The 115,077-nt window shown below is 49.3% G+C and carries 114 protein-coding genes and 1 riboswitch (2 of these 115 only partly in view); of the genes, 55 read left to right on the top strand and 59 right to left on the bottom strand.

What is annotated here, in order from left to right:
* Positions 1–528 carry the 5' portion of a dTDP-glucose 4,6-dehydratase gene (rfbB, locus tag ACFSUS_RS12460; protein ID WP_381523007.1) on the bottom strand. 543 nt of this gene lie to the left of the window's left edge, so 528 of the gene's 1,071 nt are visible here — the first part of the coding sequence; it begins with the start codon at positions 526–528; its stop codon lies off the left edge, out of view.
* Positions 529–576: 48 nt separating this feature from the next.
* Positions 577–1,620, bottom strand: coding sequence for a UDP-glucose 4-epimerase GalE (gene galE / locus ACFSUS_RS12455; RefSeq protein ID WP_381523006.1), 1,044 nt, complete (start codon positions 1,618–1,620; stop codon positions 577–579).
* 130 nt (positions 1,621–1,750) lie between these two features.
* On the opposite strand from galE, the gene ACFSUS_RS12450 reads away from it, so the two are divergent.
* Positions 1,751–2,626, top strand: a complete 876-nt coding sequence (locus ACFSUS_RS12450; protein ID WP_381523005.1) for a transglutaminase-like domain-containing protein — start codon at positions 1,751–1,753, stop codon at positions 2,624–2,626.
* 85 nt (positions 2,627–2,711) lie between these two features.
* Here ACFSUS_RS12450 and ACFSUS_RS12445 read toward each other — a convergent pair whose 3' ends face one another.
* Complete coding sequence (locus ACFSUS_RS12445; protein WP_381523004.1) at positions 2,712–3,332, bottom strand: 4'-phosphopantetheinyl transferase family protein; 621 nt, start codon at positions 3,330–3,332, stop codon at positions 2,712–2,714.
* A gap of 157 nt (positions 3,333–3,489) precedes the next feature.
* Between ACFSUS_RS12445 and ACFSUS_RS12440 the strand changes: the two genes are divergently transcribed.
* The 3 genes from ACFSUS_RS12440 (at position 3,490) to folB (ending at position 5,811) form a co-directional block, all read left to right on the top strand.
* Positions 3,490–4,389, top strand: coding sequence for a WD40 repeat domain-containing protein (locus ACFSUS_RS12440; protein ID WP_381523003.1), 900 nt, complete (start codon positions 3,490–3,492; stop codon positions 4,387–4,389).
* 120 nt (positions 4,390–4,509) lie between these two features.
* Positions 4,510–5,406, top strand: a complete 897-nt coding sequence (locus tag ACFSUS_RS12435; protein ID WP_381523001.1) for a DivIVA domain-containing protein — start codon at positions 4,510–4,512, stop codon at positions 5,404–5,406.
* Positions 5,407–5,460: 54 nt separating this feature from the next.
* Positions 5,461–5,811 carry a dihydroneopterin aldolase gene (gene folB / locus ACFSUS_RS12430; RefSeq protein WP_381523000.1) on the top strand — a complete coding sequence of 117 codons (351 nt, stop codon included), beginning with the start codon at positions 5,461–5,463 and terminating at the stop codon, positions 5,809–5,811.
* Between the two features lie 60 nt (positions 5,812–5,871).
* Here the strand turns inward: folB and ytxJ are convergent, their stop codons facing one another.
* Positions 5,872–6,201, bottom strand: coding sequence for a bacillithiol system redox-active protein YtxJ (gene ytxJ / locus ACFSUS_RS12425; protein WP_381523120.1), 330 nt, complete (start codon positions 6,199–6,201; stop codon positions 5,872–5,874).
* Positions 6,202–6,255: 54 nt separating this feature from the next.
* Complete coding sequence (locus ACFSUS_RS12420) at positions 6,256–6,564, bottom strand: phosphoribosylpyrophosphate synthetase (RefSeq protein ID WP_381522998.1); 309 nt, start codon at positions 6,562–6,564, stop codon at positions 6,256–6,258.
* Positions 6,565–6,624: 60 nt separating this feature from the next.
* Between ACFSUS_RS12420 and ACFSUS_RS12415 the strand changes: the two genes are divergently transcribed.
* Positions 6,625–7,872: a 3-deoxy-D-manno-octulosonic acid transferase gene (locus tag ACFSUS_RS12415; RefSeq protein ID WP_381522996.1), complete on the top strand. Its 1,248-nt coding sequence runs from the start codon at positions 6,625–6,627 to the stop codon at positions 7,870–7,872.
* Positions 7,873–7,914: 42 nt separating this feature from the next.
* Entirely contained in the window at positions 7,915–8,841 is a 927-nt protein-coding gene (gene rsgA, locus ACFSUS_RS12410) for a ribosome small subunit-dependent GTPase A (protein WP_381522994.1), read from the top strand.
* Here rsgA and ACFSUS_RS12405 read toward each other — a convergent pair whose 3' ends face one another.
* From ACFSUS_RS12405 to mce, 6 genes are all read right to left on the bottom strand, one after another.
* Positions 8,842–9,429: a Uma2 family endonuclease gene (locus tag ACFSUS_RS12405; RefSeq protein ID WP_381522991.1), complete on the bottom strand. Its 588-nt coding sequence runs from the start codon at positions 9,427–9,429 to the stop codon at positions 8,842–8,844. It lies immediately after the preceding gene.
* An 86-nt stretch (positions 9,430–9,515) separates the two neighbouring features.
* Positions 9,516–10,907 (bottom strand): cystathionine beta-synthase, encoded by a 1,392-nt coding sequence (locus ACFSUS_RS12400; protein ID WP_381522988.1) that lies wholly within the window; start codon positions 10,905–10,907, stop codon positions 9,516–9,518.
* The gene (locus tag ACFSUS_RS12395) at positions 10,904–11,533 is read right to left on the bottom strand and encodes a hypothetical protein (RefSeq protein ID WP_381522986.1); all 630 of its coding nucleotides are present in this window, start codon (positions 11,531–11,533) and stop codon (positions 10,904–10,906) included. The genes ACFSUS_RS12400 and ACFSUS_RS12395 overlap by 4 nt, the downstream gene beginning before the upstream one ends.
* Positions 11,530–12,654, bottom strand: a complete 1,125-nt coding sequence (locus tag ACFSUS_RS12390) for an AAA family ATPase (protein ID WP_381522983.1) — start codon at positions 12,652–12,654, stop codon at positions 11,530–11,532. Before ACFSUS_RS12390 ends, ACFSUS_RS12395 begins: the two co-directional genes overlap by 4 nt.
* Positions 12,655–12,690: 36 nt before the next feature.
* Complete coding sequence (locus ACFSUS_RS12385; RefSeq protein WP_381522981.1) at positions 12,691–14,337, bottom strand: M1 family metallopeptidase; 1,647 nt, start codon at positions 14,335–14,337, stop codon at positions 12,691–12,693.
* 68 nt (positions 14,338–14,405) lie between these two features.
* Complete coding sequence (gene mce, locus ACFSUS_RS12380; RefSeq protein WP_381522978.1) at positions 14,406–14,813, bottom strand: methylmalonyl-CoA epimerase; 408 nt, start codon at positions 14,811–14,813, stop codon at positions 14,406–14,408.
* Between the two features lie 81 nt (positions 14,814–14,894).
* Between mce and ACFSUS_RS12375 the strand changes: the two genes are divergently transcribed.
* Both ACFSUS_RS12375 and ACFSUS_RS12370 read left to right on the top strand, forming a co-directional pair.
* Positions 14,895–15,221 carry a HesB/IscA family protein gene (locus ACFSUS_RS12375; protein ID WP_381522975.1) on the top strand — a complete coding sequence of 109 codons (327 nt, stop codon included), beginning with the start codon at positions 14,895–14,897 and terminating at the stop codon, positions 15,219–15,221.
* A gap of 237 nt (positions 15,222–15,458) precedes the next feature.
* On the top strand, positions 15,459–16,025 hold the full coding sequence (locus ACFSUS_RS12370) for an acyl-CoA thioesterase (protein ID WP_381522973.1): 567 nt from the start codon (positions 15,459–15,461) through the stop codon (positions 16,023–16,025).
* Between the two features lies 1 nt (position 16,026).
* Here the strand turns inward: ACFSUS_RS12370 and ACFSUS_RS12365 are convergent, their stop codons facing one another.
* The 4 genes from ACFSUS_RS12365 to ACFSUS_RS12350 all read right to left on the bottom strand — a co-directional run bounded on the left by ACFSUS_RS12365 (position 16,027) and on the right by ACFSUS_RS12350 (position 19,599).
* Positions 16,027–17,061 carry a methionine synthase gene (locus tag ACFSUS_RS12365; RefSeq protein WP_381522971.1) on the bottom strand — a complete coding sequence of 345 codons (1,035 nt, stop codon included), beginning with the start codon at positions 17,059–17,061 and terminating at the stop codon, positions 16,027–16,029.
* Positions 17,062–17,144: 83 nt separating this feature from the next.
* Positions 17,145–18,110 carry a phytanoyl-CoA dioxygenase family protein gene (locus tag ACFSUS_RS12360; RefSeq protein WP_381522968.1) on the bottom strand — a complete coding sequence of 322 codons (966 nt, stop codon included), beginning with the start codon at positions 18,108–18,110 and terminating at the stop codon, positions 17,145–17,147.
* Positions 18,111–18,267: 157 nt separating this feature from the next.
* Positions 18,268–18,786 (bottom strand): GNAT family N-acetyltransferase, encoded by a 519-nt coding sequence (locus ACFSUS_RS12355; protein WP_381522964.1) that lies wholly within the window; start codon positions 18,784–18,786, stop codon positions 18,268–18,270.
* Positions 18,787–18,816: 30 nt separating this feature from the next.
* A complete protein-coding gene (locus tag ACFSUS_RS12350) occupies positions 18,817–19,599 on the bottom strand; it encodes an SDR family NAD(P)-dependent oxidoreductase (RefSeq protein WP_381522962.1) in 783 nt (260 codons plus the stop codon).
* Positions 19,600–19,730: 131 nt separating this feature from the next.
* Here ACFSUS_RS12350 and ACFSUS_RS12345 point away from each other — a divergent pair, with 131 nt between their 5' ends.
* Positions 19,731–20,198, top strand: a complete 468-nt coding sequence (locus ACFSUS_RS12345) for a Uma2 family endonuclease (RefSeq protein ID WP_381522960.1) — start codon at positions 19,731–19,733, stop codon at positions 20,196–20,198.
* 31 nt (positions 20,199–20,229) lie between these two features.
* Here ACFSUS_RS12345 and ACFSUS_RS12340 read toward each other — a convergent pair whose 3' ends face one another.
* The gene (locus tag ACFSUS_RS12340) at positions 20,230–21,423 is read right to left on the bottom strand and encodes a Gfo/Idh/MocA family protein (protein ID WP_381522958.1); all 1,194 of its coding nucleotides are present in this window, start codon (positions 21,421–21,423) and stop codon (positions 20,230–20,232) included.
* Positions 21,424–21,544: 121 nt separating this feature from the next.
* On the opposite strand from ACFSUS_RS12340, the gene pnuC reads away from it, so the two are divergent.
* The 3 genes from pnuC to ACFSUS_RS12325 all read left to right on the top strand — a co-directional run bounded on the left by pnuC (position 21,545) and on the right by ACFSUS_RS12325 (position 24,117).
* Positions 21,545–22,213: a nicotinamide riboside transporter PnuC gene (gene pnuC / locus ACFSUS_RS12335; RefSeq protein ID WP_381522956.1), complete on the top strand. Its 669-nt coding sequence runs from the start codon at positions 21,545–21,547 to the stop codon at positions 22,211–22,213.
* 290 nt (positions 22,214–22,503) lie between these two features.
* The gene (locus ACFSUS_RS12330) at positions 22,504–23,427 is read left to right on the top strand and encodes a 3-keto-disaccharide hydrolase (RefSeq protein WP_381522953.1); all 924 of its coding nucleotides are present in this window, start codon (positions 22,504–22,506) and stop codon (positions 23,425–23,427) included.
* Positions 23,428–23,808: 381 nt separating this feature from the next.
* Positions 23,809–24,117, top strand: a complete 309-nt coding sequence (locus tag ACFSUS_RS12325; RefSeq protein WP_381522951.1) for an isoamylase early set domain-containing protein — start codon at positions 23,809–23,811, stop codon at positions 24,115–24,117.
* Positions 24,118–24,186: 69 nt separating this feature from the next.
* On the opposite strand, the gene ACFSUS_RS12320 is transcribed toward ACFSUS_RS12325, so the two are convergent.
* Together ACFSUS_RS12320 and ACFSUS_RS12315 are read right to left on the bottom strand one after the other, a co-directional pair.
* Positions 24,187–25,122 (bottom strand): hydroxypyruvate isomerase family protein, encoded by a 936-nt coding sequence (locus ACFSUS_RS12320; protein ID WP_381522949.1) that lies wholly within the window; start codon positions 25,120–25,122, stop codon positions 24,187–24,189.
* 47 nt (positions 25,123–25,169) lie between these two features.
* Positions 25,170–28,280, bottom strand: a complete 3,111-nt coding sequence (locus tag ACFSUS_RS12315; protein ID WP_381522947.1) for a PVC-type heme-binding CxxCH protein — start codon at positions 28,278–28,280, stop codon at positions 25,170–25,172.
* 379 nt (positions 28,281–28,659) lie between these two features.
* On the opposite strand from ACFSUS_RS12315, the gene ACFSUS_RS12310 reads away from it, so the two are divergent.
* Entirely contained in the window at positions 28,660–29,256 is a 597-nt protein-coding gene (locus ACFSUS_RS12310; protein WP_381522944.1) for a hypothetical protein, read from the top strand.
* 125 nt (positions 29,257–29,381) lie between these two features.
* Here ACFSUS_RS12310 and ACFSUS_RS12305 read toward each other — a convergent pair whose 3' ends face one another.
* The 9 genes from ACFSUS_RS12305 to ACFSUS_RS12265 all read right to left on the bottom strand — a co-directional run bounded on the left by ACFSUS_RS12305 (position 29,382) and on the right by ACFSUS_RS12265 (position 39,446).
* The gene (locus ACFSUS_RS12305) at positions 29,382–30,167 is read right to left on the bottom strand and encodes a Dph6-related ATP pyrophosphatase (RefSeq protein ID WP_381522941.1); all 786 of its coding nucleotides are present in this window, start codon (positions 30,165–30,167) and stop codon (positions 29,382–29,384) included.
* A complete protein-coding gene (locus ACFSUS_RS12300; RefSeq protein WP_381522939.1) occupies positions 30,164–31,210 on the bottom strand; it encodes a YncE family protein in 1,047 nt (348 codons plus the stop codon). The genes ACFSUS_RS12305 and ACFSUS_RS12300 overlap by 4 nt, the downstream gene beginning before the upstream one ends.
* Before the next feature lie 78 nt (positions 31,211–31,288).
* Entirely contained in the window at positions 31,289–31,819 is a 531-nt protein-coding gene (cobU, locus tag ACFSUS_RS12295) for a bifunctional adenosylcobinamide kinase/adenosylcobinamide-phosphate guanylyltransferase (RefSeq protein ID WP_381522937.1), read from the bottom strand.
* Positions 31,770–32,732 carry an ABC transporter substrate-binding protein gene (locus ACFSUS_RS12290; protein WP_381522935.1) on the bottom strand — a complete coding sequence of 321 codons (963 nt, stop codon included), beginning with the start codon at positions 32,730–32,732 and terminating at the stop codon, positions 31,770–31,772. Before ACFSUS_RS12290 ends, cobU begins: the two co-directional genes overlap by 50 nt.
* 126 nt (positions 32,733–32,858) lie before the next feature.
* Positions 32,859–33,446, bottom strand: a complete 588-nt coding sequence (locus ACFSUS_RS12285; RefSeq protein ID WP_381522933.1) for a DUF6580 family putative transport protein — start codon at positions 33,444–33,446, stop codon at positions 32,859–32,861.
* Between the two features lie 15 nt (positions 33,447–33,461).
* Positions 33,462–35,438 carry a TonB-dependent receptor plug domain-containing protein gene (locus ACFSUS_RS12280; RefSeq protein ID WP_381522931.1) on the bottom strand — a complete coding sequence of 659 codons (1,977 nt, stop codon included), beginning with the start codon at positions 35,436–35,438 and terminating at the stop codon, positions 33,462–33,464.
* Between the two features lie 144 nt (positions 35,439–35,582).
* Positions 35,583–35,771, bottom strand: a riboswitch (cobalamin riboswitch).
* A 127-nt stretch (positions 35,772–35,898) separates the two neighbouring features.
* Entirely contained in the window at positions 35,899–36,474 is a 576-nt protein-coding gene (locus ACFSUS_RS12275) for a Uma2 family endonuclease (RefSeq protein WP_381522928.1), read from the bottom strand.
* A 148-nt stretch (positions 36,475–36,622) separates the two neighbouring features.
* Positions 36,623–37,999 (bottom strand): M16 family metallopeptidase, encoded by a 1,377-nt coding sequence (locus tag ACFSUS_RS12270; protein ID WP_381522926.1) that lies wholly within the window; start codon positions 37,997–37,999, stop codon positions 36,623–36,625.
* 100 nt (positions 38,000–38,099) lie between these two features.
* Positions 38,100–39,446, bottom strand: a complete 1,347-nt coding sequence (locus tag ACFSUS_RS12265) for a M16 family metallopeptidase (RefSeq protein WP_381522923.1) — start codon at positions 39,444–39,446, stop codon at positions 38,100–38,102.
* A gap of 109 nt (positions 39,447–39,555) precedes the next feature.
* Between ACFSUS_RS12265 and ACFSUS_RS12260 the strand changes: the two genes are divergently transcribed.
* Positions 39,556–40,326 (top strand): SDR family oxidoreductase, encoded by a 771-nt coding sequence (locus ACFSUS_RS12260; RefSeq protein WP_381522920.1) that lies wholly within the window; start codon positions 39,556–39,558, stop codon positions 40,324–40,326.
* Positions 40,327–40,404: 78 nt separating this feature from the next.
* Here the strand turns inward: ACFSUS_RS12260 and ACFSUS_RS12255 are convergent, their stop codons facing one another.
* From ACFSUS_RS12255 to ACFSUS_RS12245, 3 genes are all read right to left on the bottom strand, one after another.
* Positions 40,405–41,367, bottom strand: a complete 963-nt coding sequence (locus tag ACFSUS_RS12255) for a sugar phosphate isomerase/epimerase family protein (RefSeq protein ID WP_381522919.1) — start codon at positions 41,365–41,367, stop codon at positions 40,405–40,407.
* 98 nt (positions 41,368–41,465) lie between these two features.
* On the bottom strand, positions 41,466–43,157 hold the full coding sequence (locus ACFSUS_RS12250) for a hypothetical protein (RefSeq protein WP_381522917.1): 1,692 nt from the start codon (positions 43,155–43,157) through the stop codon (positions 41,466–41,468).
* A 29-nt stretch (positions 43,158–43,186) separates the two neighbouring features.
* Entirely contained in the window at positions 43,187–44,383 is a 1,197-nt protein-coding gene (locus tag ACFSUS_RS12245; RefSeq protein WP_381522915.1) for a hypothetical protein, read from the bottom strand.
* 241 nt (positions 44,384–44,624) lie between these two features.
* Between ACFSUS_RS12245 and ACFSUS_RS12240 the strand changes: the two genes are divergently transcribed.
* Entirely contained in the window at positions 44,625–45,251 is a 627-nt protein-coding gene (locus ACFSUS_RS12240) for a hypothetical protein (protein ID WP_381522913.1), read from the top strand.
* 28 nt (positions 45,252–45,279) lie between these two features.
* Here ACFSUS_RS12240 and ACFSUS_RS12235 read toward each other — a convergent pair whose 3' ends face one another.
* The gene (locus ACFSUS_RS12235; RefSeq protein WP_381522911.1) at positions 45,280–46,686 is read right to left on the bottom strand and encodes an Nramp family divalent metal transporter; all 1,407 of its coding nucleotides are present in this window, start codon (positions 46,684–46,686) and stop codon (positions 45,280–45,282) included.
* Between the two features lie 82 nt (positions 46,687–46,768).
* On the opposite strand from ACFSUS_RS12235, the gene ACFSUS_RS12230 reads away from it, so the two are divergent.
* Together ACFSUS_RS12230 and ACFSUS_RS12225 are read left to right on the top strand one after the other, a co-directional pair.
* Complete coding sequence (locus ACFSUS_RS12230) at positions 46,769–47,932, top strand: helix-turn-helix domain-containing protein (protein WP_381522909.1); 1,164 nt, start codon at positions 46,769–46,771, stop codon at positions 47,930–47,932.
* A gap of 47 nt (positions 47,933–47,979) precedes the next feature.
* Complete coding sequence (locus ACFSUS_RS12225) at positions 47,980–49,356, top strand: serine hydrolase (RefSeq protein ID WP_381522907.1); 1,377 nt, start codon at positions 47,980–47,982, stop codon at positions 49,354–49,356.
* Positions 49,357–49,377: 21 nt separating this feature from the next.
* Here the strand turns inward: ACFSUS_RS12225 and ACFSUS_RS12220 are convergent, their stop codons facing one another.
* Complete coding sequence (locus tag ACFSUS_RS12220; protein ID WP_381522906.1) at positions 49,378–49,836, bottom strand: DoxX family protein; 459 nt, start codon at positions 49,834–49,836, stop codon at positions 49,378–49,380.
* Positions 49,837–50,161: 325 nt separating this feature from the next.
* Here ACFSUS_RS12220 and ACFSUS_RS12215 point away from each other — a divergent pair, with 325 nt between their 5' ends.
* Together ACFSUS_RS12215 and nfi are read left to right on the top strand one after the other, a co-directional pair.
* A complete protein-coding gene (locus tag ACFSUS_RS12215) occupies positions 50,162–51,028 on the top strand; it encodes a glycoside hydrolase family 16 protein (RefSeq protein ID WP_381522904.1) in 867 nt (288 codons plus the stop codon).
* Between the two features lie 85 nt (positions 51,029–51,113).
* The gene (gene nfi, locus ACFSUS_RS12210) at positions 51,114–51,821 is read left to right on the top strand and encodes a deoxyribonuclease V (RefSeq protein ID WP_381522902.1); all 708 of its coding nucleotides are present in this window, start codon (positions 51,114–51,116) and stop codon (positions 51,819–51,821) included.
* On the opposite strand, the gene cydB is transcribed toward nfi, so the two are convergent.
* Together cydB and ACFSUS_RS12200 are read right to left on the bottom strand one after the other, a co-directional pair.
* A complete protein-coding gene (gene cydB, locus ACFSUS_RS12205) occupies positions 51,818–52,852 on the bottom strand; it encodes a cytochrome d ubiquinol oxidase subunit II (RefSeq protein WP_381522901.1) in 1,035 nt (344 codons plus the stop codon). The two genes, nfi and cydB, sit on opposite strands and share 4 nt — an antisense overlap.
* Positions 52,853–52,960: 108 nt before the next feature.
* Complete coding sequence (locus ACFSUS_RS12200; RefSeq protein WP_381522899.1) at positions 52,961–54,331, bottom strand: cytochrome ubiquinol oxidase subunit I; 1,371 nt, start codon at positions 54,329–54,331, stop codon at positions 52,961–52,963.
* Here ACFSUS_RS12200 and ACFSUS_RS12195 point away from each other — a divergent pair.
* The 6 genes from ACFSUS_RS12195 (at position 54,330) to ACFSUS_RS12170 (ending at position 61,884) form a co-directional block, all read left to right on the top strand.
* On the top strand, positions 54,330–56,585 hold the full coding sequence (locus tag ACFSUS_RS12195; protein WP_381522898.1) for a hypothetical protein: 2,256 nt from the start codon (positions 54,330–54,332) through the stop codon (positions 56,583–56,585). The genes ACFSUS_RS12200 and ACFSUS_RS12195 overlap by 2 nt on opposite strands.
* A gap of 28 nt (positions 56,586–56,613) precedes the next feature.
* Positions 56,614–57,681, top strand: coding sequence for a saccharopine dehydrogenase family protein (locus tag ACFSUS_RS12190; protein ID WP_381522895.1), 1,068 nt, complete (start codon positions 56,614–56,616; stop codon positions 57,679–57,681).
* Between the two features lie 196 nt (positions 57,682–57,877).
* Positions 57,878–58,228: a winged helix-turn-helix domain-containing protein gene (locus tag ACFSUS_RS12185; protein ID WP_381522893.1), complete on the top strand. Its 351-nt coding sequence runs from the start codon at positions 57,878–57,880 to the stop codon at positions 58,226–58,228.
* Positions 58,229–58,390: 162 nt separating this feature from the next.
* Positions 58,391–58,729 carry a PadR family transcriptional regulator gene (locus tag ACFSUS_RS12180; RefSeq protein ID WP_381522891.1) on the top strand — a complete coding sequence of 113 codons (339 nt, stop codon included), beginning with the start codon at positions 58,391–58,393 and terminating at the stop codon, positions 58,727–58,729.
* Positions 58,726–61,416, top strand: coding sequence for an ABC transporter permease (locus ACFSUS_RS12175; protein ID WP_381522888.1), 2,691 nt, complete (start codon positions 58,726–58,728; stop codon positions 61,414–61,416). Before ACFSUS_RS12180 ends, ACFSUS_RS12175 begins: the two co-directional genes overlap by 4 nt.
* Before the next feature lie 108 nt (positions 61,417–61,524).
* On the top strand, positions 61,525–61,884 hold the full coding sequence (locus ACFSUS_RS12170) for a hypothetical protein (RefSeq protein ID WP_381522886.1): 360 nt from the start codon (positions 61,525–61,527) through the stop codon (positions 61,882–61,884).
* A 150-nt stretch (positions 61,885–62,034) separates the two neighbouring features.
* Here ACFSUS_RS12170 and ACFSUS_RS12165 read toward each other — a convergent pair whose 3' ends face one another.
* Complete coding sequence (locus ACFSUS_RS12165) at positions 62,035–63,405, bottom strand: PQQ-dependent sugar dehydrogenase (protein WP_381522885.1); 1,371 nt, start codon at positions 63,403–63,405, stop codon at positions 62,035–62,037.
* Between the two features lie 226 nt (positions 63,406–63,631).
* Between ACFSUS_RS12165 and ACFSUS_RS12160 the strand changes: the two genes are divergently transcribed.
* The 16 genes from ACFSUS_RS12160 (at position 63,632) to ACFSUS_RS12085 (ending at position 83,428) form a co-directional block, all read left to right on the top strand.
* Entirely contained in the window at positions 63,632–63,973 is a 342-nt protein-coding gene (locus tag ACFSUS_RS12160; RefSeq protein ID WP_381522883.1) for a tRNA-binding protein, read from the top strand.
* A 77-nt stretch (positions 63,974–64,050) separates the two neighbouring features.
* Positions 64,051–64,584 carry a hypothetical protein gene (locus tag ACFSUS_RS12155; protein ID WP_381522881.1) on the top strand — a complete coding sequence of 178 codons (534 nt, stop codon included), beginning with the start codon at positions 64,051–64,053 and terminating at the stop codon, positions 64,582–64,584.
* A gap of 76 nt (positions 64,585–64,660) precedes the next feature.
* On the top strand, positions 64,661–66,022 hold the full coding sequence (locus ACFSUS_RS12150) for a M20/M25/M40 family metallo-hydrolase (RefSeq protein ID WP_381522879.1): 1,362 nt from the start codon (positions 64,661–64,663) through the stop codon (positions 66,020–66,022).
* A gap of 84 nt (positions 66,023–66,106) precedes the next feature.
* On the top strand, positions 66,107–66,424 hold the full coding sequence (locus ACFSUS_RS12145) for a hypothetical protein (protein ID WP_381522876.1): 318 nt from the start codon (positions 66,107–66,109) through the stop codon (positions 66,422–66,424).
* A complete protein-coding gene (locus tag ACFSUS_RS12140; protein WP_381522874.1) occupies positions 66,421–66,771 on the top strand; it encodes a toxin-antitoxin system TumE family protein in 351 nt (116 codons plus the stop codon). The genes ACFSUS_RS12145 and ACFSUS_RS12140 overlap by 4 nt, the downstream gene beginning before the upstream one ends.
* 776 nt (positions 66,772–67,547) lie before the next feature.
* Positions 67,548–69,542, top strand: a complete 1,995-nt coding sequence (locus ACFSUS_RS12135; protein WP_381522872.1) for a S9 family peptidase — start codon at positions 67,548–67,550, stop codon at positions 69,540–69,542.
* Positions 69,543–69,979: 437 nt separating this feature from the next.
* On the top strand, positions 69,980–71,164 hold the full coding sequence (locus tag ACFSUS_RS12130; protein WP_381522870.1) for a pyridoxal phosphate-dependent aminotransferase: 1,185 nt from the start codon (positions 69,980–69,982) through the stop codon (positions 71,162–71,164).
* A gap of 80 nt (positions 71,165–71,244) precedes the next feature.
* Entirely contained in the window at positions 71,245–72,819 is a 1,575-nt protein-coding gene (locus ACFSUS_RS12125; protein WP_381522868.1) for a flavin monoamine oxidase family protein, read from the top strand.
* 49 nt (positions 72,820–72,868) lie between these two features.
* Positions 72,869–73,876: a Hint domain-containing protein gene (locus ACFSUS_RS12120; RefSeq protein WP_381522866.1), complete on the top strand. Its 1,008-nt coding sequence runs from the start codon at positions 72,869–72,871 to the stop codon at positions 73,874–73,876.
* 288 nt (positions 73,877–74,164) lie between these two features.
* Positions 74,165–74,320 carry a hypothetical protein gene (locus tag ACFSUS_RS12115; RefSeq protein ID WP_381522865.1) on the top strand — a complete coding sequence of 52 codons (156 nt, stop codon included), beginning with the start codon at positions 74,165–74,167 and terminating at the stop codon, positions 74,318–74,320.
* A 61-nt stretch (positions 74,321–74,381) separates the two neighbouring features.
* Entirely contained in the window at positions 74,382–75,698 is a 1,317-nt protein-coding gene (locus tag ACFSUS_RS12110; RefSeq protein ID WP_381522863.1) for a glycosyltransferase, read from the top strand.
* A 215-nt stretch (positions 75,699–75,913) separates the two neighbouring features.
* Complete coding sequence (locus ACFSUS_RS12105) at positions 75,914–78,490, top strand: T9SS type A sorting domain-containing protein (RefSeq protein ID WP_381522861.1); 2,577 nt, start codon at positions 75,914–75,916, stop codon at positions 78,488–78,490.
* Positions 78,491–78,766: 276 nt separating this feature from the next.
* Positions 78,767–79,975 (top strand): acetyl-CoA C-acetyltransferase, encoded by a 1,209-nt coding sequence (locus tag ACFSUS_RS12100; protein WP_381522859.1) that lies wholly within the window; start codon positions 78,767–78,769, stop codon positions 79,973–79,975.
* A gap of 85 nt (positions 79,976–80,060) precedes the next feature.
* The gene (locus ACFSUS_RS12095) at positions 80,061–82,244 is read left to right on the top strand and encodes a 3-hydroxyacyl-CoA dehydrogenase NAD-binding domain-containing protein (protein WP_381522858.1); all 2,184 of its coding nucleotides are present in this window, start codon (positions 80,061–80,063) and stop codon (positions 82,242–82,244) included.
* Between the two features lie 304 nt (positions 82,245–82,548).
* Positions 82,549–82,731, top strand: a complete 183-nt coding sequence (locus ACFSUS_RS12090) for a hypothetical protein (RefSeq protein ID WP_381522855.1) — start codon at positions 82,549–82,551, stop codon at positions 82,729–82,731.
* Positions 82,732–82,879: 148 nt separating this feature from the next.
* Positions 82,880–83,428 (top strand): DinB family protein, encoded by a 549-nt coding sequence (locus ACFSUS_RS12085; protein ID WP_381522853.1) that lies wholly within the window; start codon positions 82,880–82,882, stop codon positions 83,426–83,428.
* Positions 83,429–83,478: 50 nt separating this feature from the next.
* Here ACFSUS_RS12085 and ACFSUS_RS12080 read toward each other — a convergent pair whose 3' ends face one another.
* Genes ACFSUS_RS12080 through ACFSUS_RS12065 form a run of 4 tightly spaced genes read right to left on the bottom strand, consistent with a single transcriptional unit; the run spans position 83,479 to position 87,016 of the window.
* Positions 83,479–84,054 carry a ribonuclease HII gene (locus ACFSUS_RS12080; RefSeq protein ID WP_381522851.1) on the bottom strand — a complete coding sequence of 192 codons (576 nt, stop codon included), beginning with the start codon at positions 84,052–84,054 and terminating at the stop codon, positions 83,479–83,481.
* Positions 84,055–84,074: 20 nt separating this feature from the next.
* Positions 84,075–85,154, bottom strand: coding sequence for a VWA domain-containing protein (locus ACFSUS_RS12075; protein ID WP_381522848.1), 1,080 nt, complete (start codon positions 85,152–85,154; stop codon positions 84,075–84,077).
* A gap of 3 nt (positions 85,155–85,157) precedes the next feature.
* The gene (locus ACFSUS_RS12070; protein WP_381522846.1) at positions 85,158–86,153 is read right to left on the bottom strand and encodes a hypothetical protein; all 996 of its coding nucleotides are present in this window, start codon (positions 86,151–86,153) and stop codon (positions 85,158–85,160) included.
* Positions 86,150–87,016: a DUF58 domain-containing protein gene (locus ACFSUS_RS12065; RefSeq protein WP_381522844.1), complete on the bottom strand. Its 867-nt coding sequence runs from the start codon at positions 87,014–87,016 to the stop codon at positions 86,150–86,152. The genes ACFSUS_RS12070 and ACFSUS_RS12065 overlap by 4 nt, the downstream gene beginning before the upstream one ends.
* An 83-nt stretch (positions 87,017–87,099) precedes the next feature.
* Between ACFSUS_RS12065 and ACFSUS_RS12060 the strand changes: the two genes are divergently transcribed.
* The 3 genes from ACFSUS_RS12060 to ACFSUS_RS12050 all read left to right on the top strand — a co-directional run bounded on the left by ACFSUS_RS12060 (position 87,100) and on the right by ACFSUS_RS12050 (position 89,690).
* Positions 87,100–87,474 carry a DUF4296 domain-containing protein gene (locus tag ACFSUS_RS12060; RefSeq protein WP_381522842.1) on the top strand — a complete coding sequence of 125 codons (375 nt, stop codon included), beginning with the start codon at positions 87,100–87,102 and terminating at the stop codon, positions 87,472–87,474.
* Positions 87,471–88,817: a protoporphyrinogen oxidase gene (gene hemG, locus ACFSUS_RS12055; protein WP_381522841.1), complete on the top strand. Its 1,347-nt coding sequence runs from the start codon at positions 87,471–87,473 to the stop codon at positions 88,815–88,817. The genes ACFSUS_RS12060 and hemG overlap by 4 nt, the downstream gene beginning before the upstream one ends.
* Positions 88,818–88,889: 72 nt before the next feature.
* Entirely contained in the window at positions 88,890–89,690 is an 801-nt protein-coding gene (locus ACFSUS_RS12050) for a polyprenol monophosphomannose synthase (protein WP_381522839.1), read from the top strand.
* A 154-nt stretch (positions 89,691–89,844) separates the two neighbouring features.
* On the opposite strand, the gene ACFSUS_RS12045 is transcribed toward ACFSUS_RS12050, so the two are convergent.
* The 5 genes from ACFSUS_RS12045 to ACFSUS_RS12025 all read right to left on the bottom strand — a co-directional run bounded on the left by ACFSUS_RS12045 (position 89,845) and on the right by ACFSUS_RS12025 (position 93,495).
* A complete protein-coding gene (locus ACFSUS_RS12045) occupies positions 89,845–90,660 on the bottom strand; it encodes an FkbM family methyltransferase (protein WP_381522838.1) in 816 nt (271 codons plus the stop codon).
* A gap of 276 nt (positions 90,661–90,936) precedes the next feature.
* The gene (locus tag ACFSUS_RS12040; RefSeq protein WP_381522836.1) at positions 90,937–91,035 is read right to left on the bottom strand and encodes a DUF167 domain-containing protein; all 99 of its coding nucleotides are present in this window, start codon (positions 91,033–91,035) and stop codon (positions 90,937–90,939) included.
* 143 nt (positions 91,036–91,178) lie between these two features.
* A complete protein-coding gene (locus ACFSUS_RS12035; RefSeq protein WP_381522834.1) occupies positions 91,179–92,105 on the bottom strand; it encodes an SDR family oxidoreductase in 927 nt (308 codons plus the stop codon).
* A gap of 32 nt (positions 92,106–92,137) precedes the next feature.
* Entirely contained in the window at positions 92,138–92,845 is a 708-nt protein-coding gene (locus ACFSUS_RS12030; RefSeq protein WP_381522832.1) for a peptidylprolyl isomerase, read from the bottom strand.
* A 23-nt stretch (positions 92,846–92,868) separates the two neighbouring features.
* Complete coding sequence (locus tag ACFSUS_RS12025) at positions 92,869–93,495, bottom strand: ATP-binding cassette domain-containing protein (protein WP_381522829.1); 627 nt, start codon at positions 93,493–93,495, stop codon at positions 92,869–92,871.
* Between the two features lie 153 nt (positions 93,496–93,648).
* On the opposite strand from ACFSUS_RS12025, the gene purN reads away from it, so the two are divergent.
* Together purN and ACFSUS_RS12015 are read left to right on the top strand one after the other, a co-directional pair.
* The gene (purN, locus tag ACFSUS_RS12020; protein WP_381522826.1) at positions 93,649–94,239 is read left to right on the top strand and encodes a phosphoribosylglycinamide formyltransferase; all 591 of its coding nucleotides are present in this window, start codon (positions 93,649–93,651) and stop codon (positions 94,237–94,239) included.
* 13 nt (positions 94,240–94,252) lie between these two features.
* Complete coding sequence (locus ACFSUS_RS12015) at positions 94,253–94,645, top strand: hypothetical protein (RefSeq protein ID WP_381522823.1); 393 nt, start codon at positions 94,253–94,255, stop codon at positions 94,643–94,645.
* Between the two features lie 67 nt (positions 94,646–94,712).
* On the opposite strand, the gene ACFSUS_RS12010 is transcribed toward ACFSUS_RS12015, so the two are convergent.
* The 6 genes from ACFSUS_RS12010 to ACFSUS_RS11985 all read right to left on the bottom strand — a co-directional run bounded on the left by ACFSUS_RS12010 (position 94,713) and on the right by ACFSUS_RS11985 (position 99,944).
* A complete protein-coding gene (locus tag ACFSUS_RS12010) occupies positions 94,713–94,943 on the bottom strand; it encodes a DUF4834 domain-containing protein (protein WP_381522821.1) in 231 nt (76 codons plus the stop codon).
* 155 nt (positions 94,944–95,098) lie between these two features.
* Entirely contained in the window at positions 95,099–96,616 is a 1,518-nt protein-coding gene (locus ACFSUS_RS12005) for a M28 family peptidase (protein ID WP_381522819.1), read from the bottom strand.
* A gap of 99 nt (positions 96,617–96,715) precedes the next feature.
* Complete coding sequence (locus tag ACFSUS_RS12000; RefSeq protein WP_381522818.1) at positions 96,716–97,612, bottom strand: LysR family transcriptional regulator; 897 nt, start codon at positions 97,610–97,612, stop codon at positions 96,716–96,718.
* 4 nt (positions 97,613–97,616) lie between these two features.
* Complete coding sequence (locus ACFSUS_RS11995; RefSeq protein WP_381522816.1) at positions 97,617–98,270, bottom strand: DUF3226 domain-containing protein; 654 nt, start codon at positions 98,268–98,270, stop codon at positions 97,617–97,619.
* Positions 98,267–99,331 (bottom strand): AAA family ATPase, encoded by a 1,065-nt coding sequence (locus ACFSUS_RS11990; RefSeq protein WP_381522814.1) that lies wholly within the window; start codon positions 99,329–99,331, stop codon positions 98,267–98,269. The genes ACFSUS_RS11995 and ACFSUS_RS11990 overlap by 4 nt, the downstream gene beginning before the upstream one ends.
* A gap of 91 nt (positions 99,332–99,422) precedes the next feature.
* Entirely contained in the window at positions 99,423–99,944 is a 522-nt protein-coding gene (locus ACFSUS_RS11985) for a DUF2480 family protein (RefSeq protein ID WP_381522812.1), read from the bottom strand.
* Positions 99,945–100,089: 145 nt separating this feature from the next.
* On the opposite strand from ACFSUS_RS11985, the gene dnaN reads away from it, so the two are divergent.
* Positions 100,090–101,229: a DNA polymerase III subunit beta gene (gene dnaN / locus ACFSUS_RS11980; RefSeq protein WP_381522810.1), complete on the top strand. Its 1,140-nt coding sequence runs from the start codon at positions 100,090–100,092 to the stop codon at positions 101,227–101,229.
* Between the two features lie 110 nt (positions 101,230–101,339).
* Positions 101,340–102,611, top strand: coding sequence for a TCR/Tet family MFS transporter (locus ACFSUS_RS11975; protein ID WP_381522807.1), 1,272 nt, complete (start codon positions 101,340–101,342; stop codon positions 102,609–102,611).
* Here the strand turns inward: ACFSUS_RS11975 and ACFSUS_RS11970 are convergent.
* The 8 genes from ACFSUS_RS11970 to ACFSUS_RS11935 all read right to left on the bottom strand — a co-directional run bounded on the left by ACFSUS_RS11970 (position 102,589) and on the right by ACFSUS_RS11935 (position 109,517).
* Entirely contained in the window at positions 102,589–103,170 is a 582-nt protein-coding gene (locus tag ACFSUS_RS11970) for a YceI family protein (protein WP_381522805.1), read from the bottom strand. The genes ACFSUS_RS11975 and ACFSUS_RS11970 overlap by 23 nt on opposite strands.
* A gap of 87 nt (positions 103,171–103,257) precedes the next feature.
* Positions 103,258–103,935, bottom strand: a complete 678-nt coding sequence (locus tag ACFSUS_RS11965) for a hypothetical protein (protein ID WP_381522803.1) — start codon at positions 103,933–103,935, stop codon at positions 103,258–103,260.
* 19 nt (positions 103,936–103,954) lie between these two features.
* The gene (locus ACFSUS_RS11960; RefSeq protein ID WP_381522800.1) at positions 103,955–104,437 is read right to left on the bottom strand and encodes a QcrA and Rieske domain-containing protein; all 483 of its coding nucleotides are present in this window, start codon (positions 104,435–104,437) and stop codon (positions 103,955–103,957) included.
* Between the two features lie 109 nt (positions 104,438–104,546).
* A complete protein-coding gene (locus ACFSUS_RS11955; protein ID WP_381522798.1) occupies positions 104,547–106,115 on the bottom strand; it encodes a porin family protein in 1,569 nt (522 codons plus the stop codon).
* On the bottom strand, positions 106,096–106,674 hold the full coding sequence (locus ACFSUS_RS11950; protein ID WP_381522796.1) for an RNA polymerase sigma factor: 579 nt from the start codon (positions 106,672–106,674) through the stop codon (positions 106,096–106,098). Before ACFSUS_RS11950 ends, ACFSUS_RS11955 begins: the two co-directional genes overlap by 20 nt.
* 136 nt (positions 106,675–106,810) lie before the next feature.
* Positions 106,811–107,644, bottom strand: coding sequence for a hypothetical protein (locus tag ACFSUS_RS11945; RefSeq protein ID WP_381522794.1), 834 nt, complete (start codon positions 107,642–107,644; stop codon positions 106,811–106,813).
* A 98-nt stretch (positions 107,645–107,742) separates the two neighbouring features.
* Positions 107,743–108,873, bottom strand: a complete 1,131-nt coding sequence (locus tag ACFSUS_RS11940; protein WP_381522791.1) for an App1 family protein — start codon at positions 108,871–108,873, stop codon at positions 107,743–107,745.
* A complete protein-coding gene (locus ACFSUS_RS11935; protein WP_381522789.1) occupies positions 108,870–109,517 on the bottom strand; it encodes a TIGR04282 family arsenosugar biosynthesis glycosyltransferase in 648 nt (215 codons plus the stop codon). The genes ACFSUS_RS11940 and ACFSUS_RS11935 overlap by 4 nt, the downstream gene beginning before the upstream one ends.
* A gap of 25 nt (positions 109,518–109,542) precedes the next feature.
* Between ACFSUS_RS11935 and ACFSUS_RS11930 the strand changes: the two genes are divergently transcribed.
* From ACFSUS_RS11930 to ACFSUS_RS11900, 7 genes are all read left to right on the top strand, one after another.
* Positions 109,543–109,926 carry a Rid family detoxifying hydrolase gene (locus ACFSUS_RS11930; protein WP_381522787.1) on the top strand — a complete coding sequence of 128 codons (384 nt, stop codon included), beginning with the start codon at positions 109,543–109,545 and terminating at the stop codon, positions 109,924–109,926.
* A 107-nt stretch (positions 109,927–110,033) separates the two neighbouring features.
* Entirely contained in the window at positions 110,034–111,590 is a 1,557-nt protein-coding gene (gltX, locus tag ACFSUS_RS11925) for a glutamate--tRNA ligase (RefSeq protein WP_381522785.1), read from the top strand.
* An 86-nt stretch (positions 111,591–111,676) separates the two neighbouring features.
* The gene (locus ACFSUS_RS11920; protein ID WP_381522784.1) at positions 111,677–111,973 is read left to right on the top strand and encodes a hypothetical protein; all 297 of its coding nucleotides are present in this window, start codon (positions 111,677–111,679) and stop codon (positions 111,971–111,973) included.
* A gap of 120 nt (positions 111,974–112,093) precedes the next feature.
* Positions 112,094–112,873, top strand: a complete 780-nt coding sequence (locus ACFSUS_RS11915) for a TIGR00266 family protein (RefSeq protein WP_381522782.1) — start codon at positions 112,094–112,096, stop codon at positions 112,871–112,873.
* A gap of 59 nt (positions 112,874–112,932) precedes the next feature.
* On the top strand, positions 112,933–113,223 hold the full coding sequence (locus ACFSUS_RS11910) for a hypothetical protein (RefSeq protein WP_381522781.1): 291 nt from the start codon (positions 112,933–112,935) through the stop codon (positions 113,221–113,223).
* 133 nt (positions 113,224–113,356) lie between these two features.
* Positions 113,357–113,944: a gliding motility lipoprotein GldD gene (gene gldD, locus ACFSUS_RS11905; protein WP_381522779.1), complete on the top strand. Its 588-nt coding sequence runs from the start codon at positions 113,357–113,359 to the stop codon at positions 113,942–113,944.
* 9 nt (positions 113,945–113,953) lie between these two features.
* Positions 113,954–114,385, top strand: coding sequence for a c-type cytochrome (locus ACFSUS_RS11900; RefSeq protein ID WP_381522778.1), 432 nt, complete (start codon positions 113,954–113,956; stop codon positions 114,383–114,385).
* 105 nt (positions 114,386–114,490) lie between these two features.
* On the opposite strand, the gene ACFSUS_RS11895 is transcribed toward ACFSUS_RS11900, so the two are convergent.
* A protein-coding gene (locus ACFSUS_RS11895; protein WP_381522777.1) for an acyl-CoA carboxylase subunit beta crosses the window boundary here: on the bottom strand, positions 114,491–115,077 show its final stretch. 1,048 nt of this gene lie beyond the right edge of the window; the window shows 587 of its 1,635 coding nt (coding positions 1,049–1,635); its start codon lies off the right edge, out of view; it ends in the stop codon at positions 114,491–114,493.

Here is a 115,077-nt window from a genome sequence, read left to right as displayed (position 1 = left end):
GTAGGCACGCACGAAGTGGTCAGATGCAGCCTTAGACGCCGAATAAGGCGATTGTGGATCGTAGGACGTCTCTTCCGTGAAGAACTCGTCCGGGTTGTGCAACGAGCCATACACCTCATCTGTCGAGACGTGATAGAAGCGTTTACCCTCGAAGGCAGGCGTGCCCCCCGCCTGTAGCCAGCTGTTCTTTGCTGCGTTAAGCAGATTTACAGTGCCCACTACGTTAGTCATCACAAATGCCATCGGGTCGGTAATCGACCGGTCGACGTGTGATTCTGCCGCGAGGTGAATGACCCCGTCGAACGGAATTTCAGCAAACATATCCTCCAGAAATTTGGCGTCGGTTATGTCGCCTTTAACGAACGTATAGTTAGGCTCGTTCTCGATATCCGCCAAGTTGGCCAAATTGCCGGCGTATGTCAGCGCATCAAGATTATAAATTTGATACTCCGGATATTTCGTAACGAATAACCGAACCACGTGAGACCCGATAAATCCGGCCCCACCAGTAATGAGAATTTTTTTCATAAATAATTAATAAGTCGACAAGTTACAATCTGGTGAGTAGACACAGACTTATCGGGTTGATTGATCTAATTTTTGTTGCCACCGCCAGGCATCGCGTAGTGACTCGCCCAACGACCGGCTGGCTTTCCAGTTTAATTCACGATTTGCTTTCGTAACGTCGGCATACACTTGCTCAACGTCTCCTGCCCGACGTGGGCCAATAGTATAATTCAGTTTGACACCGGCCTCTTGCTCAAACGTTTTAATGATATTGAGAACCGTTTCCCCCTTACCTGTACCGATGTTAATTACATCATAGAAAGTATCGGTAGTCGTCTCATTCAGTTTACGAAGAGCCTGAACGTGCGCTTCGGCCAAATCCATGACATGTATATAATCACGGACGCAGGTACCATCGGGCGTGTTATAATCGTCGCCGTATACCGTCAGGCTAGATCGAATGCCAGCTGCGGTCTGCGTAATAAAGGGAATCAAGTTGGCCGGAACTCCGAGTGGTAGTTCGCCAATTTCCGCGGATGGATGAGCCCCCACAGGGTTAAAGTAGCGCAGGGCCATGGTTTTGATGGGCACCTTTGCCTGCACTACGTCGCGGATGATGTCTTCGCTAATCGCTTTGGTATTGCCATACGGCGACTGCGCTGGCAGCCGGGGAGTCTCTTCGGTAACCGGTAATTTTTCGGGCTGCCCATACACGGTGCAGGATGACGAAAACACCAGGTTAGGCACCTTGTATTTAGGCATCAGTTCCAGCAGTAGCATAAGCGAGTCGAGGTTGTTGCGATAATACTTCAAAGGTTGTGCCACCGACTCTCCAACGGCCTTATAAGCCGCAAAGTGGATAACACCCGTTAGTTCTTCTTTTTTGAAGATATCATCCATCGCATCTGCATCGTTGCAATTGACCGAGTAGCAGATTACGTCTCGGCCCAGAATCGCTCGCAGGCCATCTAGCGCTGAACGTTGTGAATTAGAAAAATCATCAACGATAACCGGCTCGAAACCAGCCTCAACCAGTGATACAACCGTGTGAGAGCCAATGAAGCCAGCTCCGCCGGTAACCAGAATTTTGGGAGAATTGCGTGAAGCTGCCAAACCGTTTTTTATAAATTTTTTGTTGTTACTTTACTTAGTCAGCCTGTTAAACCGGACAAAAGTAGTATATTCAATAGGTTTGCGAAAACAGTTTTTATTCTGGGGTCTCTCCACAAAGCGGCAGAAACGAATGAACGACAACGAATTAAAAGCCCTTATCTCACTCCTGGACGATGAAGACCAGGAAGTAGTCGAGCATGTCGAACAGCGAATTCGTCAGATGGGCGGACAAATGATTCCGCTGCTGGAAACAGAATGGGAAGGTAGTTTTAACCCGGCCCTGCAAAAACGTATTGAGGAAATCATCCATGACCTTCAATATGAATCGGTGCTGGATCGAATGCGCGACTGGAAGAATGGTGGAGCAATGGACCTCCTCGAAGGGCTGTGGATTGTGGCAACGTATCAGTATCCGGACCTTTCGCTCGATAAATTGAAGCAGGACGTAGAACAGCTTTTTTATGACGTCTGGGTTGATTTCAAAACTGATATGCACCCCGACGAGCAGATTAAAGCGATGAACAGCGCTTTTTTTTCGAAGCTGAAGTTTGCGCCAAACACGAAGCATTTCCATTCCCCGGCGAATTCAATGATCAACCAAGTACTCGAAACGCGTCGCGGTAATCCCATTACGCTTTGTGTCTTGTACATGCTCATTGCCAAGCGGCTGAATCTGCCGGTCTATGGGGTCAATCTGCCTAACCTGTTCGTGCTAACGTACAAGAACAGCAGTGGTGTTCAGTTTTACATTAATGTCTTTAATCGGGGCCTTGTCTTTACAAAGAAAGACATTGATCAGTACATCGATCAACTGAATTTAAAGCGGCTCGACACGTTTTACCAGCCCTGTACCAACGCTGACATTGTAAGGCGTGTATTACGTAATTTGACCTTAGCGTTCGAGAAAAACGGCGATACCGAACGTGTTCGGGAAGTGGAACAAATTCTGAATGCGGTCAGAGACGACGGCGACGGCTTACCTCTTTCTGACTATACACAGCGGTAACGTATAAGTTATCAAGTTGTAAGGTTACAGAGTCAAAGGCGTCAGCCAACTTCACAACTCTATAACCTTACAACTTGATAACTCATCAAAAGGCCACAGTCAGCAGGCCAGGTCCTACCCGAAAGCACCGCAATACCAGTTGCTCTTCGTGGTTTGGCAAACGTACGTGACCAACGAGTTGATCAGCTCCATCAACAAATGGCTCCACGTGCAGATGCTCACGAAAGGTGAGTTCTCGCTTGCCGTATAGTTTATACAACGCTTCTTTAGCGCACCAGTACACGGCCAGCCGATCCACATCTCCGGCGGCATGCGCAATCTCAGGCTCCGATAAGACCCGCGGCACTACGCGCTTAAGCTGTTCCCGAATAGGCTCAACGTCTATACCAACCGGCCTTAATCGGTGTAGTACCGCAGCCGCCCATCCCGTGGTATGCGATAATGAAATGTGCCAGGGTGTACCAATTAAATGCGGCTTTCCAAATTCATCTTTAAGCAGCCCTGTGTAAGGCATTCCCTGCGATTCGGTCAATTGTCGAATCAGAACCCGGCACGCCAACCATTCAACGCGTTGAGCAGGATGGCTAATGGTAGCCAACTCTTCCAGCTCCAGAGCGGTTAGGGGCAGATTGGTCCGCAATGTCGATTCATCTTCGGTAATCGGCCGTAGAATAACAGTGCAGTCGTCGTTGATACGTAGGTTCAAAACTGTAAATCGAAAGCAACAAACCAAAAGTCGGAAGTCGACCGGGAAAAAGAAAGTACAACGTGCATTTACCCTGACGAAACCCGATCGACCAGAAACAGTTCCTGGTTGCCAGGGTTTCGCTACCTTTGGTAGACGAATTACCAGGTACGAGATAGTGATTGTAGAGAAGATAGATACGTTTGGTGGGCACCGGGACTGTGTATACGCACTCGAACGGGGGGGAGCTCGAGAGCATTTTTTTTCGGCGGGTGGCGACGGCTTGATTGTACAATGGCATCTGGGCCAACCTGATCTGGGGGAGTTAGTTGCCAAAGTACCAGCCTCGGTATATGCGTTAGCTCTGCATCCCACCAGCGGTTTGCTATGGGTTGGCCAGAATTATGAAGGCCTGCATCTGATTAATCCGGTTGAGAAACGGGAAGTAAGCTCGCTTAAACTAACATCCGCAGCGATTTTTGACATAAAATTCCATAAGAACGATGCTTTTGTTGCGCTGGGCGATGGCGTGGTGGCGGTGGTTGATGCCAATCAATTGGTCGTCCGAAAACACTTAAAAGCCTCGGATCAGTCGGCACGCTGCATCGCCATTAACCCGGTGGAGCGCGAACTAGCTGTAGGCTACAGCGATACTACCGTGCGTCTATTTGATCTGGAAACCTATGAGCTCAAACGAGTAATTGCGGACCATACTAATTCTGTTTTTACAGTAGCATACTCGCCCGATTTCCGGTTTATGCTTACCGCCGGACGTGACGCCCATTTGAAAGTGTGGGACGTAGAGAAAAACTATGCTGCTCACAATGACATTGTCGCACATATGTTTGCTATCAATCACCTAACGTTTAGTCCCAACGGTAGCTTGTTAGCTACGGCCAGTATGGACAAGTCGATTAAGATATGGGATGCAGAAACGTATCGATTACTCAGAGTTGTTGACCGCGCCCGCCATGCCGGACATGGCACGTCTGTGAATAAACTATTGTGGACTGAATATGACCAGCAGCTTCTATCTGCCAGCGATGACCGCACGATTTCGGTATGGAAATTGCGCTAACATTCACCGTTTGGGCAGAAAACGCCTGTTTTTCTTGCTATTTTTTGTAAAATCCGTATAATGGGCGTTACTTCACCATTATCAGATGAGTTAATAACTACCAAACACCTTAGCGCACCGATGAAAATTACGCCCATCGAAATCCGGCAGCACACATTTGAAAAAGGGTTGCGGGGTTATAAACCCGAAGATGTGGACGCATTCCTGGCTTCATTATCTCAGGAATGGGAACGCGTCACCGGCGACCATAAAATGCTGAAGATGCAGCTTGAGCTAGCCGAAAAAGAGCTAGGTAAGCTGAAAGAAGTGGAGATGACATTGTTCCGGACACTTAAAACAGCCGAAGATACGAGCACGCAGATCACCGATCAGGCCAACAAAGCCGCTGAACAATACGTAGCCGAAGCCCGGCAAAAAGCAGACGAGATGTTAGCCGACGCCCGGAAGCGTTCAGCACTGATGGTTCAGGATGCCGAAAATCAGGCTCGCTATCTGAAAGATAATATCCTGAACGATTTGAAAGCGATGGAGTACGATTTCAAGGCGTTGGAAACCTATAAGGAGAACCTGGCTGTTCAGATCCGCAACCTGGCCAGTAGTGCCGTCGACACCGTTGATCGCTTTGAAAAGAAGTTTGCTAAGCAGAATCTGAAGGGTAAGATTGATGAAGTGTCAGTTCAGATTAAGGACGATCTTAAAGCGTCGGAAGCCCCCGTTGAATCTGTACCTACAGATGATTTGCCACCACTGACCGAGCGTGAAGCGGCTGTTCCAGAAGCTATTCCGGTGGACGAAGCGCTAGTTGAAAAATTGGATGAGGCCATCGAGCAGTCAACTGAATCAACGCCTGCAGTTACGGCCCAGACCGAGTCGGCAGACGATACGCAACCAACTGAATCAGCGGTAGCCCAAGCCGAAACACCTGCATTGACAGCCACGTCTGTTGACACCGCTCCGGTTGAAGTTACGGAAAACGGAACTCCTAGGAAAAGCGGGTCGTTCTTCGATCAAATTTGACGTAACGCGGGTGGTAACCCGTGAACGTAGCGCGGGTTGTCACTTGCCTTATAAATGGGAACAATCACCTTAGAAGGTCTCGAGTTTTTTTCTTACCACGGTTTTTACGACGAGGAGCAAAAAATCGGTAATAAGTATTCCGTAGACATCGTTGTCACGGCCGACTTTTCTGAAGCCGCCCGGCGTGACCGCCTGAGTGCAACGGTCAACTACGAAGATCTCTACAGAATTACGGCCAATGTTATGCAGCAGCCCGCCCGGTTGCTGGAACACATAGCGCACCGGATTATTGAGGAGATACGCGCTAAATATGCTGATCTGCTGTCGGTTGAGGTAAGCGTATCAAAATTTAACCCGCCTATTGGTGGCGTTTGCCATAGGGCTATGATTACCCTAAAAGAATAAAGGGAGGTCAGAAAAGGAATAATTCCTGTTCTACCTCCCTTCGTTTGTTGTTTCCTGCTCTTAGACCGCCTGCTGTAATCCAGCAAACGAAATAGCCATGTGCGAAGCATCATAAACGCACTCGCCATTACGAATCAGCAACACCTGGGGCGATTCATGTTCAACCCCAAACTCCTGTTCAATCTTGCTGGATATGGGCCGGTTGGCGAGCAAGTCCAGGTAATAGGGCTTCACACCAAGCTGGTCATTCCAGTTGCGCTCCATTCGACTCAGAGCCATCGCGCTGATTGAGCAGGTGGTGCTGTGTTTGAAAATCAGCACCGGCTGCTTCCTCGACTCTTCCTTAATTGCGTCGAGTTGAGCATCGCTCGTTATTTTATTCCAGTTCATTTTATCAACACGCATTCTGTTGACGTAGAAGCGCTTTTACGTTTGAAAAGTTCGTCATTTCCGCTGGTGTATCGCCAATTTTTCAGCCATTTCAGGCGATACAGCCTCCGAATAGGGGCCATAAGCATCTACTAAGGTCCCATGTTGTCCATTCTTTGCGTCAATCGCGTAAATCACGGTTTCGTCGCCGGGGTCGGTCATACCTTCAAAGCGGTACACATCAACAATATCGAAATCAGCCGGATGTAGTTCTATAGCATTCTGTTGACATTTTAAGTGATTATCTTTCAAGTTATAGTCAAGCGTGAAACCTTGCTTGCGGAGATCTTCAAGGGCTTCGGTAACGGTATCATACGTTTTCATAAACGGGGTAGTTTGCAGGTGAGTTTGTAGCTTTGTAACTATAACTAACCGCGTATTCGCTTGTTTTCGGGACTTTATAACACAGGCATTCTTGCCTATCAATTCCTACTGCGGCTGGTGGCTCCATTCAACCCAAAAGCCCGACAATGGATTAACGGTCGACGCAACTGGACTGATGCATTATCTAAAAAGCTTTCGGGCAATACGTCCCCTGTCGCTTGGTTTCACGCGGCTTCGTTGGGTGAATTTGAGCAGGGACGGCCGGTAATAGAAGCGTTTCGGGCGCAGTACCCTGATTACAGGATTTTGCTTACGTTCTTTTCGCCTTCGGGCTACGAAGTCCAAAAGAACTATAAAGATGCTGACTGTATTATGTACCTGCCCGCCGATACGCCCTCGAACGCCCAACAATTTGTGTCACTGGTAAAGCCGAAACTTGTTTTCTTTATTAAGTATGAGTTCTGGCATAATTACCTGAACGCTTTGCAAGCTAATCACGTACCAATACTTTTATTCTCGGCCATCTTTCGACCGAATCAGCTTTTCTTTAAGCCCTATGGTAGTTTCTACCGGAACTTACTCGCTCACTTTGCCCACATTCTGGTCCAGAACCAGGAGTCAGTTGAATTATTGAAAGCTATTCATGTAAATAACGTAACGCTGGCTGGCGACACTCGGTTTGATCGTGTGGCTCAGGTAGCCTCAGCTAAGCAAGAGATACCCATAGCGCGTGCGTTCAAAGACAGCCAACCGTTACTCGTGGTAGGCAGTGCCTGGCCCGATGACATGAATGTGCTGATTCCCTTTGTCAACGGCTTTGATAAATCCCTCAAAGTCATCATTGCTCCGCACGAAATTAATGATGCCGAAATTGAACAATGGCGTAGGCAACTTACGAAGTCATCCATCCGTTTCTCGCAGGCCACTGAAACGACCGCGCCAAACGCCGATGTTCTCTTCATTGACAACATCGGTATGCTATCTTCATTGTATCAGTACGGCAATTTTGCCTTTATCGGCGGAGCTTTCAAACAAGGGTTACACAATGTTCTAGAACCTGCGACGTTCGGGATGCCCATCTTTTTCGGACCAGATTACAGCAAGTTTCAGGAAGCGGTGGATCTCGTTGATGAAGAGGCTGCTTTTCCTGTCAATACTGCGGATGAGCTAATGGCAACTTTTAACAGCCAGTACGAAAATTCGTTGCTAGCGGCTCAACGCAGCCGTAATTACGTACAACGGAACATTGGTGCAACCGCGCAGGTTATGAAAGTTGTAAAGCATTTAGTGAGTGAAAGAGAAATTTAAAATTTACTCTTTCACTCTTTCACTCTTTCACTCTTTACACCGTTGCAAAAAGGCTTAGTCATACGCTCCACCGGCTCCTGGTACGACGTTCGCAACACGGACGGCCACATTTATCAGGGTCGGCTGAAGGGCAAGTTCAAAATCGCTGGTCTGAAGGTCACCAACCCGATTGCGGTGGGCGACCGGGTAATTTTTGATGTTGAAGATGAAGCCGAAAATACGGCCGTCATTACCGACATTGAACCCCGCGAGAACTACATCATCCGGCAATCAGTACACAAAACAGCCCACGGCCACATTTTAGCGGCTAATCTCGATCAGGCAGTATTACTGGCTACGCTGACCTTACCCCGTACCTCGCTCGGCTTCATTGACCGCTTTCTGGTATCGGCCGAATCGTTTCGTATTCCGACAGCGGTTGTCTTTAACAAGTCCGACATCCTGAACGAGGAAGGTATAGCCTATCAGCAGGAGATTATGGATATGTATGAGCGTATTGGCTACAACTGCCTCTCGACATCAGCCACCGAAGGAATTGGCGTTGACGAGTTTCGGCAACTCCTCGACCATAAAGTAACCTTGCTGTCGGGCCACTCAGGCGTAGGAAAATCGTCGTTGGTCAACGCCATCGCTCCGGATTTAAATCTTCGTACGAATGAGGTGTCAACCTTCGCCAACAAGGGTGTTCATACGACGACGTTTGCTGAAATGTTCGAGTTAGCGCCAGATACGTACATCATTGACACGCCAGGCATTAAAGAGCTTGGGTTGATGGATACGTCGAAGGAAGAGATCAGTCATTATTTTCCTGAGATGCGCGACCGGCTCAACCAATGCCGGTTTCACAATTGTTTGCACCTCAACGAGCCGGGCTGTGCCATTAAAGACGCGGTGGCCGAAGGCGACATTGCCGAAAGCCGATACATGAGTTACCTCAGCATGATGGAAGGCGGAGATAACCGAAGGTAATTATAGGACACCTTCTTCGGTCAGGATAGCCGCTACGTTCAGCGTTACGTCATCCAGCACCGGAACCGTCGTGTCCCAGTCGACGGTAATCCAGCTTTCACCCTGAGTTGCGACAAGAACGTTACGCGATTGGGTTGTAATCCAGATAACACGTTCGGTGCCGAAATCAAGCATAGCCTGCGTTTTCTGGTAAACATAATCCTGCTCCATCGCTGGAAAGGCTTCCAAATCCACCTTACTATCAACCTCAAGGACAACCTTTGGCGCCACGTCGAAAAACTTTCCTTTAATGGTTACCTTATCTTTTTGGTAGAAGGCAATATCGTTGACCAGATTATCACCTAGTGGCATGTGAAAACCAGGTTTGTTCGTGACAACCCAATAGGCCTTACGGTTAGTGTTGTTCCCTATATAAGCATACAAGTTTGAGACAATAATCGCTTGTAGATCAGTGCAGCCCATGATCTCACCGGGAGTTTTTCGTTTGGCCAGTACATCTTTATAGCCCTTGCGGTATAAGGGCTTCCCGTTGAGTGTCTCATAAATCAGGTAAGACGGAATTGCCTGCTGCGCTGCTTCAGGTTCCATAGTTGTCAAGTCTGTTGCCATAGCCTTACGAGTAAAGACAATATGCCAAGTTTTAAGGAACGTAGCACAGACTTATGCTACGTTCCTCAATTCGTCATGGCAGCCAGCAAATCGGCTTGTGTGATGATATGTACCTGTTCCCGCTCGTCGCGTACCAGTAAGGCTTTATTGTCACGGTCGATTAGCGACGAAAGCGCATCGATGGTATTGTCCAGGCCAACAAACTTGAACGGCTTATCCATTACCTCGCTAACCGGATGGTCTTTCACGCCCGGATCATCAATAAGTTTGTTGAGCACCGTTGAATCGGTGAGGCTTCCCACTATTTGACCAGCTTCGTCCGTTACTGGAATCTGCGAAATACCGTACCGATTCAGCACCTGAATGGCCTGACTTACCGATACACCCGCGCCAATAGTAGTTAACTGCGACTGTCGATTCGTCGCACCGCCGTTTTTACTGTGAACAATGTCGCGAGCAGTTTTAAACGACCGATCTTCCAGGAAACCGTGGTCTTTCATCCAGGTGTCGTTGTAGATCTTAGCGAGGTAGCGCGTACCGTGGTCAGGCAACAGAATAACCATTACATCGTCGTCGGTGAGGTGATCTTTGGCCCACTCCAACGCCCCATGCACCGCCGTACCGCACGACCAGCCAACGAATAAACCTTCTTCCCGCGACAGCCGACGGGTCATAATAGCCGCATCGCGGTCGGTCACTTTGATGAACTGGTCAATTACGTCGAAGTTGACGTTTTGCGGCAAAATGTCTTCCCCAATGCCTTCTGTCAAATACGGGTAGATTTCGCCCGGATCGAAAATGCCGGTCTCTTTGTATTTTTTGAATACCGAGCCGTAGGTATCTAATCCTAGCGTAAACAGGTTTGGGTTCTGTTCTTTCAGGAATTTCGACGTACCGCTGATAGTACCACCCGTACCAACCGAAGCCGCGAAGTGTGTGATACGTCCATCGGTATCTCGCCAGATCTCGGGGCCAGTCGTCTCGTAGTGGGCGGCCGTGTTCGATGGGTTGTCGTACTGGTTAGGATATAGCGAGTTAGGAATATCTCGGTTCAGTTTCTTGGCAACGGAGTAATATGACCGTGGATCATCGGGCGCTACGTTGGTTGGGCACACGACAACCTCCGCTCCTACCGCTCGCAAAATATCGATCTTCTCTTTCGACTGCTTATCCGCCATGGTAAAGATGCACTTGTAGCCTTTAGCAATAGCCGTCAACGCCAGACCAAAGCCCGTGTTTCCGCTGGTACCTTCAATGATGGTGCCACCCGGCTTCAGAATACCTTGCTTTTCGGCATCCTCAATCATCCGAATGGCGATACGGTCTTTCACCGAGTTGCCAGGATTGAAGTACTCGGCTTTGGCAAGAATCGTCCCGCGAATACCCTTTGTAACGTGGTTGAGCTTCACTAAGGGCGTGTTGCCAATGGTATCGATGATCGTGTTGTAGTAATTCATATTGATTGAGTTTTGTTGTATTGGTCAAGGAAGGTTATTACTTGATTGTGAAAATGAGCAAAGCTGCGGGATTGTTTAGCAAGCTCATCGAAATCTGCGGCAGAAGCTATCTTATCAGATACACGTTCCATGACTAAGCCATTGTCTCTCTCGCCATATAGGCGACGTTTCAATTCATGCTGTGACTTACTCTCAAGGCTGTTTGGAGCGCATTTTTCGCCGATGTTAACTCGGTAGCTTTGGTAAGCCATCCACTGCTCAATAGCTTGAACCGAAACAAAGTGTATAATTCGGTTACCGTAATTTTCATGAACTTTACCCAACGAATTTAGCAGAGATTTACACTCGGCTGTGTGTTTAGGTTGTTCCTTTTCATGATCAGCTTCATCTAGATCGACTCCTACAATTAACAGTTGATGCCCCTGCCCAATAGCTGTCGTAAAAATGGCTTTAGCTTCCTTTAGTACTTTCGACTTACCAGCCTTTTCTCCTTTGAAACCTAGCTTACTCGGCACGACTTGTACACCGAATTGTAACGCCATTAAACGCAGATAGGTGGGTATGAAAGAATACTCAGCATAACCTTCGGCAACAAGGGTGTAGTCTAATCGAAGGTTCTTCTTCATTCTACATTAGCTGGCACACCTCCAATTAAACCATACATCCAATATTCACCTAGATTAGACGTAAGGTCAACTTTATCTAAGCCAAGCTCTTCATTCTTCTTGTTCGTTGGCTCAATTATATCTTTTTGAAGGTTACGAACATAAGTCGCTCCAGTATCTTCATCTTTATCGAACACAAACACTGATTCAGGCATTGATGAAAACGCATTTACAACATGCTCATTGTGAGTGGTCATAATCACCTGCACATCTTTTTCCTCCGCGAGTTGAAAAATAAATTTCATTATCTCCCATATACGGCGAGGGTGAATACCTTTTTCGGGCTCTTCAAGCAGAAGTAGCTTCGGCGGATTGGGCTGGTTGATAATACATAGAAGAGCAAGAAAGTATAATGTACCTTCAGAGAGTTCTTCAGCCCAATAGATGGGACCTTGCGTGCTTGACGAAAGACCTATTTTTTTAAAAGTTCTTTCACCAAATATTTTCCTCTGCTCATCACTTGGAACTGTGTTTTGAAAGTTGATTTGACTAAATTCAGGAACACATTTGGACAGATCCTCTTGAATACGTAGAAATATATCAAAGTACTGATCTCTTATATAATCGAAAAAAGCAATCAGATTTGAACAATGAGCATCAACCTGTTTGGCGTTAACAATCAAAGGGCCTGGTCTATTTATTTGATTAGGATCAGGACGATAAGCTATAATCTCTCCGGTAAGATCTGTTAATATCTCAATACCGGGATCTTCGTTTTCTGAAAAGCTAATGTCTTTTGTATTCAGGCTTTCCGCCCAACCAAATTTTGTTGTGTATATCTCGCTGCCTTTATAATCAAAGCTTTTTGTTAGAACTAGATGACGATATCCTTCGCGAAAAGGATCGGTTACTATTTCCTCAAATGTCAAATGGACATTTATATGATTTCTGTTATCTTTCTTGTAATGAGCACTATCAGCTATATTCCTCTTCCCATCAAGAAATTGGTACATAAAGTTAAACGCCTTCAAAAAATTCGTCTTACCCGAGTTGTTCGGCCCGATGAGCAGGTTGACTTTTTGAAGGTCGAGCGTGACATCTTTTAAGCTCTTGAAGTTCTGTATAGAAACGCGCTTGAGCATGGTCTATAGCGGTTAATTTGCGTGTAAGTTAGATAATTACTTACCCATTTGTGTGGCCCGCATCAATACGGTGTTGTCTGGGTCGATTGCGACGACAGCTGGTTTTGTGGCCACAGGAACAGTGAACGTCTGAGATTGTCCATTCAAGCTTAATTTGCCTGTACGAGTTAGTTCACGGCCGCTGGCATCGCGGATGCTGAATACGAGCGGCAACACATACGAGCCAGAACGTTGTATCTGTCGCACATCAATGATCAGCGCTTTTTTCGTCGCGTCGTAGTTCGAGCCCCATACTAAATCCGGGAAGCCGGGTTGGTATAGCCACTGCTGGAAAAACTGGCCTAGCTTCTTGCCCGACACACTTTCCATTATGGCCTGCAAATCGCTGGTTCGGGCGTTGGCATTGCGGAACTTCTCGTAGTACGCCCGGATACCCTTCCAAAACGTATCGTCGCCCAGCTCGTGACGAAGCATGTGCAACACCCAACCGCCTTTCTGATATTCATTTGGATTTAGTAAATCCATCAGATTGGCCGTAGTCGAGTCAATGATGATGCTGTTTGGCTTCAAGTCGGTGTAGCGAACTATCTGGCTTTTGTTCTGATTCAATACGGCGTTGAGTGTGTCGCGGCCGTACGCCTGTTCGAGGTAAAGCGCTGAGAAATACGTAGCAAAACCTTCACTCAACCAAAGCTGCGACCAATCAGCTTCGGTAGCCGAATTTCCAAACCACTGATGCGCAATTTCATGCGCCAATAAAGCTTCAACGTCCGAATCTTTCCGTCCAACAATGATTTTCTCATCATAGAAAATGCAGCTGGCGTTTTCCATACCGCCGAAATTGGTTGTGGATTGCACGTTCGCCAGCTTCTCGTACGAATACGGCCCAATCTTATCGATAAAGAACTGTAGAATATTCTTGGCAGGACGGTAATCGATAAACCCCTTCTGACTATCGTTGGGGTATAGCCAGCTTTGCACCTGAACACCACCAACCGAACCAACATCCTCAACGGCAAACTTAGCCGCACCAATCACCATCACTTTGGTTGGAATGGGCGTGCTTTCCTGCCAGCGCGTTACCTTACGCGGTGTTTTGCCGGGCTGCGCCGTTTCGCCTAACAATTTACCATTAGCAATAACCCGATACGTTGCCGGGGCATTGACCGTAAAGGAACAAGTCGCCTTGTCGGAGGGGTGGTCCACGACAGGGAGGTAATTACGGGCATTGTTCGGCCAATTGTCGCCGAAGAAAGTTCGGTCGCCAAACTTATTCCGGCTGATGATTAAGCCTCTTGCAGGTGTACCTGCATAGCGGATGGTGACCTCCGTCGGCTGATTCGGTGCGGGCGGCAGGTTAATAAATACCCGGTCGTTACGGTGGCTAAACGGCGCAGTCTTACCATCGGCCAAACGTACTTCCCGCACGCGCATACCGACTGAATCTGCTTTGTTACCGATGAGGTCGAACCAAACGGTTTGCCGGTCGTCGTTGCGGGTGAAGCGAATAGTGGTTTCGCCCTGAATTTGATTCGTTGAGTCGCTCAAGGTGAGCGAAAAAGCATAGTTCAATACATCAACGCCGGGTTGGGTATAGCGTGACAACCGATCCGGTAGCTGTGCATAAACAACGGACGTTAACAATAAAAAAAAGCCTAGCAGCTTAAGTGATTTCTTACTCATTAGTGAATTCGTCTGCCAAGCTTACGTTATTGGGTGATACGTAAGCCTGGCAAAGACAGAAAAATAGTTTACTCTTTAATCTCCTGGCACAGTTCAATCAGCACGCCGTTTGTTCCTTTCGGATGCAGGAAGCACACCAATTTATTATCGGCTCCATGCTTTGGCGTCTCACTCAATAACGTAAAGCCTTCATTTTTTAGCCGCTCCATCTCGACGAGAATATCATCTACTTCAAACGCCAGGTGATGAATACCTTCTCCTTTCTTCTCCAAAAACTTGGCGATCGGACTCTCAGGATTCGTCGCTTCGAGCAGTTCTATTTTGGTCTGGTTTACCCGAAAGAATGAAGTAGTGACGCCTTCTGACTCAACCGTTTCGGCCTTGTAGGGCGTAACGTTCAGCAGTTTTGTGAATAGGTCATTCGACGTAGCAATGTCGCGGACGGCAATGCCGATGTGTTCAACGTTGGTAAGCATAGATAAGGAAAGAACTTTTCCGTTTGGTGGAAAGTTAATAGATTAGCATTGATTCGCGTCAAAATTGACTGTATTACGACTATGGTTACCGTTTCAGAAATTGCCAAAAACAAAATTATTGAGCTACGTCAGAAAGATGGCCTTGCCGAAGACTACGCCATTCGGGTAGGAGTTCAGGGCGGAGGTTGCTCGGGCTTGATGTATGATTTGCAGTTTGATGCAACGCAACAGCCAACCGACCATGTCGTTGAAGATAAAGGTATCAAAATCCTGGTTGACCGTAAGAGCCTGCTATACCTCGCCGGTACGGAGCTTGACTTTTCGGACGGTCTCAACGGTAAAGGCTTCCAGTTCAAAAACCCGAACGCCAGCCGCACCTGCGGTTGCGGAGAGAGCTTCGCTGTCTGATCGTCTGATCGGACCGCCGACGCGGCCCAGATTGAGAGGATTTTAAGGATTTACGAGATTTTGTATATATAACAAGAGCCGACTGCTTAAGTCGGCTCTTGTTATTTGCGAGCTTGGCGATGACAAATCAACTAACGGATTACAGTTGGGCTACGCACCAGTAATATCAATTCGCATCATTAACTTTCACGAGAATTACAAAATCTTGCCAATCCCTTAAATCCTCTCCTGGTCCTAATGACAGCGAAACCCGTTAGCCATTCCCGTACGACCCTCACGGAGTTAATGATCCCATCTTACGCCAACTTCGGTGGCAAGATTCATGGTGGTATTTTGCTGTCCTTGATGGACAAAGTTGCATATGCCTGCTCAGCCAAACATGCTGGGCAATACTGTGTAACGGTGTCGGTAGACGGTGTCAATTTCCGGCAACCGGTTGAGGTTGGTGAACTGGTGTCGCTGATGGCATCGGTAAATTATGTCGGAAGAACATCACTAGTTGTTGGCATAAAAGTCGTTGCCGAGAACGTAAAGACAGGTATCGTGAAACACACGAATACCTCTTACTTCACAATGGTAGCTAAAGACGAGTTTGATAAACCGACCGAAGTTCCTCCTCTCCTGCTTGAAACGCCCGACGACGCCCGGCGTTTTCTGGAGGCTATAAAACGCAAAGAATTACGGGCGAGTTACAGCGAGCACTTCGACAATGCCAAAACCCGGATGCTATTGAATGAAAACGTCGATAAGCTTACTAGCGAGCGCTGTCAACTTACCGACGATCTCAAGAATCAGTTGTCCTGATTTAAAGGCCTAGTTCGGCACGCACCTTTTTAGCTCCGGCTACCATGTTCGCCAGCTTTTGTTTAGCGGCCCAGCGAGCCGTTTGGCTTAGTCCACAATCGGGAGCAACAGCCAGTCTTTCGGCCGGAACGTAAGGCAGGCATTTGCGAATGCGCTCAGCCACATCGTCGGGTGTTTCAATGTAATAGCTCTTTACATCAATGACGCCAACGGCTACGTCGAACTTCTCGGCAAATCGCTCCAGAAGATTTACTTCGGCAAAATTTAGTATGGTCATCTCCGAGTGCAGCTCGTCCACGGTCATGTCCAGAAAATCGGGCAGCATTGGCGCGATGGTCTTTTTACCGACTGACCTGCCTTTGTAATTACCAAAGCACAAGTGCATGGAAAGCCGGGTTTTACCCACGCCCGGCGCAACGGTTCGGTTGAAGATGTCAACAAATCGCTTTGTGTCTTCGCGATAGGCGTAGCACGACATCGACGGCTCGTCGACACAGATTTCGGGTACGCCCAATGCGACCAGGTCGGTGATCTCTTTGTTCACTAAAGGCAATAATGCTTCTGTTACGTCCCAACGATCTTTGTAAAGGCTACCCGGTAGCAGTCGGCCACTGAGCGTATATGGGCCCGGAATTGACACTTTCAAGCCCTGGCCTGCCGGAGCCAGCCGTTTTAGGCGCTGGTACTCTTCCACTACGCCTAAGCCTTTAGGGGCCGTCAATGGCTCAATGATGTTGTGTTTGCCGCGTTGGTCATGAGCGGGGGGGCCAAACCGGCGGAGTTCGGTTTCATTGTTCTGAATACCGTTAACATAGCCGTAAAACGAAAGGTTAAAATCAAAACGAGTTTGTTCGCCATCGGTGATAACATCGAGCCCAGCCGCTACCTGATCGTGAACGGACGTAATAACGGCATCCTCGATCATCTCGTTGATGTCGGCCGGGCCAAACTGCGATAAGTTCTGACTCGAATATTCAAGCCATCCTGGAAACGGCATGGAGCCGACAACGGTGGTTTTAATAGGAACGGGCTGCATAGTCTACTGAGTAGTGTACAGTGATGAATTATTGTAAGATTAAACTTTACCGTACACTACTCATTTTTGATAAACTATTTCCGCTAAAATGGGGGCTTATATCCAATCACTTTCTTCACAACCTGTTTAAGCAATACAGGCAAGGTGAAGTTGTGGCTGACCGCATAGCGGAAACGCCCAGTGTTAATCGTCTCGATTGGCTTACCATTCTCGCTATGCTGTACCGTTTTGCCCGTCGCGATGTTAATAACGTGCCGCAGATTGAGGTTATTGGAAAACATGTCGGACATGCGGGGCGAGTAATACATGCAACCCTCGAAGTAATAATGCGTCACTTGTGACCAGCGCGTTACGTTGCCCCCTTTAATCGGCATTCCACCATGTACCAGGTTCGACGACCAGATCAGGACGTCGCCTTTCTGCATATGGATTTCCTGCCGCTGGTAGCCATTTGCCTCCATGAACTCTTCCATAAACTCCTCATACTGGGGGTACTCAGCGTAGTTTTCTTCGGCTTCGATCCCAATATCAAAGTAGTTAAACTCTTTCTGACGATGCGACCGCGGATAATAGAACAGAGGACCATTGTTGGCGGTGGTTTCTTCCAATGCTACCCACACGCCACACATAAAACGCGCCGGAATACTACTAAAATGGATCGCGTCTGAATGGGCGCGCTGTTGGGTACCGAATTTAAAATTGAGCGTTTGGAACGGAATTGGCTCACGCTCGTACAACAAACGTAATACATCCAGAATGTGGGGCTGGCTGGCCAGGTCGCGGACCGATTCGTACTTTTTCCACAGGTCCTGGTGACGACCGGGTTGCTCACCTACATTAGCCGGATACTCATGGTTTATATCGCTAAGGGCACGGTCTATCAGCTGATGGCTCACGTGCTGACGCAGCAACAAGAACCCTTCCTGGTTGTAGTGCACGACCATCTCACGTTGTTCAGGCGTCAGGTCTCTCTTTAATAGTAAGTCGCTAAAAAAGGGAGATTCGACCCACGGTAAATTCATTTTTTGGGCTACAGCAACGTTCTTCATTATCTTATATCAATCAAGCGAATAGAATAGCCGATAATATAAAATTACTTTCATTACTTGCTGTAGATTAATACGTTACCGTGATTCTAATTTACTAATCGGTAGTAAAAACGGTACTATCAGCTATGAGCAGGCTACTTATAACCAGGGAGGGCTATCAGGTCGTGTTACCTCTTAGCTCGTACTCCCACCAAAGCATATTCTCGACTCGGCCAAACATCACAAACTTGTTTTTCTCAAGTACTTTCTGCGAGGCTACATTTTCGGCGTCCGTATCGGCAACAACCCGTTGAACTGCCGGTTGCTGACTAGCCCATTCTACTAAACCGCCTACTATTTCGGACATGTACCCTTGTCGCTGAAAAGCCGGATACGTGCCATAACCTATCTCTACGGTTCCGGTCTCGTCGGGTTCGCCTTTAAATTTGGCATCGGCGACGATCTGCCGTTTCTGACGGTCAATGGCAATCCAGATCGTATGATATAGTGGATCAAATGACGAGTCTTTCAACCGGGGAATGGTAAAATGCGTAATCACGCTGAGCAAGGGCTCCACAACAGTCCGATGCCCCGGCCGTAGGCCAAGTGCCTGCTCCAGCCGCGTATTATCAGCGACGTGGAGTTGTAACTGATCCAGCGTGAGCGGAACAATCGTCAACCGAGACGTCTCAATCATGCTTAATACGTTGATTCTGTGTTTATGTGCTTATATCTGCCCTTCGCTGACACTCCAACCGCCGTCAATGGTCAGCACTTGCCCGGTCGTAAATTTTGACTGGTCGGACATGAAATAAACGGCGGCTCCATCAAGGTCGCTTGGTTGCCCAATGCGACCTCCATCGAGTGGTTGCTTGGTTTTGGTGAAGGCCATAATGGCATCGTCTTTGGTAGCTCGCTGGGCCATTGGCGTTTCGACCAGGGCGGGCGCCAGTACGTTGACCCGGATGTTATCATTGGCGTAATAGGCGGCTACCGATTTAGTGAAGCCGATCACCCCCGATTTCATGGCCGCATAGGCGTGGGTAGCGAAGTAAGTGGGCGAAGGTGACGACCCAAGCACTGATCCCATGTTCAGAATACTACCCCCGGATTTCTGCGCTCGAAACGCCCGAACGGCCGCCTGGTTGGACAGCATCAGCGAGGTTAGATTCAGGTTGACTGTGTAATTCCAGCCGTCGAGGGTAAGGTCGTGCAGAGGACCATCGCCAAAACGCCGGCCACTACCGCCCGCTACGTGAAAGAGGCCATTGAATCCGCCAAAAATCTGCTGGCAAAGCGTAATGGCCTTTTGAGCCGTTTGCGGATCAGACGCATCGCCCGACATGGCCAAGCCGTTTCCATCAAGTTGTTTTTCGGCGGTCGTGCAGCTTTCCGGATTACGTCCCACCACAACGACCTGTGCGCCTTCGCTAACAAAGGCCATAGCGGCCGACAACCCCATGCCGGTTGTGCCGCCAATGACGACGATTTTCTTATTATCTAACCACATTACGTTTAGTTGTACCTCAATTGGTTTTTATGCTGCAAGAAACGAAATAGAGTTTTGGTTGACAACGGTTTGGTCATGAATGCAATTAAAGCCACTGCTATTAGTTATTTTTGAGAAAAACTCGGCTCGGTATGGAAACTAATAAGACAGACTACTTCGAGGAGTATCAATCAGAAGATATAATGTCATTAAATCACTCCCGGATTATCAATCGGGTCAGCGTTGCTTTAGGCCGTTACGATGATAAATACGATGTCTTTCCAGAGCTAGAACTGGAGTTATCAACGGGGAAATGTAAACCCGACGTAGCCGTGTACGGAAAGCTACCGATTGATTGGTTCAATGACATAATATATTATGACCAGGCACCACTTGTTGCAGTAGAAGTATTATCTCCAAAACAGGCCGTTACAGATTTAACCGATAAAGCGTTCAAACAGTACTTTCCGGCCGGTGTTCAATCCGTATGGATTATTATTCCTACGCTACGCATTGTTCAGGCTTTACTCCCAAACGGTTCAATTCAAACGTGGGCCAGTGGCATTTTCAAAGATCCCGTTATGGGACTGGAAATGGATCTGGGTTATTTGTTCAAATAAGTACGAGCACTAGTCTAAACTAGTACATCAGTCATACCAAATCTCGCTCGATAATCTTTCCACTAGCCTTCTCTTTCAGGATCACTTTATGGCGACCGTCGTGAGTGACTTCTTCTTTGATCAGATAATGATCTTCATCGTAATCCGTCAGGGTTTGTTCCTGCGATAACCCTTCTTTACCCCGCCATACCGGTAACTGCACCGGCTCCCACTGTTTAGTTTCGGCCGATTTATAGGCGGCATCCAGAATTGCATTTACCACATAACCATCGTAAAAGGTTTCAGCGGGCTCGCGTCCGGCTTCTGCTGAGGCAAACATGTCGGTAAACATATGATTGTAGCCGAGATCATTTACCTCATCGCCAACGGGGAAAAGCCAACCCGTATTCGACTCCGCTTTTTCGGCGACGTAATCTGCTCCTTTCCCTGTAGTAAACATCTCAAAACCCGTACGCAGAAAATTATTAATCCAGATAGTGCCTTCGGTACCCATTACCTCATCGCGGAGGTCCATTCCCCCGCGGAACGTCCAGCTGACTTCAAACTGGCCGATGGCTCCGTTCTCGTATTTGACGAGCGCAATAGCATGGTCTTCGGCGTCAATGGGTTTCACCTGGGTAGCCGCCCAGCACATAACCTCAACCGGCCGCACATCTTTACCGATAAAGTTCCGGGCGATTTCAACGCAATGACAACCCAGATCAAGCATACAACCGCCACCGGCTTGTTCTTTGTCCCAGAACCAGTTCGAGTGAGGACCAGGGTGCGTCTCCCGCGACTTGGCCCAGAGAATCCGGCCTAATGCTCCGTTCTTTACGGTTTCCAGCGCCTTCAAAAACTTTGGTGAGTAACACAAATCTTCCAGGTATCCGCCAAAAATACCGGCCTCTTCTACCAGCTTCATCATCTGTAAAGCTTCCTCAGCATTGCGGCCCAGCGGCTTAGTGCAAACAACATTCTTTTTGTGTTTGGCGCATAACTCAACCGCCGGGGCATGGAGGTTGTTAGGCAGCGCAATACATACCATTGTTACGTCTGGATGAGCAATCACTTCTTCCATGTTGGTCGACAGGAACGAACAGCCGTAGTCGTCAGCAAACTTTTTAGCGGTTTCTTCCCGCCGGGCGTAGATGGCCACCACTTTGTCGCGGCTGCGCTGACCGTGAAGTGATTCGGCATAGAAACGGCCAATGAAGCCGCCACCAAGCATAGCAATACGTTGCATATAATTAGTTCTTTTAAATGGAAAGAGAAACGGAGTTTTAGTATAGATGACAGCGTCTTTGTGTTCTTTGTGCAAACCTTTGTTATCTCTGTGTTTAGAAAGCAAATTTTGCTTAATTCTCATGTTCGATTTCTTTGACATTAATACAATTTTCTTCTCGCTCTGGGGTTACCCCATGAGCTACCTAGAATTTTTTGGCGTGATCTCGGGGGGAGTGGCCACCTGGCTGGCCGCCCGGGCCAATGTCTGGAGTTGGCCCATTGGTGCCGCCAGTGTTTTCTTATTTTTCTTTTTATTCTATCAGATACAACTCTACCCCGACATGTTTTTGCAGGTATTTTTCTTTGTCACGAACCTGCACGGATGGTGGCGGTGGACGCACCCTAGTGCTGAAGAAGCTGATCGACGTAACGAACTCCGCATTACCCGGCTGGTTGGACGTCCTTTGCTGCTGGTATTGCTGGGAAGTTTAGCAGCTACGGGCATTTTGGGAGCGCTCGCCAGCAGTCTGCACGAGTGGTTTCCAATATTATTCAGCCAGCCCAGTGCTTTTCCATACCTCGACTCATTTACGACAGTAATGAGCATCGTCGGCACATTCATGATGATTCAAAAAAAGCTGGAATGCTGGTGGATCTGGCTGGTTATCGATATCATCAGTACGTATATGTATTTTGTTAAAGGGGTTAAGTTAGTGGGTATTGAATACGCTATCTTTTGTCTGATTGCCTTTCAGGGAGCCTGGCATTGGACTAAGGAGTACCGAACCTATCCGGTACAGCCGGTCTGACCGTTGGCTTGAGACGTAAGAGCACCAGCTAAAAAAGAATAGTCATGCGTCCATTCCGATAGGCATCACACAAGGTCAAAGCACTTGTTTTCTTTTGCCATAGAGATCGAAATACCGAAAAAGCGCGGATTTGTACCACATTCGTCGGGGATGTGCCTGATAGTTTTGTCAGGTCGTTCACCTTTTGGCCACTTTAGCCTAAACCAGCCAGTTTAGGCAGATCGACAAGCCCTGTTGATTGGTCTTTCTGGTGAGCAACTTCATACAAACTCTTTTTAAGCCAGCCCTCTATGAAACTGCTCTTCTCACAATTTATCTGGATAAGCCTCGTAGCCAACAGTGTTTATCAAGCCGATGTGGCGCCAATCAGTTCGCGCAGCCTTAGAAGCGACCCGCGGCCCCAAACCAAAGAAAGCTGGGTTTCTCTGCTCGATCCTAAGCTCTCCCAGTGGGATACCTATTTGGCTTTTAGCCATAACACTAGTTATACAGGCAAGAAACCGGTTAATGAAAAAGGCGAGGAACTGATACCGATTGGTTACGGCAAAAACGAAAAGAATGTCTTTTCGGTAGTTCAAGAAAATGGAGAAGCAATCCTTCGCGTCAGTGGCGAGATTTACGGCTGTCTATTCACTAAAAACGAATACGAGAATTATCACCTCACGTTAAAGGTAAAATGGGGTAAGACTGCCTATCCACCGCGATTGGATAAGTTAAAAGATTCGGGCATCTTATATCATTCAATTGGTGAAAGCGGAGTTGATTATTGGCGGGCCTGGATGCTGTCTCAGGAATTCCAGATTATGGAAGGCCACATGGGCGACTACTGGAATATTGCCAGTTCAGCCATTGACATACGGGCTTATCTTCCGGAAGGGCGTATGAACAGCGTAGCGAATGCTAAGCAAGCGTTTCTGCCATTCGGCTCTTCTCATCCAGAGGGATTTTGTTTGCGCAGTGATAACTATGAAAAGCCTTCGGGGGAGTGGAATACCATTGAGCTGATTTGCTACCAGGGTAAAAGCCTCCATATCGTCAATGGCCATGTCGTGATGGTATTACAAAACTCACGTTACATGAAAGATGGGCAGGCTATTCCGCTGACTAAAGGTAAAATTCAGCTACAGAGCGAAGCAGCAGAGGTGTTTTATAAAGACATACAGATAAAAGAGCTGGACGCGTTGGCTCCTCAGCACAAAGCCTACTTCGAATGATAAGTCAGGCGAGGAGCTACGACCGCGGAAGCTATGTTTTCCGGTCAAGGGAGATTTTATCCTCTAAGAATAATTATACAAGCCAATCATGCGGTTTCGTAGCAAGTTTCAGCGTTAATTAAACTCTTAGAAGCCTCTTATCTTCGCTTAAAAAGCTAATAATCAAGTGATGTCTACCTCAACACTCAATTAAGAACTAGCTGTTAATCATTACCTAATTTTTATTTAATGGAATAGTCTGTCTTTCAATTAGATAAGTATAAAGCAAGATACATTCAATAGTATTATAAGAAGAATTTAACTAGGTAACCAGCTGATAATTATGATCTTATTTTTTTTGTGATATAATTTTGCACTTAGAAACCAAACTAATTACACATTATGGCAGTTGCCAAACAATTCCTGAAAAGCAAGCCTATTGCAAAAGTAACGTTCGAATTGTCGGCCGAAGCCGTCAATGGTGCCAAGACGGTCGCAGTGGCCGGAGAGTTCAATAACTGGGACGCCACCGCCCAAGTATTGAAGAAGCAAAAAGATGGTTCATACAAGACAACTGTTGAGCTCCCTGTTGGTAACGAATATCAATTCCGTTACATTTTGGATGGTTCTAAATGGGAAAATGATGAGGCTGCCGATAAGTATGTAGCTAGTGGAGTTTCTGACGAACAGAACTCGGTGGTAGTGCTATAACTTACTTCTACGTATATACAACAATGCCCGACCAATTGGCCGGGCATTGTTGTATAATGAGGTCAACAATTACACCGTGAAGCTATCCGATTCGAGATACGCTTTGATTAAGGCCATCTCCCCTTCTTTACCCGGCTGCGATTTGCCGTGCTCCATACCAAATACAAACTCCTTGTTTTCGGCCTTCGCCTTCTTGTGAATGTGCTTGAACACATTCTTGTAATTTATCTCACCCGTGGTGGGCTCATTACGTCCAGGGTTATCGCCAATCTGAAAATAAGCAATTTCATTCCAGGCCCAGTTGATGTGCGGAATGATGTGCCCTTCGTTCTTCTGCATATGGTAGATGTCGAAGAGAATCTTACACGAGGGACTGTTGACGGCCCGGCAGATTTCGTAGGTTTGATCGGACGTGCGTAGAAACAGGTTGGGCGTATCGCTGAGCGGTTCCAGCACCATCACAATCCCGGCGGGTGCCAGAATGTCGGCTCCCCGACGTAACGCATCAATTACGTGTCCCGTTTGAATACCGATGGGAAGATTACGCTCAAAATCGCCCGGAACAACGGTCGTCCACTTGGCATTGACTCGCTTTGCCGTTTCAACCGCTCTCCGGCAACCATTCAGGAATATGTCAACGTATTCGGGTTTACCAGCCGCCAGCGAATTCTGCGAGTTGCCGCCCTTATCGAGCACGAACACACCCATCGTCATACCGAGCCGTTCCATTTCTTTGCCCATTTTCTCCTGCAAAGCCGGATCGCGACCCATCATGCCGTTGTCTTCCATGGCGGTGAAACCCACATCAGCCATGTATTTAATCTGGTCGATCGGATCTTTACCGGCACTGTTCTCAAACATACCGATGTGCGGGGCATATTTGAGTTTGAAGTTATTTTTGGCCAGGGTAGTGGGTTGCGAATGCCAGTTACCAGCTACGGCCTCGCCCGAGATGGCAGCTCCAGCAAGCCCTACTGATGATTTTACAAAATTACGCCGTTGCATATGTGTAGTTTAAGGGGAGATCTGAACCGCTTGTGCGGTTCAGACATTTATTTTTTCTTTAAGCTTGCTAGGTATTCGACCAGGTTTACCAAATCTTCGGTACTCATGACATCCTGTAAGCCTGTTGGCATCATGGAGGAGTCCATTTTTTTCATCGAGACTACGTCCGACATTTTGTAGTTCTGCACCACACCGCCGGGAAACTTCATTTGCAGATCGGTCTCGGTTTTGCTCGATACTATTCCGGCCATTGTGCTGCCATCCTTGAATTTCACTTCCCAGCCTTCGTAACCGAAGCTGATACCGGCATCGGGGTGCAGAATAGCCAGATACTGCCCTTCTTTTGGCAGTTTCGAACCAATCTCGGAGAGTTTAGGCCCGAAGTCCATGCCTTCGCCGTTGATCTGATGACAGGTAGAACAGTTGGTCTTGAAGATGGTAACACCTTTACCAGCATCGCCATTCATAGCTAACAACTCATTCATGGCAGGCAGTTTTTTGCTACTAGCCGTAGATCCGCCATCTAGGTAACTGGCGGCCTCCTGACGAACTTTCTTGCGCCAGGCGCCACTAACCCCCTGCACAGCCGCTGCTTTGTATTCGCCTTTAATATCGCCCGATTTCAATAACGCCAGCACGACATCTTCACCATCCATGCTCCCACCCAGCGAACGGGTGGCTTCCCGACGTAGTGCGGTTGGCTTTTTCTCATCCAGAGCCACTGCTTTCAGCATATCAATCGACTCTTTTGTGCCTACCCGACGAAGCGCCAGCACCATGCTGGTAGCCGCTTCGGGATCGTTGCCGTTAATCGCTTCCCAGGCTAATGGAGCTCCTTTTTGCTTAAGCAGTTGCTTGGCAGCATCCCGGCCCATACCGTCCATCGCTTTCTGAATAGCTAGTTGCTTCAACCGGGCATTTTCAGAAGCGGGCTCATAGCGACTCACGAGTTCAACGTATTCCTGAGTTCCGTACACATCGTTCATCAACTTGTTCAAGGCGCTGACCGCGACTGGCGAATTCTTTACAAACTCAGGGTCAAGGTGCCGCAAAGCGAGTTTAGTTACGTCTGATGATCCATTGTTTGCCTGGAGGATTTCAAGTAAAGCTTTTGACTTCTCGGTACCTCCGGGATTGAAATCGAAAGCCCGATAGTACCGCAGCCGTTGTTGCAGATCAACGCTTCCATCTCCTGCCAGCTTAGCTAACATAGGTACAGACTCCTTCGTGCGAGCACGCCACACAATATCACGTCCTCCGGCATTGGCAATCGGATCGCCGTTCATTTGTTTTATCCAGGCAGTATAGTAGCTATCCCAGTTACCCTCTGCGCCGATACCCAAAGCCTCCAGATACCAACGGTCACTACCGTCGTGCTTGCTGGCCAACTGCGCCCAAAGGGCCGGAGCGTCTGGGGAGGTGCTGCCTCGTAAGGCAATGGCGCACTCTCGACGTACCTGTGCATCGCTGTCGTTGACTAACTGTTTTACAGCGGCCAGCCCCTGGTCTTTACCTAGCTGACGAGCCGCCCGGAGCGCCGTAATGCGCAGATCAGGGTTCGTGCTCTTCAGGGCCGTTTCGATGTGTTTAGCCCCCTTATCCAGCTTACTCAGTAGCCAGAGCGCCCGAGCCTGCATACGAGGGTTGTCTGAGCTTTTGTACAGTTTAGCTAATGGTTTTTCGGCCTTGTTGCCCATCTCCCGCAGTTTCTGCCAACCAGCATAGCGAATGGCCATGTTCGGGCTTTGCAACGCTTCGATAGCCCCCTCAGTTGTCGTTACATCTACTTTAGGCATCGTGTAAGGCGAGTTAGGCGGAGCTACCCGGTATACACGGCCCCGGTTCTGATCACCAGCCTGGTGGCCACCCACGCCGGGGTCATACCAATCGGCAATGATAAGTGAGCCATCTGGCGCTATGCAAACGTCGGCGGGCCGAAACCACTGGTCACGTGCTCCTTCCAATACATTGGCGATCTGCGCTTTATAACCTGCACCCTCTTTCTGTACTGGATACGACCGCACTACGTTCGGCCCAGCGTCGCAGTGAATGACCTGGCCCTGGAACTGCTGAGGCAGCAATTTACCTTCATATACAATGATGCCCGTTGGCGAGCCAGCTCCGGTTTGGAGTAAGTTCGGGACAACACCCGGGTCGTTGAGGTGCCAGTGACGACGGGGAATTTCGGGCTCAATATTTTCCCGGTTAGCCTGCCAGCCAGCACCGGTCAACTCGTCGGTATAGCCGTAGTTGCCATACTCCATAACGTAGTTGATCCGGACGCCTTTGTTGCCGTCGTCGTCGTTGTCTGACTGCCAAAGTGTGCCGTAAGAATCGACGGCCACTTCGTAGTTATTGCGGAAATTCTGCCCTAATAACTCAACATTCTTGCCATCGGGATCGCAACGGAATACCATACCCTGCTTGAAGTTTTGCTTATTGATGGGCTTTCCCGTAGCAACATCAACGACAGGATTCCGGTCTTTATCGAGCAACTGGCCACCTTCGTTGCCAAAATTAAAATACCATTTGCCATCTGGCCCAAACACAAACGTGTGCATGCCATGGTCATGCTGCTCTCCACCAATACCCGTAAACAAAAGCTCTTTCTTATCGGCTTTATCATCGCCGTTTTCGTCGGTCAGCACCCATACGTTCGGGCTATCGGAAACAATCACCTTGTTGCCCTGCACCCAGATACCCAGCGGTGATTCAATATCGGGTCCCTGATAAAACACCTTTGTGTTATCGGCCTTTCCGTCGCCGTTCTGATCTTCCAGAATTACAATGCGATCACCTTCTTTGCGAGTTGGGTTACCATTTACCGCTGGTCGGTAGTTATACGCTTCGCAAACCCACACCCGGCCTTTAGCATCGACATCAATATCTGTCGGGTTTGTGAGCATCGGTTCAGCCGCGAACAAGGTTGCTTCCAGACCCGGTGCTACGTTAAGACTACCGACAGCGTATTTGGGATCGTGTTTATCGTCGTCGTTAAGCCGGGCAAACAGACTCGTCAAGTAGCCCTCTGAAGCAGCATTAAGGTTACGATTCTGATAAGCGCCAATAAAGGCGCCACCAATCAGCAGACCAGCTGCAGCAAGAGCTATGGTTCGCTCAGAGCTGGTGAACAGTCCAGGTATTCGAAAGAATTTCATAGGAAAGAGCGGAAAATAAACCGGTTGTACTATAACACGTAAATGTAGTGATAAACTGTGCTAGATAGACTCCATTGGTGATAAATCTATCCGTCGTTTTACAGCAAACTCATCATTGGTTTACCTATAATCGGCCAATAAACTCTTCCGAAAGTAATTCCTTAGCAAGGAAACTAGCAGTCATATATTACTACTTTTTTTTACATTTTATTTATTTTTTACTACAACATACAGGTCTGAGTCTTCCTAAAAGCGCCAATAAATCCTGAAAAAATAGAGACCGTTTCCTAATTAATCTATAGTTATTAAAGACTAAATGGGCCTTTCAGCAGTTAGTATGCTGAGGTGTTTAACTAATTAACCTTAAAATATTCGACTTATGAAAAAGGTAGTAATGTTAGGAGCGTTCTTTATGGCAGTAGCTACGTTTAGCGCCAACGCTCAAACAACCAATTCAGGTAGCACAGGTTCAGGTAGTACGGGTACAACTGGCTCGGGTACGCAAAGTGGTACTAGCGGCTCAAGCTCTCAAGGAACAACTGGTTCAGGTACAACGACGGGATCAGGTACAACTGGCTCGGGCACGACCGGATCTGGTTCGACCTACGGTACCCAAGGTGGCACGACGGGATCGGGTACCACTGGCTCAGGTACAACTACAGGATCAGGCACAACTGGCTCGGGTACAACTACAGGGTCAGGCACAACTGGCTCGGGTTCGACTTACGGTACCCAAGGTTCATCAGGATCGAGCAATACGGGTTCAGGTACGACCGGCACAGGCTCTGGCACGTATGGCACCAGCGGTTCTAGCTCAACGGGCACCGGTACAGGCAGCACCTCTGGCTCATACGGTACAGGAAGCACAACTAGTGGTAGCACAAGTGGCACAACAACGGGCGGTCGCCGAGGCAATCGTAACCGCAACAATAGCAGCAGTGGTAGCAGCACAACGACTACGCCACCACGTAAGTAATCATCACTATTAGCTAAGGAATGGGCAGATGATTTATAAACCATCTGCCCATTCCTTAGCTAATAATAACTATGCATTCCTCCACAACCACACTTTACCTGTCAAATGTGGAGTTAATTAATCGTTTATCTATCTGACTCAAGTTCGCCGGCTGGCTCTGCCGGCCGGACGACTTCTTCCGATTGCAGTTGTAAGTCCTGGTACCAGAATCCCGTATCCCAGGCGTCTTCATCGGCTTCGTCCCCATGGCAATCGGAACCGCCCGAAGGCGTGTATGTTCGCCGGACGATTTGGCCTTTGTCGAACAATATAGGACTTGAGAAAATAGGACCGTCGTAGACGAACGTGTGATACTCGCCGTTTTCGCCACAAGGGTCAACCGACTTGGGTAAATCCTTCAGCAAGTCCAGATCTAACTCACGCCCCACAAACTCTGAGTCAAGCTGCTTTTCATTGACGCAAACCAGTACGGCCCGGAAACCAAGGTCTACAAATTCGTGTATAAGTTCGGTTGAGTTACGCTGCCAGATGGGGAAAACACCACTCAAACCTACTTGTTCTAACTCACGCACCCGATAAGCCCGAAGATCTTCGAGAAAGATATCACCGAAGATCGCCTGCGTGACACCTTGCTTCCGAAGTACGGCATATGCTTCCTGCATACGGGCATTATAGACTTCCATGGACACATCACCGGGTAATTTTAACTCCTGTAACGGTAGCCGGAGCCGGTTCGCCTGAGCAGCCAATAGTTCTGTACGAACACCATGCATGCTCACACGCTGGTGCTGTTCATTGACCGTAGTCAACAAACCTGTTACGTCCCACAAGCCAGAACGTAATGCGTGGTAAAGGGCGAGAGCAGAATCTTTGCCCCCACTCCAGCTCATGATCGCCTTTGGCTTGCTCATCGGAAGTAGAAGCCAGATGGGGCAATCTCCGCCCCTATGGAGTCGATCAAGGCGCCTGTGTCTTCGTAGCGGAGTACATACCCAGCCTGCGTCAACGACGGAACCACACTCCCATAAATTCGTCGGGTTCGTGGGTCAACGCCCAGCGCATTGAACGAACGAGCAGCAAACACCCGGCCAATTGAGGTGGTAGAATTAGTCAATATGGCATACGTCCGGCCACTCATGGTATAATAGAATGTACGTCGGTCGGCACCAAGCATTACCGAGCCAGGAACTTCGGGAAAGGTCAGCCGTTTTTCGATGGCACGACTGGTTGGGTTAAACTGGACTAAGTCGCGTCCGGTCTGAATCCATAATCGACCGTCGGCATCGAGCGCAATCGGCTCCGGCGTTGAGCCAAAGTCAATTCGCTCCTTCACTTCGTCCGTATCCAGATTAATGACTAACAACGTATTATCGCCACTTGAAGGAGTGCTGCCCGCAAACACCTCGCTGCCTACCACAACCATCCGCTCGACGCCCTTTATAGCTGGAATTTTCTTCACGGCCGTTCGCGAAGCCGTATTAACGAGTAAAATATAACCTGGCTTTAGGAATGAATTTGTTGCATTACCCGTAGTGTCCCAACAGCTCACGTACGCTTTATTAAACCCTACATTAACTACCCGACGTGGATTTTCGATTTCGGGGCTAGCCAGCGTAGTCATCGATTTAAACGTTTCGACCTCTACAATCTCGACCCTATCTTCACCAACGGCGTTATTGTCGACCAGCACTAAGCCTTTACCGTCGACTTCGGTATAGTCTTGCACTTTACCGGCTAAGGCACGGGCATTGGTCGTATTAAAAATGTCGAGGCTAGGCGTTGCTGAAGTACGGGATAAAAATGAAATCGTACCGTTTTTATCGGCGATGTTGCCAGAATTAATGATAAAGGCTCCGGATTCGTAAGGCGTTGGTTCGGCTTCAGGAGATTTACAATTCCACATAGCCATCACCAGCATTCCGCCCAGGAGCCACTTACTCCGTTGGTTTTTCATCGAGTGACAATACATAAAAGGACAAGCAGCACAAAGGTATCATCCATTCCCATTCAACCTCATACAAATTCTACCCCTCTAGGCGGCAACCTTCACGGGCATCGGTATGCCGCTAACCATCAGCGTTACAGCATCGGCCTGACCAGCTACATACTGATTCGCCCAACCCTGCAAGTCGGTAAACGCACGTCCTACGGCGGTTTCAGCATGAACACCCATACCTATTTCGTTGGTTACGATGATAAATTTGCCCGGCATAGCCAACAACGCATCAATCTCCCGTTTGAACAGACTAAGCGACTGATCTATGTCTTGCTTTGTATCCATGAAAAAGTTGGTCAGCCAAAGCGTTACACAATCAATCATAACAACCTGATTCGTTAACGGCAATTGGCTAACATAGCGCTGTTCTTCAAATATGGTCCATTCTGGCCCACGATCTTGCTGGTGGCGCGATACCCGGTCGGCGAACTCCTCGTCCCAGACCCGGGCCGTTGCTACATAAATAGGGCTTTCGCTCCACTGGCGGGTTAGCTGCTGCGCGAACCGACTTTTGCCACTACGCGCTCCGCCGGTAATCAGATGCAAATACGCTTGACGAAGGGCCATATAGCGTTTGAACTTTAGATTGCAAAGATACCGGAACGGCAAATACATCAGGGTGGAAACAAGCCGCCAGCAGTTCAATGCCATCTACCAACGTAGCGGCCGACGGTTGCGTAAACAGATCATAGTCGGCAACGTAAACCGCTTTATCCGCTACGGCCCGCAACTCCTGCCAACCGGGCTGCTGCTCAAGTAATGACAACTCTTGCAAGGTTCGTTCGGTAGTAAAGCCACAGGGTGCAATGACCAGCACTTCGGGGTCGTACCGACGAACCTTCTCCCAGGTTGTCACGATGCTATCGCCCGATGGATTGCTGAGCATGTCGATTCCACCAGCATAGGCAATTTGATGCGGAATCCAGTGGCCGCAATTATAAATCGGCGCCATCCATTCCATAACCATCACCCGTTTAGGTAGTACGCGACTCTCCCGCAGTTTGTCGATCACGGCGTCAATCCGGTCGCGTAACTTCTGTAAATACGAATACGCGGCTTCTTCACGACCCAGCGCCGACGCAATCGCCACGGCCGTATCGAATACGTCGGTCAGGCTTTGGGGCGTTAAGGGAACAACATGGGGCTGCTTAGGTAAGCGGTCGAGAACGGCCTGCGTGCATTTGGTATCAATCTGACAAACCTCGCACACGTCCTGCGTGAAGATGACATCCGGCAGAATCTGATGTAAGGCGTCTTCTTCGACATAATACAGACTGCGCCCTTCGGCTTTGGAGGCCGAGAAGATTCGGTCGATTTCTTCACTGCTGTAGTCATGGCCTTCCAGCACACACCGAACCAGAATTTCTTTTTCAGCACGGGCTACTTCAGGGCATTCAAACGTGACACCATGTAGCAAATCCTGTAGGCCCATATCATACACCATCTGAGTAGCAGCTGGGAGAAACGAACAAGCTTTCATACTAGAGTAGGTTTTACGCCTAATCTACCCCCAACCCCCTACAAGGGGCTAAACTCCGTTAGTCCCAGCTTGGGCAGCGTTTAGCCCCTTGTAGGGGGCGGGGGTAGTCAGGGTTAAAAATACTTATTAGGCCACCGCCAGCTTTGGGTAACGTGCTTGCAGCCACTCGAATCCACCGAACAGGACGGCACTGTAGACTAACGTACCGGCCAGAAAATTACGCATGTACGGAATGCCCTGTGTAATGCACTGCAACCACCCGGCAAAGTTGCGGCTTAATGGCAATTGAGTACGTAGGTCGGTGCCGCCAACGAGCCAGACGCTCGTGTCGGCCAGCAGCCAGTGAGACAGTGAAGCGACCAAGGCAGCAACCAGTACGTTCTTAACCGACACTTTCCGCAACAGCACCTGGCCATACCAGACGATGAGCGCGAAGATGCCGTAAATCCAGTACCATCCGTCGTACATGATGCCGAACTGCCCATTAAGCAGTCCAACATTGATGATAAGATCACTGATCCACAAGGTCAGCAACGGCAAGCCGAACGCTTTCCAACGGTTCGAGAAATAAGCACCACCGAACAGAGCCATCGCTCCCAACGGGGTAAAGTGAGATAGGGCTGACATTTCGGCCATGCCAGTAATCCGGAAGGCAGCTGTTAGTCCAATGAACAGTAGCAACACAACAGAACGGGGATTAATCGATTGTTTCATAGCACAAAGTAAACATTACCAGGTAAATCGTACGCCTACCGTAGCGTTACGGCCACGAGTATTATAACCGTATATATCGTAATACGTTGTATTAAAGAGATTGCGGGCGTCGGCATATATGCGCAGGCGATCATTAACTTTTGCTTCGGCATAGATGTCAACGGTCGTATACCCCGCCAGCGTTACGGTTGGAGTAGCGCTACCGAAAGAAAGATCCGTACGGTTACCGATCGATCGGATGGCTGCTGTCACCAATATATTGGGCGTGAACTGATAACCGGCGCTAAGATTCACCTGCGCTTTCGGACGCCGGAACAGGTTGTTGTACGTCGTATCACGGCCTTCCACCTGCGTTGTGATTGCCCCATTGAGCAGGGTGAGATTACCAGTCAACAGTAACCGGCTAACCTGCGCCTGGGCTTCGATTTCCCAGCCACGATCATGTTGACGATCGAAGTTTATATAGCGACCGTATGGATCGGTGTTCAACGATTGAAAGAAAATAGCATTCCTGATGTTCCGGTCGAAGTATACGACGCGTAGCCAGGCGTTCCGGCTTTTGGTAAAGAATTGCACGCCCGCTTCGGTAGATTGACTTTGCTCGGGACGTAATGTTTTGTTGCCGTACGGCGAAAAGAGCTGATACAGCGTTGGCGCCCGGAAACCCGATGATAAATTCACAAACACTTTGATCTGGTCAGACACCAGGTAAGACGGGTTGAAGGTATAGGTAAAGACGTTTCCGTACAACGAGTTTCGGTTGTAACGACCGCCTACTTCTACTGATAGCCCTTTGTAGGGCGTAATAATACCGGTCGCATAAACACCGAGTTGGCCGATGCGTGCGGTATCGGCACCAATTGGCGGTGACTCATACAGGCCATACGAACTGATCGATTGATAAATCTGATCGGTGTTACTGAATCGGTAGTCGACCCCGGTCAGCAGTTCGCCCCAGTTGCCCATCTTCAGCGAGTGATACGCTTCGGCGAAGTGCGCTAATCCACCATATTTCTGACACGAGTATTTATCAAACGCCCCCGGCCCCACGAATGTCGAGTCATTCGTGTACGTACGACGGCTATCGCCAAGCCCATAATTGACGACTAAGCGCCCGTGTGGATACCGGTATTCGAATCCAGTGGCAACTTGCTTGAACTGGTTGCGGTACAAGAAGTCTTTTTCGTCCATGAACGCCCCGGCATCCAGGTCAGTCGTGTATGCGGTTGTTATTCCGCGCAGTTTCCAGATTAACCGGGGGGTTATCTGAAGAGTTAAGTTGGCCAGCAGCGCGTTTTGCTGGTAGCTGTTATTGCCAAACCCTTGCTGCCCGGTCGTATCGGTCGCGGCCGAAAAGCCTTCCGATGATTGCCGGGTATACTGCACATTGTATGATAACTTTTCGGTTTGGCCACTGACGGCTACGGTTCCGCGGAAGGTTTGGTACGTTCCATAATTGAGCGAAGCCGTTACACCAAGCGGTTTAGTGCCTTTGGCTTTTCGGGTGAAGATATTAATTACCCCCGCCACCGCGTCGGAGCCGTACGCCGTTGACTGAGCTCCCCGCAGGATCTCGATACGGTCGCATTCCCCTACCGTCAGTAGGTTCAAGTCAAAGGTATTAGCCGAACCCGACGGGTCGTAAACAGGGATGCCATCCAGCAAAATCAGTGTATTACCCGCCGAGGCACCGCGCAGATAAATATCAGGGTTGGTACCTAGTGGGCCATTTGCCCCAACGATTTGCAGACCCGCCTGCCGTGACAATAACTCACTGACCGATTGCGTGGCATAACGTTGTAAGACTGAATCAGGTAAGACGGTGACGACCTTACCCGTTTGAGAAAGTTTTTGCTCGACTTTATTCGCCGTAACGGTGACCGCGTCTAACTGAACGGATCGCGAAGTAGATTGAGTTGGGTTGTCCTGCGCCAACGCGGGCAGACAGAGGGTGGCCAGAAAGGCCGAAAGCAATGTAGTTGTCTTGCTCATCATTAATCAGGTTGATTAAGTAATGAGCCATCGGAAAGAGAAATAAAAGATAGACCGGGCCGTTACCCGTCAATGACCAATCGATCGGTCACGCTAATCAACTGAAAAACGTCTTTCATTCCCGGCTTTTTTCCCGAAAGCTCGATCATGAATCCGTTTGAGGCAGGTCTTCTGGCTTGTTCTACCGGCAACGCCTTCCCGCTGGGTGGCAGTGGCTTTATGGTTGTCGGCTGGTAATAGAACTTACAGCTACGGGAATAGCCCCGGATTTGCACCGGTGTTCCCTTTTAATTACCCTCTCAAAAAGGGCAAACCTTAAACGTAGCGCAAAGGTAGAGTATTCCGTTTAATTTCGTTAGCGGATTTTTTAAACACAGAGGAACAGAGGTAAGGCACAGAGTACACGGAGTTTTTCTTTGTTCACTCTGTGCTATCTCTGTTCTCTCCGTGTTTAGAAGAATCACATAAGATCTTGTAATTTTATTGCAAAACCGGGCAGCACATCTTCGCCACTCAGCTCCTCTGTAAAGCTTTTTGTGATGGGGTTTCCTTCGGTATGATAGATAATCGTTTGCTGACCAAATGGGTCAACTAACCAGGCTAGCCGTACGCCATTCTGAAGGTACTTTTCCATCTTTTTCTTAAGATGCACCAGGTCATCAGACTCCGAGGCTAGCTCAATCACAAAATCAGGACAGACGTGGGCGAACTTCTTTAGGTCCTCCGGCGACACCGTTGCCAGTCGTTCATGACTGATCCAGGCCACATCGGGTGCCCGCATCGACGAATCGGGTAGTGTGTATCCGCCGTTCGAGTCAGACACTCGCCCTAGCTTAGTTTGGCGATTCCACATGTAAGTCTCTGCAATCAGAGCAGAATTCTTAAAACTAGTTTCTATTCCGGTGGGCATGTTTATAAAAATCTGGCCGTTCTCATCGCGCTCGATGCGCAGCTTAGGATTCATCTGACAGAACGCAAAGAGTTCGTCGTCCGAAAAGCGACCATCTTGAACCGGCAGATTAATGGGCAGTATCATATAGCTTATCGTTGCTTACTCAATAATAACAAAAATTTTGCTTGAACCGCTTGGGTTTAAACACAGAGGAACAGAGGTAAGGCACAGAGTACACGGAGTTTTTCTTTGTTCACTCTGTGCTATCTCTGTTCTCTCCGTGTTTAAGAAATTAAAACCCTTCCGCTTTAATCTCCTTTTCCGTGATTACGCCGTACTTTTTGACCTTTTCCCGAATCGTTTCGGCCTTGCCGATCAAGACGAATTGCAGGTTGTTCTTCGGAAAGTATTTATCGATGATCTCGCGGGTTTTGGCTACCGTTAGCCCGTCTACGTTCTTCTGGAAGCTGTTGATAAACGACTCATCGAAGCCCAGACTAAACATATCCGTTAGCAGATTTGCCAGCGAACTAGCCGACTCATAATTCGGAGGAAAATCGCCTTTGACGTAGTTTTTAGCCGAACTTAATGTCTTTTCGTCAATGCCAGTGCGGTGTAAACTGTCAAGTACATGCAACGCCAGGTCGATGGCCTGCGTTGTTGTACTCACCTTTGTAAACGTCGAGATGGCAAAGGTGCCACTGTTTCGGTACGTTCCAAAACGGCTGTTTGCTCCATACGTCAGGCCCGAGTTTACGCGCAGGGCATCGTTGAGCCAGGACGTAAAGCGACCACCCAGAATGGTGTTTACGACCACTACCGGAATGTAATCGGGGTTATTCTGGGTGATACCCTTACCCCCAATCAAAAACGTGGTTTCGCGGGCATCGTCTTTGTTGACTAACAGCACTCGATTCTTGTCGAACGAGAATGCAGGCTCAGCCAGTTTAGGTGAGGTAGCAGCCGCCGTTTTCCAATTGCCGAATAGGTTGGTGATCCGCTTTTTCATGTCGGCCATATTGAAGTCGCCCACAATGGCAATGGCAGCGCGGTCCGTCGTGTAATTCTTCTGATAAAACTGGCGTACATCGTTAGCCGTAATAGCCGATACGGCCGTTGGTGTACCCGTAACGGGATTGGCATAAGGATGGTTATCGAACACAAACCGATTGAAATACGAGTTGACCACAGCTCTTGGGCTTTCTTTCTGCTGCGTCAGTTGAAGAAGTTGCCGCTGCTTGTACTTGTCAAACTCAGCCTGATCGAACGTCGGCTTCGTAACAACATCCTGGATGATGTCGAACAGCAACTCCTGGTCTTTCACAGCGAATGAAGCCGAAAGCTTAGCCACTTCTTTACCCGCGTATGTATCAACGCTGGCTCCGACGTATTCTGCTTTTTCTTCCAGCTGCGCTTTGGTGTATTTTGAGCTGCCGAACAACAGCGCATCGGCGGTCATGTTGGCTAGTCCATAGCGATTACCATCCTGCACAGCGCCCGCGTCGAACACCATCGATACGTTGATCAATGGCACTTCACGTTGTTCCATCAGATAGACAGTCAGACCATTCTTGAGTTTGAACTTCTGATAAGGCGGCACTTTAAACGTTTGCGCCAACGAGACGCCCGTTACGAAGAGGGCTAGTATGATAGTAAGTGTCTGTTTCATATGTTTTTAAACACAGAGATGATAGAGGAAGACACAGAAACCACCAAGTGGCTCTGTTACCTCTATGCGTTCTCTAATACCTTTGTGTTTGTATAATTTTTTAGTTTGAGGTTCCAGCATTCTTTTTTGGTTCGGGTAATAGGTACCCAACCGTGCGATTCCGGGCAGTGAGGTAGGTTTTAGCCACACGCTGTACGTCTTCTTTGGTGACTTTCTCGTATAGCGCCGGCGCTTCGTAGAGTTTTTTATAATCACCGAAGAACAGCTCGTATGTCCCCAACGAGTTGGCTTTACCATTGATGGTTTCCATCGTCCGGTAGAACTCCATGAGCTTCTGGTTTTTTAGTTTCTGTAGTTCAACGTCAGTAATACCTTTATTGGCAACTTCATCTAATTGATGCAGCACCGACCGTTCCAGCTGTTCAGCCGAAATGTTATTGGCCGCAATGGCATAGACATAAAACAGGTTCGGGTCAAACGACTCACCAAAGTTGGTAAACGCCCGCGACGCAATCGTCGAATCGAGCACGAGCGACTTCACCAGCCGCGATGAATTACCACCACTTAGAACCCCACTCAACAAATCAAGTGCGTAGTAATCAGCATGGCGGGTAGCGGGCGTATGATAAGCCATCAGAATATTGGGAGTTGCTACGTCTTTATAAGTCGTTACGCGTCGTTCGCCGTTTTGGGGTGGCTCAACGGTGCGCAGACTGTCGGGTAACTTCTGCGCCGGAATTGGCTCGATGTATTGCTCGGCCAGCTTCTTTACCTGAGCGGCCGTTACGTCACCAACAACCACGGCTACAGCGTTATTGGGCGAATAGTATGTCTTGAAATACCGCTCCAGATCAGCCTGCGACCATTTTTTGATGTCTGACTCAAACCCGATGACCGGAAACATATACGGGTGCTCCGTAAAGGCGGTAGCCTTCACCAACTCGCTAATGACCCGGTAATTGCTGTTTTCCAGACCCGTACTGCGTTCTGATAAGACAACACCCCGCTCGCTTTCCACCATTTTAGGGTCGATGGCCAGATCACGAATCCGGTCAGACTCCAGGTCGAAGATGGTTTCGAGCGCTCCGCTCTGAAACCAGTCGGTGTAAACAGTCGTGTTTTCGGTAGTGTAGGCATTGTTCGAGCCCCCGTTGGCTTCCATTACCCGGTCGAACTGCTTAGGGCCGTATTTCTTGGCTCCGTTGAACATCATGTGCTCGAAGAAGTGCGACAGCCCCGTGATGCCATGCACTTCGTTCCGGGCACCGACTTTCCAGAACGTATAGAAGTTTGCGTTGGGAATTGAATGGTCTTCGAGGACCATGAATTTCATACCGTTCTTCAGCGTGAAGGTCTGTACATCTTCCGGCTTGGGTTTGTTCTGCGCTGTTGCCAGGACACCCGCCGAGAGCATAAGTGCGGTCAGAAGTCCAATGTGTTTGTTCATGAGATAATTTTTGGTTGGGATACCCCCTAAAAATAGTGGTACTAAAGCGCATTACAAAAATTGCTTTACCGACAAACGTATTACGTTTGCATTCATAAACTGACTTGACATGAACGCATCTCTGTGGTCGCTGAGCGGCCAACGCGCCCTGGTAACCGGCGGCACTAAAGGCATCGGCGAAGCCATCGTTCGCCAGTTTTTAGACCTCGGCGCGTCGGTATTCATCGTTGCCCGCGATAATGAACTGTTGCAGAGGCAACTAACCGACTACCGCCAGCAGGGCCACACTGTCGATGGTATAGCCGCCGACATCAGCCAACCGGGCGTAGCGGCTCAGATCATCGACGCCGTACGTGCGACTGGGGATAGCCTACACATTCTGGTGAACAACGCAGGCACGAACGTCCGCAAACCCACCGCCGAGTACACGACTGCTGAGTACGACCATGTTTTCAATACCAACCTGCGTTCGGCTTATGAATTGACTCAGGCGGCTTATCCCTTACTGAAAGCATCCGGAAACGCAAAGGTTGTGATGGTATCGTCCGTGTCGGGACTGTCGCACACCAGCAGCGGCTCACTGTACGGCATGACCAAAGCCGCCATGCTGCAACTGACGCGCAATCTCGCTGTCGAGTGGGCAGGCGATGGCATTCGGGTCAATGCTGTAGCCCCCTGGTACATTCAGACCCCATTAGCCTCACCGGTGCTCAACAATCCCGAAAAATTACAGGGAATTTTAAAACGAACCCCCATGAATCGCATTGGCGAGCCTGAAGAAGTAGCCTCAGTCGTATCGTTTCTGTGCATGCCCGCATCGGGTTACGTCACCGGTCAGACAATCGCCGTTGATGGCGGGTTGTTGTCGTGGGCGTATTGATGTAGCCTGGACGGCCACGTCCGAGTAGCCGTCAGGCCAATTAATTACGTCTAATCTACCCGGACGTGGCCGTCCAGGCTACACACCTGCCACCATCGCTTTCATCTTAGTCATGGCCGTTTTTGTGACGGTCAAGGGGTCTTGAGCGTAGTAGCTTTTATTGAAGACTTCGAGGGAAAGTACAATAGGCTTATCGGATCGTTTAATCTGGGCAAGTGTTTCGCGGATTGGCGCGACGCCATCGCCGGGAAAAACGCGGTCTGCATCAACAATCTTCTCACGCGGGAAGTTGGCCGGGTAATCGTTGACATGAAAAATCTCGATAGCGGGTTTGCCAACTAAGGGTAAACTCGCCTGGCTGGTCCCTCCTTTGTAGAGGTGATAAATATCCAGCAGTAAGCGAGCCGATGGATGGCCACTCTCAATAGCCACGAACATCACCTCGCTTAGTTTATTGAGGTTCTTCGAGAATCCCCAAAGCTCCAGTTGTGGCACCACGCCCGTTTTGTCGCTCAGTTCCAGAATGGCTCGATAGCGCTCAGCGACTTTGTACAAATCAACAACAGGACTGTTGGGTGTTTGTGCGCCCACGGGTGGCGTAGCAATGCGTTTGCAGTCAATCTGGGCTAGTAGCTCCATCTCGCGCTGGAGCTGTTCAACGCCTTTGGCGCGGGCGGCTTCATCATCGATAATCCAGGGCGCAAAGCCAATGGCATTCTCCACGCGAATCCCTAAATCGCCTAGCCGTTTTCGTAGATCAGCAATAGTTCCTCCGTTTTTAAGGTATTCCTGTAGCGTATCAATCCAGATTTCAACCGAGTGGAAGCCTCCTTTTGACGCCGTTTCCAGTTCTTTCACCAAACCAAGTTTGTGCCCCCGGATTGTGCTCATATTTAAGCATAGGGTGAACGAAGCAGCGGCCGGGGAAGAGCTAAGCTGTGGTGCAGCTGAGGCAGACGTAATAGACTGTGGTAAAAGAGGTAGGCCGGCCGAGGCAGTCAAGGCTGCCAGCGTCTGGCGACGGGTTACCGATTTGGACATAAACGTGAGACGATCGTGCAGAGTTGGTTTACTGGATGGCGTACGTACGCCATCCAGTAAACCCAAAAAGCGCCTAATCCTACTGTCCTGCCCGCTTTTTATAATAAGGGATCGTCTACCTGCGTATCAAAAACGCCCGTTAGTACCCGCCCCTTACGCTTTACCTGAACCCATACTCGGTAATGACCTGCCCGAGGAAACGCATACGGAAACTCGACCATGTTGTTAATCGCCATGTTGTGATTCATTTGCGGCATAGACGCCATTAACAGCCGATTCTTTTCGGCATCAGGTAAGCTATTTAGCTTAGCCACGTAGGCATCGACACTGTCGCGGAACCGATTCGCATTGGGGTAGTGAAACCGTCGCGACGTATCAGCAATCCGGCTAACTAGCGATTCTTCGGCCGCCATCGAATACGTGCCTACCGGATGCAGGTGAATATAAACCGTCCCATCCGAGCGCAGTATGGCCGCGTGACCACCCATGCCCAGATACGGCTCTAAAGGTGCTGCCTTACCACTTGGGTCCGCCACAGCGAATTTCAGGTTATACAATTTACCCGTTTCCAGCACCTTGCCCGGCTTATCGGTCCAAAGCATCGTTGATCCGTCTTCGAGCTTTACGCTGGCTCCCGGTTTGCCACAAACCACCATGTTGTTATCCAGATGTGGTACGTTCATCGCATCAGTTTTCACTCCCATCGGCTCCGTGACCAGCCAGCTGTCGTCTGGGTCGGAACGCTTAGCAGCCGCGGCTGCTTCTGCCGATATTTTCAAAGCGGGTAAATCGACAGTATCCGTTAGGGTTTCGGTGAAGCCACTTCGGTACACAACATCCGAGTAAATCAGATAACGCCCACCCGGTAGCGATACGGGCAGCTTTGCCTCGTAACGCATCGTATCGCGCCGGTTGGGATGAAGGTGGGCAAAAGCATCCAGACCCGGCATCCGTACCATGAACGTGTGCATTAGCTTGCCGTGGTCGGGCACTATATAACTCAGCATCCGACGTTTGCCCCAGTCCTTTGCAAAGCCAGTGGTATCCATCTGGATTGTCAGTTGCCGCTGGGCATCAACAACGTTTACCGACGAACGAATGGGCATCGGTCGATAGAGCTGCTCATTCTTGTAGTCCTCAGCGGTACTGGTCCACCACGACCGCCAACCCGTCAGCACTAACGCCAGCACAACGGCCCCGACGGCCATGCCCACCAGCCGACGACGGCGAAGCGTTGCTGGTACAGGCTGGCCCGGCGCAACAAGGCCATCGGCATTACTGGCGCCAATAATGGTGATCATCATGACAACCAGCAACAAACCCATCAGGGCCAGACCAATACCCGTTCCTTCGGGCATGGTACGTAAGGCCGTTGCCACCGACACCACGGGTACTACAACGGTTGCCTTACCGTCAGGGCCGTTCAGATCGATCTGTACGCTCGACGAGCCGGATTCCATCAGCCATAAGTCGCCCGCATATCGGCTGGCTTCAACCCGGACCAGTTCATCGTGCGTGGGCGACCCTTCATCGCCCGATCCAAAATAAACCGGGCGAGCGCCGATCTGACTCACGCGCCCCTGCTCAACAAATACTGTTACTTTGGCGGTCCCTGGCACCACATCGGGTGGCTGAACGCTGATTAGAAGCCTGTACTTACCGGTTTGTCGCTGGACAATAACGCCGGAGCTGCCCACATGGGCTTGGGCCACGTGAGCGTATATAATTGCATAAACCAACGAAAAAAGCACGACTAGCCACTTCGTCCTTTGTTTACTAACCTGTTTCATTATCTATCTTTCTGTATTTCGCTGATTAATCACCTTACCACCCGTTTCATCCAGTTCCCCCACAGCAATCCAACCCGGGCCGACAGCGTAGCGTATACTAAGGCTAACCCAAATCCCGTCCAGAAATCAGCAGGCGATTGCGTATGCCAGGGTGAAAATGCGTATCGATATTGCCAGTCAGGTGGGCTGTCGTAACTCCAGGTATACGACAGAAAAAAGCCGTTTCGGGCGTAGGGCGAGGTGAGCAAAAACTCGCTGAACGGCCATTGAACAGCTAACAGCACGAACATGAAGGTCACCGCCAGCAACCCCGCCAGTAGCCAGTCGTTTAGCTTTTTGCCACCGTTGGGGTTATCAAATCGATGCATCAGCCAGTCAAGAACAAAGGCGGGAATGATAAGCAGGAGGGGAAAATGGAACGGCTGATAATGCGTAATTGGGTTAAGTACTGGACCCAACCGCGGGGTAGCCGGAAAAAACTGAAGTATCCAGCTCGGTACAACCAACATCAGCATATGAATACCGGCAATTGCCGTAATCGGCCAGCGCAACAGAGAAGCTCGACCAGCCGCTAACAAAAAGAACGGAAAAATGATAGCGGCTGTAACGTAATACCCGGAGCTATGCGATTCATGATTACCCATCGACTCCGACACCAAGGTAAATAACATGGTTAAGAGCAACCCGGCAGCCGCAGCAAACAGCCACTTCAACAGATTAGCCTTAGGATCGGCTTGCGTCAGGAAGCCCCGATATTTGTTTTGCAACGCCAGTACACTTACCATGGCCCCGAACTGTACGGTCATGATGCCAATCACCAGAATGGTATGAGGTGGAGTCAGAATCTGAACGTCCAGACCATAAGTGTTATGCCACCAGTCATCGAAGGGGGCCGACGTAAGCATAGCCAGCGCTCCCCATACGGAAAACATGGCCCCTAACGGCGCATAAAAAACGCCCCAGAACGGCACGGCGTTAGCTCGGTCGGTGGGATTGTTGGTCAACGTAAGGCGAAGTATCTGATAGGTCGAGAACAAGCCCGCCACCACAGCGCCAACGTAGATAACCATGTGGGGTGGCGCGAAGAGCCCATCCCGCCCAATACTAATGTGCCACATGATGTCCCAAAGCAGACCGATCACGACGCACAATGAAGAAAAAACTACAGCATAAATGTATTTCGGGGTGCCCAACCGCCAGTTGTCAACGTAATTGGCAGACTGCATAGTAGTGAAATGGTTTGAAGGAATTGAAGCAATGTACAAAAGGTTATTTGCGTCTCATCGGACTAGCGTCTGAACAGAAAGAAAAGCTGTCTGAGGTGCTATTTAACAAAACTGTATTGCGGTTGTAGCCTTATTGGTCGTTTGCTGGTTATGTCTATAATAAATCATTTTGAGTAAGTGGGACAATAAGTTAATTGATTTACAGCGTTATTCGCACAGGAATCATCTGTGTTCCATCACTATGCAACTCGTTAAGAAGCTACCCATAAGACATTTCACCATCACAACACCCCTATTCATTGGCTTATTAATGCTGGTGAATTCGTGCATTCCTGATTTTTTAGTCTCTGACCCCGACTGGGTTGTCATTGAGGCCGGCGACCACGAACCGCTCCCCAAACGCAAAGTTGGAATAGTCATTAGCCCCGAAGAGGTTTCGGCAACCGTTACGTTCGACAGCACCTGTATCTACGACATTGGCGCAGTCGACGCTGATGACTGGAACAAAGTAATTGGCTTAGGCTTTGTAGGCTCGCAAAACCAGGACGTAACGACGGGCATACCACCCCACCAAATTGACGGTGCCCGCATCGGCTGGCGCTGGAATCCACAACGGCAACGGATCGACCTGGGAGCCTATGCTTATGTAGAAGGTAAACGAATTGATTTTAAAGTCGCCGAAGCCTTCATTAACGTACCGACGAAGCTAACCATCCGAATCGACTATAATCGGAAGGTATATCAGTTTCTGGGAGCCCAGCAGACTGTGCCGTTTACGCACAATAAGTCGTTTGCTTATAAAACCGGCTTGTATTTTGGCGGCAATCAGCCCGCTCCGCACAAGATTCGGGTTAAGATTGTTGATTAAGTTCTGTTCCTATGTGTTTGAAGTATATCTAAAACATCACCTGCCAAACACCATATATACTCACCCCTAAGATAGAGAGGATGCTTAACCACAGCCAAAGATCGTAGCCGACGGACGGCTTTAAGCTAATGGGTAGCTGACGATATCGAAATTGAATAGCGGCCCAGACCACGACCAGCAGTAGCACCGACGTAGCGATGCCTCCTAAGAGAATCATTAACACGGGTAGTTTGATAAACAGGAACAGCAGACACCAAAGCGCCGGAAAGGCCCAGGACAAGGTAGCGATAGACTTCCGGCGCACAACAGGGTCACTGAATTTCAGCCAGCCTAATTGACCAAAGGCATCCGCAAAAATGCGTGACCAGCTGGCAGTTGCCGTAAAGAGTGTGGAGTATAGCACAAAAAAGGCACCAACCATAAAGATTATTTTGGCTCCCGGACCAAGGCTGACCGTGAACAACCGCGACAGGGTTTCGACCATTGCATACCCTTCGGGAACGCCACCTCCTGCGTGTAGCAACGACGCGCCCAGCAAGTAGAAAGCCGCCGTTACGGTCGTGTACACGATCATTGAGCAAAGCGCGTCGAGTGTCATCACCCGAATCCAGCCTTTTGCCCGCTCGGCCCAGGCCGTCGAATCTTCGTAGGGGCCCGTGTAGGCGGCATAGCCCTTCTCGATACACCAGTACGTGTAATACATGATTTCGTCGCCACCGACTCCCGTAATGCCAAAAGCGGCTAACGCGACAGCAACCGTGGCTGGTGGCAGCGAAAATGTTAATCCTTCTAGCAATTGTGAACCACTGATAGCGTAATCGGTACGTTGGAGCATCAGCAACGATAGCAAGATCATTGCCGTAAATAAGAGGATCATTAGTAAGGAGCCTTTCTCAACCCAACTGTAATACCCCTGATAGATTAGCAGAGCAGCTGACGCAGCTGACAATACGGCCCACACGCTTGCTGGTATGCCTGGGAAAGCCATGTTCAACACGAGAGCGACTCCGCCCACAATACCGCCTACCTGCAACACTTTTAACGTCTGCAAACTCAGCCAGAGCCAGATCGTCCAGTGACCACGTCCAAGCCGCGGTCCTGCTAATCGATTTATCGACTGCATGGTGGGCAAACCTGAATAGATGGCGTTTTTACCAAATTCGAGCTGCAAGGCCACCTTCACAAAACAGCTAACCAGAATTACCCAAAACGCAACAAAACCAGCTTTTGCCCCCAGTGCCGTCGTAGCAATCAACTCACCTGAGCCAACAATAGCCGCCGACAAAATGAAGCCCGGACCGAGGTGACGCAGTTGGCCACGAAAGGTATTGGGCGCATCCTGAACAAGATTAGGTGCGAGCGCATACGGATCAGGTGGAGACGGTGTTGGCTGGGTAGAAGAGGTCAAGGCCGTAAGGTTTGTATCGTTAATCATAAAGCAGTCCGACTGGCAATAATACCGTAAGCAAAACAGATTTGCCTGGGTAAAGCAATTTGGTTTTTTTGTAGCTTACCGCATGACTATTTCGCCCTTCGACCTGCTCCTGCTACTCGGTATGTCACAAGGTTTTATTCTGGCGTCGCTGCTATGGTTCAACCGGAAAGGTAACCGCTTGTCGAACCGGCTGCTGGCTTGGGTGATCGGCTTGTTGGCCCTGGCAAGTCTGGGGGTGTCTGTTCCCATCAGGAATAACTGGGTAAATCTGGCGCTGGACTTATTGCCGTTCATCAATGCCATGCCGCTTGGGCCCTTGATCTACTTCTACACGAAGTCGGTGCTTGATCCAACGTTTCGGCTGGGTAAATGGGAACGGATACAATTCTATCCTGTCTTGATCGACTGGGGGGCCAAACTCATCGGCTGGACGTTTGTCATCGGCGCGTTAGCAGGCGCCTGGCCGAGTAACAGCGGCCTCAAATGGGGGGAGGTCATGGACGAATACAACACCTACTCCGATATTCCGCGCTGGCTGTCGATGGCGGTTTACTTAGTGTTGGCTAAACGCTGGCTGGATCGGCACACACCAACCGGCAAGGGGTACAAAGTTGAGCGTCAGCAACAGAACGTCCGTTGGGTGCGCCAGCTCCTGATTATTATGCTGGTTTTTCAAGTAGTTTGGTTCATACACTTAGTGCCGTATATTATCCCCGGTACACGTTCGGCTTTGCTGGACAAGTTTGGTTGGTACCCGATTTACATTCCCATCGCTGTACTAATTTACTGGATAGGATTGAAGGGGTATTTACATGCGCGGAGTAGTTCAGTTGAACCAGTCGTCCGAAAAGCCAGCACAACCACTTTGCCCAATGAAACGGTGAATCAGGTTGTTGAGTCGTTGAAGAAGGCTATGGCAAAAGACAAGCTTTACCTCGACCCGGAATTAACGGTTGACAAGGTCGGCCGACACCTCCAAATGCCTCCTAAAACGATTTCGTTTGTGCTCAACCAGTACCTGCAAAAAAGCTTTAATACATTCGTTAACGAATACCGCATCGAAGCTGTGAAGCAACGGCTGACCGACCCGGCCAGCGAACACCTGACGTTAACCGGCATTGCTTTCGAGTGCGGGTTCAATTCGCAGGCTACCTTCCAACGGACGTTTAAGCAGATGATGGGTGTTTCGCCGACGGAATACGTAGCCAAACAAACAAAAACAACGCTCAAATCCGGATTTGAGTAGATTAACACGTTGATTCAGGCTTGTTTTGGGCCATGAATCAACGTCTCATGAAAAGTCTACTGTGGACGGCTACCGTACTGCTCGTCCAAATCCTAGCCCCTTCACTCAATGCTCAACCGGCCAAAACTACTGCCGAAAAGCTGGATGAATACCTTACCTCGGCTCAACAGGCCTACCGCTTCAACGGCGCGCTTTTGGTAGCGCACAAAGGAAAAGTTCTACTGCACAAGGCGCATGGCGTCCGCAACGCCGTAACCAAAGCACCAAATGACACCAGCACCCGTTTTCCTATTTTGTCCATTACGAAATCGTTTACCTCGGCGCTTATTCTGATGTTACAGGAGCGGGGTAAACTGTCGGTAGAGGATAAACTGAGCAAATACTTCCCTGACTATCCCAATGGTAATCAGATCAAGCTGCACCACCTGATGACGCATACGTCGGGCATTTTCAATTTTACCCAAATGATTGACGAGGGCGATTCAGCCATCGTCTGCCACCCGGTGCCGAAGGAGCGCGTGCTGGAGCTATTCTGGAACAAACCATTGGAATTTACACCCGGCAAACAGTTTTCTTACAACAATTCCGCGTACTTCCTGCTGGGTATGATTATCGAAAAAGTGACCGGCAAGCCCTACGAGCAAGCCATGCGCGAAATGGTCTTTCAACCACTCGGTATGACACATTCCGGCTTTGATTTCATCAACCTCCCCGCGCAATCGAGGGCGTTCGGCTACGACACCTTGACCGCCGACTACTACTCACCTTACCCGCATTACGACTCGACGGTGGTGTACTCGGCCGGGTCTATCTATAGCACCACCAGCGATATGTACAAATGGGGTCGGGCCGTCGCTGACCAGCAACTGATCTCTCCAAAATCGTGGAAGGAGGCTTTTACACCGCGGCTAAATGATTACGGATACGGCTGGATGATAGGTGATTACTCAGGTAAACGATACATGCGGCACAGTGGCGGCTATCCCGGTTTCATGTCCGAGTTCGTTTACTATCCTGGGGAAGACATAACGATCATCTTATTTAATAACTTCGGTAATTACGACGACTCGCTATTTCCGCTCGTGATGGGCCTTTCGGCCGTCGTTATGAACAAGCCGTATGATCTGTGGGAGCCGCTTCAGCAAGTGAAACTTGATAAAGCGGCATTACGTCAATACATTGGTAGTTACGTACTCAATGATAAATTCGGGATCGACATCGTGCTGAAGGACGATAGGCTATATGCTCAGGGTAAAGGAAAAACCCAATTTTCGGAGCTGGGCTTGAACGTAAGTGGCGAAGACAAATTCTTTATCGGGGCACATAATACGCGGCTGACATTCCAAAAAGATGAATCGGGCAAGGTGGTAAAGTTCACGCTGCGCGAACTCGGTCAGGATACGGAATGGAAGAGGTTGAATTAAAGCTTAATGAAAGGAATGGCATTAGAACCGCCAGTTGTTTACGCGACGCCCATCGATTGAATATTTACCAGGACCGACAAAGAACAGTGTGGCGTAAATCAACAGGTATAGCAACGATAGTTCTTTCTTCCCGAAGGGGTCACCACCATGTGCAATAAAAGCAGCAACCAGCATGGTGAACATGAGCGGTAGCGTTGCCAGGCGAGTGTAAAAGCCCAGCAGCACAAGAACGGCGCAACCTGCTTCAGCAAAGGTGGCCAGAACAAGTGAGGGGCCGCTACCTATGCCAAGGGGATCCCCGAACGACATATCTCCGTTCAGAATCCTGATTAATTTGGGGATGCCGTGCGTGAGCATAAAGCCATTGACCGAAATGCGAAGTAATAGCAGCCACGAATGAACGGCTGACGGGCTGGCCATAACGCCAAGTGGTGGCGCAGAGCCAGTTGACTGATCCGGACTACGAGTGCTTGGGTTCATAAGCAGAAAATTCGACGAGACAAGAAGTTATGAGCTAGTTATCAGACAACAAATTAGGCTAATAGGTGTTTAGCGCATTTTTATCGCACGACTTAATCTAATGTAAAGGGCTGACTCAAAACTGACTGTCCCAACAGTCTATACCCACATAAGGCCTCGACTAACGCAGATCAGAACTACGTCTCCATTGCTGCTTCAGACCGAGAACCGCTACCTAACCTAGCAGGCCTAACAGTAAGAAAAGCGCTTTATGGGCCCAAATTGTAAGAAAAACACCCCTTATTTGTCCATAGTATCAGTATGCTCATTTAAATACTTGTAGACAATGAGATTATTTGCTTTGCTGTTATCGCTTTCCGTATTGAGTTGTGGCCAAAAAGCAATAACCCCTCCCGATCAGGTAACGGCTCCGGATGGCCCGTCTCAACCAGACTCTACCTGGAAATTAGCCTGGTCAGACGAATTCAATACGGATGGCGTACCCAATCCCAAAAACTGGAAATTTGAGCAGGGCTTCGTACGCAATAACGAACTCCAGTGGTATCAGCCAGATAACGCCCGCTGTGCCAACGGCATGTTAGTCATTGAGGGCCGTCGGGAGCGCCGGGAGAATCCGACTTACAAAGCCAACAGTACCGACTGGAAAACCAAACGTCAATTCATTGATTACACCTCGTCCAGCTTACAAACTGCCGGCCTACAAAGCTGGAAATACGGACGCTTCGAGATGCGTGGACGTATCGATGCCCGCCCCGGCTTGTGGCCCGCTTTCTGGACGCTCGGCGTAGCAGGCGAATGGCCGTCCAATGGTGAGATCGACATTATGGAGTATTACAAAGATAAGCTATTAGCGAACGTAGCCTGGGGAACCAACAAACGCTGGACGGCCGAGTGGCGCAGCAAAACGAAAACGGTTGCCTCTTTCAATGATCCTGATTGGGCCAAGAAATTCCATATCTGGCGCATGGACTGGACCGAGACGGCCATCGATTTGTACGTCGACGATTTATTGTTAAACCATGTTGACCTCAAAGAAACAATCAATGGCGATGGCTCAAACAAGAACCCATTTCAGCAGCCGCACTACATGCTGTTGAATCTGGCCATTGGGGGCGATAACGGGGGTGATCCGTCTGGCACTACGTTCCCCAGCAAGTATGAGATTGACTACGTACGCGTTTATCAGAAATAAAAGCCAATTCACAAACCATCAGCATCAAAGCGCCAGCCCTGTGTTATAAAATAAACCAGTACCCTGTCTTAACGGTTAGGGACGCATGGCTACTTACAAACCTCTTCACGACTGGACCAACATCTCGCCCACCGATGCTGTTGCGCTCCAACAACAGTTACGCTCCCAAATTCGTATTGAGCCGCTAACGGCGACGCCCCAAACGATTGCAGGCTGCGACATTTCTTTTAATAAGTTTGAAGAGACCGTATATGCCGGCATTGTTGTCCTGAATCTGGAGACGCTGGAAACCATTGAAGAAGTTGGCGTAATCAGTTCGGCAACCTTTCCTTACGTACCAGGCCTGCTGTCGTTTCGCGAAATACCGTCGCTGCTGGAAGCCTGGCAGAAATTAAAGACCGAACCCGATGTGGTCATGTTCGATGGGCAGGGCATCGCGCATCCACGCCGAATCGGTATTGCCTCGCACGGGGGCTTATTTCTGAATCGGCCCACGTTCGGTTGCGCTAAATCCGTGCTGGTGGGTAAGTACGAAGAGCCCGCGCCAGAGCGTGGTTCCTGGTCGCCCATGACGCATTACAAAGACGTAGTGGGCGCTGCACTGCGCACTAAAAACAAAGTCAACCCAGTATACGTATCACCCGGTCATCTGATTGATCTGGAAACCGCCATTAATCTGACGCTCCGTTGCGATGGCGGCCGACGTGGATACGGCTACCGAATTCCCGAACCCACGCGCCGGACGCACAACCTGGTCAATGCGCTGCGAAGAGGAGAACGAAAAGCGGATTAATAACTGTGCTCCTCCAACTTCACTTTGCCCCGGAAGGTCCAGAACATGAACAATGTGTAGGTGGCTACTAAAGGCATGCCAATGAAGGCAAACAGCAGCATGGTTCGCAATGAACCATCCGATGAAGCCGCTTCGTAGATACTAATGTGCCCTCGGGGATCGACATTCGACAGCACAAGGTTCGGGTAAAGTCCCATCGCAAATAAGATCAGCAAGAGTGCCGTCGTGATGGCCGACGACATAAAGCCACGCCGGTACTGTCGCTTTTCAATGCTCCGACGAATGTTCAACACAATCAGCACAGCCGCTAATGGCAAGGCAAACAGTTCCGGATACGCTTTAAAGATGGCCGTCATATGCGGTACGTAGATGAGGGTCGCCAGCGACGTAGCTATGAAGCATAAAATGAAAAACTTGCTGGTGTTGTTGGCGATGATGGTCAGTTTGGCATAAATCCGATCTTCCGTTTTCATGATCAGATACATCGCCCCGTGCATCATAAACAGGGATAGCACTGTCACAGCAATTAACCCAGCATAAGGGTTAAAGAAATCACTTAACCGACCAACAAACTCATGCTTCGCGTTGAGCGGTATGCCCTGAATTAGGTTACCCAATATCAGACCCAAAAGCAAGGATATAGCAATACTGGAAACCGAATAGCTAATATCCCACAGCTTACGCCACCAGTTCATTTCTTCCTTACTCCGAAACTCAATCGAAATAGCCCGAAAAATAATGGCAACCAGAAAGAAGATAAAAGGCAGGTAGAATACCGACAGAATGGTGCCATATACTAAAGGAAACGCAGCGAACAGCGACCCGGCTCCAATAACCAGCCAGACCTCGTTTCCGTCCCAAACAGGCCCGATGGCGTTGAGCGCAATCCGGCGACTTTGTTCTTTCTGAAAAAATAGGTGTAAGGCACCAGCACCTAAATCAAACCCATCTAAAATTCCGTAACCGCTGATCAGCGCGCCAATCAGCAAAAACCACCACGTGGGAAGATCAATACCAAGAACTGTATCCATGGTTAAAGAGTGAAAGTGCGGAAGAGTGAAAGAGTGATTGAGCGAATGAGTGAAAGTTTTCGGTTGGTAGCGCTTATTCAGTCTTTCACTCTTTCGCGCTTTCACTCTTTAATTAAGTACCGGGTTCATGCGTGAAGATGGCTCGTGCTTGTCAGACTCTACATCGGGGCCGTGCTGGATCTTTTTGTTCAGCAGGTACACAAACAGAGCAAACAACATCACGTACACCAGCGTAAACAGAATTAAGGAGGCTAGTACATGCTCGGCTTTAACCGCTTGCGACAAAGCGTTGGAAGTTCGGAGCAGGCCATACACAACCCATGGTTGGCGACCTACTTCGGCGGTATACCAGCCTACCTGATTCGCAATTTGCGGCAGCAGCACGGCCCATACAAAAACGACCATCAGCCAGCGCGTCTGGAAAAGCTTTTTTTTGTACAGCAGGAACAGGCTGAACATCGTCAGCCCGATAAGCGTCATGCCAATGGCAACCATCAGGTGGTACGTCTGGAAAACAAAGTTGATTGCAGTCGGGCGATTTTCAGGTTTAAAGCTATTCAGACCAGGAATCGGCTTTTTAAAATCCTGATGTACTAAAAACGACAGGCCACCCGGAATTTTCAGACCAGATGTTTTCTGCTCTCTGGCATTAACCCAGCCCAGAAGATACATATCCGCCGGAGCCGACTTCTCAAAATGGCCTTCCATTGTAGCCAGTTTGGCGGGCTGATACTTAGTAACAACCTCCGCTGATTTATGGCCCGTGAACAATTGCCCCAGCGACGATACGGCCGCGACCCACAACGCAATCCGGAACGCGGCCTGCGCATGGACAACGTACTTCCCTTTCAAAATATACCAGGCACTAACGCTTAACACCAGGAATGACCCGGCCAGCAGTGCGCCAATCAAGACGTGTGAATACCGCTCGACCGACGATGGATTGAACACCATTTTCCAGAAGTCGGTCACAATGGCCCGTGCCTGCATCCCCTCTCCTTCTATGCGATATCCAGCGGGCGTTTGCTGCCACGAGTTGGCAACCACAATCCAGAGCGCCGAGAAGATGGAACCCAGCGCTACCAGTACCGTTGCCAGAAAGTGCACTCGTGGGCTAACCTTGTTCCAGCCGAATACTAAGATGCCGAGGAAAGCTGATTCCATGGCAAAGGCAAAAATACCCTCGGCAGCCAGCGCCGAACCAAAGATGTCGCCAACGTAGCGCGAGTACGTAGCCCAGTTGGTGCCAAATTCAAACTCCATAACGATGCCCGTAGCGACGCCAATACCGAAGATGAGCGCAAAAATCTTGACCCAAAACCGGGTCAGTTCTTCGTAAACCTTGTTTTTTGTTTTTAGATACAACCCTTCCATCACTACCAGACAAACGCCAAGGCCAATACTCAGGGGCGGGTAGATGTAGTGAAAAGCGATGGTAAACGCGAACTGTATTCGAGAGAGGAGGGTAACATCATCCATGTCGTATGATGATAGCCGGGATGGGTCGCCCAAGCCGCGCACCGGCTCAACGTCGGTGCGCTTCGGCGAAGCAGCTACCGCCCGAAAGGTACGACCAGATGCCGTCAAAGAGGAGTATTTTCAAGTCTTTTTTCACAAAAATAAAGCATTTCAACTGGCGATGACTGGCGAAACGGTTATCTTGACCCCACTCAACGTAACAAGCCGATTTCTCGTGCAAACAATCTCAAAACCCACTTTTTCGCAGCAGATACGCAATTACATTGTCGCGTTTTATCAGACGCAACGCAATGCGTTTATCATCATTGTCACCCTGCTCATTGCGCTGTATGTCCTGACCGTTCCGGACCAGGCCGAAGACATGCTTGACGCCGTTATTGACACGGGCGTTTTCAGTCGGTTGTTTCAATACATCTTACTCAGTGCCTTTATCTGGAGCTGCATTGTTTACGGTTGTACACGCATGATTCTACACATCTCGCCGGTGGGGCTCCGCATCAATCATCAGTGTGATTGGTTGTTGCGGTGGCTTCCTAAAATTGGCGGCCTCATGCCGACGGTTATCCTGGCGTATGCGTTTTGGCAACCGCATCATTGGCACTTGTATTTACTACTGCTCGAAGGTGGACTAATGCTGGCCCTGTTTCTCTGGCTTGAAAGGCATATACCAATTTTTGCGATTCCCAACCAGTGGAAATTTACCAACCGCTACACTAGTTTCCGACAAGATATCCGGGAATTATGGCGTCATCCGCTCGGCCGTTTAGTGGTCAGCGTTGGCCTATCGTTGACGGTTTTTTTGATCACGTTGTTCAGCCTGCCCGTCGAATGGGAAATCGCGCGTCGTTTGCGTCCTACGGCGGTCATTATTTTTGGCATTACGTTATTTACATTCTGGGGTAGCCTCGTTGTTTATTTCAACGACTACCGATACCGTCCTCTTGTGCTGCTGGTATTCGTTTACTTCATTGTTGTCAGCGCGTTTAACGACAATACCGCCATCCGGAAGGCAGTAAGTCCTTCCGTGCCTTCTATCGACCAGCGCCCCACGGTCGAATCGCACTTTGCTCAGTGGGTAGCGGCCCGTCGGCAGGAAGACGGTGACAGGATTCCGCTGGTGCTGGTTGCGGCCGAAGGAGGGGGCATTCGGGCACTAAACTGGACGGCAGAAACGCTCATCCGACTCGACTCGATTATACCCGGATTTAGCCGCCATGTTTATGCACTCAGTGGCGTATCGGGCGGGGGTGTTGGCACGGTGTTCTATACAGCCTTCCTACGCGATATAGCCGAATCGCAGCGAATTAGTGCGTTCGACCAGTTTCGCAAGGTTATTCGTGACGATTATTTATCGGGCGTATCAGCAGCACTGCTTTTCCCCGAATCGATTCAACGCATTTTACCGTTTCCAATTGCTGCGCTTGAACGGGGCAAGTGGCTCGAAGACTCCTGGGCCGATTCCTATAACGACAACCTGAAGTTGCGCACCCTCGATTCGTCGCTGACGCAGTTGTATCAAACCCCAACGGGCTACAACTACGACCTGCCATCGCTACTCTTGAATGGTACCCTGGCCGAATCGGGGCAGAAGATCATTACGTCAAACTTGAAGCTCGACCCCGGCTATTTCAAAGACGTGGTATCAACCCTGGATGTACTGGGAGCAGATGTTCCCCTCAAAACAGCAGCTTCGTTGTGTAGCCGTTTCCCGGTGGTAACGAACGGCGGTTTAATTCAGAAAGATACTGTTGATACTAAAGGGAATAAGCGGGCGTATGGCGGACACATTGTCGACGGGGGCTACTTCGACAATTCGGGCGTTGAAACCTGCATGCAGCTACTCAATAATCTGGTACCTTCCATCCAACGATTCGACACCGTTAACCAGGTAAAAATTATTCCTTACATACTGTTTATCCAAAACGGCAATACGGCTGAAAAGCTACCTCATAAGCGATCCATTTTGCAGGAGATTCAGGTGCCCTTACTAGGCTTTTTCAATGCCTGGGACAACGGTTCCATCACGCGCGATAACATGTTCAATTCCTTCATGGACCGCTTCACCAACCCTAAAACCAATTACCTGACGCTACGCCTGGCGTACAATGACAAGTATCCGTTAGGGTGGTTTTTATCAGAAAGTGTAGCCCGTAATTTAAGTCAGCAGGCTAAAGACTCGATCAGCTTAAAGAATGAAAAATTGGCCACCTTAAAAGGAGCGTTTAGACGAATGGGAGTGAATCGGGTTAAGTAAAAGAAGTAACCATTAACCCGTGGACACAATGCCAGAATCAACTTTTCTGCTGTATGGCGCAAACGGTTTCACTGCCCAACTGATTATTGATCTGGCCAACTCGTTTGGACTAACGCCTATTCTGGCCGGACGTAACGAAACTAAAGTAAAGCCTCTTGCCGAAAAGCATGGCCTATCCTACCGCGTAGCAGATCTCAGTAACACGTCAGGACTGAACGCTATGCTGCAGGACATACCCGTGGTACTTCATTGCGCGGGTCCTTTTTCAAAAACCGCGGCTCCCATGCAAGAAGCATGCTTATGTACCAGCACCCACTACCTCGACATTACCGGCGAAGTAGCTGTGTTTGAACAAGGCATGAAACGCCATGGGGCCGCCCTGCAGGCGAACATCATGCTCATGTCGGGCGTTAGCTTTGACGTTGTCCCAACCGACTGCATGGCGCGCTACCTGAAAGATCAACTGCCCACTGCAACGCACCTGCAACTGGCGTTTGCCAATAACGGTGGCGGCTTGTCGCACGGTACGGCGCAAACTGCTCTCGAAGGCTTGGGCGTCGGTGGCATGATTCGGAAGGATGGCCAGCTTACAGCCGTGCCTTATGCACACAACACGGTTTGGGTCGACTTCGGAAACGGACGAGTACGTCCCTGTATGGCTATCCCCTGGGGTGATCTGGCTACCGCTTACTGGACAACCGGCATTCCCACTATCGAAACGTTCATGGGCGCATCGACGGGGCATATCTGGATGGCTAAGACCGGAAATTATCTCGGTTGGTTACTGAAAAACCCCGCGTTGCAATCCTTTCTGCGAGAACGCGTTTCGAGCAACGTCACCGGGCCCGATGAAGCCGTTCGGCAACGCGCTCGCACCCACGTCTGGGGAAAAGCGTGGAATGAAACCGGGCAAGTCGTGGAAGCGCGGCTTCACGGTCCCGAGGGCTATACACTCACCGCTTTAAGCGCCTTAACCATTACTCGAAAGGTACTCAACGGTCATTGGCGGGCCGGTTACCAAACACCAGCGGGTTTGTATGGCGCCGATCTGATTACAGAAATTGAGGGCGTAATTTGGGAAAGCATAACGGTATAGTTGTAGTTTAGCATAGTCTGAGACTATGCTATGGCGTTGTCTGGTCTCCGACCGGAGTTTTTTCTAGCACTTCCGGTTCCGAACCGGTTAGCCCCAAGCATAGCCTGCGACTATACCTAGGAAAAGACCGATTGGCTAACTTGAATAGGTTTTCCCTATTGTACTTTAGCGGTTCAATCACTCTTTCTCTTTAGGCATGAATAACCTCCGCATCAACGGCCGTATCTGGCTCGAAACCACATCAGCCGACGCCACCGAGCGATTCATGGGCATCGGCCGAATGGAGCTACTCGGCCATATCCAGCGAACCGGTTCGATCAATCAGGCGGCTAAAGCTATGCGGATGTCCTATAAGCGAGCCTGGGAATTGGTGCATTCCATGAACACTCAGGCTGATACGCCCCTGGTGATTACCCAAACGGGAGGTGATAAAGGGGGAGGTGCCGTTGTCACTTCCGAAGGTGAAAAATACCTTACTCATTACCGCGGCCTTCAGGAACGGTTTCAACAATTTCTGGCTAACGAATTAACAAATCTTCCTGCCTAAAGACTCTTCTTTATCGCTGTCCGATTCTGAACCCAAATTGTCCATTTGCGGACAATTTCGGTTACTTCCATAAGCCTTGAACGTGCTTTACAGCTTGTTTAAGGCTATTTTATGATTTGGCCGCAGATTTGTACGATAAAATATAAACTAATGCATTAGGCTATGCGTCGCACGTATCTGGGTGAGTTTGAAGAGATCGTATTACTCATGGTCGCCATTCTGGATGGACAGGCCTATGGCGTGACGGTATCGCAGGAAATTGAGCAGCATGTAGGTCGCCTGGTGACGTTCGGCACGGTGCACAACACGCTCATTCGCTTAGAGGAAAAGGGATTTGTAACCTCCGAGCTGGGCGGGGCCACCACCGAACGCGGAGGTCGGCGGAAGCGCCTGTTCAGAGTAACGGCCTTAGGAGGTCGGGCATTGCAGGACATTCAGCAACTGCGGAACGAGCTTTGGCAATTAGTCCCACCGCACACAATGAAATTAAGTGGGCTATGAATCCATCGAAGCCAAACTCACCCCGCCCCGTCGGACCACCCCGCTGGGCTTACCGTCTCTTGACTTGGCTGCACCCGGCCAATACGCTCGAAGAAGTGGGGGGCGACCTCGACGAGCTGTATGCCTACTGGTACCAGCGAGCCGGTGAGCCCCAGGCTACCCTCCGCTACGTCTTGAACGTGCTATCCGTACTACCTCCGTTCGTGCGCCGACGCCAGCAAACCGATCAGTATTCTCAACCCTCATCTTTCCATCCAGATATGATTCGTTCGTACATCAAGATTGCCCTGCGCAACCTCTGGAAAAGTAAAGAATATGCGGCCATCAACGTAATCGGCTTAGCTGCGGCCTTCTCTATCTGCATCTTCCTGTTTCTGACCGCGTATCTGCATCTAACCTACGATTCCTTCCACAAGGACGGTGATCGCCTTTTTCAAGCGTATTTCTTTGCTAACAATCCCGACGAAGCTATTAAGACCGAGTCGATGCCTTTCCCCTTACAACCAGCTCTAAAAGCGGAGTTTCCGGAGGTCGAAGGGGCTGCTCGTCTGGTTGGTGGACCTAATCTGGTAGAATACAACGGTAAGTATTTTGACAAAAACATTGTACTGACCGACCCCGATTTCTTAACGATGTTTTCCTTTCCGTTGCGCCAGGGTGACCAGAAGATGGCCCTGCAAGGATTAAACAGCGTCGTTATCAGTGAGAATATGGCTAAAGACGTGTTTGGCAATGACGATCCGATCGGCAAACGCCTGCGGATTGGCAGTGTGGACAACACCAAAGACTACCTCGTCACCGGCATTATAAGCGACGCTCCCTACAACTCAACGATTCATTACGATGCGCTTATCCGAATTGAAAACAACCCTTCTTACCAGCGGGATAAAGACAACTGGGAGGCCTACTTACTCAGGCTCTTCGTCAAGACAGCACCCCGTGTGGACCAAGCTACCATAGAAGGCCGACTAAAGCTGTTTACCCAAAAATATTACGCCGATAAGCTGGCCGAGTTAAAGAACAACGGAGCTAAACCTGACGCACGGGGCGACCTCCTAGCCCTACGATTCGACAAGTTCTCCAGCGTACACTTCGACCGCGAGTCGGCCGACCGGAAAGGTACGCCTATTGCGGTTGTTTATGTGCTGCTGGGCATGAGCTGTTTTATCTTGCTCATCGCCTGCATCAACTTCACTAACCTGAGCGTGGCCCGGTCGTTTATGCGGGCGCGTGAGGTGGGCGTTCGCAAGTCGTTAGGTGCGCTCAAAAGCGAGCTGTTCATCCAAATATGGGGTGAATCGGCGGTAATTTGTTTTTTAGGCTTTACGCTGGGAGGCCTGCTCGCCTTCCTTCTTATGCCCGTATTCAACGCGTTCTTCGGCGCACAACTTGAGTTATCCTACGCGCTTCAACCCGGTTTCATTGGTTTAATCCTAAGTTTATTTGTCTTGGTTACGTTGATTGCTGGGGGATATCCGGCCTGGCAGATGGCCCGGTTCAATACGGTGGAAGTGCTAAAAGGGAAAGTGTCGCTGAAACGACCCGGCGTCCTACGCAACGGACTCATCGTCACGCAGTTTGCTTTATCCTGTTTACTGATTTGCTGTACGATCGTGGCGATGCAGCAGGTAGAACACCTCCGTCAAAGTCCAGTTGGATTTGATAAAGAACAAGTAATTAGTATTCCGATCGGAAATCAAGTGGATGGTCGGCAAGTGCTGCAACGCCTGCGCAACCGATTAGCCAACGATCCAACGGTGCTGGCTGTAACTGGTTCGGGCGTTAATCTGGGCAGGGGCAAAGATCATGCAACGATCCGGACCACGATGGGATTCACCCACAATGGCAAGCCAATTTCGACCGACTGGCTACTGGTTGACTATGACTATCTCAAAACGCTTAACATCAAACTCGTGGCGGGTCGGGATTTTAGCCGTGCGTACGTGGGCGATTCGGTGAACCGAGTGGTCATCACCGAAAGTATGGCCAAATCAACTGGCGTGAAAAACCCAGTCGGTACGCTACTTGGCGACGACAAGGATACGACCGGCACCAAATCACAGATTATCGGCGTTGTTTCGGATTTTCAGTTGTATTCTATAGCCGATGAAGCTAAGCCTATTACCATGCACCTGTCTAATAGTGAGCCGATCCGGTATATTTTTGTCCGGGTTACGCCCCAGAGCCTGACCACTTCGATCGGTAAGCTAAAACAAATTTGGAGCGAGGTAGCTCCCCAATCCGAATTCATCGGTTCGTTTCTGGATGAAAACGTCGATGACTGGTATCAGAACGAAGAGCAGCTTTCGCAAATCTTCAGCTTAGCTGCGAGTATCGCTATTTTGCTGTCGTGCATTGGTTTATTTGCCGTTGCCTTGTTGGTGATTGAACAGCGGACTAAGGAGATTGGCATACGTAAAGTAATGGGAGCTAGTATTCCAGGTATAATCTTTACCCTTTCGCGAGATTTTATCAAGCTCGTGCTGATTGCCTTAGCGATTGCAGTTCCATTAGCCTGGTTTGGCATGCAGAAATGGTTGGACAATTACCCTCAGCGAATAGAGATAAATGGCTGGGTATTCGTGGGCGTTAGTGTCGCGGCTATACTGGTAGCGTTAGCAACGGTGAGCTTCCAAAGCATAAAAGCCGCCTTGATGAATCCGGTTAAGTCGTTACGTAGTGAATAGCGTGGGGCAAGGGGCGTGGGGTTTAACAATCCTATACCTCCTGCGCTGTTTTGTCTGGCAAAGTCAGTTATCCGTATCGATATTACCTATACAACTCAGCGAATCACCATGAAACTTCTATTCATAACACTGCTCTTGTGCATCAGTATATTTACAAGCGCCGAAGCCGCTACGCCATCGGTCCTCCGGACGCGAATCTCCGACAACGGTGTAACTCTTTCGATTCAAATCAATGGCTACAAAAACGGACGCAAGATTAATTATGATCAGACGACTAATGTATCACGCTTAAACTGGCTGCAAAAAGAACTAGTTAAGTACCGCGCTTTCCGATCTCAAGGTTTATTCTTACCGCTTCGCGAAATGCCCGGGTTGTGTATGACGGCTTCAGGCTTAGTCGTACTGATGAGTACGCTTTCAATGATGGGATACACAATGAAGCGAATTAGCCGAGCGAACCATCTATAGCCCATAGTCACTATAACGCTCGCAGTTAAAGATGTTGTCAAATTGTTGTGCAAGCGTTACAGACATATAGGATACGGTGGAGAAGTAAATGAAATCGCCCAGAAAACGGCTTGTTTTCTGGGCGATTAAAAGTAGTTGGTGACCGTTACCTTACTTCTTAGCGTACATCACCCGCCAGACCGTACCCTTCACCGAGTCGGTGATATACAGCGAGCCATCGGGGCCTTCGGCGAGGCCCATCGGGCGGTGTTTAGCGTCGCCGGGGCTGGCCAGATCGGGCTTACCGGCGTTCGCGGTTTCACCGGGCACCCCTGGCTCGGCTACTCCTGCGAAATTCTCAGCGAACACTTCGTATTTGCCCGATGGACGTCCGTCTTTCCCAAACGGGATAAATGCCACGAAGTAGCCACCCTGCTTCAAGGGAGCACGGTTCCAGGAGCCGTGAAAGCAAACAAACGCGCCATTTTTGTAACGAGCCGGAAAGGCGTTCGCGCCCCCGGTGCCACCCGTATAAAACAGCAGGTCGTTTGGAGCCCAGTGCCCCGGAAACGCCATGATTGGTTTTTCTTTACCAGCACAGCGGTCTTCAGTTTTGCCGTCACCGCCATACTCAGGTGCTAAAAATTTTTTGTTCTGGTAATGGTCATTATAGCAATAGGGCCAGCCAAAATCCGAGCCTTCTTTCACCATCAAAAATTCTTCGGAAGGCAACTCAGCGCTAACCGTATCGTTAAACACGCCACCCCAGTTATTGAGGTTGTCGCGGCCATGTTGCAGGGCATAAAGCGTATTCGTCGCTTTGTTCCAGTCGAGAGCCACGGCGTTGCGAATGCCGGTCGCGTACCGCTTCCCATCCGACTGCTTCTGATTTAACTTATTCGCGTCGAACACCCAGATACCGGCGTAGTTCTCCAGAATTGGGCAGGGGTCCTGACCTTTCGAGCCCTTCTGCCGGTCTTTTTCCTGACAGGCATTGGACGGTGCGCCAAAGTTGACAAACAACTTGCCGTCCGTCGAAATAGCCAACGACTTGCTGGCGTGCTGGCGTTGGAGCGTTAGCCCTGTCACAATAGGCTCACCGGGCGTGGTGTCCATGACCTTGCCGTTTGTCAGCTTGTAGCGATACACAGCGGTGTCGGCCGAAGCATACAGGTAACCGTTGTAAACGCCCATGCCGGTTCCGGGATAGCCGCCAAACGTAACGGTCTGGTCGGCACGGCCATCGCCGTTCGTATCCAGTAATTCAACAATTCCCTTTCCTTCCTTCAGCCGTTCGAGCTTAACAAATACCGTTCCGGTTACCGGATCAACGGCTGCGTGCCGGGCTTTGCCTAAATTGTCAGCGAAGACCAGGGCGCTGAATCCTTTAGCCAGTTTGAGGCCACCATTATCTGGATCGGGAGCCGGAAGTGAGGTAGAAGCTTTAGGTGTTTTCGGTTTAATTGGCTTGGTTGGTCCGTCGTGTCGACCGGCGAGGGCAACCGTTGTGGTAACGGTTAACAAAAGCAAGGCTGCTTTCATGATAAATGAGTAATTAGTTGGTTAGGTGACTAAGCATTTGGGCGCGTGGTAAACGGCTCGTTTGAAGTAAAAGTTTTTGGCCGAAAACGTGAAATAAGTACCGTTGTTTACCTTTAACCAGACAAACGTAGGTATTCCTGTTCGTTTCAATGCGTAATAATAAGCTACCGACTCATTATCCAACCTTAATAAGATAGGCGATAAATGCCTAACCAGCCAAATAAGCATGTCCACTACACCATTGACCTGGACCGACTTCGAAAAAGTCGAGATTCGTACGGGTACGATCATAGCCGCTGAATCTTTTCCGGAAGCCCGGAAACCAGCGTATAAACTAACCATTGACTTTGGTGATTCCGGCATCAGGCGGACCTCAGCTCAGCTAACCAGGCTTTATCAACCCGATGAATTGATTGGCAAACAGGTGGTAGCGGTTCTTAACTTTCCGCCCAAACAAATTGCTAATTTTTTCAGTGAGTGTCTCATTTTGGGTGCCGTAGCCGACGATGGTACCGTAACGCTTCTGCAAACCGAGCGGCCCACTAAAAACGGCTTACGAATTGCTTAACCAATACCATAAGGTCGCTGCTACGCACTTTTTACCTTATCCATCAGCTAAACTACCCAGTCGTTCGTTTACCCATTATGCGAAACGCTCTAGTACTCACTGTTCTCTTTTGTCTGCCTTTATTAACCTATGCCCAACGCCGACGTAATGATGACACATCACACTACCGCAGTGCTCCCGTTCCTGCACACCTGATGCCGATTGAGCGGGCCTATGGCTCGTCGTCGATAGGTAGCGTTTACTTCTACGGTGGCAAGAAACTTTCATCGCCGTATTCATTAGAAGTACCCTTCTACGAGCTGAACGACCCCGCGGTGACTCATCATTTCCAGACGTTTCGCACCATGACAACGCTCGGCCGATTGACTGCCCTGATTCCGCTGGGGTATATTTTACTGCGTAGAGGTAATAACAACGCTACGTATTGGACAGTATATGGCGGCTCCATTGCGGCTACTCTGACGTTCACGATCATCGGCAACGGACAGGTAAACAAAGCGGTCACGCGTTACAACCAGATGCTTCGGCAGCCACGGGTAGGATTTTCTCTGTCATCGATCCCCCTGACCGGACAAGCCGCTGTTGGCGCCGGAGTCAGCTGGGGATTCTAGTGATTACTAACAAAAAAGCGCAAAATGAGCTCATTTTGCGCTTTTTTGTTAGCTTCGCTGACCAATCATCGACTTCATGAAAAAACAGCTCCTTGGCATTTTACTTGCTTCCTTTGTTTCTCCTGCATTTGCCCAAACAACAATTAACCGGGACCCGCAAATTGCGGAACTCGTTGCCCAAGTATCGGCCGACAGTTTACGGGCGCACATTAATGGCCTGGTGAGCTTCGGCACCCGGCATACATTGAGTACGACGACTGATGCCAGGAAAGGCATTGGTGCCGCCCGGCAGTGGATTTTAGGCAAGTTCAATCAATACGCCAAACAGTCGGGAGGCCGTTTAACGGCGACACTCGACAAATGGACACTCCAGGCCGACGGTCGACGTATCGATAAACCGGCCGACATGGGCAACGTGATGGCCACGCTGAAGGGAACCGATCCGAATGACAACCGTATCTTTATTGTGCAGGGTCACATGGATAGCCGCGTCACGAACGTCATGAACCGAGAGTCGGACGCACCGGGCGCCAACGACGATGGTTCGGGCACGGCTGCCGTTATTGAGCTTTGTCGCGTAATGAGCAAAGCGCAGTTTCCGGCTACGATTGTGTTCGTTACGTTAACGGGCGAAGAACAGGGCTTGCTAGGTGCCGAACATCTGGCCGAACGCGCCGTGAACGAGAAATGGAACCTGGAAGCGGTACTGAACAACGACATCATGGGCTCGAATAACAGTAATGAGACCCGGATCATAGACAATACTCGTCTACGCGTCTTCAGCGAAGGCTTACCGGGTAATCTTATGAAAGACACGACCGGCCGAATTGGGCAGATCCGCCAGTTTGGCAATGAGAACGATGGCAAAGCCCGCACCCTGGCCCGCTACCTGAAAGAAGTCGGCGAACGCTACGTCGAGAATTTAGAAGTGGTTATGATTTACCGCAACGACCGTTACCTGCGCGGGGGCGACCATACGCCCTTCGTTCAGCGGGGATTTGCGGCTGTCCGCATGACGGAGATGAACGAAAACTACGATCATCAGCACCAGGATCTGCGCACGGAAAACGGCACCGAGTTTGGCGACTACGCTAAATTCATGGACTTCGACTACCTGCGCAAAAACACAGCCGTTAACCTGGCGACACTGGCGAATCTGGCCAAAGCCCCGGCCGTACCGCAAACGGTAACCATTGAGGTACGTAACCTGACGAACTCAACGGCACTTTACTGGAAGGCTCCTGCATCGGGCAAAGTGCGAGGCTACTACGTATTGATGCGCGAAACCCACTGGCCATTCTGGCAAAAGAAGTTCTTCACCAACAAACTGGGCATGACGCTGCCCTACTCCAAAGACAACTACTATTTCGCCGTCCAGTCGGTTAGCGAAGATGGGAACGAAAGCTTACCCGTGTTGCCGGTGCCAAATCTGCGGTGAGTTTATAGTATAAATTGAGTTTTGCCTTAGTCATAAACTACCTGTGACGCCCTTTCGTTATCTTTCACAAAAGTAATTAGTCGTATGTCAGCATCTGTCGGTCAGTCCGTTCCTGAAGCCATCATTCATGATCTGGGATACCAGAACATTGATGATTTCCTGCGCGTGCAGGTACGCCACGTGCTGGAACAAAAAATTAATTATTACCAGAGTCGGATCGATTTTTATCAGCAAAAATATGGGATGTCTATTGACGAATTTCATAGCCGGGTAGTCGACCAAAACGATCCTGTACTGTCTAAATTCGGCGTTTCTGAAAAAGAAAATGACGATTTTGATTGGGACGATGCTATTGATTTCGTACGCATCTACACAGCCGATCTTCGGCAGATCAGACCGTGAAGGAAGTTACCAGTCAGTTTGCGGGTATTATTCGTTCGGCTCGTTTTGATACAGAACAGGCATCCGGCCAGAAAATAGTCGAGCGATGTGAACTAGTACTAATTGACGGGTCCCGGTTGGTAGCCTATGAATCTAGAACGGGAACGAAGTTTAAATACAGTTACCAATGGATGAACGAAGCCAATCAAACGATCTATCGTTGGGATAACACAACGCATTTTCCTCAGTTTAACACGTTTCCTTACCATCGTCATATTGGTGAGGCTGAGATTGCGGAACCGTTTCAGATAGTATCGCTCAACGAAGTGCTAGAATTTATTACTGACCAATTAGCCACAAGCGGTTAATAATTGGGTAAGTAGTTAGCGAAGATGGGAACGAAAGCTTACCCTTGCCGAACCTACGATAATCAGGAAAAACTTCATGTATACCATTGCCGCGGTGCATCAGGAAACTAAATTTCAGCGTACTGTGGATATGGTTTTATCTATTTTTTTGTAGTTTACGGTCGCTTGCCTTGTCAGTATACCGAATCCATTAAATTCAATTGTATATGAAACGTTTTACGTATGTAATGTGCCTGGTCGTATCATTGGTTGGGCTAAGTTCCTGTAGCAAAAATGACGATCCAGCACCAGTTTCACCTGTTGTGGGACGATGGGATTTGAACCGTGGACAATTAAGTGGATTTGTGGCTCCCGCCCAAAGTTATAATGGGAGAGGTGTCGATCTTTATTACTATTATTTCGATTCCTACAGCTCCAGGATCGATATACGATCAGATAAAACATTTACTGACAATGTCCGTTCAGGGGGAACTGTAACGGATCTAACTGGAACTTGGGATTATACCACTGATCGATTAACGCTAACTTACGATACTGATGGCGCTACCGATACATACACATACAAACAGGACTCTGGCTTAGAAGAATTGACTTCCGTATCTTTATACGATATACAATTGCCAGTTGATAGCGTTTCATCAGCACGTGGCAAGTTTCAATTCGTTTACAGAAAGTAATTTTTTCTATTTTGCTTACAGGAAAAGCCGATGGAAATCCATCGGCTTTTCCTGTAATTTGTGAGTCGTCTGCCATTGAATCAACCTATATAAACGAAAATGAACCGACCTCTCCTCATCAGTCTACTTGCCTTCGGCAGTTTAGCCAGTTTGGCACAGACACCTTCGAAAAAGCGACTCATACAACCTAAAGATTATTATCGACTGCAAACCATCAGCGATATACAGGTGTCGCCCGATGGGAAATGGGTCGCGTATGGGTTATCGTCGGTCGATTCAACCAAAGACAAACGGAATACCGATATCTGGATGGTGAGTTGGGATGGGCAAGAGTCTATTCAGCTCACGAACACCCCCGAGGGTGAAGCCAAGCCACGTTTTAGTCCCGACGGCAAATACATTTCGTTCCTGTCGGCGCGGCAGGGTGCCACCAAAGGACAAGTTTGGCTGATGGACCGCCGGGGTGGCGAAGCAAAAAAGCTGACCGACCTAAAAAATGATCTGGAAGACTATGTATGGTCGCCCGATGGGAAAAAGATCGCGATGATCCTACAGGATATCGACTACTCCGACTCGGCCAAGACCAAAGTCCGCAAACCCTACGTTCTGGACCGCTACCACTTTAAAGCCGACGTAAAAGGGTATTTGGAGAACAGCCCATTGCATCTGTACGTATTCGACATTACGACCAAAAAGCTCGACACACTCACGACCGGCATTTATAACGAAACATCACCGGTCTGGTCGCCGGACGGGTCGCAGCTTGCCTTTGTGAGCAACCGAACAGAAGACCCCGACCGAAATCAGAACACCGACATTTATGTGGTCGAAGCCCGCAAAGGAGCAAAGGTGAAGCAGTTGACTACCTGGGCAGGCTCGGACAACAATCCCGTCTGGAGCCCCGACGGTAAACAGATTGCGTATCTGCGTTCAACAGCAAACGGCAACTTCCTCATGTATGACCAGCCAGTATTGGCAGTTATCAGTCCGAACGGTGGCGAGCCAACGTTACTCTCAAAAACGCTCGACCGCCCGGTCCGCAACCCGCACTGGACGAAAGACGGGAAAGCCATCGGTGTTTTAGTCCAGGACGATCGTCAGTCATACGTAGCACAGTACACACTTAGCGATGGCAAACTGAGCAAGCTAGCTGATGGGAAACGGTCATTCAACGATTTAGCTCCCGTGTCGGCCAACAACTGGGCAGCCTTAATGAGCGATCCGCAGACGCCCACGGAACTGTATGCCCTTGAAAACGGAAACGCCCGCCGACTGACGCACGTACAGGATGCTTTCCTGGCTCCGCTCGAACTGGCAACGGTAGAAGGATTTACCTCCCGCAGCAAAGACGGCACGCAGGTATCGAACCTGTTGTATCGTCCCGCCAACGTACCAGCGAACAAAAAGCTACCTGCCATTCTGTTCATCCACGGTGGGCCGGTTGCGCAGGACGACTTTTCCTTCGATATGACTCGCCAGCTACTGGCGGCTGGCGGTTATGCCGTCGCGGCTGTCAACTACCGGGGCAGCAACGGCCGCGGGCTCGATTACACCAAAGCTATTTATGCCGACTGGGGCAACAAAGAGGTCCTCGATATTCTGGGCGCCACCGACTATCTCGTCGAAAAAGGCATTGCCGACCCCGACCGGCTGGGCATTGGTGGCTGGAGTTATGGCGGCATCCTGACCAATTACACCATCGCTACCGACACGCGCTTTAAGGCCGCAGCCAGCGGAGCTGGTAGCTCGTTACAGCTATCCATGTATGGCATTGACCAATATACCAACCAGTATGAGAATGAATTGGGCGCTCCCTGGAAAAACACCGATAAGTGGCTGAAGTTATCGTACCCATTCCTGAAGGCCGACCGGATCAAAACACCCACGTTGTTCATGGCGGGTGAGAAAGATTTCAACGTACCATCGGCCGGTAGTGAGCAGATGTTTCAGGCACTTCGCTCACTGGGCGTTCCGACCCAACTGATTATTTACCCTGGCCAGTTTCACGGCATCACGGTGCCAAGCTATCAGAAGGACCGTGCCGAGCGCTACCTGCAATGGTTCGACAAATACCTGAAGTCTAAGACATTATAAGCCTTTTGTTTTTCCCGTTAGCGGGTTCTAAAACTCGCTATCGCTCTTCTCACAATACACGAAGACCCGACCAATAAGGTTCGGGTCTTTTTTTATGCTTACCTAAGGATATTCACCGCCAAAACGGGTCCGTGGGGCCCGTAGATTTTCCAGTAGAAAAGGTAAGGGTACCATGAATGAGCCCAAGTACCATACGCCGTTCACTAAATTACTCCTACAAGACGGCCTCGAGATAACTTAGTATATTATCTTTTGTAAGTGTAATTTTCGTTTATGTATAATTCTGTGTTTTTTAACTATAACAGAATTTTTCTTAAGAGCTTTTTCCCCTAAAAGCTCTTTTTTATTGCTGTTCTTCGTACTTTCACAACGAGCTATCAATTAAGCAGTTACTTTTGAATTTACTTTTATTTTATCCTGGATAAATACAAAAAGACATGTCATCACAACTTACCAGACGCGATTGGCTCCGGGCTAGCGGCCTACTAACTGCCGGTCTGACCACAGGTTTACGATTTAGTAAAGCAGCTACGTCAACGATAGCTAACCAATCCGTATTTGTTGATGAATTTAGCGCCCTACGCGACGCCAAGCTCGTATCCCCGCCAGACACTATGCCTAAACTCCGGGCCCGGTTGTTTGCGAATGAGAATCCACTGGGCATTGCTCCCAGCGCCAAAGAAGCGCTCGTAAAAGCAGCCGACTCGGGTAACCGTTACGCTTGGATGGAGTTTGCCCAATTGAAGCAACTGATTGCCACCGACGAGGGTATTAAGCCAGCCAATATCATGATGTCGCCGGGTTCATCGGACATTCTGATGGCAGCGGCTTCGCACTTTGCCAAAGGTGGTGGCACCATTCTGACCAGTGCCATGACCTATGATGACCTGCTCGAACGCGCCCAACGCCAGGGAGCCAAAATCGTAGCGGTCCCCATGACCAAAGACTATAAATACGATCTGAACGCGATCAAAGCGAAGATTACGCCGGAGGTTAAGCTGGTCTACCTCGTCAATCCCAACAACCCGACCGGTACCGTTGTTCCGGCCGCTGATCTGGAAGCGTTCTGTCGCGAGGTCGCGCCCAAAGTGCCCGTGTTCTTAGATGAAGCATACATTGATTTCTACGAACCAGCGGAGCGCCCGAAGCTGGGCAAGCTCGTAGCCGACGGGCAGAACGTGATTCTGGCCCGTACGTTCTCGAAAATTCACGGCTTTGCCGGGCTTCGGCTGGGATACGCCATTGCTCAGCCCGAGATGTTAAAAACGTTGAAACCTTATACAAACGGGGAGTTTGCCGTGAGTATCACTACGCTCATGGCGGGCATTGCCAGCTATCAGGACAAAGAGTGGCAGAACCACTGCCGCGCAGAAAATGCCAAAGCCCGCGACTATACGACAAAGGCCCTGACGGCCATGGGCTACGAGGTGATACCATCTGCTGCCAACTTCATATTGTTCCCAATTCGAATGAAAACCAAAGCCTTCGAAAATCAGATGTTCGCCAATGGCATTGGTATCCAGACGCGCGACTTCAACGGACAGCCTTACTGCCGTGTCAGCGTCGGCACAATGGACGAAATGGCCATGTTCATGGATGGGTTCAAAAAAGTGGTTGGATGATGTAGTGCCGACCATATCCGGTTGGTTATATATAACCTTTTTGAGCAACGGCCGGTCGGCCCGAGCGGATCAACAAATACATGACAAGACGCAATTTTATTAACTCAACGAGTGCCAGTTACGCCAGTTTGTTAGCTTGGGGCATGTTACAGCCAGCCCCCGCTTCGGCCTTGACCTTACCGGCTAATGGCCGCAACCATGACGGCAAAGCGCGTAAGGTTATAGTGCTCGGCGCTGGCTTAGCTGGCATGGCCACTGCTTACGAACTCGGCAAACTCGGCTACGATTGCACCGTACTGGAGGCCCGTGCTCGTTCAGGTGGGCGGGTCTGGACCATTCGGGGCGGTACGAAAGAAACCGAACTAAACGGTGGTACGGCCCAATCGTGCCAGTTTGAGGATGGCTTGTATTTTAATGGCGGAGCCGCCCGGATTCCGCACCATCATCAATTGACGCTTCAATATTGCCGTGAGCTGGGCGTTTCCCTGCAAATCTTTAACGGTAACAACGAAGCCGCCTACCTCTATAACGACGGTGGTACGGGTGATCTGGCTAACCGACGGTTGCGCATTAAAGAGTACCACAACGACATGCGCGGCTACACCGCCGAGTTACTAGCCAAAGCCCTCGACCAGTCGGCTTTAGACCAACAACTAACAAAAGAAGACATTGAAAAGCTGGTCGATTTCCTGAAAAACGAAGGCGATCTTAACACGGCTCACCTGTACAAAGGCACCAACCGTCGGGGTTATAAAACGAAAGGAGAACCCGGCGCAGGTCCTACGCCCGGCGATTTGACCGACCCGTTTGGCCTGACCGATTTATTACGGTCGGGGTTCATGCAGCCGGTGTTTTATAACGTCGGCGACTACATTTACGAGCAGCAAACGACGCTTTTGCAACCGGTCGGCGGCATGGATGCCATTCCAAAAGCGCTGGAAAAGAAACTAGCCGATAAGATTGTTTTCAATGCACCCGTTACTGAACTCCGTAAAACCGAAAATGGCGTCCGGATAGTCTATCAGAAAGAAGGGAAGCCGACGGAACTGACGGCGGAGTTCTGCGTCTGCACCTTGCCGCTACCCATGTTAAAAAATCTTGAGTCGGACTTGTCAGGAACGGTGAAACGAGCGGCTGATTTTGTGCCGTACATCAAAACCGGCAAGATTGGCCTGCAATTTAAACGGCGGTTTTGGGAAGAAGATGATTGGATATACGGCGGTATCTCACGTACCAACATGGACATCAACCAGATCTGGTATCCGTCGTTTGGTTTCCAGGGCAAGAAAGGCGTACTGATCGGCTATTATAACTTCTACAGCCGGGCTGAAGCCGTGGGCGCTTTGCCAGTGGCAGAACGCGAGAAACTGGCGCTAAACCAAGGCGCTAAAATTCATCCGCAATATCCAACCGAATTCGACAATTCATTTTCGCTGGCCTGGCATCGCATTCCTTACAGCGGGGGTGGTTGGGCAACCTACGATGACGCTACGCGTCGGAAATACTACCCAACGCTTCTGGAGCCCGATGGTAATATTTACTTCGCTGGGGAACACACAACATACCTAACGGCGTGGATGGCCGGTGCCTTTACGTCGGCCCACCGTGCCGTCGAAGCGATTCACGCCCGGGTCGGACAATACACAAAGAAGTAATCACAAACCCATAAGCCCCTGAAAGTCTTACAGGTTTAATTAATTAACTATGAAAAACAACCTGCTCTCTCTCTTTCTGTTCATTTGTTGTGCGGTCACAACCCAAGTATTCACTCAGCGGGTTTGGGCACAAGCAGCCTCCGCGGTTACGGGCATGACGCTCGATCAGTTGAAAGCGGTCAAAGCCATTAAAATTGCCAATCTGGATAAGGATACGTATTTCAAATCAGGCGGCTTCATCCTTGACCGGTACGAGGAGCGTCCAGCGTATGTCTTCACGTACAGCGATGGCATTACCCGGAAGATTTATCTCTACAAAGTTTTCGCGGCCGAAGACACCAAAGAGCTGGGGCTGCTGGCCATTTACCAGAACGGCAAAACCAACGAAACTAAACCATTCGTTATTCCTGGCGCTTCGGCCGACCGCAAAGCCTGGGACGCTTATATCGATGATCTAAAGTACGTTGGTGAGAAAGAGCCAGGGCTCATGTCGACATTGACTTTTGTTTTGTCTCGCGAAATGGCAAGTCTGTTAACGGGCGGTAGTGCTAAGTCGGAAGACGGGGGAGCCAAGAAAAAAGAAGAGTATAACTTCTGCTTTGCTCCCGACGCTCCGGTAACGCTGCTCGACGGTTCTTCTAAGAAAATCAGTGAGGTATCGGTAGGAGACGTTGTTATGAGCTACGATGCAAAAACGAAAACGCTTACGTCATCGCCTGTAACGCAAATAGACACCCACGCGGGCGAATTTATGCTAACGGGGGTATGGCTGGCCCCGACCGAAGAAGTAACTGCCGACAACCGCGCCTGGCCAAATGCCCCAACGCTCTTCGAAGCAACGGCGAACCACCCTGTTTTAACCAACTCGGGGCGCAAAGCGTTGGGCGACGTCAAAGCTGGTGACCTGTTATATCGCTATGATGCTGCTCTTAACGGCGTGTCGGCTTATAAAGTTGTACGGACTGGCCAGGCCATTCGTGCTGTGAAAACAGTATATAATCTGGTTACCGAATCAGGCGCGTACCTGGTCGGAGAAACTGTTGTTTTAGACAAGTAACCTATTTGCTTCCGCGAACTGCGCACCTAATTAAACGTAACAAGCCCCTAACTATTCAGATGGTTAGGGGCTTGTTACGTTCAGACCTTTTAGCAGGCTTTTTAAATTTACACGACAGATACGGTTTGGACTGATACCCAGAATTTTCCAATTCAATCTGTACAATCAACAGTTCATCAATATCTCTATTGATGAACCTCCGCCCGAAGGCCAATTTTGGCTTATCATTCAACATAGCGAATCATAACCAATACAGATCAGATGGCGACTCCTGCTCCTCAACGTAAAATGCATACAAAAACTGATCGCGCTACTTACTCGGCCCACTCCGATCGCCTGTGTAGCAACTGCCTGAAGCACCGTCGGGGCATTAACGATTGTCCGCTGGTTAACCCAACTCTCTCATCGCAACGAGATAGTCAGGGAGCTTCACGTAAGGTTTAGCACAACAGTAAACGCTAAAAAATCGAGAAAACCACTTCCTCTTTTTTAACACAAAACAACAATGAATACTAAACGAATTCTTTTTGCCACTATGCCCATGGATGGCCATCTCAATCCCTTAACGGGTTTGGCCGTTCACCTGCAACAACTTGGCTACGATGTTCGCTGGTACACAGGGCCATCCTATGCCGACAAAATCAAAAAGCTGGGCATTCCCTACTATCCATATCAGAAAGCAGTGGAGATCAACCAGCTTAACCTGGATACGGCTTTACCCGAACGGCAGAAGATCAAAGGCGCGATTCCCCGCCTGCGCTTCGACATCAACAACGTATTCTTGCTGAGAGCGCCTGAGTTTGTGGAAGACTTACTGGCGATTCACAAAAAATTTCCGTTTGATCTGTTGGTTTGTGACGTCTTATTCACCGCTGCACCTTTTATCAAACAGCTACTCAACATTCCAGTAGCCGCCTTTGGAATTGTACCACTAGCCGAAACGTCAAAAAATCTACCCCCAACCGGCATGGGCCTTGAACCCAGCAACAATGTTTTCGGTCAGTTATCGCACCGCTTTCTGCGCTACATGACCATCAACCACCTACTAAAGCCCTGCACCGATCTGTACAACAATCTATTAGCCCAGTATAAGCTCCCACCAACTACAGATTTTGTGTTCGACGCTTTCGTCCGCGACCCAGATGTGTACTTACAGAGTGGTGTACCCGGCTTCGAATACGAGCGCCCGGACGTAAGCCGCAATGTCCGATTTGTAGGGCCGCTACTTCCGCACAGCGGTGGCAGTAAATATCCGTTTAAACACATCGCTAAGGCGAAGAGTTACAAACGGGTTGTACTGGTGACACAAGGTACCGTTGAACGTGACCCCGAGAAAATCATCGTTCCAACGCTGGAGGCCTTTAAAGGTGATATGGAAACGATGGTCGTTGCCACAACGGGTGGCTCGCAAACAGCCGAGCTGCAAGCCCGTTTCCCTGATGATAATTTTGTTATCGAAGATTTTATCGACTTTAATGCAGTGATGCCCTTTGCGGATGTGTACGTTACTAATGGTGGTTACGGTGGAGTGATGTTAGGTATTCAGAATAACCTGCCTCTGGTAGTAGCCGGTGTACACGAAGGCAAGAACGAGATTGCTGCCCGCATCGGCTATTTCAAATTGGGAGTAAATCTGAAAACCGAAACACCTAAACCCCAGCAAATTCGTGAGGGTGTAAAACGAGTGTTTGCTAATCTAACGTATCGTCAGAACGTAACTAAGTTAGGCCGTGAGTTCCGTCAATATAACCCGAACGAATTGACCGAAAAAGAAATAGCGTCCTTACTTGCCTCGCCAAAAAAGAGAGCTGAACTAGTTTGATAGTCTAGTTAGGCATAAACAGAAAACGTCCGACTCATTACATGGCGCCGGACGTTTTCTATTTATGCCTTTTCTTTTCACTATTGGCCTAGAATAGGATGTAACAACACCATCATACCGTCTACGAAATAAGTTATTAATGGTTACAACCCTGCTATATCTATGCGACTCTAACGCTGTAGTTAGTGTATCCTTCATTCTCTTAAATCAATTGTATGAAAAACAAGTACAGTATTGTAAGCAGCCAGGTGTGGCTGCTTTTAGTATGGGCTATGATTTTTGCCCAGTCTACCCAGGCGCAGACGCCAACGATCCAATGGCAACGGGTGCTTGAGCCAGGTTCGACATCGCGTGTACTGGGCGTTAAGGCTACCAATGGTGGCTATGCAGTCATCAACTTAGGGCGCGTGATTCGTTTATCTGATTCGGGCAGTACCCTTTGGGAAACATCGTTTCCAACCTCTATAGAACTCCCCGTACGTAACTTTGCCGAGTCTATAGTTGCGTTGCCGGATGGTGGCTTCGTGGCGTTAGTGCGAGGTTATTCTCAGTGGTCATTAGCTCGTTTGAACGCGGATGGAACAATTGCGTGGATCAAGCCATTTTCTTCGGTCAGTGACGGTTCTACTTCATTTTCAGACACTAACATTAGCGTCGAGATCGCTCAGAATGGTGGTTATTTAGTAGTCAACAATTATTTAGCAGGCCGAGAGGGAAGCTATACGCGTGTCTTTACATTCGACGCAGATGGTAATAGAAATGGAGAGAAGGGTATTCCCAACCTGTATCCGGGACAATCGCGCCCGTACACAGTCACTAATAAAATCATTCGAACAACGGATGGCGGTTATATACAGGTAGGTGTGGGCAATAACCGGGATACTCCTCAGCAAGCCATAGTAACCAAATTAGACGCTCAGTTCAATATCATCTGGCAGAATTTTTACGGAGCACCTGCTCTGGAGGACATCATTCCTAACCCTTTTGCTAACGGGTCTTACATTGCCGTGGGGCCAGATGGTTCATCAGCAACTCGTGTCATAAATATCGGATCAAATGGAGAGGCAAATGGAGTTGCTTTACTTCCTAAGCGATTGCCTAATACGACTTCTACCATTATTGCGGGACAGAATCCGCTCAGCTATGCGGTTCTCGACGTAGTGAATGAACGGGGAGGAGATCTACGGCTGCAAAGCTTCAACGCCCAGAATCAAGTTGTTTCTGTTAAAACGCTTGGTGGTTCATCCGCTGAGATAGTTAATAATATCGTTTCCATTGACAATGGAGGCTATTTGGTCATTGGCAGAACTACCTCAACAGATGGTGATGTCCAGGGTAAAGTTAGTAGCGATCTAGTGCCTTGGGTTGTGTTACTAAAAGCTGCGCCAACGACTACCTTAACCCTAAGCGAGCCTACCTACAACTGTGCTACAGGTGCTATTACATTTAATACTAGTGGGGGTGATGGCTCACCCATTACTTACTTTGCACCGGGCATTACCCGCTCATCAGTAACCAGCAACACTGGGACCGTTGAACAAGGGTTACGCAATGACCCGAAACCCATTACTATTCAGGCAACTCAAAGTGGTCAAACGGTTAGTTATACGTTCTATTTAGGGGCTTACTGCAACAGTACACCTCTCTTGCCACCGGTCGTTGTCAAGCCGATCTCTGATATCACAATGAGGTTAGGCGAATCAGTGCCTCTCATCGGTTTACAAGAATACTTTAGAGACCCTACGTCTAGAACCCACTACAGACCCTTCTTAAGATTTAGCGCTACGGGTGTCCCTCCTGGTATACAACTTAGCGACGGTAGTCAGTTGGGCTCACCTAACGCTTACTTTATCGGCAGTCCGACGACAACAGGTGTTTACACGGTAACGGTAACGGCCATTAATATATTTATTACCGAAGGTAACAACTCTGTTTCCACTACCTTTAAATTTACCGTAGTTGATCAACCCGTTAATCCACCTACGGGCGGAACGCTGGCGCTGACCCAGCCCATGTACAACTGTCAAACTGGCGCCATTACGTTCAATACTACTGGGGGTGATGGCTCACCCATCACCTACTTTGCGCCGGGTATCACCCGCTCGTCGGTAACCAGCAACACGGGTACCGTTGAACAGGGGTTACGTAACGACCCCAAGCCATTGCTCATTCAGGCCACTCAGAGTGGTTATACCGCCAGCTACACCTTCAACTTCGGGGCTTACTGCCAGAATCCTGAGCCACCTAAACCACCCACGGGTGGGGCCTTAACATTGCTTGCTCCGACGTATAACTGTGCTACGGGCGCCATTACGTTCAACACCAGCGGGGGCAATGGCTCGACTATCGAATACCAGGCGGCTGGCATTACAGGCTGGACAACCAACCCGAACCAATTCGTCGACAAAGAAAGCCGCACGGCAAGTGATGTGCAGCCCTTCATGCTCATGGCTCGTCAGGGCGGTAACGTAGTGACTTACACCTGGAATCTGAGAGCTACGTGCGGACAAGCCCGTATTGCAAGTAGCGAATCCGTAAGTAAGCTACACCTCACAATACTTGGTAACCCAACCAGCGAAACACTACGTGTACGGATCGAAGGTGCAGAAGGCCAGTCAGTAGGACTGCAGTTAACCGATTTAAAAGGCCGTCTAATTGAGGCTCGGCAGCTAGAGTCGGCACAAGCTAACCAGGAACAGCAGTTCGGGCTAAGGCAGCAGCCTTCGGGCCTGCTGTTGCTAAAAGCGACAACAGCAACTCAGACCAGTTCAGCTAAGGTCATTAAGCAGTAATCAGTTCTTAACAAAACATCCGCCAGAGTACGACATGACTGTCAGTACTCTGGCGGATGTTTTGTTATTTATCATCGGATACTTTTTCAGGGCAAGCCTGCATATGCTGAGTGATAAGGTTATGTGCAGGCGAATACCGAATACCTATCAATCTTAATCTTACTTTTAGTAAAGAAATTATCAATTAAAATCAAACTTATTGACCTCTTCACGTTTTGCCTGTACTTTTGCCAGTGTAAAAACCGTATGCACGCATACTAATTTTTGAACAAATCTATGGCAGAAGCCTTCATTTATGATGCCGTCCGGACGCCACGCGGCCGGGGTAAGAGCGACGGCTCACTCCACGATATTCAGCCAATAACGCTGCTCACCAGCATCTTGCGCGAACTTCGCGACCGTAATCAACTCGACACGTCGCTGGTAGACGATGTCATCATGGGCTGTGTGACGCCCGTTGGCGAGCAGGGTGCTGACATTGCCCGCACGGCTGCCCTGGAAGCAGGTTACGACGAGTCAGTAGCGGGTGTGCAGCTCAACCGGTTTTGCTCGTCTGGTCTGGAAGCGATCAATATGGCCGGTGCCTATATCATGTCGGGTCAGGTAGACGCGGTTGTGGCCGGGGGCGTTGAATCCATGTCACGGGTACCAATGGGGTCCGATGGCGGGGCTATGTTCATGAACCCATCAATCATCGCCCGTCATAATATTGTGCCGCAAGGCATCTCGGCCGATTTGATTGCGACTAAATATGGCTACTCACGCCATGATGTTGATACGTTTGCTGCCGAATCATACCGCCGGGCAATTGAGGCACAGGCCGACAACCGCTTTGCCAAAACACTTGTCCCGCTCAAAGACGAAATTGGAATCACGGTACTCGACCGCGATGAAGGTGTTCGTCCCGGCACAACCGTCGACACTCTAGGCAAACTCAAACCTGCTTTCGAGATGATGGGCCAGATGGGGTTAGATGCCCTGGCGCTACTCAAATACGCTCAGTATGATAGAATTAATCACGTTCACCATGCAGGTAACTCATCGCAGATTGTCGACGGAGCCGCTGCTGTCCTGATTGGTAGTAAAGAATTTGGGGAGAAGTCCGGGCTGAAGCCTCGCGCTCGCATCAAAGCGTTTGCCATTATCGGCTCTGAGCCGACAATCATGTTAACGGGGCCTATCCCAGCCACGCGAAAAGTGCTAAAGAAAGCAGGCATGAGTATTACCGACATTGACCTGTTCGAAGTCAACGAAGCGTTTGCGGCCGTGCCGATTCTGTTTATGGACGAGTTTGGCGTTGATCACAGCAAATTGAACGTAAACGGTGGGGCCATTGCGCTGGGCCACCCCTTGGGGGCAACCGGAGCCATTATCTCGGCAACCCTCATTGATGAGCTGGAACGCTCGGGTAAGCAGTTCGGCCTTTCGACGCTTTGCATTGGGGGGGGCATGGGCATCGCCACCATATTCGAGCGGGTTAACTAAGCGCAAAGATCAGCTACGGTTTGAATAAGACGAATGGCTCCCATAGACGAGTCGTTTTTTGGTAAAAATACTAAAAGCTTTTGGCATGATTAAGTACAGCGTTGATCAACAGGTGGCCGTCATCTCGTGGGAAATGACGTCGGCCCCCATGAACGTCCTCAACGACGAATCAATCCCTCAATTTGAAGCGGCTTTACAGCAAGCCTATGCCGACGAATCGGTAAAAGGTATCATCATCACCTCAGCCAAGCCTGAATTTGTAGCCGGAGCCGATTTGAAAATGATCCTGCGCAACAACGATAAAGACCCGGCCGAGATGCTAAAGGTGTCGTCGGAGCTGAATCGTGTGTTCCGAAGCATTGAAACGTCGGGTAAGCCAGCCGTGGCAGCTATTAACGGCACGGCCCTGGGCGGAGGCTACGAAATCTGTCTGGCCTGTCACCACCGCATTGCCCTCAATAACGGAACGTCCGCCCGGCCACAAACCCTGATCGGACTGGTTGAAGTAACGATCGGTCTGTTACCTGGTGCGGGCGGTACGCAACGTTTGCCCCGCATGATTGGCATTCAGGCGGCCTTGCCGTTGATTGTGGAGGGCAAGAAGGTAGGCGTTCAGGAAGCGAAAAGCCTTGGGATGATCGACGACATCGCCGACAGCCCAGCCGAGATGCTGGAGAAGGCCCGCGCCTGGATCGAAGCGAATCCGAAGCCGCTCAAGCCCTGGGATGAAGTAGACCGCAAAACGGGTAAAATAGTTGGTAAGGATAACTTCAAAGTTCCCGGCGGCAATATTCAAAGTCCCGTTGGTGCACAAACGTTTGCGGCTGGCACGGCCATGCTGATGGACAAAACCAAAGGAAATTACCCGGCTCCGCTCGAAATTATGGCCTGCGTCTACGAAGGCTTACAGGTTAACATCGACCGGGCTTTAGTCATTGAAGCGCGGCATTTTGTGAAGGTAGCGACATCAAAAGTAGCGAAGAACCTTATCCAGACAATGTTCCTGGGTATGAACGAAGCCAACAAAGGCGCTAGTCGCCCCAAAGAGCAACCTAGAACAGACGTCAAAAAACTAGGTATTCTGGGCGCGGGGATGATGGGTGCCGGTATCGCTTACGTATCGGCTCAGGCTGGCATCGAAGTGGTTCTGAAAGACGTTTCTGTTGAAGCAGCTGAAAAAGGTAAAGACTATTCGCGAGGGTTGCTCAAAAAAGGAGTCGAACGGGGTAAGGTTGATCCGCTAAAGGTTGATGGTATTTTGAACCTCATCAAACCTACCGCCGACTACGCCGATATGCAGGGCTGCGACCTGATCATTGAAGCGGTGTTCGAGAATCGCGAGCTGAAAGCACAGGTAACCAAAGAGGCTGAACCGATGCTGGCTGAAGGGGGAGTTTTTGGCTCTAATACGTCTACGCTACCCATTAGCGGCCTGGCCCAAGCATCAGCAAATCCTGAAAACTTCATCGGTATTCACTTCTTCTCGCCCGTCGACAAGATGATGCTCGTTGAGATCATCAGGGGTAAACAAACGTCGGATTATGCCCTGGCTGTAGCCATTGACTACGTCCGCAAGATCCGCAAAACGCCGATTGTCGTCAACGATTCACGGGGCTTTTACACGTCGCGTTGCTTTGGTACTTATACAGCCGAGGGTATGGAATTGCTAAAAGACGGTGTTAATCCAATACTGATCGAAAACGGAGGTAGAGACGCTGGTATGCCTGTTGGGCCCTTAGCCGTAACCGACGAAGTAGCACTGGATCTGGTTTACAAAATTTCCGGCCAAAGCATTAAAGACGGCGCAATCGGTGAAGACGATACGGGTTATCAGATTGCCAAAAAGTTCGTAGAGCTAGGTCGCCTTGGCAAAAAAGCAAAAGCCGGTTTTTATGACTATCCGGACGGAGGCAATAAACAGCTTTGGCCAGGGTTAGGTGAGATATTCCCCCTTTCGGACCAACAGCCATCGCTCGACGAAGTCAAAACGCGGTTGCTCTACCGGCAAGCCATTGAAGCGGTGCGTTGCTTTGAAGAAGGTGTCGTCCGGACAAAACTAGACGCAGATCTGGGCTCTATTCTGGCATGGGGCTTCCCGGCCTACACGGGTGGAGCCTTATCGTTTGTAGACCTCGTTAGCGTTGATACGTTCGTAAATACCCTCGACCGGCTGGCCGATCAATACGGCGAACGCTTCCGGCCAACCGAGAAACTAAGGGAACGAGCCGGTGCAGCAAGAGTTGGTGTAGGATTGCCCAGTCTTTTGTAATCTTATTGAGGTAGGTTCGTGCATGTATGACCAATCCTATTATAGAGGCTGGCTGAGCCAGCTTGAAATTCGTGAACTTGAGCTAGTCGGTATTATTCTTGCTATTGATACTGAGTTATACGAAATTCAAAAGTTGATCCGCTTACTTCGAGAAGTAGAGGAGGAAGATTTTTTGCTGAGTAACTTGTTGTTAAGCCAGATCAGGTTTAGGAATACTGTAGATCGATATCGCGACGAACTGGCCGAAATCACGTTGGATATATCACATTGTCGGTTTATGATCGGCCAACTAAACAAATAAGTCATGACACCCGACGAAAAGAGAAGGTACGTTGAAGAACTGAAACAGCGGGGCCAAACCGCCGTTGAGCGAACCGACCGCTTACTAACTGACTTGGCCGTTAAGTCAGCTAAGCTTAAAACGGATATTAAAGCCATGCATAACAGCTTAGCCGAGCAATTGGCCGAGCAGGCAACAAAAGGATAGCCAAATTTAGCCGATCAATACGGCGAACGCTTCCGGCCGACTGAGAAACTAAGGGAACGAGCCGGTGTTGAAGAAGGGATCTGATAAGCAGTCAATTAGGTTGCTTTTATTGAAAGCATTACATTGTGCGAAGGTTTTGTATAACGTAATGCTTTCAATTTTTATGGCCACACCCATTGAAAAACTTCTGAACGATGTTGCTCAGGCACGTCAATCCTATTTGGCTGCGGTTTCGACTTTCACTGAGCAGCAAGCTGTGCAAAAGCCCTTACCCGATAGCTGGAATGCTGTTGAGGTCACCGAACACCTCTTCTGGGCTGAACAGGGCGCTATCTTCGGTATGTGGAAAACCTTGTTAGGTATCCGGGCCGGAACGTTGAATTATGAAGCTGACCAACCCCACGCAGGACTGCCCATTGAGGAAATCATTCGGCGAACATGGCAAGAGAAAGAAGTAGTGCCCGCTGTTGCTGCTCCACGTATGGGAGGGCCACTTGCCTATTGGATAGCCGCCCTGGACGGCCTGCAGTTAACATTAAAGACTTTCGGCGATGTACTGACTGAAGACGAGCTGGTACGTATAGCGCATCCTCACCCTATATCGGGACCTCTCAGCTTTGGCCAGCGATTCGAGTTTCTCCGTTTTCATATAGATAGACACCGGGGGCAGGTAGAAAGGCTTCTCTATAGTAGGTAGCCGCAAGTCATTCGTGAATTCTAGATCGTTACCAGTTTAGAGCGTTCAGATCATACCAACCGAAAACTCATACGGTGGTAAGGGGTAGGTCCGAATTCACGAATGGCGTTACGGTGCGCGGGGGTGGGATAACCAACATTCTGCGCCCAGCCGTAAGCCGGAAACTGCGCTCCTAGCTGTTCCATTAAGTTGTCGCGATAGGTTTTGGCCAGTACGGATGCAGCCGCGATGGACAGAAAGTGGGCGTCGCCCTTAACGATGCAAGTATGCGGAATCATGGGGTACGGCACAAAGCGGTTGCCATCTACCAGCAAATGTTCGGGTCGGGTAGTGAGCGCATCTACGGCACGGTGCATGGCCAGAAAACTCGCCTTAAGAATGTTAATCCGGTCAATGTCCTCATGAGAGACCTCGGCTACGGCCCAGGCCAGCGCATCTCGCTCAATGTCTTTCCGGAGAGTTTCTCGCTGAAGGCGGGTCAGTTGCTTTGAATCGTTCAGAATAGCATGTGTGTAGTTCTGCGGTAAAATAACGGCTGCCGCTACTACAGGCCCCGCCAGACAACCCCGTCCGACTTCGTCTAGACCGGCTTCGAGAACATCGGCGTTATAAAAAGATTTTAGCATTGTGTAGCCCGGCTATTTTTTTAGTCTTCCAGTACGTTTCCGAAAATAGTGTTCTTCAGAAACAAGGCACTCAGTAAGGCCACAATGGCCCAAGACAGATAAATTCGATAGTAGTCCTGCACATCTTCGTACACACGTATGCGTACCGGCGCTTTTTCCAGGCGGTTTATCTGCTCAAATACGGCCCGCAGCCTGTTCACATCCGTAGCCCGAAAAAAGCTACCGTTGCCAATACTCGCAATCGTTTTCAGAATACCTTCGTCGACTGTAGCCTGATTTCCGAAAGGCCCCGGGCGACCAACCGCAATCGTATAGAGTCGAATGTTGAATGCTTTCGCTAATCGGGCCGCTGTAGTCGGGTCAAGATTCCCGGCGGTATTATCCCCATCACTCAGCAGGATTATAATTTTGCTACGTTCCTTGCCCAGCTGTTCTGTAACCTGACTTGTGTCAGCAGCAGTCACTGGGCGGTCGCGCATTCGATTGATACACCGAGCCAAGGCATCGCCAATGGCCGTACCCGATGTTCGAATCATCTGGCCATTCAAATCACTTAAATACTGCTTTACCAGCTCATAATCGGTGGTAAGGGGACACAATGAGAAAGCCTCGCCCGCAAACACGACGAGTCCTATGCGGTCGCTTCGACGGCCCGCCACGAATGTTTGCGCTACTCGTTTAGCCGCGGCTAACCGCGTTGGCAACAAGTCTGTTTCATTCATCGACGACGACACGTCGATGGCGACCATAATGTCGATACCTTCCGATTGTTCTTCGCGTTGTTCGCGCACAATCTGCGGGCGAGCAAGAGCAACCAGTAGTAAGCTCACGCCGATGAAAACTGTAATCGGAGATAAGTAACGTAATGAACTGACCAACGATCGAGCGGCTTCAGACCTACCTTTGTCGCGTTGCCCACGGCTTGTAGCGATCTGCCCCAACGACATATTCAGGCGCTGCTGCGCGTTTCGATGCAGATAATAGCGTAACGCAAATAGCAAAAAGACAGCCGGAATCAACGACAGGGCCAGCGGATAAGCAAAGTGAAACTGCTGCCACTGCGCCGGACTGAACCAATGAAGTGAATACCAAGGTGCCATGAGTCAGGAAAGAGGAGAAGATTCAGCTGAGTCGGTGTAGCCGACGAGCTCTGGTTCGTTGGCCGATGCCTGAAGTTGGGCTCGCCGACGATGGTAAGCCTGCGTAGCTACATCGGCCAGCACTCGCAGAGCGGGCTGGGACTGCGGTGTAAAGGCACCCCCATAAATCATCTGATCGGCTTCGCGCAGTGCACTCGTCACCCGCTCGTCGTTCATCCGCTCCGCTAATTCGGAGGTTGTCAGCGACGCATACGGCTTCCGGTCAAGTTCTTCCAGATACGCTTTCCACGAAATAATTGCCTGATTCGCCGTTTCGGCCGCAGTAAAAGCGTCTAAGGTAAGGCTCAGTCGGTTATACTCCCGTAAGAAGCGCTCATGACGACGGTTCAGTTGATAGATTCGCCACAGCCGACGAATCGCTCGTCCGAACAAACCGTATATGATAGCCGCAATAAGACCAAGGCCGACGACGCCCGCGCCGAGTACCGGATAATTAAATTGCTGCCGCAACGGAGCAAGTTGGGTGGAGGTAGCTAAGGTGAGCGCCGTTGGACCAGCAGAACCTGATGATAAGGCAGGCGTTAATTTCGATCGCAGAAACACCGTATCAACCTGGGTTAGCAAGGCGGTACAATCCGTGGCATTAATGATTCGAATAGGCACCTGTAGCAACTGTATCGAGTCGGTTTCAAACGAGACCAGTGTATATACTGCACTGTCCCGACTAATTGCCTCGAAACCGGTTCCGGTTGTTTGAGTAGCAAACACGGCTATGTCTTCCACTCGGTAAGGCGCAAAGTGCTGGGCTGTATCAGGAAACAAAATTTCAGTCCTGGGCGCATGACGGTACGTGAGCGCGTACCGAAACGGTCGGCCAATTTCAATGCTGTCCGTTAAGAAGCGGCCAACCGGTAAGGAAGGCTGTACCGACGACTGCGACCAACCTGAAGTAGTTATAAGACAAACAATAGTCCAAAGCCGAAGGTCGAACACGCTCATTGGTATTTCCGCACACGAAATAGTTCGACGAGTTTTGGCACAAAATCTTCTTGTGAGTCGAGCGCTAGGTAATTCGCATTAAACTGTTTACAGAGTCGTTCCAGGCGAGTTTGATTGTCTCGGAAGGTATTCCGTAGCCCATTTCGGAACGATGGCGAAGACGTGTTCACCCAGACCGTTCGGCCGGTTTCTGTGTCGTGCACCGGAATAATGCCGAGCCGGGGCAAGTTAACCTCCCGCTGATCGAACAGGTGTATAACGACTAAATCATGCTTTTTAGCCAACGCTTTCAGGTTATGCTCATAGTTCTGATCGATAAAATCAGAGAGTAAAATAACGACGCTCCGCCGTTTCAGGGCATTAAGTGTAAACAGGAGGGCGTCGGCAATGCTTGTCCGGCCTGATTCGGGCTGCAATTTATACAGACTCATAATCAGCTGGTAGCCGGTTTTGAGGCCATTACCGGGTTTGATGTACCGCTCTTTCTGGTCAGAAAAACAATACATGCCCACATGACTTGCTTCGCGGATAGCCGACATAGCCAATACTCCGCATACTTCTTTGGTTGCGTCTAGTTTCTCACGGTGGCGCGGACCGACCTGCTGCGAGGCACTAACGTCGACCACGAAAAAAACAGTTTGGTCTTTTTCTTCTCTGAACACTTTCACGAACGTACCGTGTCCTTTCGACGAAACGTTCCAGTCGATGGCCCGCACGTCATCCCCGTATTGGTAGGTGCGCAAATCGCTAAACTCCAGGCCACTTCCTTTAAATACCGAACGAAAACTACCGCGCATCTGTGAATTAACGGCCTTACGGATACGTATGTCAAAATTGCGGAGCTTAGCCAAGAACTCGTCCATGCGAATTAGACGTTATAGTATTTTAACAGGCATTCCCGAACTTTGCCGAACAGGATCAGCTTACAAAGCTACCATATAAACGTATGCGCTGGAATCAATTTCAATCCTATCTGTGGAGTCTGCTGCTTGGCGGGTGGCTGATGATGGCCTGCTCGCCATCCGACGATCAACGGCCCGATAGCTTGATTCCCGAAGAGCGTATGGCGGCTATTTTAACGGAAGTACACCTCGCCGAAACTCGCGTGAGCCGACTCGGCTTACGATCCGCTGATTCTTCTAACATTGTGTACAAACATTTAGAAAATCAGATCTTTAAGAAGTTTCAGGTCGACACGGCATCTTATCGGAAAAGCTACATCTTCTATTCGTCACATCCTCAGCAAATGGAGACTATTTACAAACAAGTCACCGAAAACCTGAAAAAGAAGGCGGAAGCTAAAAAACCGGCGCGCTCATGACTATTGGTATCATTGGTGCGGGCATTTCGGGCCTGACCTTAGCTTACGAGTTGCAACAGCGCGGTATTGATTACCATCTCTGGGAAGCGTCTTCTGAACCGGGCGGCTACATCCGTTCTCGCCATGAGACCTTAGACAACCGGGCGTCTTATTTGTATGAGCTTGGTCCAAATTCGCTACTTGGCGACGCTGATTTAGTAGCCTGGCTGGATAAGTTAGGGCTCAGGGACGAAATAATCTTTAGTAGACCCGTCAGTAAAGCCCGCTATATTTTTCGTGATGGTAAATATCGTCAGTTACCGGCTGGTCCACCTTCGTTGCTGTTTGGCAGCTTCTTTAGTTGGAAAACCAAGCTGGCTATCTTCCGCGAACGTAATAACAAGACAATTTCGCCACCGGGCGAAACCCTAGCGCAGTTTTTCCGGCGTCGGTTCTCTGATGAGATTGTTGAGTACGCGCTTGGACCATTTGTGGGGGGTATTTACGCGGGCGATCCAGAGCAGTTATTGGTATCAGAGACCTTTCCGGTGCTGCTGCAGTATGAACAGGAATACGGCTCCGTACTGAAAGGGTTGATAAAAAACCAGTCGACAACCGGCCGGCGGCAGTCGTTTAGTTTTAAAGAAGGGATGCAGACCCTGCCCAATGCCCTCGCATCCAAACTGACTGGTCTTTCCCTTAACGATGCTGTACAGCAGATTCGCCATGACAGTGACGGTTGGCACGTTGACAGCGCAACCGGAACCCAAACCGTTGACCAACTGGTTGTAGCCGTTGGCACCGATGCGGCTGCCCGGCTTGTTGAACCTCATTACGCTGAATTAACTCAGGCCTTGCGCCAGGTTACGTATCCACCCATGACGGCGGTTCATTCGGTGTATAAACGTGTCGATGTTGGCCATCCACTGAATGGCTTCGGCGGATTGAATCCAAACATTGAAGGTCGTTTTGCCGCAGGTCATATCTGGAGCAGTTCAATTTTTGAAGGGCGTTGTCCCGACGATGAGGTTTTGTTCACTACGTTTGTGGGTGGCCAGACGAATCCTGACAACGCCCGGCAACCCGACGAGATTATCTTCAGGAATGTCCACAAGGAACTAGCAGAAAGCTTTAGTATCAAGGCCGCTCAACCAATTCGCAAGAATATGTACCGTTGGGAGCGGGCCATACCACAGTACGATACGGCTATCAGGGCGCTGAAAGATCCGGTTGAACGCGCCCAAATTGACAACCTGTTTGTATGCGCTAATTGGTACGGTGGCGTTTCGCTGTCCGATTGCCTCAATAAAGCCCGAAAGCTAGCTAGGGAGCTTGTTTCTAAGCCATTAGTTAACAATTTTTAATGATTTTTTTGTACAAAAAGCAACGTCTTTGCTGTTGTACAAGTACTAAGTATACTAACCCACTTGACAGTAGTGAAAGAACGTTTGGTTGTAATTCCGACATATAATGAAATAGAGAACATTGAAGCTATTGTCCGGAAGGTCTTTAGCCTATCGTTACCCTTCGATGTGCTCATCGTGGACGACGGTTCGCCGGATGGTACTGCCCAGCGTGTCCGCGACTTACAGGAGGAGTTTCCGCCAAACGGTAGCTCCCTGCGGCTTCATTTGCTCGAACGGCGTGGAAAGCTGGGGTTGGGCACCGCTTATATTGATGGCTTTAAATGGGCCTTGTCCAGAGGATATCAATACCTCTTTGAGATGGATGCGGACTTTTCGCATAATCCTGAAGACCTCATTAAACTGTATCATGCCTGTGCAAGCGACACCCCTAACCGGGCTGATGTAGCCGTTGGTTCTCGTTACATCCGGGGCGTCAACGTAGTAAACTGGCCAATGGGGCGGGTGTTGATGTCGTATTTCGCCGGCGTTTACGTCCGGTTTATTACGGGCATGTCCGTTATGGACCCTACCGCTGGGTTCGTATGCTACCGGCGCGAAGTGCTGGAAGTCATCCTGCACAATCCGATTAAGTTTGTAGGTTACGCTTTTCAGATTGAAATGAAGTTTACGTGCTGGAAATACGGTTACCGCATTACAGAAGTGCCTATTATTTTCACTGACCGCACGAAAGGGGTGTCCAAGATGTCTTCCAAAATTTTCAAAGAAGCCGTTTTTGGGGTGTTGCAAATGAAAATCAGCAGCTTTTTCCGGCACTATATCCCACGCCAGGAAGCATCTACCAAGGCACAGGAGCCTGTAGATGCCGTATAGACTTAGCGCTTAACTGACTCAGTTTTATAAACATATTTTGCTACATATAAGACAAACCCCCATGTACAGATCTTCTATACATGGGGGTTTGTCTTACTGACCAGACTATAAGCTGTTATAAGTTGCTTTGGGACATCTATACGAATTTCTGGAACTACTGCGAAATCGCTTCGTTAAGCCTGGTTTGCTCTCTTACTTTTAGCATGTTGTAAACGTCTTCCCGAATAAATGTACGTTTGAAACTTTCGGTGGAATGCACTAATACATACCCAGCTTCCTTTAACTGATTGCACGCTTTTTTAATACGGTAATGAAATGACTTATCTTTTGCATGATGCACCTCGTCAAATTCTACCAAAATTATTTTTACATCCAGATTGTCTTCAACAATTGAATTAATAACCGTGTATTCTGCTCCTTCAATTTCCATTTTAACCAGATCGACCGCAGTATGCCCTAACATAGTCATTAGGTTACCCAAACGATCAACAGGAGCTTCTATGTAATTACCGGTTTCTTTGAACAGATAAACGGAATGAGAAACGTAATTTTCTTTTTCTGGCTCATAGAACTTCAACGTTGTTTTACAGTCCCAGACACCTATTTCCACAAAATTCACTTCTTCCAACTGCTTTGCTGATATCTGGTAGGTGAACGGTGCATTATCATGAATTGTAAGTCGCTCCCCTTTTTCAGCGTACTGCTTCAATTTCTGAAAATGGCTGATACCTTCCGGGGTCGGGTCAAATATGTATACTTGCGCATCATACATGACTTTCAGTTGCGTATCAAACGAAATATCATCCCCGGCGCCAATGCAGTAACAGATAGAATCGCTATTTAAAAAATCTTCTGGGATGTGATAACCATGATAGACCGAGCCAATATGGGTTAAATTGCGTATTGGCTTTACGCCTTGTTGTGGGTGTATTCCCAGTATCTTTTTTGCCAGACCAGCTACTTTTTTCATTAATGTCCTTCCATTTATTACAGACTAGTACAATGCATCTTACTACTAGAATATAGTTTCTCTAGCTGCTACCGAATTAGACGATGAAAAATGGGAAAGGACACTCAATAAGTTACAATTAAATTCCGATCAATAAAGCCTTGTAAACAGGTAGTATAGATGGTCAGCGCTTTCATAAAACTTTCATACCTAGCTGCTCCAGAAAGCGGTTATACGTTTCTTCTGGCACATCGATCTCCAGACGCTTGTGCGAATTGGTAAACCCAGCTACAATTGTTACGTTAGATTAGCAACCCCCAATCGTTTCGCTGTAAACTCGATCAGGTAGGCATTTGCTTTACCGTCCTGTGCAGGCGCTTTAATTTTAGCATTCAACTGCCCGGCAGCATCGTAGAATAGTTAATCTACTTTGCTACCGGGCTTAACCTTAAGATGTAGCGTCATCCGTCTGAAGCTAGCAGATAACGATGCTCATCTGACCGTATAGTCCAGCGCAGGACGCTTGCTTACAGCCCGCTTTATTTGACGCTGCTCATCAGTTGCTCGGCCAGTATTGCAATGCCTTCTTCAAACGTATGCGGATCGTAGCCGAGCACCGTACGCGCTTTGTCCAAGATGAAGCCTGTCCGTCCGGGGCGACGTGCCACCTGCGTAAAGGTAGAGCTATCGGCCTGCGTAATGAGCGATTTGTCCAGACCGAAATAATCGGCGGTTTTGATAGCCATGTCGTACGGCGTCAAGACCCCTTTGCCGGAAATATTAAAAATACCCTCGGCTTCTTTATCGGCAATCAGATAACAGCCCATTGCCAGATCTTCGGCGAGGGTTGGGCTACGCCATTGGTCGGTTACAACCTTGATATTCTTACCGTCTTCCAACGATTTTTTAACCCAGAGAATGATGTTGCTGCGGCTCATGTCGTGGGCAATGCCATACACAAGCATCGTACGGGCAATGGCCCACCGTATTGGGGCGGCTCCTTCACCCGAATGAATCACCACTTTCTCGGCGGCATATTTGCTCCAACCATAAAAGCTGACCGGATTAGCTTCCGCGGTTTCATCGTATGGCCCAGCCGAGCCGTCGAAAATGAAGTCAGTTGAAACATGCAGCAAGAAAGCCCCTGTCTGACGGCACGCTTCAACAATGTACTCAACGGCCTTTACATTCTGCGCCCAGCAGGCCTCTTTCTGTAACTCACTCTTATCCACATCCGTCATAGCAGCAGTGTGGATAACTACGTCCGGGCGTACCTCGTTAACTACGTCGAGTACTTGCTGACGGTCAGTTATGTCCATCGAGCGATACGTGTAACCATCCGAGAAAGGGAGTCGATTGTCGCCCCGCGCCGTAGCCGTTAGCTCAACGTCCGATTGCTGGGTGAGCAGACCAACCAGCTTTTGGCCCAATAGACCATTAGCACCTGTGAGAAGAATCTTTTTCATAATTGTATGCTGCAAGATTGGCGAACCGCTTCTTACAGGTATTTATATCCGTATTGCTTTGTGATCTTCTTTTTCTTCACCCATTCGCCGGTCATGGTCATGCGGAGGTCTTTCAGTGGACGGTCCTGAGGGCTTCGAGGCTGCCTGGCAACGCTGTCTACTACAGCCAGCCCATCAATTACCTCACCAAATACGGTATAATTGCCATCCAAATGTGGTGTACCACCCAGGGTTTTATAAACCTGCTTTTGTTCATCGGTGAAAACGCGCTCAGGGGCACGACTTCGGCTACGGTCAATCTGCTTTTGTAATTCGTCGTCGGTCCAGACCCGGCCTTGAACCACATAGAATTGGCATCCACTCGATGCCTTTTCGGGATTATTATCACGGGCGGCCGCTAACGCGCCTTTCTTGTGAAAAAGTGTCGGGACAATTTCTGCCGGTATTTTGTAGCCCACATCGCCGTTTCCCAGGGACTCGTCGGCGGCTGCTCTTCGGGAGTTGGGATCTCCGCCTTGAATCATAAACTTCTCAATGATTCGGTGAAACAGTAGGCTATCGTAAAACTTCTGATTAACGAGCTTGATGAAGTTCTCTTTATGCTTCGGCGTCTGATCGTACAGAACAACCCGCATAGGGCCGTAGTCGGTGGTTAGCGTTACCACGTAATCTTTCTTCTTTCTGTTTTGCGCGAGCGACAGAACTGGCAAAAGCAGCAAAAGCATGACTATTTTCTTCATGAGAAATGCTCAACAAGGGCGATTTATAGCAAAACCTGGTTTTGGAATACGTCTTTGAGCCGCTGGTCGTGGGTAACAACAATCAGGCTGGCTCCTATTTGCTCGGACTGCTCGCGGAGAAGCCTGACAACCCGCTCCGTGTTTTCATCGTCGAGATTAGACGTTGGCTCATCGGCCAGAATTACGTCGGGTTGGTTCATCACGGCGCGGGCAATACTCACGCGCTGTTGCTCACCCTGGCTAAGCTGGTGCGTTTTTTTGGTGAGCTGATCGCCAAAACCCAATTGCATGGCCAATTCGCGAGCGCGGTTTTTGTCCTGTAGTTTGCCCGCCAGATAATTAGCCAGCAGCAGGTTATCCAGCACCGACAGCGAACTAACAAAATGAGGCTTCTGATAAACAATACCAACGTGCTTAGCCCGGAATGCCGCGGTTTCGGCTGGGCCAAGTTGCGTTAAGTCGGTTTGATTGATGACAACTGACCCGCTTTTAGGCCGGAGTAACAACGCCAGCAAGTGCAACAGCGTCGTTTTTCCTTTCCCGGAGCGGCCCAGAATTAGTAAAGCTTCGCGGTCGGCGCAGCGCACGTCAGGAAACGTAAACTGTTTGGTGGGGCCGTATTCGAACGTGAGTTGGTTGGTTGCTAGCATCGAATTAGGATGACTACTGGCAAAAGTAAGTAAAAGTTGTAATTTCGCTCGCTATCGGCGTCAGCTTCGCCTGGCCTGCGTCCCCGCAGGTCTTCTGCCATTCGTACACAAAAGAGACCCCGTGGGGACACAGGGTATGATGAAGAACTAATCTTGAAACGAATCGCTCTGTTTGCCTCAGGTTCCGGCTCTAACGCCGAAAAAATTGCCGATTACTTCGCCGACAGCACCAACGTAGAAATTACGTTAGTTGCCACGAATAATCCTAAAGCGGGCGTCATTGAACGGGCCCGTCGTGGATTTGGTCGGCAAACGCACGTTCCGGTATTAGTTTTTGATCGAACAACCTTTTACGAAACGGATCGCATTACTGAACTGCTCCAAAAGCAGGGCATCGATTTAATTGTGTTAGCTGGCTTTATGTGGCTCATGCCGGGTGGTCTGGTGCAGGCTTTCCCAAACCGGATTATTAACATTCATCCCGCCCTGCTCCCGAAATTCGGCGGTAAGGGTATGTATGGTCACTTCGTTCACGAAGCGGTTGTCGCAGCCAACGAGACAGAATCGGGTATCACCATTCATTACGTAAACGAACGCTACGACGAAGGCCAGATCATTTTTCAGGCCTCCTGTCCCGTATTGCCAACTGATTCGCCGGAAGATGTTGCCCGTAACGTACAGGCGTTGGAACACAGGCATTACCCAAGAGTTGTGGCAGACGTGTTGCAAACTATGAACTACTAACAAGCGAGCCACTATGAAAAACGTCTGCCTGCTGCTCATGACATTAGTACTGGCGGGTTGCTTTAAACCCATGATTTATCTGCAAAACCAGCCCAACTATCCGGTCGATGTCTTTTATGAGAATCAACGGCCCGAACGCCCCTTTGAGCCGCTGCAGGACCTGGAAACCAAAGGCGAAGTCCCATTGGATGAGCGGCAGACGGTTAATAAGCGAATGCTGAGCCGGGGTAACGACATGCAACAGAAAGAAATGCTCCTGGCCCGCCTGACGATGCAGGCTAAGAAACTGGGAGCCGATGCCTTAGTAGCCGTGCGTTACTCCTATTACACATCCATGACGAACAACGGTTACATCATGACTGGCCTGGCCGTTAAATACAAGAAAGAACACGAAAATGGGCAATAGAAAAGCCGGTACAAACCACATCCTCAGGATGTTGGCGTATACCGGCTTTTCTATTGCCCAGTACTATCTATTTTACTTCTTCGTAGTCAACGTATTCTCCTCCTTTGAACGAGGTATTTCCCTTTGGTGAGCGATTCTCCACGCGAACTTCGCCCTCACGACGCTTGCCATATACATCGCCCTGGCGCTTCTGCTGTTTTACCAGTTGCCGACCAACCAGCAGGTAGAAAACAAACCGGCGCACGGGGGGTACAAACAGAATGATCAGGGTAATGATGAAGAGATATTTAAACAGCATAATCGGGTGTCGTTATGTATAATAAACGTCGTGTTAACGCGATTAGTTTTTTGTCGTCTAAAATAGGCCTAAGTCTGTGTTTCCCCTGTAAGCCAGTCGTTAAACCACTACAAGTAAGGGGTCCTTTCTACATGAAAGAGTACGTTCATCGCGAACTACTGTCCATACAACGCTTTCCCGGCGGCTTCATATTTATCACCAGCCGACCACTGCGGACGTGTAGGGCGATCGGCGATCAAACGGGCCGCATGCGCATAGGCCTGACAATAGCGCTGCAGGTAGTTATAATCGAGTGATTCGGGGTTATCGATGGCCTGATGATAATATTTAGCAATCGCTTCATCGAACGATTTGAAACCCGCCGAAAACGTCGGAGCTGGAACGCCTTTCACCGCGAAATTAACATTGTCAGACCGGTCGAACAAACCCTGTTCAGGAGCGGGCTCGGCAAAGACACTTAGTCCAAATGCCTTAGCGCCCATTTCTATTTCGTTTTTAGCGCCAGTCCGTTCAAGACCAATTACGGATACAATGGTCGTGTCGTTATAACCTGCTCCATCTGTGTTTAAGTCAAAAACGGTTTGTTTGAGAGGAACTAGCGGATGCTCGGCGTAATACCGGCTGCCCAGTAAACCTACCTCTTCGCCCGTCAGCGCCAACACCAGCACCGACCGTTTGGGCCGTTGTTGCGAGAGTGCTTTGGCCGCTTCCAGAAGCGATACGGTCCCAAACGCATTATCCCGCGCCCCGTTGAAGATGCTGTCCGAAGGTTGATAGGCGCTACCACCCTGTTTTCCGACGCCTACGTGATCGAAATGCGCCGACAAGATCACGTATTCGTCCTTGAGCTTCGGGTCAGTGCCTTCAATAACGCCCGCTACGTTGGCCGAAGTCACAGTTGTTTGCTGACGCCCCGATGTTTGTAATCTGACGGTAGTACCAGCTTCTTTCAACTGACGGTATTGGTTATTGGCGTTGTTTACCCACAGATGCGCCAGACTATTATCGCTACCGATCGTGGACACCGTAACCTGTTCCCGATTGAAATATTGGTTGACAAAGCCCCACGGGATCGATTCGCTGTAGAGTTCGATTAAAGCAGCAGCTCCTTTTTCGGTGGCTAACTGACGCTTCTGGCTTGAGGCACTAAAAATCTCTCTGGGTCCTTTAGCATCGGGTGAGCCCCCTTGAGCGACCACGATACGCCCCTTTACATCGAGGTCTTTATAAGCATCACCTAATCCATAGCCAACGTAGACAACCTCACCCGATAGTTCAACGGGTTTGCCAGCCATAACAACCAGCTCTTTGCCGAGCTTCAGCGTGTCTTTGCCGATGTTCATCGTAGCAGCGGTGGCAGGCATCACTTTCTGTAGTGTGATCTGCTGGAAGTAGTCCTGCTGGTCGGGTGCCTTCGTTAAACCTAACTTCCGGAATTGTTCGGCAATGTATTCGGCGGCTTTTTGGTTGCCCGGCTCGCCGGTTCGACGTCCTCGTAATTGGTCGGATGCCAGAAATCGCATATGCGCTTCTACTTCAGCCCGCGAGATTGAGTATTCAGGAAGTTTCTTAGCTGTTGATGACGTAACTGCACCCGGCTTATTCTGCCCCCTAACTGATGCCATTATCAACGTTAAGCCTGTCCAAAGGGCCAGGCGGGTAAATGCGTTCATGAGAATTAAATTTGTGTAAAGCTACAAAAAAGCGTTTCCCATCCGAACCATGCTTATTTAGTGCTCATTACACGTACTCTATTCGCTTCCCCCTACTAATCAACTTTTTCGGTAATGCTGACGGGCGAAACGCATAAATGTGTCGGCAAGGCCTTCACTAACGCCCTGAAGTTGGATGGAGTACAAATCACGCTGAATAATAAGATCCTGAACATCTACAACCTTCAACGTACCGGCCTGTAGTTCATCCTGCACGGCAAAGACAGACACGAACGCCATGCACCGTGAGCTACTCAGGTATGACTTGATACTTTCCGTACTGCCTAAGTGCATCTCAATCGTTAGATCAGTCAGTTTTACCCCTGCCCCTCGCAGAGCATGTTCAATTACTTCGAGAGAGCCGGAACCCCGCTCTCGTAACAAAAATGGTACGTCTCGTAGCTCGTCCAGGGTAATCTCATCGCGATCGGCCAACGGGTGATCAGCACGGCAGACCAGAACAAGCTCGTCTTTGACAAAGGGGGTATACCGAATGTCACTGTGGTGCGTTCGTCCTTCCACCAGGCCCAGGTCAATGTCGTTATTGAGCAGCTGTTGTTCAACCTGTTCGGTATTGCCGCTCAGCATAGAGATCGAAACGTCTGCGGACTGCTCATGAAATCGGGCCAGCACTGGCGGAATAACGTACTGCGCTACGGTCGTGCTGGCACCTAATCGTAAAGTTCCGCCCGGTTGCCCTTTCAGCGCATTCATATCGAATTCCAGCTGTCGATACGTAGCCATAATGGTTTCAGCGTGCCTTAATAAGAGGTTTCCGGCCGTCGTAAGGCTAATCTGATTGCCACGTCGATCGAAGAGGGCCGTACCGAAATGATGTTCGAGTTCCTGAATGTGCTTCGTTACAGCAGGCTGTGTTACGTATAATTCAGCGGCTGCTTTAGTAAAACTAAGCCGCTTGGCAACCGTATAGAAAACGTTCAGGCGAAAATCGAGCATAGCTTTACACGTTAAACAAGCGGTTTAGCCAGTTCACAAAACGAAGGCAGAGGTTGGTATTGTGGTCGAGATAGGTCTTAGTAAGCGCCAAACCCATCGGAGTACCGGGGTCTTTTTGCCAGGCCAGCCAGGTATGAATAAAGGCTTTTGCCCGATGATATTGCGGATCATACCGACTTTCTATATCCTGTTCCTCTATCTGGGATAATGTCTGTTCAACAAATGGCTTTAATAAATCCCCTTGGGGAATCAGATAGCTTACAAAATCTTCGAGCATTCCTGATTGTGAGTTATCAGGCATGAGCCAGATGCCAACGTTTGGATTGCGTCCAACGCCTTCAATGACTGTTCCGTCAGCTCCTGGCGAGGTTGGAACGGGATACCCCTCCTGCTGTAAAATATTACAGATGCTCTTCCAGCGGGCCTGTAAGTCATAATCGGCATCCAGGACGATACCTATCGCAGCAATTTGCGGTCGCTGAAGTTTAATTCTGGCAGTAATTTGATCAGGCATTTTATCAACGCCCTCACAATCTATAATTTCAAAATTGTCGGTTAGTTGATGTTGATTACGAATACTAGCCGTTACGTACAAATCGTCTTTCCCCTCTACCAGTAGTTTATATGGAAACTTCTTGCGGTTAATGAACTCACTCATCGGGGATCAACGTGAACACGGGTAGTAGATAGAATTTCATCGGCATCATAAACCGTAGCCTCGATATTGCCTTCGTAATTTTCAAGACGAATCATCATACCGGCCTCTTTGGCTTGTTTTCCATTATTTAAGATAGCCGAAAAGGCTTCGACACAGTCAAGGCTATGTGTGGTAGCAAATACCTGAACGTTGAGCCGTTCGGCAAGATAAAAGATGATCTCCCACAACTTTTCCTGAACGGAGTAGTGTAAGCCGTTTTCAAATTCGTCGATGAGCAAGTAACCGTTTTCACAGTTGACCATAGCCAGAATAATAGCTAAGATACGGTTAATACCATCCCCCATTGAACGAAGAGGAACAGGAGTAGCATTGGCTTCTAAACGCACAACTGGGTATCGCTTACTACTCAATGGATCTACTCTAAAAGCAAGCTTGATGATAGATTCATCAATAATCTTTAATGCACCAATTACCTCATCTTCTAAGTCCGTTGTGGCAATCTTATCATAAAGCCAGCCAATGTTGGTACTATCTATCTCATTAGATTTTACAAACTGGTTTTTAATGTCGTTAGGCCAGTAAAATGAATAATTACTTCGTTGCGTAGGGTCTAAAATGCTTAAGGGTTCAATAGCATTAGTTTGCTTATTGCTTTCTATCATAAAAACCAGCTTTTCCTTAGGTTCACCAGAGATATTTTCTAAATTCTTCTTAAAAGAACGAAGGTTAAACCTTAAAATACTTTTAGTTTCTCCCTCATTAATATCTATAGTCACTCCATCGTATATATAATCGCTGGAGCGATTGGTGAACAAGGATGTAATTAAGGCTTGGCTACGCGAATATTGATCCTCTGATATTGATTCAAAAACCCCTCCTCTTGCTTCTATACACTCATATATTGCATCTAACCGACCGTAGTTCGCCCATAGATATATTGCTTCCAGCACCGACGTCTTTCCCGTATTGTTCTTACCCACCAGCAAATTCACCCGGCCTAGCTTCTCAATAGTCAGATGGCGTAAATTGCGGTAGTTGCGGATTTCAAGTGAGCGTAGCATAACCACGATTGTTAATAAAAATCAAAGTACGAGGTAATATTAATATTAACAAAAAGGCCCGCTGCTTAGCGAGCCTTACAGTATTTAGTGATCATAATTGCTTTTCCTTAGGCCGCTTATACAACGGCACCGTGCTGCATGGTTCGCCAAACAAGAGGCTTTGCACCACCGGCTTCAATACACGCGTCAACTCCACATAAGCGGCTGTGGGTACCGGAACTTTAGAACATCCTTTCACCACGACACGAGCATCCTGGTAATCGGCCGGGTTGATGTGGGCAATAGCGTCGAAATATAACTTTTCTTCCAAGTCGGTCAATGAGCCGAACACAACGGCGTGGGCGTAAGGCTGAAGCTGAAGCGTAAGCAGCATATAAGCCCAGGTGGGTATAATGGCATCTTCCGAACAGGTCATTGCCACGTTCTTACCAGCATACTGACTCCAGTCATGTTCTTTCAGGAATGCGCGAAAGTCTTTTTCCTTCAAAATTAACCCCATATACAGGTTGTCTTTCAGGTCATAGACTACTCGCTCCCCTGGGTGGTAGTACTCTTCCAGATCAAGCGTAACGAGGCCGCTGTTGGCTACACGATTAACAATTTCAGCTTCCATGAGGGCTATCTGCTATTTGGTCTAAAACAGCTTACAAACACAGAAAGGTTCTTGGATATCGCCCATTAAAGACACCGTTGGGTTGGTATTTTTTGTTACTTTTGTTCTTATATCTAAGATCGAACCGTCCCTAAACGATTGGCCAATGAAATTCATCGTTTCCTCGTCCGTACTACTCAAGAACCTCCAAAACATCAACGGCGTCGTGGCGACCAACCCGATTGTGCCGATTCTCGAAAACTTCCTGTTTCGCATTGAAGTCGGACCGGACGCATCCGGCGGTACGTTGACTGTCACGGCATCGGACCTGCAAACAACCATGACGACGCAGATTCCGGTGGAAACCAGCGAGAACGGAGCTATCGCTATTCCCGCGAAGTTGCTGTTGGATACACTGCGGAGCCTGCCCGAACAACCTGTTACGATTAACATCGACACAGATACGTTTGGTACTGAAATTCTGACCGACAACGGGCGCTACAAACTGTCAGGCGAAAACCCGATTGACTTCCCAAAACTGCCAACCGTTAATAAGAATATATCGGTGGATATGTCTTCCGATGTGCTACTCGGGGCTATCAATAATACGGTCTTCGCTACCAGCACAGATGATTTGCGCCCAGCCATGACGGGAGTTTATCTGCAATTAGCTGCCGATAATGCTACGTTCGTAGCTACCGACGGACACCGGCTCATTCGCTACCGCCGGACCGACCTGGGTTCGTCGTCTAGCTCGTCGCTCATCATTCCTCGTAAGGCACTGCAATTGCTGAAAGCATCACTTCCAGAAAACGTACCGGTTACGGCCGAATTCAGTCAGGCCAATGCGTCGTTTACCTTTGGCCCGACGCAGTTAATTTGCCGGTTGATTGATGAGCGCTTTCCAGATTACGAAAACGCTATTCCGACCAACAACCCGAACGTAATGACCATCGGTCGGACGGATCTGCTCAACTCCCTTAAGCGGATCATGATCTACGCTAACCGCACCACGCACCAGATTCGGTTGTCGCTCAAAGCTAATTCGTTGACCATCTCTGCCGAGGATTTAGATTACTCGAACGAAGCCAACGAGAAATTACTCTGCGACTACGACGGCGACCCAATGGAGATTGGTTTCAACGCTAAGCTTATGTCGGAAGTATTGAGCAACCTTAGTGCAAAAATGATTACGCTCGAACTGTCAGCCCCTAACCGCGCTGGCCTGCTCATTCCGGCGGACAAAGAAGAAAACGAAGATATCTTGATGCTGGTGATGCCAGTGATGTTGAATACGTACGCGTAAAAAAGTTATAAAGCTGTAGGGTTGTACAGTTCTAGAGTTGCTCCGCGTGCCCTGCTTGCGTTGGTTAACTTTAAAACTGCACAACCCTACAACTTTATAACCCCCTACCTATGCCCAAACGCACCGCGCCAGCCTTAGTCTTCATCTTTATTACCCTTTTGATTGATGTCACAGGGCTGGGAATTATTATTCCGGTTTTTCCGAAACTGATTGAGCAGCTTATTCATGGAAATATTAGCCAAGCCGCTAGCTACGGGGGTTGGCTGACGTTCTCTTATGCGGCCATGCAGTTCATCTTTTCGCCAATTTTGGGAGGATTAAGCGATAAGTATGGACGTCGACCGGTGCTGTTGTTTTCATTGTTAGGTTTTGGTCTTGACTACATCTTGCAGGGTTTTGCTCCGAGCATTGGCTGGCTGTTTGTGGGCCGCATGCTGGCGGGTGTTACCGGTGCGAGCTTCACAACGGCCAGCGCTTATATCGCTGATATCAGTACTCCTGAAAAACGAGCCCAGAACTTCGGGCTCATTGGCGCGGCTTTCGGTGTCGGCTTCATTTTAGGACCAGCCATGGGCGGTTTTTTAGGGCAATACGGCCCCCGGGTTCCGTTTTTTGTGGCGGCCGGCCTAACCATGATTAACTTCTTCTATGGTCTGTTTATTCTCCCTGAATCACTTGCCCCCGAAAACCGTCGGCCCTTTGACTGGCGACGTGCTAACCCAATCGGTTCGCTAATGAGGCTGGGCAAGTATCCGGTCATTCTGGGCCTTGTAGCCTCGCTTGTGCTTATTTACATTGCCGGATTCGCCGTGCAAGGCACCTGGACCTTCTACACTATGGAGAAATTCAAGTGGGACGAAAAAACCGTTGGGCTATCGCTGGCTACGATTGGTTTATCATTCGCTATTGTTCAGGGAGGGCTAAGCCGGGTGATCATACCAAAGCTGGGCCAGCAGCGGTCAGTTTACGTTGGCTTGCTTTTTAGCGCCATAGGCTTTGCTCTCTTTGGCTTTGCCAATCAAAGCTGGATGATGTTCGCGTTTATGGCGGTTTATGCCTTGGGCGGTATTGCAGGACCTTCTATTCAGGGCATCATCTCCAATCAGGTACCTGCCAATGAACAAGGGGAATTACAGGGAGCGCTCACCAGCCTAACCAGCACAACGTCAATCTTTGGGCCGGTGATTATGACAAACCTGTTTTCCTATTTTACGTCGCCCAAAGCGCCTGTTTACCTTCCGGGCGCCCCGTTTTTCTTGGGCTCGATCTTAATCCTGATCAGCGCCATCCTCGCCCGGCGCGGCTTTGCCGGTGCTAGCCTGCCGAGTTGGTTACTGTGGCCTTACAGAATAAGCTCCACTAAAGCGAAAACACAACGTTAAACTTCAGTACCATCTGATCTTCCGTTTTTAGACCCATCAACGAGGGACGTTCGACATTATGGTCGCTCAGGTTTACCGGAAATTCGCCAGCAATGGTCATCTTTCCGCCAGCTTCTTTACGGGTAGCTACTAAGGTTACCGGTTTCGCAACGCCATGAAACGTGAGGTTGCCTTTAGCCGTTAACGTACCGTCTTCGCTTGCTTTTACGTCTGAACTCGTAAAGGTTACGTTTGGGTATTTTAGGCCATCCAGCACTTCCATAGCGTGCGAGTCGCGGTTGTTATTTTGACTGTCAAACGAGGCCACTTTAATTGACACAGCGACTGTTTCGGGCTGTTTAGTATCGTCATTGTAAATCATGGCACAATTGACGTCATGACTGACTCCTTCCCACTTATGAAGCGGATGTTTTGCCGCATAGGTAACCGTAGACAGTGATTTATCCGCTATTAATTTGCGCTTGGCTAGCAACGCTACTTTCGATAACTCTGATGTTGGAGGGACAACAAAAGCACACAGCAGCCAAATGGCTAATGCGCCGAAATAAGCCTGTTTCATAACTTCAAGTTTGGGAATGCGTAATCAACTGGTTAGGATAATCAGAAGTAATGAGTCCCCTATCCAGTTGATTACTGTGTAATACGATCAAAAGGTTAAAGCAGCAATGGAAACGGCGTATGCCCCAAATGTGGCATAAGCCGCGGCCCGGTGATAAGGCTTTAGTTCATAATTCGTTTGAATCATCTGAGCGAGCACATTCGTGGCAACCATACCCGTCAGGTGAACAATAGCCAGGTATTTATGCAGCTTAATGGAGGTGAAACCACGTCTGGCACCCACTACCGGCGGAGGTGTTGTGAGCGAGAGCGCCAGTGTAGTAGCATAGGATATATTGATAAACGTAGCCGATCGTTCGTGCCACTTCTTGGTATCAACATACTCCTGCCCCTGGGCATTGTAGAGCTTAGCCCCCAGCAGGCCCTGCGCAACAAAACCGGCTAATGTCACAAAACCACCAATCTGATGCGTTATCAGCATTGTCCGCCGAATTTTTAATTCTTTCGCCCGGCCTTCGGCTGTTAAAGGCGCTACGTTCATAACCCGTAATAAACCTTTAGGTCCCCAGAACGCGCGTTGCGTAAAGATCATCTTGCGCGGTAGCAATGGCTGACTTTCGGTAGAATCAGTCATACCGGCTAACAGCGCGTCGGCATCGGATGCGGCTGGTACAATAGTAGTATCTCGGCGCACGGCCGTAGAATCCTGCGCCTGTATCGAACCTAAACTGATCAGCAGGCAGAGCACAAAAAAGGTATGTCGCATAGAGTGGCAGATCAAAATGTTATTCCGTAACCTGAAGCTTGTTGCCGTTTTCGGTGAGCACTGTTTTGTAGACTTTCAACGGTTGGGAGGCTGGACCATTTTCGACAGCGCCCGTTTTCGAAAATTCTGACAAGTGATTAGGACACAAGAAGTCATCTTGCGCCAGCCGGTAGCGCACGTCGGTACCAGCGTGCGTGCAGGCTTTAGCTAACGCTACATAACTGCCTCCCTTAACACGAGCAACAATAATGCTATCCTTGTAAACAAACTCCCCGTCGGTTTTAAGCTTGCTGTAATCAGCGGTAGTCAAATCCAGGGTAAAATCTACTTTTCCGCTTCCAGTACCAGGGTTAGGATTGGGTTGTGGATCATTATTACTGCTGCTGGAGCAGGATGTAAGCGTGCCCATGCAGTAAAATGACATTAAGGCTGCACTGCTCATGCCCAAGCTACGCAAGAACTCTCCGCGATTCATTTCGGTGGTCTTCAAGTTGTTTTTCATTGCTTCGATATTTAATGTAGTTACATGAATGAGAGATTAGAACAGGTATTAACTTTTATTTGTGATAATGTGTGACTTTAAAAATTTGGTTGAACGGCAATAATCCATTTCAGAGCTTATAGCGAATTGAGAAAAAGCCCCCGGTACTCAGTAGGTTAATTTTATAATAGCCAACTCCTTTGAGTGGCACTTTTATAAACGGTTCAACTTGCCACGATAGTCGTCGGCTCAATGCTCGCTCGTAACCCGCTGAAAGATTCAACTGACTAAATCCGTAGCCTCCCGTACTTCCATGCCATTCGCGTCTGTCAGGATAAATATGTGGATTGTCTGGTTCAGCATAGTCATATATGTAATCTTCCTGACGCATAATGTAGCTTGTAATACCCCCGCTTACGAACCATCGACTTGGCAAAAGCCCATTTAATCGAGGTCGCAAGGCAACATCATACCGTAGATTAATTGGAATATCAATCATGTTACACTGGCCGTCAACGCCCTCCGGCAACACATACCACTTGTTCATATAATAAGGCATCTCATAATCGGTCATAGCGGCCTTGTAAATCTTGGTACTTCGGATTGCCCCAGCCTGAAGGCTCCAGCGCGGCCCTAGCCGATACTCTAACAACAGACCTACGTTTGTACCCGGCCGCGAAAAGTTGCGTAAACCTATTCCACTCAAATCGGGGGCAACAATGAGTCGAACACTTAGGCCTCGTAGGTACGTTGGCTTATGGGCGGCCAATCGGGTAAATGTATCAGGTTGTGCGGTTACTTCTCTCGCTGCAAAGGCCAGAGGCTTAGACCATTTAGCGGGCCTGATGCCTAACTTGCCCACTGTTAACGCTGGAAACGACTTGGTCACGCTCAAATCAGCACCCATCTCGCTGACACTTGTAGTTTCATTGGACAAGGATACATAACCCAGATTTCGTGCCGCACGACGTTTGGTAAACGATAGAGAATTTACCAGCTTATTGGTTGTCGAGAAGCCAGTTAAAACGCGGTTGTCTTTCGAAGCAACCGGTTTATTTCTGGATTGGACCCTTCTCCTATCGCTTATGCTATAATGAGCTTTATTAAATCCAGCGCTCGTCTTCTTGCGCGTCGTAATCAACGATGACCTGGCCCGATCAACACCAACTGCTGACTTATACGCCGATGACACGCGTTTCGTTGCCCTATCAGCCCCTGAAAAAACGTTTCTATCTTTTCCTGCAGCGTTTTCTACCCGAGCAGTCGGTTTACTATCGTCATCCAACGGTTTGTTGGCTTTGGCAACCAGCTGATCTTCGGAAGCTGGTTGCTTAGAGCCGCCGTCGGCAGACGCTGGGGAATGATTTAGTTGATTGACTGCTTCGTGCTGTTGGTGGTTACTAACCTGTTGATCCGCCGGTGGGCGAACGGCTAGTTTTTTTGTTGAAATACCGCGGGTTGCAGTTCGCTCATATGCATCGTAAGCGTACCAGCTCCCTAACAACACCAGCAATAGTGCGACGGGTAATCCCCAGCGAAGTAAGTTTTTCCAGATTGACGGTTGCCCCGGACTGGTCTGGTCATGCTTGTCCAATCGGCTTTGCATGGCCTGCCAGGCTGCCGGATCAAACGAGGGATCGAACTCTTCAGCCGACTTTCTGAAGAGGCCGTCCAATTGGTCATCGGTTAGCTCTTGCATACTCATCGTAGTTTACATTCTTTAACAACAAACGCAGGTTCTCCCGCGCCCGCGCCAGATTTGACTTCGACGCACCCACCGAAATGCCGAGCTGACCAGCAATTTCCTCGTGCGTGAATCCATCCATAACATACAAATTAAAAACCAACCGATAAGCCGGTGATAGCCGCTGAATCATAGCCAGCAGGTCCTCATGCGCCAGTTGACTGTAGGCATCAGCCGACTGCGATACGGCAGTTTGCTCGGCTTGCTCAACGGCTTCGTGGTTATGATGACGGACTTCCTGCCGGTAATGGTCAATAGCCGCATTGATCAGAATACGCCGGAGCCACCCTTTGAATGGCTGTTCAGGATCATACTGATCGAGCCGCGTAAAGACTTTAAGAAATCCATCGTTTAAGACTTCCAGCGCCCCTTCGCGGGTGGGTGCATATCGCAGGCAAACACTCATAGCATACCCGTAAAACTGCCGGTAAAGCAGTTCCTGACTTTGCCGATGATTACGCAGGCAACCAGCCAACAAATCGGGTAAGGCCGGTATGTTAGGAGCGTTGGCCATTCTTTATAGTCGGATAAAAAACAGGTGGTAAAGTTTCAACAGCCGCTAATCGAAAACACTATTTTATTTAATGAAACTTCTCCTCCATAATCCTGCAAGCGACACAGTAAACCGTTTTGAAACTTAATTGGGAGCTTCAGTGGTGGTCGTATTCACTACTGGCCAAACACCCGGCCTGGCTGGGCGAACTTACCCCCTTGGTAGCGCCCCGGACGCCCTGGTCAGGCCCGAAATAATAAAGCGGCCAGCCTTTATAGCTCAGTTGTGTTTTTCCAACGGCATTTGTAGTGCTAGTAGAAAAGTCAGCCCTGTTCAATCCTGAAGGAATTTCTCCCAGCGTTGCCGACGTCTCGTAAATGGGCCAGGTAGCGTTATTACTTAAATCGGCTTTAGTATAGTTATTTTTATTCTTCTTGTCATTAGCGAACGCGTATAGTGTACGTCCGAGGCTATCGGTCAAAAATAATGAATTTCCCTTGCCTTCCTTTGTGTCGAACGTATAGCTCTTTCCATCATTGCCAACCAATTGCCGCGAAGCCAGCATCACGGTGTAATTGGTTTTAGCAACCATCCAGACATTGCCGACGTTCTCGCCGGTAACGTCTCCGGCTTTCGTATCGTTTTTGTAATAATACAGGGGCCAGCCTTTATACGTCGTTTGCTTGGTATTATCGGTCCGGGTGATGGTTGCAAAGTCGCTGGCCTTCAAGCCGGTACCTAGCGTAAGATTTTCCTTATAAAATATGGGCCAGTTGGTTACACAGTTACCAGTGCAACTAGCATCACCTGCCACATCGGCGGCAAAGAAATAAAGCGTTTTGCCGCCTTCGCCGGTTAAGACGTTGCCGAGTGTAGTGGCCCTCACTATCACGTCAGACGTAGGAATAGTAGGGTTTTCCTCGTTACAAGCCAACGTAGTTGTGATCAACACAACGATCGCTAACACTCTGTAAGAAGCGAATGATTTCATTATATCAACTGTGTTTAAGGTGAGAACAGTTGAACCGGTTCATTCGGCAATACGGGAAGTACTCAGGAAGGGTTGCGTTAGCCAAAAAAAATAGTTAATCATTCTTCATCCGCCCGGCGATCTGCCCGTATTTCAGGAATCGTGTCGGGGTCAATCAAGCCGAGTGCAGCAGCATGCTCGGCAGCGGCAACGGTATCAGCCACCAACAGCATCGGTACATTGGCGGCTTGGGCCGTTCGGATGAGCTCGCGCACAGATTCGTCACGGGTTTCGGGCGTGACATCGCGGATATAAATAGCCAGAATGCGCCCTGGGTTGTCGCGAACCACCTGTGTGTAGATTTCGGGGTCCTGCTGACCGCTATCGCCGATAAGCACGAAGGGGAGCTGCGGGTTCACATCCAGGACTTTACGAATCATGGCCAGCTTATGCGTATGGTGCGATGAAGACGATAATAGTTCAGGATTGAGCCCTAAATCGCGCAGCAATATGGGCCCTTTCGGTATACCTTGGATACGAAAGAAATCGATTAATAAATCATAAAGATTCCAGGGACTGCTCGATACAAAGTAAATGGGATTGAAAAGCGTTGTAACAGGGCCGCTTTGCAACGCCCGATAAAAAGCCGCCACGCCCGCAAATGGCAAGCGGGTATAAGCGTTACCCAGAAAAGTGAGCCGGGCAGTTTGAAGCAAACTCGTAGCCCCGGTCACTAACACCGTGTCGTCAATGTCAGAAATAACCCCGAATTGGCTATACGGGGGCGACACCATCAAATAACCGTCTTTCACAATCGGCTCCTGTGTGTTCGGCTGCACAACCCCATCTAACGAATAACGTACTGGAAACCAGGCCCGGCCGGGTGGTAAATCGTTGGGGGGATTTATAGTAATCTCAAAATAGCCTTCTTCATCTGTAACAGTAGTGTATGATTTCCCGAATGCCTCGACACGCACCGTTACCCCAGATACTTCGTCACTCTCAAAGCGCTGGTACGTAGCCAGGATATTCTGCCAGAACGTGTCATTGTCCGAGGGTGTGCTTAGATCGCGCTGCCGCAACACACGCCCTTTGAGCCAAACAGCCGTTGGGCTACCGAACCCCCGGTAATAGACAATCTTGTACGGCTTATCAGCATCGAGCCTCCCGAACAAGCGGTTCTTGAGTCGGTCGAATTGTACTTCAGCATCGGCCGATGCACTTGTTAGTAATTCTTTCCAGGTTGTCATGCTATAGCTCGTTCATAATCTTCCCACTCGTCAATGTCGGTCAATTCCTCCAGCCGTTCAAACGTCAAGCCGTTTTGCAGAATGGCCAGTTCAGTAAGTTCAGCTAATTCAGGCTGGCTCCAGGGCATGTTTTCAAACAAAAAAGGGTACAACCGATTCATACCTAATAAATAATACCCGCCATCGGTAGCCGGTCCAATCACAACGTCAGCTTGATTAAGTGCGTCGAACGCTAACCGGATATGGTCGGGCGTAATAGTCAGACAGTCGCTGCCAATGATGACTACCCGGTCGGCAATTTCAAACTGTTCACAAAAGGCATTCAACATTCGTTGGCCCAGATCATTGCCCACTTGTAACCGTTTGTCGTAACCGTTCCAACCATCATCTGGATTAATAAAATCGCCGTAATAAACAACTCGGTGGTAAGGTAGCCTGCTAGTGATTTGTTGGGTGTATTTCAGTAAATGTTGATACACCTCTACGGCACGTTCGTTTCCCACGGTTCGGGCGATACGTGTCTTAACCTGACCTGGAATTAGGTTTTTTGCGAAGATAATAAGGTGGTCGTTGGACATACGAGGTTTGTCGGACCGCCGAAGCGGTGGTAACTTGCGGGCAAAATCGTCAATCGGCCGTTTCAATTCAACCGAACGATTAATAAAAGCTATGACCAAAGAAATTGTTTATACCGACCAGGCCCCTGCGCCGATTGGACCATACAGCCAGGCTGTCAGAGTTAGCGGAGCCTCCACAGCCGGCATGTTATTCATTTCGGGCCAGGTAGCTATCGAGCTGGCGCCACTTGGTGACATCCAGGCCGAAACCCAAAAGGTGATGGAAAACATTGGCGCTATTTTGCGAGCGGCCGGTTTAGACTATACCAATATCGTCAAGAGCAGCATCTTCGTGAAGGATATGAACAATTTTGCTGCGATCAACGAAGTATACGGTCGTTTTTTCGCATCCGAGCCACCCGCTCGCGAAACGGTAGAAGTTGCTCGTCTACCCAAAGATGTTAACGTTGAAATTTCAGTTATAGCAGTTCAATAAGGAGTGAAATTGGACCGCCGAAGCGGAATGAAAGAGTGACTAATAAGTATCGCTCTTTCGCTCATTCACTCCGCTTCGGCGGTCCGATTTCGCTCATTCATACTCTTATGTCAACTCCCGTTCGCGTTCGTTTCGCACCTAGCCCTACCGGCCCCCTACACATTGGGGGAGTGCGAACTGCGTTATACAATTACCTTTTCGCCCGCAAAATGGGCGGTCAGATGCTCCTTCGTATTGAAGACACGGATCAAAACCGCTTCGTGCCGGGTGCTGAAGAATACATTCTGGAAGCTTTAAAATGGGTAGGCATTCACATCGACGAAGGCCAGGGCGTCGACCGTGGCGACGGACCGGGCCCGCATGCGCCCTATCGTCAGTCGGAACGTAGAGACATTTACCAGAAAGAAGCCGAGCGTCTGGTTGCCGAAGGCAAAGCCTATTACGCCTTCGATACGGCTGAAGAGCTGGACGCCATGCGTAAACGGCTCGAAGAAGCAAACGCTCCGGCCGCCCAATACAACTCTATTACGCGGATGCAGATGCGCAATTCGCTAACCATGAAGCCTGACGAAGTAAAGGCGCGCATGGAAGCGGGCGAGCCGTATGTTATCCGGTTGAAAACACCCCGGAAAGAAGAAGTCCGCCTGAACGACCTCATTCGCGGTTGGGTGAATGTTCACTCATCAGCGATTGATGACAAAGTGCTACTCAAGTCGGATGGCCTGCCCACGTATCACCTGGCGAATATCGTCGACGATCATGTAATGGGCATCACGCACGTTATTCGGGGAGAAGAATGGTTACCATCGGCACCGCTGCATGTTTTGCTGTACCGCTATTTGGGCTGGGAAGATACCATGCCTCAGTTTGCTCATCTGCCGCTGCTGCTCAAGCCCGAAGGCAACGGCAAGCTCAGCAAACGAGATGCAGATTTGGGTGGTTTCCCGATTTTCCCGTTGCAATGGACCGACCCTGTTACAGGACAAGTCGCTAAAGGGTTCCGCGAAGACGGTTATCTGCCCGAAGCGACTGTCAATTTTCTGGCGCTGCTGGGCTGGAACCCCGGCACGGAACAGGAGCTGTTTACGATGGAAGAACTGATCGCCAGTTTCGACATTGCGCAGGTTCACAAGGCAGGGGCCCGATTCGATATTCAGAAGGCCCAGTGGTTCAATCATCAGTATATTCGTCTTCGTCCGGATGCCGAGCTGGCCCCAACAGTACAACAACAGGCTGAAGCGGCAGGATTTGCGTGTCCACCCGAAAAGGCCGAGAAAATTGTCGCCTTGCTGAAAGGTCGCGTCAACTTCGCCCATGAGATATTCACTGAAGCCGATACCATTTTCAATGCGCCTACCACGTACGATGAAACCATTGTAGCCGCCAAGTGGAATGATGACGCGGTGAAAGCGGTGACTGCTTTTCACGATGCGTTACAAAACTTTGAAGACGATTTTGTGGCCGATGCCATTAAGCACACGTTGGCCGATGCCATGCAACAAGCAGGTATTAAACAAGGCAAAATTATGCAGGCCATGCGCTTAGCGCTGACCGGTTCAGGAGCGGGACCAGACCTAATGCTGACCATGGAAATTATAGGCAAGCAAGAAACCATCAGCCGCTTAGAAAAAGCGCTTACTACGCTGAAAGTACCTATTAGTTAAGCTTTTTTTAAACCTATAAGCCAAGCCGACGTTTCGGTTCTAGAGCCTTATAGGTTTTAAGGGTAGTATTAAACCAGCTGACAGCCATGGCTAAGAAAAAAACGAACCCCGACGAAAGCGAAAAACCTCGTGTTCATAAAGAATTAGAAGGTTTTGACATTCAAATAAACTCGTTTGGTGAGATTACAACGAGTTTTGACATCGACAAAATCAATCAGTTTCTGAATAAGACGGTTGATGATAAGAAGCTGCGTCATCGTACAGACTTGAACCTTAAAGGCGAACCAGGGTCTGATGAGCCGGATAATGAAAAATCCGACGATGAGCATTTGTTCGACGACACGGACAATGATCTGCCTGATGATATTAATTCTCGTGGATAGCCCGACCCTCCCAAACGCCCGGTCGGGCTTTTTTTGTGCCGTTTATACGAAAAAAGCCCACTAGATTGTGCTACTTTCTGTAGTTTTCGCCCATCAATAACCGAAAACTTTAAACTGACTATGTACTCCCACGAAATCGACTACAAAATCATTGGTGAAGATATTCAGATCGTTGAAATTGAACTAGATCCCAACGAAACTGTCATTGCCGAAGCTGGCTCGATGCTTTACATGGAAGATGGCATCCAGTTCGAGACCAAAATGGGTGATGGTTCGCAGCCTAACCAGGGTTTTATGGGCAAATTGCTTCAGGCCGGTACGCGGATGATCACGGGTGAGTCGTTGTTTATGACGCACTTCACGAACCGGGGCGTCGGTAAGCGTAAAGTAACGTTTGCAGCTCCTTATCCCGGAACGGTTATGCCCATTAACCTGGCCAACACATTTGGTAATACCCTCATTGTACAGAAGGACGCTTTTTTGTGTGCAGCCCTGGGCACAAAACTGAGTATTCAGTTCAACCAGCGGCTTGGATCAGGCTTTTTTGGGGGAGAAGGGTTTATCCTGGAAAAAATACAGGGCGACGGTATGGCCTTCATCCATGCTGGTGGCGTTGTGATTGAGCGCACGTTGAACAACGAAACGTTACGTGTTGATACAGGCTGCGTCGTTGGTTTTGAGCCAAGCATCAATTTCGACATCCAGCGGTCAGGTGGTCTAAAAAGTATGATTTTCGGGGGCGAAGGTTTATTCCTGGCTACATTACGCGGCTCGGGCAAGGTGTGGATTCAATCGATGCCAATCTCCAAACTTGTTCAACGTCTGGCTCCCTATGGCAATCAATCCCATAAAGAAGGCGGTTCAGTGCTAGGTCAGTTAGGCAATCTGTTTGAAGATTAAGCGGGAATCAGTTCTACCTGATAGCTGTTATCTTTGTACGGTTTTGGAGAGAACGAACTATGGAAGTCATTTGCACCAACGATAATTTTCCGGCGCCCGTACTGGCCTTCTACGCTGAATTTGGCGTTCAGACGCCCAAGCGCGATCAGCTGTATACAATTCGCCAGGTAAAACGCCACACCACAGGCGAAACAGGTGTATTATTAAACGAAATTCAAAATCCGGATGTGCCAGTGAGACATCCCGTTATGGGCGAGGTTTGGTTTGAGCCAACGTTCAACATCAACCGGTTTGCCACCTTGCTGGGACAACCCGTCCGGCAGGAAGAGCTGGAAGACGTTAACGCGTAACGTAAAATTGATTTCACGAACAAGCCTGGCACCAAAGCGCCGGGCTTGTTCGTTTTGAAGTAACCCGGACGGCCACGTCCGGGTATATGACTTATATTTCGCCCGGACGTGGCCGTCCAGGCTACTCAAACTGGTGATAAAGTATTCGCTTATCCTACTCGTTGGTTTACTATCAATAGCCTGCGGCAGCAGTTCGTCTGATAACTATACGCCCAAGCCGAAAGGTTATCCCCGGTTCGATTTGCCAACGCCGAGCTATACGTTGCTGGAGCCAACGCATCCGTACCAATTCGAGTATAATAAGATTGCTCGCATCTTGCCTGATACGTTTGCCCGCTCCGAACCGGATTGGATCTTTATCAACTATCCGGCCTACCATGCCAGCGTTCAGCTTACCTATAAGCCGGTAAAAAATGATGTAAACCGGCTACGGGCCATGCTTGAAGATGCGTATAAACTAGCCGCCCGGCACAACATAAAAGCGTATTCTATTGAGCAGCGTAAACTCAAGCTTACCTCCGGTCTGGAAGCCAGCATCATTGACCTTTCTGGCGAGGTGCCGAGCCAGGTGCAATTCGTTACCACTGATTCGACGACTCATTTCCTGCGGGGTGCGTTGTATTTCAATACAGCTACGGAGAACGATTCGCTACGACCCGTCATTGAGTATATTCGCAAGGATATGCTGCACCTGCTTAACACGCTCAAGTGGCGGCAGTAACCTACTATTATGCAAAAAGTATTATTTACCCTTTTTACCTGTCTATCGCTCTCAACGGCGGTGGCTCAGACGCAAAATCCGGTGGCAAAGCCCGTACCAAAACCGGCCGCTCCAGCGGGAAAAGTACCTGGTCAGGTTATCTATGAGCAGAATTGTCTAACCTGCCACCAAGCCAATGGCTCTGGGGTGCCCAGCTTAAATCCGCCCTTGAAGGGTACCGATTGGGTACTGGGTGACAAAACGCGCTTGATTAACGTACTTTTGAAAGGCCTTCAAGGCCAGGATATTGACGGTGAACCGTACGATAATGCAATGCCTGCGCACGATTTCCTGAGTGACGCTGACATCGCCGACGTATTAACTTACATCCGCAGCAACTTTGGCAACAAAGCCTCGGCCGTAACCGCTGACGAAGTCAAAGCCGTCAGGGCGGTGAAATAATCTTATGCTTTTAGAAACGCAGAGGTAAAGAGGTTCTGCAGAGAGAACAGAGCTTGTTTACTATATGTTCTCTGCGAAACCTCTTTACCTCTGCGTTTAGACGAACTAGGTCTGAATCACTCCTACCGAGAATGGCTTTGTAATCGGTGCATGATTAGCGGCAGCGATTCCCTCCGATAGAATCTGCCGGGTTTGTAGCGGGTCAATGACGGCATCGACCCAAAGCCGGGCCGCTGCGTAATAAGGTGATAATTGGGTATTGTACTGGTCCGTAATCTTTTTCAATAAAGCTTGTTCGGCTTCAGGCGTAATGATTTCACCCTTTGCCTTCAGCGACGCTACCTGAATCTGAAGTAGTGTTTTCGCGGCCGAAGCGCCACTCATGACGGCCATTTGTGCCGTTGGCCAGGCCAGCATCAAACGGGGATCGTATGCTTTTCCACACATCGCGTAGTTTCCGGCTCCGTACGAATTGCCAATAACGACCGTAAACTTTGGCACCACTGAGTTAGCCATGGCGCTAACCATTTTAGCCCCATCTTTAATGATCCCTCCCTGCTCGGCACGACTGCCGACCATAAAACCGGATACATCCTGCAAAAACACGAGCGGAATTCGCTTCTGATTGCAGTTCATGATGAACCGGGCGGCTTTGTCGGCCGCATCGCCGTAGATAACTCCACCCATCTGCA

The sequence above is a fragment of the Spirosoma soli genome, assembly GCF_042684525.1.
Taxonomy (GTDB): domain Bacteria; phylum Bacteroidota; class Bacteroidia; order Cytophagales; family Spirosomataceae; genus Spirosoma; species Spirosoma soli.
The sequence above is the reverse complement of the archived record's forward strand: the minus strand, read 5'-3'. Positions and strand labels throughout refer to the sequence as shown.

Coding starts and splice junctions, on each gene's coding strand:
- ACFSUS_RS12060 (WP_381522842.1), top strand. CDS start 87,100: ATGCGCTGGAATCAATTTCAATCCTATCTGTGGAGTCTGCTGCTTGGC.
- ACFSUS_RS11995 (WP_381522816.1), bottom strand. CDS start 98,270: ATGAGTGAGTTCATTAACCGCAAGAAGTTTCCATATAAACTACTGGTA.
- ACFSUS_RS12320 (WP_381522949.1), bottom strand. CDS start 25,122: ATGCAACGGCGTAATTTTGTAAAATCATCAGTAGGGCTTGCTGGAGCT.
- ACFSUS_RS12315 (WP_381522947.1), bottom strand. CDS start 28,280: ATGAAATTCTTTCGAATACCTGGACTGTTCACCAGCTCTGAGCGAACC.
- ACFSUS_RS12095 (WP_381522858.1), top strand. CDS start 80,061: ATGATTAAGTACAGCGTTGATCAACAGGTGGCCGTCATCTCGTGGGAA.
- ACFSUS_RS12160 (WP_381522883.1), top strand. CDS start 63,632: ATGTCCACTACACCATTGACCTGGACCGACTTCGAAAAAGTCGAGATT.
- ACFSUS_RS12200 (WP_381522899.1), bottom strand. CDS start 54,331: ATGGATGATGTTACCCTCCTCTCTCGAATACAGTTCGCGTTTACCATC.
- hemG (WP_381522841.1), top strand. CDS start 87,471: ATGACTATTGGTATCATTGGTGCGGGCATTTCGGGCCTGACCTTAGCT.
- folB (WP_381523000.1), top strand. CDS start 5,461: ATGGGAACAATCACCTTAGAAGGTCTCGAGTTTTTTTCTTACCACGGT.
- ACFSUS_RS12035 (WP_381522834.1), bottom strand. CDS start 92,105: ATGAAAAAGATTCTTCTCACAGGTGCTAATGGTCTATTGGGCCAAAAG.
- ACFSUS_RS12010 (WP_381522821.1), bottom strand. CDS start 94,943: ATGCTGTTTAAATATCTCTTCATCATTACCCTGATCATTCTGTTTGTA.
- ACFSUS_RS12030 (WP_381522832.1), bottom strand. CDS start 92,845: ATGAAGAAAATAGTCATGCTTTTGCTGCTTTTGCCAGTTCTGTCGCTC.
- ACFSUS_RS11950 (WP_381522796.1), bottom strand. CDS start 106,674: ATGGCCAACGCTCCTAACATACCGGCCTTACCCGATTTGTTGGCTGGT.
- ACFSUS_RS12390 (WP_381522983.1), bottom strand. CDS start 12,654: ATGCTCAAGCGCGTTTCTATACAGAACTTCAAGAGCTTAAAAGATGTC.
- ACFSUS_RS11990 (WP_381522814.1), bottom strand. CDS start 99,331: ATGCTACGCTCACTTGAAATCCGCAACTACCGCAATTTACGCCATCTG.
- ACFSUS_RS12245 (WP_381522915.1), bottom strand. CDS start 44,383: ATGCAGTCTGCCAATTACGTTGACAACTGGCGGTTGGGCACCCCGAAA.
- ACFSUS_RS12305 (WP_381522941.1), bottom strand. CDS start 30,167: ATGAGCAAGCCAAAGGCGATCATGAGCTGGAGTGGGGGCAAAGATTCT.
- ACFSUS_RS12025 (WP_381522829.1), bottom strand. CDS start 93,495: ATGCTAGCAACCAACCAACTCACGTTCGAATACGGCCCCACCAAACAG.
- ACFSUS_RS12220 (WP_381522906.1), bottom strand. CDS start 49,836: ATGAACCCAAGCACTCGTAGTCCGGATCAGTCAACTGGCTCTGCGCCA.
- ACFSUS_RS12365 (WP_381522971.1), bottom strand. CDS start 17,061: ATGCAGCCCGTTCCTATTAAAACCACCGTTGTCGGCTCCATGCCGTTT.
- ACFSUS_RS12105 (WP_381522861.1), top strand. CDS start 75,914: ATGAAAAACAAGTACAGTATTGTAAGCAGCCAGGTGTGGCTGCTTTTA.
- ACFSUS_RS12175 (WP_381522888.1), top strand. CDS start 58,726: ATGAATCCATCGAAGCCAAACTCACCCCGCCCCGTCGGACCACCCCGC.
- ACFSUS_RS12250 (WP_381522917.1), bottom strand. CDS start 43,157: ATGAAACAGGTTAGTAAACAAAGGACGAAGTGGCTAGTCGTGCTTTTT.
- ACFSUS_RS12045 (WP_381522838.1), bottom strand. CDS start 90,660: ATGAAAAAAGTAGCTGGTCTGGCAAAAAAGATACTGGGAATACACCCA.
- ACFSUS_RS12155 (WP_381522881.1), top strand. CDS start 64,051: ATGCGAAACGCTCTAGTACTCACTGTTCTCTTTTGTCTGCCTTTATTA.
- ACFSUS_RS12070 (WP_381522846.1), bottom strand. CDS start 86,153: ATGAGCGTGTTCGACCTTCGGCTTTGGACTATTGTTTGTCTTATAACT.
- nfi (WP_381522902.1), top strand. CDS start 51,114: ATGGCTACTTACAAACCTCTTCACGACTGGACCAACATCTCGCCCACC.
- ACFSUS_RS12405 (WP_381522991.1), bottom strand. CDS start 9,429: ATGGAACCTGAAGCAGCGCAGCAGGCAATTCCGTCTTACCTGATTTAT.
- ACFSUS_RS12180 (WP_381522891.1), top strand. CDS start 58,391: ATGCGTCGCACGTATCTGGGTGAGTTTGAAGAGATCGTATTACTCATG.
- ACFSUS_RS12165 (WP_381522885.1), bottom strand. CDS start 63,405: ATGAAAGCAGCCTTGCTTTTGTTAACCGTTACCACAACGGTTGCCCTC.
- ACFSUS_RS11910 (WP_381522781.1), top strand. CDS start 112,933: ATGGAAGTCATTTGCACCAACGATAATTTTCCGGCGCCCGTACTGGCC.
- ACFSUS_RS11965 (WP_381522803.1), bottom strand. CDS start 103,935: ATGCGACATACCTTTTTTGTGCTCTGCCTGCTGATCAGTTTAGGTTCG.
- ACFSUS_RS12235 (WP_381522911.1), bottom strand. CDS start 46,686: ATGATTAACGATACAAACCTTACGGCCTTGACCTCTTCTACCCAGCCA.
- ACFSUS_RS12340 (WP_381522958.1), bottom strand. CDS start 21,423: ATGCAACGTATTGCTATGCTTGGTGGCGGCTTCATTGGCCGTTTCTAT.
- ACFSUS_RS12285 (WP_381522933.1), bottom strand. CDS start 33,446: ATGAAACAATCGATTAATCCCCGTTCTGTTGTGTTGCTACTGTTCATT.
- ACFSUS_RS12260 (WP_381522920.1), top strand. CDS start 39,556: ATGAACGCATCTCTGTGGTCGCTGAGCGGCCAACGCGCCCTGGTAACC.
- ACFSUS_RS11930 (WP_381522787.1), top strand. CDS start 109,543: ATGACCAAAGAAATTGTTTATACCGACCAGGCCCCTGCGCCGATTGGA.
- ACFSUS_RS12120 (WP_381522866.1), top strand. CDS start 72,869: ATGAAAAACAACCTGCTCTCTCTCTTTCTGTTCATTTGTTGTGCGGTC.
- ACFSUS_RS12420 (WP_381522998.1), bottom strand. CDS start 6,564: ATGAAAACGTATGATACCGTTACCGAAGCCCTTGAAGATCTCCGCAAG.
- ACFSUS_RS12330 (WP_381522953.1), top strand. CDS start 22,504: ATGAAACTGCTCTTCTCACAATTTATCTGGATAAGCCTCGTAGCCAAC.
- mce (WP_381522978.1), bottom strand. CDS start 14,813: ATGCTTACCAACGTTGAACACATCGGCATTGCCGTCCGCGACATTGCT.
- ACFSUS_RS11970 (WP_381522805.1), bottom strand. CDS start 103,170: ATGAAACAGGCTTATTTCGGCGCATTAGCCATTTGGCTGCTGTGTGCT.
- ACFSUS_RS12005 (WP_381522819.1), bottom strand. CDS start 96,616: ATGAACGCATTTACCCGCCTGGCCCTTTGGACAGGCTTAACGTTGATA.
- ACFSUS_RS12435 (WP_381523001.1), top strand. CDS start 4,510: ATGAAAATTACGCCCATCGAAATCCGGCAGCACACATTTGAAAAAGGG.
- cydB (WP_381522901.1), bottom strand. CDS start 52,852: ATGGATACAGTTCTTGGTATTGATCTTCCCACGTGGTGGTTTTTGCTG.
- ACFSUS_RS12075 (WP_381522848.1), bottom strand. CDS start 85,154: ATGGCACCTTGGTATTCACTTCATTGGTTCAGTCCGGCGCAGTGGCAG.
- ACFSUS_RS12130 (WP_381522870.1), top strand. CDS start 69,980: ATGTCATCACAACTTACCAGACGCGATTGGCTCCGGGCTAGCGGCCTA.
- ACFSUS_RS11900 (WP_381522778.1), top strand. CDS start 113,954: ATGCAAAAAGTATTATTTACCCTTTTTACCTGTCTATCGCTCTCAACG.
- ACFSUS_RS12450 (WP_381523005.1), top strand. CDS start 1,751: ATGAACGACAACGAATTAAAAGCCCTTATCTCACTCCTGGACGATGAA.
- ACFSUS_RS12395 (WP_381522986.1), bottom strand. CDS start 11,533: ATGAAGAAGAACCTTCGATTAGACTACACCCTTGTTGCCGAAGGTTAT.
- ACFSUS_RS12185 (WP_381522893.1), top strand. CDS start 57,878: ATGAATAACCTCCGCATCAACGGCCGTATCTGGCTCGAAACCACATCA.
- ACFSUS_RS12310 (WP_381522944.1), top strand. CDS start 28,660: ATGAAAAAGGTAGTAATGTTAGGAGCGTTCTTTATGGCAGTAGCTACG.
- ACFSUS_RS12110 (WP_381522863.1), top strand. CDS start 74,382: ATGAATACTAAACGAATTCTTTTTGCCACTATGCCCATGGATGGCCAT.
- ACFSUS_RS12275 (WP_381522928.1), bottom strand. CDS start 36,474: ATGATACTGCCCATTAATCTGCCGGTTCAAGATGGTCGCTTTTCGGAC.
- ACFSUS_RS12370 (WP_381522973.1), top strand. CDS start 15,459: ATGACAGCGAAACCCGTTAGCCATTCCCGTACGACCCTCACGGAGTTA.
- ACFSUS_RS12385 (WP_381522981.1), bottom strand. CDS start 14,337: ATGAGTAAGAAATCACTTAAGCTGCTAGGCTTTTTTTTATTGTTAACG.
- ACFSUS_RS12100 (WP_381522859.1), top strand. CDS start 78,767: ATGGCAGAAGCCTTCATTTATGATGCCGTCCGGACGCCACGCGGCCGG.
- ACFSUS_RS12240 (WP_381522913.1), top strand. CDS start 44,625: ATGCAACTCGTTAAGAAGCTACCCATAAGACATTTCACCATCACAACA.
- ACFSUS_RS12265 (WP_381522923.1), bottom strand. CDS start 39,446: ATGAACAAACACATTGGACTTCTGACCGCACTTATGCTCTCGGCGGGT.
- ACFSUS_RS12195 (WP_381522898.1), top strand. CDS start 54,330: ATGTCGTATGATGATAGCCGGGATGGGTCGCCCAAGCCGCGCACCGGC.
- ACFSUS_RS12080 (WP_381522851.1), bottom strand. CDS start 84,054: ATGCTAAAATCTTTTTATAACGCCGATGTTCTCGAAGCCGGTCTAGAC.
- ACFSUS_RS12000 (WP_381522818.1), bottom strand. CDS start 97,612: ATGCTCGATTTTCGCCTGAACGTTTTCTATACGGTTGCCAAGCGGCTT.
- ACFSUS_RS12345 (WP_381522960.1), top strand. CDS start 19,731: ATGGAAACTAATAAGACAGACTACTTCGAGGAGTATCAATCAGAAGAT.
- ACFSUS_RS12360 (WP_381522968.1), bottom strand. CDS start 18,110: ATGAAGAACGTTGCTGTAGCCCAAAAAATGAATTTACCGTGGGTCGAA.
- ACFSUS_RS12150 (WP_381522879.1), top strand. CDS start 64,661: ATGAAAAAACAGCTCCTTGGCATTTTACTTGCTTCCTTTGTTTCTCCT.
- ACFSUS_RS12145 (WP_381522876.1), top strand. CDS start 66,107: ATGTCAGCATCTGTCGGTCAGTCCGTTCCTGAAGCCATCATTCATGAT.
- ACFSUS_RS11985 (WP_381522812.1), bottom strand. CDS start 99,944: ATGGAAGCTGAAATTGTTAATCGTGTAGCCAACAGCGGCCTCGTTACG.
- ytxJ (WP_381523120.1), bottom strand. CDS start 6,201: ATGAACTGGAATAAAATAACGAGCGATGCTCAACTCGACGCAATTAAG.
- ACFSUS_RS12230 (WP_381522909.1), top strand. CDS start 46,769: ATGACTATTTCGCCCTTCGACCTGCTCCTGCTACTCGGTATGTCACAA.
- ACFSUS_RS12135 (WP_381522872.1), top strand. CDS start 67,548: ATGAACCGACCTCTCCTCATCAGTCTACTTGCCTTCGGCAGTTTAGCC.
- ACFSUS_RS12355 (WP_381522964.1), bottom strand. CDS start 18,786: ATGATTGAGACGTCTCGGTTGACGATTGTTCCGCTCACGCTGGATCAG.
- pnuC (WP_381522956.1), top strand. CDS start 21,545: ATGTTCGATTTCTTTGACATTAATACAATTTTCTTCTCGCTCTGGGGT.
- ACFSUS_RS12125 (WP_381522868.1), top strand. CDS start 71,245: ATGACAAGACGCAATTTTATTAACTCAACGAGTGCCAGTTACGCCAGT.
- ACFSUS_RS12255 (WP_381522919.1), bottom strand. CDS start 41,367: ATGTCCAAATCGGTAACCCGTCGCCAGACGCTGGCAGCCTTGACTGCC.
- ACFSUS_RS11940 (WP_381522791.1), bottom strand. CDS start 108,873: ATGACAACCTGGAAAGAATTACTAACAAGTGCATCGGCCGATGCTGAA.
- ACFSUS_RS11915 (WP_381522782.1), top strand. CDS start 112,094: ATGTACTCCCACGAAATCGACTACAAAATCATTGGTGAAGATATTCAG.
- ACFSUS_RS12350 (WP_381522962.1), bottom strand. CDS start 19,599: ATGTGGTTAGATAATAAGAAAATCGTCGTCATTGGCGGCACAACCGGC.
- ACFSUS_RS12115 (WP_381522865.1), top strand. CDS start 74,165: ATGCATACAAAAACTGATCGCGCTACTTACTCGGCCCACTCCGATCGC.
- ACFSUS_RS12015 (WP_381522823.1), top strand. CDS start 94,253: ATGAAAAACGTCTGCCTGCTGCTCATGACATTAGTACTGGCGGGTTGC.
- ACFSUS_RS11960 (WP_381522800.1), bottom strand. CDS start 104,437: ATGAAAAACAACTTGAAGACCACCGAAATGAATCGCGGAGAGTTCTTG.
- dnaN (WP_381522810.1), top strand. CDS start 100,090: ATGAAATTCATCGTTTCCTCGTCCGTACTACTCAAGAACCTCCAAAAC.
- ACFSUS_RS12280 (WP_381522931.1), bottom strand. CDS start 35,438: ATGAGCAAGACAACTACATTGCTTTCGGCCTTTCTGGCCACCCTCTGT.
- ACFSUS_RS11945 (WP_381522794.1), bottom strand. CDS start 107,644: ATGAAATCATTCGCTTCTTACAGAGTGTTAGCGATCGTTGTGTTGATC.
- ACFSUS_RS12375 (WP_381522975.1), top strand. CDS start 14,895: ATGGTTACCGTTTCAGAAATTGCCAAAAACAAAATTATTGAGCTACGT.
- ACFSUS_RS11920 (WP_381522784.1), top strand. CDS start 111,677: ATGGCTAAGAAAAAAACGAACCCCGACGAAAGCGAAAAACCTCGTGTT.
- ACFSUS_RS12190 (WP_381522895.1), top strand. CDS start 56,614: ATGCCAGAATCAACTTTTCTGCTGTATGGCGCAAACGGTTTCACTGCC.
- ACFSUS_RS11955 (WP_381522798.1), bottom strand. CDS start 106,115: ATGCAAGAGCTAACCGATGACCAATTGGACGGCCTCTTCAGAAAGTCG.
- ACFSUS_RS12225 (WP_381522907.1), top strand. CDS start 47,980: ATGAAAAGTCTACTGTGGACGGCTACCGTACTGCTCGTCCAAATCCTA.
- ACFSUS_RS12400 (WP_381522988.1), bottom strand. CDS start 10,907: ATGAATTACTACAACACGATCATCGATACCATTGGCAACACGCCCTTA.
- ACFSUS_RS12300 (WP_381522939.1), bottom strand. CDS start 31,210: ATGAAAAACCAACGGAGTAAGTGGCTCCTGGGCGGAATGCTGGTGATG.
- ACFSUS_RS12270 (WP_381522926.1), bottom strand. CDS start 37,999: ATGAAACAGACACTTACTATCATACTAGCCCTCTTCGTAACGGGCGTC.
- gltX (WP_381522785.1), top strand. CDS start 110,034: ATGTCAACTCCCGTTCGCGTTCGTTTCGCACCTAGCCCTACCGGCCCC.
- ACFSUS_RS12215 (WP_381522904.1), top strand. CDS start 50,162: ATGAGATTATTTGCTTTGCTGTTATCGCTTTCCGTATTGAGTTGTGGC.
- ACFSUS_RS12090 (WP_381522855.1), top strand. CDS start 82,549: ATGACACCCGACGAAAAGAGAAGGTACGTTGAAGAACTGAAACAGCGG.
- ACFSUS_RS11975 (WP_381522807.1), top strand. CDS start 101,340: ATGCCCAAACGCACCGCGCCAGCCTTAGTCTTCATCTTTATTACCCTT.
- ACFSUS_RS12170 (WP_381522886.1), top strand. CDS start 61,525: ATGAAACTTCTATTCATAACACTGCTCTTGTGCATCAGTATATTTACA.
- cobU (WP_381522937.1), bottom strand. CDS start 31,819: ATGGCCCTTCGTCAAGCGTATTTGCATCTGATTACCGGCGGAGCGCGT.
- ACFSUS_RS12085 (WP_381522853.1), top strand. CDS start 82,880: ATGCTTTCAATTTTTATGGCCACACCCATTGAAAAACTTCTGAACGAT.
- ACFSUS_RS12325 (WP_381522951.1), top strand. CDS start 23,809: ATGGCAGTTGCCAAACAATTCCTGAAAAGCAAGCCTATTGCAAAAGTA.
- ACFSUS_RS12065 (WP_381522844.1), bottom strand. CDS start 87,016: ATGGACGAGTTCTTGGCTAAGCTCCGCAATTTTGACATACGTATCCGT.
- ACFSUS_RS12290 (WP_381522935.1), bottom strand. CDS start 32,732: ATGAAAGCTTGTTCGTTTCTCCCAGCTGCTACTCAGATGGTGTATGAT.